Source organism: Ruegeria sp. AB8 (genome assembly GCF_056542605.1).
Genome location: NZ_JBQGAB010000002.1, coordinates 220,186 through 330,360 on the forward strand (window position 1 = coordinate 220,186; position 110,175 = coordinate 330,360).

120 protein-coding genes (2 of these 120 cut by a window edge) are annotated in these 110,175 nt (G+C 60.0%); 65 read left to right on the plus strand and 55 right to left on the minus strand.

Going from position 1 to position 110,175, the window contains the following annotated elements; translation table 11 throughout:
* The 6 genes from pheS to ACR0CG_RS03235 form a co-directional block, all read left to right on the plus strand.
* Positions 1-498 carry the end of a phenylalanine--tRNA ligase subunit alpha gene (gene pheS, locus ACR0CG_RS03210; RefSeq protein WP_480522826.1) on the plus strand. 576 nt of this gene lie to the left of the window's left edge, so the window shows 498 of its 1,074 coding nt (coding positions 577-1,074); its start codon lies beyond the left edge, outside the window; the stop codon is at positions 496-498.
* A complete protein-coding gene (locus tag ACR0CG_RS03215) occupies positions 495-1,193 on the plus strand; it encodes a hypothetical protein (RefSeq protein WP_480522827.1) in 699 nt (232 codons plus the stop codon). The genes pheS and ACR0CG_RS03215 overlap by 4 nt, the downstream gene beginning before the upstream one ends.
* Positions 1,194-1,346: 153 nt before the next feature.
* The gene (locus ACR0CG_RS03220; protein WP_480522828.1) at positions 1,347-2,141 is read left to right on the plus strand and encodes a CE1 family esterase; all 795 of its coding nucleotides are present in this window, start codon (positions 1,347-1,349) and stop codon (positions 2,139-2,141) included.
* A 78-nt stretch (positions 2,142-2,219) separates the two neighbouring features.
* A complete protein-coding gene (gene pheT, locus ACR0CG_RS03225; RefSeq protein WP_480522829.1) occupies positions 2,220-4,616 on the plus strand; it encodes a phenylalanine--tRNA ligase subunit beta in 2,397 nt (798 codons plus the stop codon).
* An 81-nt stretch (positions 4,617-4,697) separates the two neighbouring features.
* A complete protein-coding gene (locus ACR0CG_RS03230) occupies positions 4,698-5,144 on the plus strand; it encodes a YtoQ family protein (protein ID WP_480522830.1) in 447 nt (148 codons plus the stop codon).
* 463 nt (positions 5,145-5,607) lie between these two features.
* Positions 5,608-6,414, plus strand: a complete 807-nt coding sequence (locus ACR0CG_RS03235; RefSeq protein WP_480522831.1) for a mechanosensitive ion channel family protein — start codon at positions 5,608-5,610, stop codon at positions 6,412-6,414.
* 133 nt (positions 6,415-6,547) lie between these two features.
* Here ACR0CG_RS03235 and ald read toward each other — a convergent pair whose 3' ends face one another.
* Positions 6,548-7,666: an alanine dehydrogenase gene (gene ald, locus ACR0CG_RS03240; RefSeq protein WP_170614334.1), complete on the minus strand. Its 1,119-nt coding sequence runs from the start codon at positions 7,664-7,666 to the stop codon at positions 6,548-6,550.
* A gap of 137 nt (positions 7,667-7,803) precedes the next feature.
* Between ald and ACR0CG_RS03245 the strand changes: the two genes are divergently transcribed.
* On the plus strand, positions 7,804-8,262 hold the full coding sequence (locus ACR0CG_RS03245) for an Lrp/AsnC family transcriptional regulator (protein WP_170614335.1): 459 nt from the start codon (positions 7,804-7,806) through the stop codon (positions 8,260-8,262).
* Positions 8,263-8,265: 3 nt separating this feature from the next.
* Here ACR0CG_RS03245 and ACR0CG_RS03250 read toward each other — a convergent pair whose 3' ends face one another.
* Positions 8,266-9,105 carry a CPBP family intramembrane glutamic endopeptidase gene (locus ACR0CG_RS03250; RefSeq protein ID WP_480522832.1) on the minus strand — a complete coding sequence of 280 codons (840 nt, stop codon included), beginning with the start codon at positions 9,103-9,105 and terminating at the stop codon, positions 8,266-8,268.
* Positions 9,106-9,404: 299 nt separating this feature from the next.
* Between ACR0CG_RS03250 and ppk2 the strand changes: the two genes are divergently transcribed.
* Positions 9,405-10,322, plus strand: coding sequence for a polyphosphate kinase 2 (gene ppk2 / locus ACR0CG_RS03255; protein ID WP_170614336.1), 918 nt, complete (start codon positions 9,405-9,407; stop codon positions 10,320-10,322).
* A 47-nt stretch (positions 10,323-10,369) separates the two neighbouring features.
* Here the strand turns inward: ppk2 and ACR0CG_RS03260 are convergent, their stop codons facing one another.
* Both ACR0CG_RS03260 and rpsU read right to left on the minus strand, forming a co-directional pair.
* A complete protein-coding gene (locus tag ACR0CG_RS03260) occupies positions 10,370-11,419 on the minus strand; it encodes a CAP domain-containing protein (RefSeq protein WP_480522833.1) in 1,050 nt (349 codons plus the stop codon).
* A 310-nt stretch (positions 11,420-11,729) separates the two neighbouring features.
* The gene (rpsU, locus tag ACR0CG_RS03265) at positions 11,730-11,936 is read right to left on the minus strand and encodes a 30S ribosomal protein S21 (RefSeq protein WP_005614280.1); all 207 of its coding nucleotides are present in this window, start codon (positions 11,934-11,936) and stop codon (positions 11,730-11,732) included.
* A 111-nt stretch (positions 11,937-12,047) separates the two neighbouring features.
* On the opposite strand from rpsU, the gene ACR0CG_RS03270 reads away from it, so the two are divergent.
* Together ACR0CG_RS03270 and ACR0CG_RS03275 are read left to right on the plus strand one after the other, a co-directional pair.
* Positions 12,048-12,740, plus strand: a complete 693-nt coding sequence (locus ACR0CG_RS03270; RefSeq protein ID WP_480522834.1) for a COQ9 family protein — start codon at positions 12,048-12,050, stop codon at positions 12,738-12,740.
* Positions 12,741-12,795: 55 nt separating this feature from the next.
* Positions 12,796-13,782, plus strand: coding sequence for an NAD(P)H-quinone oxidoreductase (locus ACR0CG_RS03275; protein ID WP_170619267.1), 987 nt, complete (start codon positions 12,796-12,798; stop codon positions 13,780-13,782).
* Positions 13,783-13,819: 37 nt separating this feature from the next.
* Here the strand turns inward: ACR0CG_RS03275 and ACR0CG_RS03280 are convergent, their stop codons facing one another.
* Positions 13,820-14,677: a DUF2189 domain-containing protein gene (locus ACR0CG_RS03280; RefSeq protein ID WP_480522835.1), complete on the minus strand. Its 858-nt coding sequence runs from the start codon at positions 14,675-14,677 to the stop codon at positions 13,820-13,822.
* Between the two features lie 190 nt (positions 14,678-14,867).
* Here ACR0CG_RS03280 and ACR0CG_RS03285 point away from each other — a divergent pair, with 190 nt between their 5' ends.
* Positions 14,868-15,851 (plus strand): quinone oxidoreductase family protein, encoded by a 984-nt coding sequence (locus ACR0CG_RS03285; protein WP_480522836.1) that lies wholly within the window; start codon positions 14,868-14,870, stop codon positions 15,849-15,851.
* Positions 15,852-15,905: 54 nt separating this feature from the next.
* Here ACR0CG_RS03285 and ACR0CG_RS03290 read toward each other — a convergent pair whose 3' ends face one another.
* The 7 genes from ACR0CG_RS03290 to ACR0CG_RS03320 form a co-directional block, all read right to left on the minus strand.
* Complete coding sequence (locus ACR0CG_RS03290; protein WP_170679775.1) at positions 15,906-16,382, minus strand: YHS domain-containing (seleno)protein; 477 nt, start codon at positions 16,380-16,382, stop codon at positions 15,906-15,908.
* Between the two features lie 189 nt (positions 16,383-16,571).
* Positions 16,572-16,853 (minus strand): hypothetical protein, encoded by a 282-nt coding sequence (locus ACR0CG_RS03295; RefSeq protein WP_321249379.1) that lies wholly within the window; start codon positions 16,851-16,853, stop codon positions 16,572-16,574.
* On the minus strand, positions 16,850-17,455 hold the full coding sequence (plsY, locus tag ACR0CG_RS03300) for a glycerol-3-phosphate 1-O-acyltransferase PlsY (RefSeq protein ID WP_321249377.1): 606 nt from the start codon (positions 17,453-17,455) through the stop codon (positions 16,850-16,852). Before plsY ends, ACR0CG_RS03295 begins: the two co-directional genes overlap by 4 nt.
* The gene (gene pyrC / locus ACR0CG_RS03305) at positions 17,455-18,735 is read right to left on the minus strand and encodes a dihydroorotase (protein ID WP_480522837.1); all 1,281 of its coding nucleotides are present in this window, start codon (positions 18,733-18,735) and stop codon (positions 17,455-17,457) included. Before pyrC ends, plsY begins: the two co-directional genes overlap by 1 nt.
* On the minus strand, positions 18,732-19,118 hold the full coding sequence (locus ACR0CG_RS03310) for a hypothetical protein (protein ID WP_480522838.1): 387 nt from the start codon (positions 19,116-19,118) through the stop codon (positions 18,732-18,734). The genes pyrC and ACR0CG_RS03310 overlap by 4 nt, the downstream gene beginning before the upstream one ends.
* Positions 19,103-19,621: a hypothetical protein gene (locus ACR0CG_RS03315; RefSeq protein ID WP_480522839.1), complete on the minus strand. Its 519-nt coding sequence runs from the start codon at positions 19,619-19,621 to the stop codon at positions 19,103-19,105. The genes ACR0CG_RS03310 and ACR0CG_RS03315 overlap by 16 nt, the downstream gene beginning before the upstream one ends.
* Entirely contained in the window at positions 19,618-20,553 is a 936-nt protein-coding gene (locus tag ACR0CG_RS03320; RefSeq protein WP_170679609.1) for an aspartate carbamoyltransferase catalytic subunit, read from the minus strand. The genes ACR0CG_RS03315 and ACR0CG_RS03320 overlap by 4 nt, the downstream gene beginning before the upstream one ends.
* A 509-nt stretch (positions 20,554-21,062) precedes the next feature.
* Between ACR0CG_RS03320 and ACR0CG_RS03325 the strand changes: the two genes are divergently transcribed.
* The 7 genes from ACR0CG_RS03325 (at position 21,063) to ACR0CG_RS03355 (ending at position 28,813) form a co-directional block, all read left to right on the plus strand.
* Positions 21,063-21,305, plus strand: a complete 243-nt coding sequence (locus ACR0CG_RS03325) for a hypothetical protein (RefSeq protein ID WP_480522840.1) — start codon at positions 21,063-21,065, stop codon at positions 21,303-21,305.
* Between the two features lie 10 nt (positions 21,306-21,315).
* Positions 21,316-22,083, plus strand: coding sequence for a uracil-DNA glycosylase (locus tag ACR0CG_RS03330; protein ID WP_480522841.1), 768 nt, complete (start codon positions 21,316-21,318; stop codon positions 22,081-22,083).
* The gene (locus ACR0CG_RS03335; protein ID WP_480522842.1) at positions 22,080-22,679 is read left to right on the plus strand and encodes a metallophosphoesterase family protein; all 600 of its coding nucleotides are present in this window, start codon (positions 22,080-22,082) and stop codon (positions 22,677-22,679) included. The genes ACR0CG_RS03330 and ACR0CG_RS03335 overlap by 4 nt, the downstream gene beginning before the upstream one ends.
* A complete protein-coding gene (locus ACR0CG_RS03340) occupies positions 22,676-23,296 on the plus strand; it encodes a LysE family translocator (protein ID WP_480522843.1) in 621 nt (206 codons plus the stop codon). The genes ACR0CG_RS03335 and ACR0CG_RS03340 overlap by 4 nt, the downstream gene beginning before the upstream one ends.
* 6 nt (positions 23,297-23,302) lie before the next feature.
* Positions 23,303-23,845 carry a molybdenum cofactor biosynthesis protein B gene (moaB, locus tag ACR0CG_RS03345; RefSeq protein WP_170679617.1) on the plus strand — a complete coding sequence of 181 codons (543 nt, stop codon included), beginning with the start codon at positions 23,303-23,305 and terminating at the stop codon, positions 23,843-23,845.
* A 106-nt stretch (positions 23,846-23,951) separates the two neighbouring features.
* On the plus strand, positions 23,952-25,406 hold the full coding sequence (locus tag ACR0CG_RS03350) for an efflux RND transporter periplasmic adaptor subunit (RefSeq protein WP_480522844.1): 1,455 nt from the start codon (positions 23,952-23,954) through the stop codon (positions 25,404-25,406).
* A gap of 5 nt (positions 25,407-25,411) precedes the next feature.
* The gene (locus ACR0CG_RS03355) at positions 25,412-28,813 is read left to right on the plus strand and encodes an efflux RND transporter permease subunit (RefSeq protein ID WP_480522845.1); all 3,402 of its coding nucleotides are present in this window, start codon (positions 25,412-25,414) and stop codon (positions 28,811-28,813) included.
* Here the strand turns inward: ACR0CG_RS03355 and ACR0CG_RS03360 are convergent.
* Together ACR0CG_RS03360 and ACR0CG_RS03365 are read right to left on the minus strand one after the other, a co-directional pair.
* Positions 28,791-29,225: an NUDIX hydrolase gene (locus tag ACR0CG_RS03360; RefSeq protein ID WP_480522846.1), complete on the minus strand. Its 435-nt coding sequence runs from the start codon at positions 29,223-29,225 to the stop codon at positions 28,791-28,793. The two genes, ACR0CG_RS03355 and ACR0CG_RS03360, sit on opposite strands and share 23 nt — an antisense overlap.
* Positions 29,226-29,232: 7 nt before the next feature.
* Positions 29,233-30,045 carry a protein-disulfide reductase DsbD domain-containing protein gene (locus ACR0CG_RS03365; RefSeq protein ID WP_170679622.1) on the minus strand — a complete coding sequence of 271 codons (813 nt, stop codon included), beginning with the start codon at positions 30,043-30,045 and terminating at the stop codon, positions 29,233-29,235.
* Between the two features lie 146 nt (positions 30,046-30,191).
* Between ACR0CG_RS03365 and ACR0CG_RS03370 the strand changes: the two genes are divergently transcribed.
* Positions 30,192-30,746 (plus strand): YqgE/AlgH family protein, encoded by a 555-nt coding sequence (locus ACR0CG_RS03370; protein WP_170679624.1) that lies wholly within the window; start codon positions 30,192-30,194, stop codon positions 30,744-30,746.
* Here the strand turns inward: ACR0CG_RS03370 and ACR0CG_RS03375 are convergent, their stop codons facing one another.
* Positions 30,747-31,697 carry an L-threonylcarbamoyladenylate synthase gene (locus ACR0CG_RS03375; RefSeq protein WP_480522847.1) on the minus strand — a complete coding sequence of 317 codons (951 nt, stop codon included), beginning with the start codon at positions 31,695-31,697 and terminating at the stop codon, positions 30,747-30,749.
* A gap of 137 nt (positions 31,698-31,834) precedes the next feature.
* Here ACR0CG_RS03375 and ACR0CG_RS03380 point away from each other — a divergent pair, with 137 nt between their 5' ends.
* From ACR0CG_RS03380 to ACR0CG_RS03410, 7 genes are all read left to right on the plus strand, one after another.
* Positions 31,835-33,538 carry an acyl-CoA dehydrogenase family protein gene (locus tag ACR0CG_RS03380; protein ID WP_480522848.1) on the plus strand — a complete coding sequence of 568 codons (1,704 nt, stop codon included), beginning with the start codon at positions 31,835-31,837 and terminating at the stop codon, positions 33,536-33,538.
* Positions 33,535-34,584, plus strand: coding sequence for an MBL fold metallo-hydrolase (locus ACR0CG_RS03385; RefSeq protein ID WP_480522849.1), 1,050 nt, complete (start codon positions 33,535-33,537; stop codon positions 34,582-34,584). Before ACR0CG_RS03380 ends, ACR0CG_RS03385 begins: the two co-directional genes overlap by 4 nt.
* Positions 34,585-34,587: 3 nt before the next feature.
* Positions 34,588-35,040 carry a DUF6173 family protein gene (locus ACR0CG_RS03390; RefSeq protein WP_170614358.1) on the plus strand — a complete coding sequence of 151 codons (453 nt, stop codon included), beginning with the start codon at positions 34,588-34,590 and terminating at the stop codon, positions 35,038-35,040.
* Between the two features lie 64 nt (positions 35,041-35,104).
* Positions 35,105-36,943: a glycerophosphodiester phosphodiesterase gene (locus ACR0CG_RS03395; RefSeq protein WP_480522850.1), complete on the plus strand. Its 1,839-nt coding sequence runs from the start codon at positions 35,105-35,107 to the stop codon at positions 36,941-36,943.
* Positions 36,930-37,490, plus strand: coding sequence for a hypothetical protein (locus tag ACR0CG_RS03400; protein ID WP_480522851.1), 561 nt, complete (start codon positions 36,930-36,932; stop codon positions 37,488-37,490). Before ACR0CG_RS03395 ends, ACR0CG_RS03400 begins: the two co-directional genes overlap by 14 nt.
* Before the next feature lie 67 nt (positions 37,491-37,557).
* A complete protein-coding gene (locus ACR0CG_RS03405) occupies positions 37,558-37,692 on the plus strand; it encodes an aa3-type cytochrome c oxidase subunit IV (protein ID WP_170614361.1) in 135 nt (44 codons plus the stop codon).
* A 17-nt stretch (positions 37,693-37,709) separates the two neighbouring features.
* Complete coding sequence (locus ACR0CG_RS03410) at positions 37,710-38,342, plus strand: hypothetical protein (RefSeq protein WP_170614362.1); 633 nt, start codon at positions 37,710-37,712, stop codon at positions 38,340-38,342.
* Here the strand turns inward: ACR0CG_RS03410 and ACR0CG_RS03415 are convergent.
* Together ACR0CG_RS03415 and ACR0CG_RS03420 are read right to left on the minus strand one after the other, a co-directional pair.
* Positions 38,331-38,663: an AzlD domain-containing protein gene (locus ACR0CG_RS03415; protein ID WP_480522852.1), complete on the minus strand. Its 333-nt coding sequence runs from the start codon at positions 38,661-38,663 to the stop codon at positions 38,331-38,333. The genes ACR0CG_RS03410 and ACR0CG_RS03415 overlap by 12 nt on opposite strands.
* The gene (locus tag ACR0CG_RS03420) at positions 38,660-39,382 is read right to left on the minus strand and encodes an AzlC family ABC transporter permease (protein ID WP_170614364.1); all 723 of its coding nucleotides are present in this window, start codon (positions 39,380-39,382) and stop codon (positions 38,660-38,662) included. Before ACR0CG_RS03420 ends, ACR0CG_RS03415 begins: the two co-directional genes overlap by 4 nt.
* Here ACR0CG_RS03420 and ACR0CG_RS03425 point away from each other — a divergent pair.
* Genes ACR0CG_RS03425 through ACR0CG_RS03440 form a run of 4 tightly spaced genes read left to right on the plus strand, consistent with a single transcriptional unit; the run spans position 39,381 to position 43,514 of the window.
* Positions 39,381-40,319 (plus strand): formate dehydrogenase accessory sulfurtransferase FdhD, encoded by a 939-nt coding sequence (locus ACR0CG_RS03425; RefSeq protein WP_480522853.1) that lies wholly within the window; start codon positions 39,381-39,383, stop codon positions 40,317-40,319. The genes ACR0CG_RS03420 and ACR0CG_RS03425 overlap by 2 nt on opposite strands.
* Positions 40,316-40,960, plus strand: a complete 645-nt coding sequence (gene mobA, locus ACR0CG_RS03430; protein ID WP_480522854.1) for a molybdenum cofactor guanylyltransferase MobA — start codon at positions 40,316-40,318, stop codon at positions 40,958-40,960. The genes ACR0CG_RS03425 and mobA overlap by 4 nt, the downstream gene beginning before the upstream one ends.
* A complete protein-coding gene (gene mobB / locus ACR0CG_RS03435) occupies positions 40,957-41,448 on the plus strand; it encodes a molybdopterin-guanine dinucleotide biosynthesis protein B (protein WP_480522855.1) in 492 nt (163 codons plus the stop codon). The genes mobA and mobB overlap by 4 nt, the downstream gene beginning before the upstream one ends.
* Positions 41,445-43,514 carry a molybdenum cofactor synthesis domain-containing protein gene (locus ACR0CG_RS03440; protein ID WP_480522856.1) on the plus strand — a complete coding sequence of 690 codons (2,070 nt, stop codon included), beginning with the start codon at positions 41,445-41,447 and terminating at the stop codon, positions 43,512-43,514. Before mobB ends, ACR0CG_RS03440 begins: the two co-directional genes overlap by 4 nt.
* Before the next feature lie 9 nt (positions 43,515-43,523).
* Here ACR0CG_RS03440 and ACR0CG_RS03445 read toward each other — a convergent pair whose 3' ends face one another.
* From ACR0CG_RS03445 to ACR0CG_RS03455, 3 genes are all read right to left on the minus strand, one after another.
* Positions 43,524-44,513: a hypothetical protein gene (locus ACR0CG_RS03445; protein WP_170807393.1), complete on the minus strand. Its 990-nt coding sequence runs from the start codon at positions 44,511-44,513 to the stop codon at positions 43,524-43,526.
* A 14-nt stretch (positions 44,514-44,527) separates the two neighbouring features.
* A complete protein-coding gene (greA, locus tag ACR0CG_RS03450) occupies positions 44,528-44,998 on the minus strand; it encodes a transcription elongation factor GreA (protein WP_170614368.1) in 471 nt (156 codons plus the stop codon).
* Positions 44,999-45,230: 232 nt separating this feature from the next.
* The gene (locus ACR0CG_RS03455; protein WP_170614369.1) at positions 45,231-45,611 is read right to left on the minus strand and encodes a VOC family protein; all 381 of its coding nucleotides are present in this window, start codon (positions 45,609-45,611) and stop codon (positions 45,231-45,233) included.
* Between the two features lie 87 nt (positions 45,612-45,698).
* On the opposite strand from ACR0CG_RS03455, the gene soxR reads away from it, so the two are divergent.
* The 4 genes from soxR to ACR0CG_RS03475 all read left to right on the plus strand — a co-directional run bounded on the left by soxR (position 45,699) and on the right by ACR0CG_RS03475 (position 50,562).
* On the plus strand, positions 45,699-46,154 hold the full coding sequence (gene soxR, locus ACR0CG_RS03460; RefSeq protein ID WP_480522857.1) for a redox-sensitive transcriptional activator SoxR: 456 nt from the start codon (positions 45,699-45,701) through the stop codon (positions 46,152-46,154).
* Positions 46,155-46,290: 136 nt separating this feature from the next.
* Entirely contained in the window at positions 46,291-47,937 is a 1,647-nt protein-coding gene (locus tag ACR0CG_RS03465) for an electron transfer flavoprotein-ubiquinone oxidoreductase (RefSeq protein WP_170614371.1), read from the plus strand.
* Positions 47,938-48,038: 101 nt separating this feature from the next.
* On the plus strand, positions 48,039-49,754 hold the full coding sequence (locus ACR0CG_RS03470; protein ID WP_480522915.1) for a tetratricopeptide repeat protein: 1,716 nt from the start codon (positions 48,039-48,041) through the stop codon (positions 49,752-49,754).
* On the plus strand, positions 49,744-50,562 hold the full coding sequence (locus ACR0CG_RS03475) for a 4-(cytidine 5'-diphospho)-2-C-methyl-D-erythritol kinase (protein ID WP_480522858.1): 819 nt from the start codon (positions 49,744-49,746) through the stop codon (positions 50,560-50,562). Before ACR0CG_RS03470 ends, ACR0CG_RS03475 begins: the two co-directional genes overlap by 11 nt.
* On the opposite strand, the gene ACR0CG_RS03480 is transcribed toward ACR0CG_RS03475, so the two are convergent.
* Complete coding sequence (locus ACR0CG_RS03480) at positions 50,555-51,553, minus strand: polyprenyl synthetase family protein (RefSeq protein WP_480522859.1); 999 nt, start codon at positions 51,551-51,553, stop codon at positions 50,555-50,557. The genes ACR0CG_RS03475 and ACR0CG_RS03480 overlap by 8 nt on opposite strands.
* Before the next feature lie 56 nt (positions 51,554-51,609).
* On the opposite strand from ACR0CG_RS03480, the gene ACR0CG_RS03485 reads away from it, so the two are divergent.
* From ACR0CG_RS03485 to ACR0CG_RS03495, 3 genes are all read left to right on the plus strand, one after another.
* A complete protein-coding gene (locus ACR0CG_RS03485) occupies positions 51,610-51,825 on the plus strand; it encodes a putative signal transducing protein (protein ID WP_170614375.1) in 216 nt (71 codons plus the stop codon).
* On the plus strand, positions 51,822-52,592 hold the full coding sequence (locus ACR0CG_RS03490) for a tRNA1(Val) (adenine(37)-N6)-methyltransferase (RefSeq protein ID WP_480522860.1): 771 nt from the start codon (positions 51,822-51,824) through the stop codon (positions 52,590-52,592). The genes ACR0CG_RS03485 and ACR0CG_RS03490 overlap by 4 nt, the downstream gene beginning before the upstream one ends.
* Positions 52,593-52,717: 125 nt before the next feature.
* Positions 52,718-52,882, plus strand: a complete 165-nt coding sequence (locus ACR0CG_RS03495; RefSeq protein ID WP_170614377.1) for a YdcH family protein — start codon at positions 52,718-52,720, stop codon at positions 52,880-52,882.
* Between the two features lie 100 nt (positions 52,883-52,982).
* Here the strand turns inward: ACR0CG_RS03495 and yddG are convergent, their stop codons facing one another.
* The 9 genes from yddG to ACR0CG_RS03540 all read right to left on the minus strand — a co-directional run bounded on the left by yddG (position 52,983) and on the right by ACR0CG_RS03540 (position 59,867).
* Positions 52,983-53,849 (minus strand): aromatic amino acid exporter YddG, encoded by an 867-nt coding sequence (gene yddG, locus ACR0CG_RS03500; RefSeq protein ID WP_480522861.1) that lies wholly within the window; start codon positions 53,847-53,849, stop codon positions 52,983-52,985.
* 80 nt (positions 53,850-53,929) lie between these two features.
* The gene (gene phbB / locus ACR0CG_RS03505; RefSeq protein ID WP_170614379.1) at positions 53,930-54,652 is read right to left on the minus strand and encodes an acetoacetyl-CoA reductase; all 723 of its coding nucleotides are present in this window, start codon (positions 54,650-54,652) and stop codon (positions 53,930-53,932) included.
* A 187-nt stretch (positions 54,653-54,839) separates the two neighbouring features.
* Positions 54,840-56,015 carry an acetyl-CoA C-acetyltransferase gene (locus ACR0CG_RS03510; protein WP_480522862.1) on the minus strand — a complete coding sequence of 392 codons (1,176 nt, stop codon included), beginning with the start codon at positions 56,013-56,015 and terminating at the stop codon, positions 54,840-54,842.
* A 191-nt stretch (positions 56,016-56,206) separates the two neighbouring features.
* On the minus strand, positions 56,207-57,040 hold the full coding sequence (locus tag ACR0CG_RS03515; RefSeq protein ID WP_480522863.1) for an EAL domain-containing protein: 834 nt from the start codon (positions 57,038-57,040) through the stop codon (positions 56,207-56,209).
* 114 nt (positions 57,041-57,154) lie between these two features.
* Positions 57,155-57,343 carry a hypothetical protein gene (locus ACR0CG_RS03520; protein WP_170614382.1) on the minus strand — a complete coding sequence of 63 codons (189 nt, stop codon included), beginning with the start codon at positions 57,341-57,343 and terminating at the stop codon, positions 57,155-57,157.
* Between the two features lie 92 nt (positions 57,344-57,435).
* The gene (locus ACR0CG_RS03525) at positions 57,436-58,407 is read right to left on the minus strand and encodes a sterol desaturase family protein (RefSeq protein WP_480522864.1); all 972 of its coding nucleotides are present in this window, start codon (positions 58,405-58,407) and stop codon (positions 57,436-57,438) included.
* Positions 58,404-58,790 carry a hypothetical protein gene (locus tag ACR0CG_RS03530; protein ID WP_480522865.1) on the minus strand — a complete coding sequence of 129 codons (387 nt, stop codon included), beginning with the start codon at positions 58,788-58,790 and terminating at the stop codon, positions 58,404-58,406. Before ACR0CG_RS03530 ends, ACR0CG_RS03525 begins: the two co-directional genes overlap by 4 nt.
* A 59-nt stretch (positions 58,791-58,849) precedes the next feature.
* The gene (locus ACR0CG_RS03535) at positions 58,850-59,179 is read right to left on the minus strand and encodes a hypothetical protein (protein ID WP_480522866.1); all 330 of its coding nucleotides are present in this window, start codon (positions 59,177-59,179) and stop codon (positions 58,850-58,852) included.
* A 115-nt stretch (positions 59,180-59,294) separates the two neighbouring features.
* Positions 59,295-59,867, minus strand: coding sequence for a TlpA disulfide reductase family protein (locus tag ACR0CG_RS03540; protein ID WP_480522867.1), 573 nt, complete (start codon positions 59,865-59,867; stop codon positions 59,295-59,297).
* A 21-nt stretch (positions 59,868-59,888) separates the two neighbouring features.
* Here ACR0CG_RS03540 and argH point away from each other — a divergent pair, with 21 nt between their 5' ends.
* Genes argH through ACR0CG_RS03565 form a run of 5 tightly spaced genes read left to right on the plus strand, consistent with a single transcriptional unit; the run spans position 59,889 to position 65,543 of the window.
* Positions 59,889-61,277: an argininosuccinate lyase gene (gene argH / locus ACR0CG_RS03545; RefSeq protein ID WP_480522868.1), complete on the plus strand. Its 1,389-nt coding sequence runs from the start codon at positions 59,889-59,891 to the stop codon at positions 61,275-61,277.
* Between the two features lie 8 nt (positions 61,278-61,285).
* The gene (locus ACR0CG_RS03550; protein ID WP_170614388.1) at positions 61,286-61,459 is read left to right on the plus strand and encodes an argininosuccinate lyase; all 174 of its coding nucleotides are present in this window, start codon (positions 61,286-61,288) and stop codon (positions 61,457-61,459) included.
* A gap of 30 nt (positions 61,460-61,489) precedes the next feature.
* Positions 61,490-61,639, plus strand: a complete 150-nt coding sequence (locus ACR0CG_RS03555) for a hypothetical protein (RefSeq protein ID WP_170614389.1) — start codon at positions 61,490-61,492, stop codon at positions 61,637-61,639.
* A 55-nt stretch (positions 61,640-61,694) separates the two neighbouring features.
* On the plus strand, positions 61,695-62,960 hold the full coding sequence (gene lysA, locus ACR0CG_RS03560; protein ID WP_480522869.1) for a diaminopimelate decarboxylase: 1,266 nt from the start codon (positions 61,695-61,697) through the stop codon (positions 62,958-62,960).
* A 36-nt stretch (positions 62,961-62,996) separates the two neighbouring features.
* The gene (locus ACR0CG_RS03565; RefSeq protein ID WP_480522870.1) at positions 62,997-65,543 is read left to right on the plus strand and encodes a TIGR02302 family protein; all 2,547 of its coding nucleotides are present in this window, start codon (positions 62,997-62,999) and stop codon (positions 65,541-65,543) included.
* A gap of 18 nt (positions 65,544-65,561) precedes the next feature.
* Here the strand turns inward: ACR0CG_RS03565 and ACR0CG_RS03570 are convergent, their stop codons facing one another.
* The gene (locus tag ACR0CG_RS03570; RefSeq protein WP_480522871.1) at positions 65,562-66,275 is read right to left on the minus strand and encodes a zinc-ribbon domain-containing protein; all 714 of its coding nucleotides are present in this window, start codon (positions 66,273-66,275) and stop codon (positions 65,562-65,564) included.
* Positions 66,276-66,462: 187 nt separating this feature from the next.
* On the opposite strand from ACR0CG_RS03570, the gene ACR0CG_RS03575 reads away from it, so the two are divergent.
* Genes ACR0CG_RS03575 through ACR0CG_RS03590 form a run of 4 tightly spaced genes read left to right on the plus strand, consistent with a single transcriptional unit; the run spans position 66,463 to position 69,368 of the window.
* Entirely contained in the window at positions 66,463-67,140 is a 678-nt protein-coding gene (locus ACR0CG_RS03575) for an ATP-binding cassette domain-containing protein (RefSeq protein WP_170679786.1), read from the plus strand.
* Positions 67,137-68,036 carry a cell division protein FtsX gene (locus ACR0CG_RS03580; protein WP_480522872.1) on the plus strand — a complete coding sequence of 300 codons (900 nt, stop codon included), beginning with the start codon at positions 67,137-67,139 and terminating at the stop codon, positions 68,034-68,036. The genes ACR0CG_RS03575 and ACR0CG_RS03580 overlap by 4 nt, the downstream gene beginning before the upstream one ends.
* The gene (locus tag ACR0CG_RS03585; RefSeq protein ID WP_480522873.1) at positions 68,036-68,776 is read left to right on the plus strand and encodes a lysophospholipid acyltransferase family protein; all 741 of its coding nucleotides are present in this window, start codon (positions 68,036-68,038) and stop codon (positions 68,774-68,776) included. The genes ACR0CG_RS03580 and ACR0CG_RS03585 overlap by 1 nt, the downstream gene beginning before the upstream one ends.
* Complete coding sequence (locus tag ACR0CG_RS03590; RefSeq protein WP_480522874.1) at positions 68,763-69,368, plus strand: pyridoxamine 5'-phosphate oxidase family protein; 606 nt, start codon at positions 68,763-68,765, stop codon at positions 69,366-69,368. Before ACR0CG_RS03585 ends, ACR0CG_RS03590 begins: the two co-directional genes overlap by 14 nt.
* Before the next feature lie 147 nt (positions 69,369-69,515).
* On the opposite strand, the gene lpdA is transcribed toward ACR0CG_RS03590, so the two are convergent.
* The 10 genes from lpdA to mdh all read right to left on the minus strand — a co-directional run bounded on the left by lpdA (position 69,516) and on the right by mdh (position 81,114).
* Positions 69,516-70,904: a dihydrolipoyl dehydrogenase gene (lpdA, locus tag ACR0CG_RS03595; protein ID WP_480522875.1), complete on the minus strand. Its 1,389-nt coding sequence runs from the start codon at positions 70,902-70,904 to the stop codon at positions 69,516-69,518.
* A 74-nt stretch (positions 70,905-70,978) separates the two neighbouring features.
* On the minus strand, positions 70,979-71,248 hold the full coding sequence (locus ACR0CG_RS03600) for a hypothetical protein (protein WP_480522876.1): 270 nt from the start codon (positions 71,246-71,248) through the stop codon (positions 70,979-70,981).
* 2 nt (positions 71,249-71,250) lie between these two features.
* A complete protein-coding gene (odhB, locus tag ACR0CG_RS03605; protein ID WP_480522877.1) occupies positions 71,251-72,768 on the minus strand; it encodes a 2-oxoglutarate dehydrogenase complex dihydrolipoyllysine-residue succinyltransferase in 1,518 nt (505 codons plus the stop codon).
* A 3-nt stretch (positions 72,769-72,771) separates the two neighbouring features.
* Positions 72,772-75,729, minus strand: a complete 2,958-nt coding sequence (locus ACR0CG_RS03610) for a 2-oxoglutarate dehydrogenase E1 component (RefSeq protein WP_480522878.1) — start codon at positions 75,727-75,729, stop codon at positions 72,772-72,774.
* A complete protein-coding gene (locus ACR0CG_RS03615; protein ID WP_480522879.1) occupies positions 75,726-76,265 on the minus strand; it encodes a DUF805 domain-containing protein in 540 nt (179 codons plus the stop codon). The genes ACR0CG_RS03610 and ACR0CG_RS03615 overlap by 4 nt, the downstream gene beginning before the upstream one ends.
* A 206-nt stretch (positions 76,266-76,471) precedes the next feature.
* Positions 76,472-77,353 carry a succinate--CoA ligase subunit alpha gene (sucD, locus tag ACR0CG_RS03620; protein ID WP_170350627.1) on the minus strand — a complete coding sequence of 294 codons (882 nt, stop codon included), beginning with the start codon at positions 77,351-77,353 and terminating at the stop codon, positions 76,472-76,474.
* Positions 77,354-77,372: 19 nt separating this feature from the next.
* Positions 77,373-77,894 carry a hypothetical protein gene (locus ACR0CG_RS03625; protein WP_480522880.1) on the minus strand — a complete coding sequence of 174 codons (522 nt, stop codon included), beginning with the start codon at positions 77,892-77,894 and terminating at the stop codon, positions 77,373-77,375.
* Between the two features lie 19 nt (positions 77,895-77,913).
* Positions 77,914-78,582 (minus strand): hypothetical protein, encoded by a 669-nt coding sequence (locus tag ACR0CG_RS03630; RefSeq protein ID WP_480522881.1) that lies wholly within the window; start codon positions 78,580-78,582, stop codon positions 77,914-77,916.
* Between the two features lie 45 nt (positions 78,583-78,627).
* Positions 78,628-79,821: an ADP-forming succinate--CoA ligase subunit beta gene (gene sucC / locus ACR0CG_RS03635; RefSeq protein ID WP_480522882.1), complete on the minus strand. Its 1,194-nt coding sequence runs from the start codon at positions 79,819-79,821 to the stop codon at positions 78,628-78,630.
* 330 nt (positions 79,822-80,151) lie between these two features.
* Entirely contained in the window at positions 80,152-81,114 is a 963-nt protein-coding gene (gene mdh, locus ACR0CG_RS03640; protein WP_170614403.1) for a malate dehydrogenase, read from the minus strand.
* 161 nt (positions 81,115-81,275) lie between these two features.
* On the opposite strand from mdh, the gene ACR0CG_RS03645 reads away from it, so the two are divergent.
* Positions 81,276-82,031, plus strand: a complete 756-nt coding sequence (locus tag ACR0CG_RS03645; protein ID WP_480522883.1) for a sulfite exporter TauE/SafE family protein — start codon at positions 81,276-81,278, stop codon at positions 82,029-82,031.
* 4 nt (positions 82,032-82,035) lie between these two features.
* On the opposite strand, the gene ACR0CG_RS03650 is transcribed toward ACR0CG_RS03645, so the two are convergent.
* Complete coding sequence (locus tag ACR0CG_RS03650; RefSeq protein ID WP_480522884.1) at positions 82,036-82,350, minus strand: hypothetical protein; 315 nt, start codon at positions 82,348-82,350, stop codon at positions 82,036-82,038.
* Positions 82,351-82,517: 167 nt separating this feature from the next.
* Between ACR0CG_RS03650 and ACR0CG_RS03655 the strand changes: the two genes are divergently transcribed.
* From ACR0CG_RS03655 to ACR0CG_RS03710, 12 genes are all read left to right on the plus strand, one after another.
* Positions 82,518-83,375 (plus strand): HpcH/HpaI aldolase/citrate lyase family protein, encoded by an 858-nt coding sequence (locus tag ACR0CG_RS03655; RefSeq protein ID WP_170679705.1) that lies wholly within the window; start codon positions 82,518-82,520, stop codon positions 83,373-83,375.
* A gap of 6 nt (positions 83,376-83,381) precedes the next feature.
* Positions 83,382-83,936: an NnrU family protein gene (locus tag ACR0CG_RS03660; RefSeq protein ID WP_321249260.1), complete on the plus strand. Its 555-nt coding sequence runs from the start codon at positions 83,382-83,384 to the stop codon at positions 83,934-83,936.
* A 12-nt stretch (positions 83,937-83,948) separates the two neighbouring features.
* Positions 83,949-84,155 (plus strand): DUF1737 domain-containing protein, encoded by a 207-nt coding sequence (locus ACR0CG_RS03665; RefSeq protein WP_170679708.1) that lies wholly within the window; start codon positions 83,949-83,951, stop codon positions 84,153-84,155.
* Positions 84,155-85,183, plus strand: coding sequence for a MaoC family dehydratase (locus tag ACR0CG_RS03670; RefSeq protein WP_480522885.1), 1,029 nt, complete (start codon positions 84,155-84,157; stop codon positions 85,181-85,183). Before ACR0CG_RS03665 ends, ACR0CG_RS03670 begins: the two co-directional genes overlap by 1 nt.
* Positions 85,184-85,235: 52 nt before the next feature.
* Positions 85,236-85,907, plus strand: coding sequence for a DUF1194 domain-containing protein (locus ACR0CG_RS03675; RefSeq protein ID WP_480522886.1), 672 nt, complete (start codon positions 85,236-85,238; stop codon positions 85,905-85,907).
* Between the two features lie 205 nt (positions 85,908-86,112).
* Complete coding sequence (sdhC, locus tag ACR0CG_RS03680; protein WP_170614411.1) at positions 86,113-86,499, plus strand: succinate dehydrogenase, cytochrome b556 subunit; 387 nt, start codon at positions 86,113-86,115, stop codon at positions 86,497-86,499.
* A gap of 13 nt (positions 86,500-86,512) precedes the next feature.
* Complete coding sequence (gene sdhD, locus ACR0CG_RS03685; RefSeq protein WP_170614412.1) at positions 86,513-86,884, plus strand: succinate dehydrogenase, hydrophobic membrane anchor protein; 372 nt, start codon at positions 86,513-86,515, stop codon at positions 86,882-86,884.
* A gap of 19 nt (positions 86,885-86,903) precedes the next feature.
* Positions 86,904-88,709: a succinate dehydrogenase flavoprotein subunit gene (gene sdhA, locus ACR0CG_RS03690; protein WP_170614413.1), complete on the plus strand. Its 1,806-nt coding sequence runs from the start codon at positions 86,904-86,906 to the stop codon at positions 88,707-88,709.
* Between the two features lie 63 nt (positions 88,710-88,772).
* Complete coding sequence (locus tag ACR0CG_RS03695; RefSeq protein ID WP_480522887.1) at positions 88,773-90,440, plus strand: glycosyltransferase family protein; 1,668 nt, start codon at positions 88,773-88,775, stop codon at positions 90,438-90,440.
* Between the two features lie 97 nt (positions 90,441-90,537).
* Entirely contained in the window at positions 90,538-91,317 is a 780-nt protein-coding gene (locus tag ACR0CG_RS03700) for a succinate dehydrogenase iron-sulfur subunit (RefSeq protein ID WP_480522888.1), read from the plus strand.
* Positions 91,318-91,453: 136 nt separating this feature from the next.
* A complete protein-coding gene (locus ACR0CG_RS03705) occupies positions 91,454-91,600 on the plus strand; it encodes a hypothetical protein (protein WP_170614418.1) in 147 nt (48 codons plus the stop codon).
* 318 nt (positions 91,601-91,918) lie between these two features.
* On the plus strand, positions 91,919-92,764 hold the full coding sequence (locus ACR0CG_RS03710) for an urea carboxylase-associated family protein (protein ID WP_480522889.1): 846 nt from the start codon (positions 91,919-91,921) through the stop codon (positions 92,762-92,764).
* 43 nt (positions 92,765-92,807) lie between these two features.
* On the opposite strand, the gene deoD is transcribed toward ACR0CG_RS03710, so the two are convergent.
* From deoD to ACR0CG_RS03725, 3 genes are all read right to left on the minus strand, one after another.
* Positions 92,808-93,521: a purine-nucleoside phosphorylase gene (gene deoD, locus ACR0CG_RS03715; RefSeq protein WP_480522890.1), complete on the minus strand. Its 714-nt coding sequence runs from the start codon at positions 93,519-93,521 to the stop codon at positions 92,808-92,810.
* Positions 93,522-93,537: 16 nt separating this feature from the next.
* Positions 93,538-93,855: an H-NS histone family protein gene (locus ACR0CG_RS03720; protein ID WP_480522891.1), complete on the minus strand. Its 318-nt coding sequence runs from the start codon at positions 93,853-93,855 to the stop codon at positions 93,538-93,540.
* Between the two features lie 122 nt (positions 93,856-93,977).
* Positions 93,978-95,945: a methylmalonyl-CoA mutase family protein gene (locus ACR0CG_RS03725; RefSeq protein ID WP_480522892.1), complete on the minus strand. Its 1,968-nt coding sequence runs from the start codon at positions 95,943-95,945 to the stop codon at positions 93,978-93,980.
* 143 nt (positions 95,946-96,088) lie between these two features.
* Between ACR0CG_RS03725 and ACR0CG_RS03730 the strand changes: the two genes are divergently transcribed.
* From ACR0CG_RS03730 to ACR0CG_RS03745, 4 genes are all read left to right on the plus strand, one after another.
* Positions 96,089-97,477 carry a 1-acyl-sn-glycerol-3-phosphate acyltransferase gene (locus ACR0CG_RS03730; protein WP_480522893.1) on the plus strand — a complete coding sequence of 463 codons (1,389 nt, stop codon included), beginning with the start codon at positions 96,089-96,091 and terminating at the stop codon, positions 97,475-97,477.
* A 113-nt stretch (positions 97,478-97,590) separates the two neighbouring features.
* Positions 97,591-98,877 carry a crotonyl-CoA carboxylase/reductase gene (ccrA, locus tag ACR0CG_RS03735; protein ID WP_170614424.1) on the plus strand — a complete coding sequence of 429 codons (1,287 nt, stop codon included), beginning with the start codon at positions 97,591-97,593 and terminating at the stop codon, positions 98,875-98,877.
* Positions 98,878-99,081: 204 nt separating this feature from the next.
* A complete protein-coding gene (locus ACR0CG_RS03740; protein ID WP_170614121.1) occupies positions 99,082-99,300 on the plus strand; it encodes a hypothetical protein in 219 nt (72 codons plus the stop codon).
* Positions 99,239-99,958 carry a LuxR family transcriptional regulator gene (locus tag ACR0CG_RS03745; RefSeq protein ID WP_170614425.1) on the plus strand — a complete coding sequence of 240 codons (720 nt, stop codon included), beginning with the start codon at positions 99,239-99,241 and terminating at the stop codon, positions 99,956-99,958. The genes ACR0CG_RS03740 and ACR0CG_RS03745 overlap by 62 nt, the downstream gene beginning before the upstream one ends.
* 48 nt (positions 99,959-100,006) lie before the next feature.
* Here the strand turns inward: ACR0CG_RS03745 and ACR0CG_RS03750 are convergent, their stop codons facing one another.
* From ACR0CG_RS03750 to ACR0CG_RS03760, 3 genes are all read right to left on the minus strand, one after another.
* Positions 100,007-100,426, minus strand: a complete 420-nt coding sequence (locus ACR0CG_RS03750; protein ID WP_480522894.1) for an excalibur calcium-binding domain-containing protein — start codon at positions 100,424-100,426, stop codon at positions 100,007-100,009.
* Positions 100,427-100,498: 72 nt separating this feature from the next.
* On the minus strand, positions 100,499-100,906 hold the full coding sequence (locus tag ACR0CG_RS03755; RefSeq protein ID WP_480522895.1) for a universal stress protein: 408 nt from the start codon (positions 100,904-100,906) through the stop codon (positions 100,499-100,501).
* Positions 100,907-100,976: 70 nt separating this feature from the next.
* Positions 100,977-101,297, minus strand: coding sequence for an antibiotic biosynthesis monooxygenase family protein (locus ACR0CG_RS03760; RefSeq protein WP_170614428.1), 321 nt, complete (start codon positions 101,295-101,297; stop codon positions 100,977-100,979).
* 141 nt (positions 101,298-101,438) lie between these two features.
* Between ACR0CG_RS03760 and ACR0CG_RS03765 the strand changes: the two genes are divergently transcribed.
* On the plus strand, positions 101,439-102,101 hold the full coding sequence (locus ACR0CG_RS03765) for a hypothetical protein (RefSeq protein WP_480522896.1): 663 nt from the start codon (positions 101,439-101,441) through the stop codon (positions 102,099-102,101).
* A 43-nt stretch (positions 102,102-102,144) separates the two neighbouring features.
* Here the strand turns inward: ACR0CG_RS03765 and ACR0CG_RS03770 are convergent, their stop codons facing one another.
* The 3 genes from ACR0CG_RS03770 to ACR0CG_RS03780 form a co-directional block, all read right to left on the minus strand.
* On the minus strand, positions 102,145-104,400 hold the full coding sequence (locus ACR0CG_RS03770) for a right-handed parallel beta-helix repeat-containing protein (RefSeq protein WP_480522897.1): 2,256 nt from the start codon (positions 104,398-104,400) through the stop codon (positions 102,145-102,147).
* A 170-nt stretch (positions 104,401-104,570) separates the two neighbouring features.
* Positions 104,571-104,972 (minus strand): DUF4864 domain-containing protein, encoded by a 402-nt coding sequence (locus ACR0CG_RS03775; RefSeq protein ID WP_480522898.1) that lies wholly within the window; start codon positions 104,970-104,972, stop codon positions 104,571-104,573.
* A gap of 48 nt (positions 104,973-105,020) precedes the next feature.
* Positions 105,021-106,595 carry a lysine--tRNA ligase gene (locus ACR0CG_RS03780; protein WP_480522899.1) on the minus strand — a complete coding sequence of 525 codons (1,575 nt, stop codon included), beginning with the start codon at positions 106,593-106,595 and terminating at the stop codon, positions 105,021-105,023.
* Positions 106,596-106,834: 239 nt separating this feature from the next.
* Between ACR0CG_RS03780 and ACR0CG_RS03785 the strand changes: the two genes are divergently transcribed.
* Positions 106,835-107,242: a hypothetical protein gene (locus tag ACR0CG_RS03785; protein WP_170679731.1), complete on the plus strand. Its 408-nt coding sequence runs from the start codon at positions 106,835-106,837 to the stop codon at positions 107,240-107,242.
* Positions 107,243-107,252: 10 nt separating this feature from the next.
* Here ACR0CG_RS03785 and hemF read toward each other — a convergent pair whose 3' ends face one another.
* The 4 genes in view from hemF to clpS are tightly spaced (at most 53 nt apart) and all read right to left on the minus strand, a layout consistent with a single transcriptional unit that may run on beyond the window.
* Positions 107,253-108,137, minus strand: coding sequence for an oxygen-dependent coproporphyrinogen oxidase (gene hemF, locus ACR0CG_RS03790; protein WP_480522900.1), 885 nt, complete (start codon positions 108,135-108,137; stop codon positions 107,253-107,255).
* 5 nt (positions 108,138-108,142) lie between these two features.
* A complete protein-coding gene (locus ACR0CG_RS03795) occupies positions 108,143-108,943 on the minus strand; it encodes an SDR family NAD(P)-dependent oxidoreductase (RefSeq protein WP_480522901.1) in 801 nt (266 codons plus the stop codon).
* Positions 108,944-108,980: 37 nt separating this feature from the next.
* The gene (locus tag ACR0CG_RS03800; protein WP_480522902.1) at positions 108,981-109,946 is read right to left on the minus strand and encodes a class I SAM-dependent methyltransferase; all 966 of its coding nucleotides are present in this window, start codon (positions 109,944-109,946) and stop codon (positions 108,981-108,983) included.
* A gap of 53 nt (positions 109,947-109,999) precedes the next feature.
* On the minus strand, positions 110,000-110,175 hold the 3' portion of the coding sequence (gene clpS, locus ACR0CG_RS03805; protein ID WP_170614437.1) for an ATP-dependent Clp protease adapter ClpS. Its footprint extends 166 nt past the window's final position; only the last 176 of its 342 coding nucleotides appear in the window; its start codon lies beyond the right edge, outside the window; its stop codon occupies positions 110,000-110,002.

Here is a 110,175-nt window from a genome sequence, read left to right on the forward strand (position 1 = left end):
TGCCCGGGCGGTGTCTATCGCGCCGACTATGACCAGACCCACACGCCGATGTTCCATCAGGTCGAGGGGCTTGCCATCGACAAGGACATCTCGATGGCGAACCTGAAATGGGTTCTGGAAGAGTTCGTGAAAGCCTTCTTCGAGGTTGACGACGTCGAACTGCGCTTCCGCGCCTCGCACTTTCCCTTCACCGAGCCATCGGCCGAGGTCGATATCCGCTGTTCCTGGGATAACGGTCAGCTGAAGATCGGCGAGGGCGACGACTGGATGGAGATTCTGGGCTCGGGCATGGTCCACCCCAAAGTGATCGCCGCCGGTGGCATTGATCCGGAGGTCTATCAGGGCTTTGCCTTCGGCATCGGCATCGACCGTTTGGCGATGCTGAAATACGGCATCCCGGATTTGCGGGCGTTCTTTGATTCAGACCTTCGCTGGTTGAGGCATTATGGGTTCGCGGCGCTGGATATGCCGAATCTGCATGGTGGTTTGTCTCGGTGAGCGAAGTGTTTCCGGCGTTTTTGGCCGGGATACTGGCAACGATTATTGGTGGGTTGGTAGTCAATTGGCTTTGGCAAAGAAGTCGCAGTCGTGCCAACCTTAGATGGTTTGTTTTGTATGCAAACCAAATACCAAGACGTGAAGGCTACTTTGGTGAGATTTCTCAACTCATCGAGTCATCATATGAAGACAGCACAATTATGTCGCCAGATACTCGGCATTCTCTACGTGAGGGCTTATTTGACGGGGGAAAAGCGCTCTGTTTAGGGTTGGCAAATAGCGGAAATGCTCCCGCTAGGAACGTCACAGTTTTGCTGAACGCTGCGCCTTCAAGTCTATTGATCGAACCTAGTGTTGCTGTTGACAAGCTGCCAAGCGCAAATGGCCACGTGGAACTAAAAATCTCCTCCGTGGGTACGCAATCGCTTTCGAAGTTGACGATTTTTGGAATAGATAGCTTCGATGTTTCCGGGGTTTTCTTGGATGGTGATAGAATTGAACGCGATGCGGAAGGCGTCGTTTTCCAACACTATCTTAAAAAACCCTATTCTGGGATGACAATAGTTTTGGCTGTGCTAGCTGCATACTACGCTGGGCTGTATGTGACTGATATTGTCAATTTTATCCTTCCAAATGAGGCAGTTGTTGTAGAGGGCGAGCAGCAATCGCAAACTGCGGAAGATGTCGACAACTGAAGCGCTTTTCCCGGGGTGCTGCGAGCTTGTCGTCGTATCCGCTGAATTAAGTTCAAGGTCGACCACCTCACAGTCTGGCGACAGCGCGGCTTGTTACATGCGCCCACGGGGTTGTGACGTGACAGCGGGCGCAGGCTCGCTAGGGTTCGACGGATGATTTACCGATTGCTCTGCCTCTTCCTGCTGATCGCCACCCGAGCCACCGCCATTGAATCCTGTCACGGCGATATCGCCTGTCAGGTCGGTGATCGCTCGTATCATGTGCTGGAACCCGATGGCTGGGATGCCGAGACGCCCTTGCCGGTGTTGCTGCATTTCCATGGCTGGGCGCGGCAGGGGACGGTTGTGGTGAACCACGAGCGCATCGCCGGGGCCACGAAACTGCGCGGCGCGTTGCTGGTGGCGCCGAACGGGTTGGGCAAAAGCTGGGATTTCTGGACGTCGGACACCGATGATGTGGCTTTTGCCGACCGGGTGCTTGAGGATGTGGCCAGGCGATACCCGATCGATCCGGATCGCATCTATGTTTCGGGCTATTCCTTTGGCGGCGCGATGGCGTGGCGTTATGCCTGTCAGTCGGGGAACGATGTTGCCGCGCTGCTGGCTGTTGCGGGTTCGATCCGCCAGACCGAGGACTGCCCGCAGGCCCCGCGCGAGGTGCGCCATGTGCATGGGCTCAGCGATACGGTGATGGATTTTCCGTATGGCGCGAATGGCGATACGACCTATCCGGTGGCTTTGTGGCGGCAGAAATACGGCTGCACAGACGCGGCCCCGCGCGGGGATTGGAGTGTCGTGCCGATCCTGACCCTCAGCCGGGTGGAATGGACCGATTGCGCGCGCGGGCAGGTCACGCTGGATACCCATCCCGGCGGGCATTTCATCCCCCATGGCTGGATCGGGCGGCAGTTGGATGAGCTTTTGGGCCGCACCCCCAGCTATCCGTGACGCGCAGCGCTTGCACCCCGGCGCAATCTTTGCCATTGCCTTTGCCGACTGGATGTTTGCCAAAAAAGGCCCCGTGCAATGAAATTCACTCTGTCCTGGCTGAAAGACCACCTCGACACTGACGCTTCGGTTGATGAGATCGCCGAGGCGCTGACCGATCTCGGGCTTGAGGTCGAAGAGATCGTGAACCCGGCGGACCGGCTGAAGGACTTTAGGCTCGGCTATGTGAAACATGCCGAGAAACACCCCGACGCGGACAAGCTGCGCGTCTGCAAGGTCGAAACCGATGAGGGTGAGTTGCAGATCATCTGCGGTGCCCCGAATGCGCGTGAGGGTATCACGGTCGTTGTTTGCAAACCCGGCATGTATATCCCCGGTCTGGACCTGACGATCAGCGTGGGCAAGATCCGAGGCGTCGAAAGCTTCGGCATGATGGCGTCTGAACGCGAGCTTGAGTTGTCGGATGAACATGATGGCATCATTGAACTGCCTTCAGGCGAAGTCGGCGACAAGTTTGTCGATTGGCTGGCCGAGAATGACCCCTCGAAAGTCGATCCGATGATCGAGATTGCGATCACTCCGAACCGTCCGGACGCGCTGGGCGTCGAAGGGATCGCCCGCGATCTGGCCGCGCGTGGCATCGGCACCCTGAAACAACGTGACTACGTGCCGGTCCCGGGTGACTACGAAAGCCCGATCAAGGTGACGATTGACGAGGACACGCTGGATGGCTGTCCGCATTTCACCGGCCGTCTGATCCGGGGCGTGAAGAACGGCCCCAGCCCGCAATGGTTGCAGGATCAGCTGAAGGCAATCGGTCTGCGCCCGATTTCGGCCTTGGTGGACATCACCAACTACATGACTTTTGACCACAACCGCCCTCTGCACGTTTTCGACGCGGACAAGGTGCAGGGCAACCTGCGCGTTCACCGCGCCAAAGGCGGCGAAAAGCTGGTGGCACTAGACGAGAAGGAATACACTATCCAGCCCGGCATGATGGTGATTTCGGATGACAAGGGCCCGGAATCGATTGCGGGCATCATGGGCGGGCAGGAAACCGGCTGCACCGAAGAGACCGTTAACGTTTTCCTCGAAAGCGCCTTTTGGGATCACGTTCAGATTGCTTTGACGGGCCGGGCGCTCAGGATTAATTCCGATGCCCGTTACCGTTTTGAACGTGGCGTCGATCCGGAATACACCCGTGAAGGGCTGGAGCATGCGACGCAGATGATCCTTGATATCTGTGGCGGTGAAGTTTCGAACGTGGTCGAGGCAGGCAAGGCGCCGAACCACGCGCGCGCCTACAAGCTGGACGCGGCGCGGGTTCGGTCCCTGGTCGGCATGGACATCCCTGAAAGCGAGCAGCGCCAGACCCTGACCCGGCTGGGCTTTCGTCTGGAAGGCGAGATGGCCCATGTTCCCAGCTGGCGCCCCGATGTCATGGGTGAGGCCGATCTGGTGGAAGAAGTCGCGCGGATTGCATCCCTGACCAAGCTGCAGGGAAAGCCATTGCCGCGGGTCACAGACGGCATTCCGAAGCCGGTGATGACCCCGGCGCAGCGGCGGCAGTCGATGGCGCGACGCACCTGTGCGGCGCTCGGGTACAACGAATGCGTCAGCTACACGTTCATCGATCAGGCCTCGGCCGCGCTGTTTGGCGGGGGCGATGACACGACGAAGCTGGAAAATCCGATCTCGTCCGAGATGAGCCATATGCGCCCGGACCTTTTGCCGGGGCTGCTGCAGGCTGCGGCCCGTAATCAGGCGCGTGGGTACGCGGACGTGGCTTTGTTTGAGGTCGGTCCGGTTTTTCATGATGGCGAACCCGGCGATCAGAAGACCCAGATCACCGGCCTGCTGGTCGGTCGAAATGGCCCCAAGGATGTGCATGGCGCGTCGCGCCCGGTCGACGCGTTCGACGCCAAGGCGGATGCCGAAGCCGTTCTGGCCGCGATCGGCGCACCTGCCAAGGTTCAGGTTCTGCGTGACGGTGACACCTGGTGGCATCCGGGTCGTCACGGTAGGATTTGTCTGGGCCCGAAGAAGGTACTTGGTGTATTTGGCGAACTGCACCCGCGCGTCCTGCAGGCGATGGATATCAAGGGCCCGGCAATGGCCTTCACGATCTGGCCGGACGAGGTGCCTTTGCCCCGAAAATCCGGCGCCACCCGCGCGGCGCTGGAACTGCGTGACCTGCAGGCGGTCGAGCGCGATTTTGCCTTTGTTGTCGATGCCGGGGTCGAGGCCCTGACACTGGTCAATGCTGCGGCAGGTGCCGACAAGGCGCTGATTGAGGACGTGCGTGTGTTCGACGAGTTTATCGGTGGAAGTGTGGGTGAAGGCAAAAAGTCCCTGGCCATTACCGTGCGACTTCAGCCGACGGACAAGACACTGAAGGAAAAAGACATCGAAGCCGTCAGCGCCAAGATCGTTGAAAAGGTCGCCAAGGCCACGGGCGGTACGCTGCGGGGCTGATGGAGTCCGCCTCCGGCGGGAGTATTTTCAAAAAGATGAAGGGGCGGTTGCGCCCCTTTGTTGTCTGGAGAGGAGAAAGCCATGCTGAACGTTTATCTGTCCGGGGAAATCCATACGGACTGGCGTGAACAGATCATCGAAGGTGCCAAGGGGCTGAGCATCGGGTTCAACAGCCCGGTGACGGATCATGCGGCCAGTGACGATTGCGGCGTTGCCATTCTGGGCGCCGAGCCGGACAAATACTGGCATGACCACAAAGGCGCGATGGTCAACGCCATCAGAACGCGCAAGGGGATCGCCGATGCGGATGTGGTCGTGGTTCGGTTTGGCGACAAATACAAGCAATGGAACGCCGCCTTTGATGCCGGTTATGCGGCGGCTTTGGGTAAGTCTCTGATCGTGATGCACGGGCCAGATCATCAGCACGCGCTGAAAGAGGTGGACGCTGCCGCGCTGGCCGTGACCGAGACACCGGAACAGGTTGTCGGTGTCCTGCGGTATGTGTTGACCGGCGCGCTGCCGAAGTGATCTGCGGACCGAACGCAGGTCATTTTCCTCGGATTTACCGTCTGAATGCAGGCGTCCTTGCAAACGGCCCCGGTCCGCGCTGATTGCTGCCGACTGGCGTCTTCCGCGTGGCCGATCGGATCCCAACCACTGGCATCACTGGGGAAAAACATGCCGCCTTTCCCATGAAAATGATTGCGCGTTTGTGAGAATGGCGCAGTCATCCTATACGAAATCCCAACACTTGGGGTTTGCCCCTGCTGGACAAACTGGTGAATCGTGCGAAGGAACGCGCGAAAAAGGCAAAAAGAACGGACCGAAGAAGCGCGGGCAGGCCAGAGCGAACCGGATAAACGTACGGAGGCTCGCGGCGTGCTGAAAAAGTGTCTGCTGCTGCATCAATTGTTTGGGATCTGCGCAGATGTATAGGTATCTGTTTTAATAATAGCGAAAACTGCGGCTTAGGGAGTGATCGGGAATGGAAATGGACCAGATTGTAGAAATGACAAACGGCTATCTGCCGGTTGTGCTGAATGCAGGCAAGGCGCTGATTGTTCTGATTTTGGGTTGGATCGCAGCGGGTGCAATCAGCGGTATGGTCCGTCGCCGGATCAACAGAACACCTCAGATCGATCCAACATTGGGCAACTTTGCCGCCAGCATCATCAAATGGGTCATTCTCGCGATGGTTGTAGTTGCCGTACTTGGGATCTTTGGGATCCAGGCGACCAGTATCGTGGCCATTCTGGGTGCCGCATCGCTGGCCATCGGCCTGGCCCTGCAGGGAACGCTGAGCGATCTTGCGGCAGGCGTCATGCTGGTCGTGTTTCGCCCCTACAAGTTGGGCCAGTATGTCGATATCGGCGGGACGGCGGGGACCGTAAAAGACCTCAATCTGTTCACGACGGAACTGGTGACGCCGGACAACGTGCAGATCATCGTTCCGAATGGCCAGTCATGGGGATCAATTATCACCAACTACTCGGCACATGATACGCGCCGCGTCGATCTGGTGTTTGGCATTGACTATGGCGACAGCGCAGATGAGGCGATGAATATTATTCTGGATGTGGCCAAGGCGGATGAACGTATTCACAGTGATCCGGAGCCTTGGGTGCGTGTGACCAATCTGGGTGACAGCTCGGTCGATCTGACGGCGCGTCTGTGGTGTGCGGCGGCGGATTACTGGGACGTCAGGTTCGAACTCACCAAGACGATCAAGGAAGCCTTTGACTCCAAGGGTGTATCGATCCCCTATCCGCATTCAGTGGAGATCCAGAAACAGGGCTGATGGCTCCCGCCCGTCGGGCGGGCATTGGAAATGCCCTTCTCCTGTTGGGTCCGGCGCCGCGCCCGGAGGCGCGGCGCTATGCCTAACGCTGTAAAGCACCCGCATCAGCGGGCGCTTTCAACGGCGGGAGGGCTTAGGATTTAACAATTACGTTGGGAGAGACGACATCAATTCCCAGCGCCTTGCCGACCGCGAAATAGGTCAGCTGCCCGGCGTGAACGTTCAGACCGTTCAGCAGGTGCGGGTCATCCTGACAGGCCTGTTTCCAACCCTTGTCCGCCAGCGCCAGCATGAACGGCATGGTCGCGTTGCCCAATGCGATGGTCGAGGTGCGCGCAACCGCGCCCGGCATGTTGGCCACGCAATAGTGCATGATGCCATCGACCTCGTAGATCGGTTCCGCATGGGTGGTGGCTTTCGAGGTTTCAAAGCAGCCGCCCTGGTCGATGGCCACGTCCACCAGCACCGCACCCGGCTTCATTGTGGACAGTTGTGCGCGCGAGACCAGCTTGGGAGCTTCTGCGCCGGGGATCAGAACGGCGCCGATCACCATGTCTGCGGTCTGGATCAGTTCAGCCGTTGCGCCAGCGGTCGAGTACTGGTTCTTGAACGTGCCGCCATAGACGTCGTCCAGATACCGCAGACGTGGCAGTGAACGGTCCAGAACGGTGACGTCCGCGCCCATGCCGGCTGCGATCTTGGCGGCGTGGGTACCAACAACACCACCGCCGATCACGACGACCTTTGCCGGGCCAACACCGGGAACGCCGCCCATCAGAACCCCGCGGCCACCATTGGCCTTTTGCAGCGTCCACGAGCCGACTTGAGGGGCCAGACGGCCAGCAACTTCGGACATCGGGGCCAGCAACGGCAGGCCGCCATTGGCGTCGGTCACGGTTTCGTAGGCAATGGCGGTGCAGCCGGAGTCCAGCAGGTCGCGGGTCTGATCCGGATCGGGGGCCAGGTGAAGGTAGGTGAACAGCAGCTGGCCTTCGCGCAGCATCTTGCGCTCGACCGCCTGCGGTTCCTTGACTTTCACGATCATGTCCGCCGTCGCGAACACCTCGGCCGCGGTGTCGACGATGCTGGCACCGGCAGCGGTATAGGCGTCATTGTCAAAGCCGGATCCCAGGCCGGCTCCGGTTTCGATGATGACCTCATGGCCGCGCGCGACAGCTTCCTGTGCGGCGTTGGGCGTCATGCCGACACGGAATTCCTGAGGTTTGATTTCCTTTGGGCAACCGATTTTCATTTTGGGCTCTCCATCCATAAACTGCCTAAATTATGGGCACTCACCGCCGCAATTTCTGTGAAACTTTGCCCGGAAACTAGGTTTGTTTCGGTGGATTCTTCGATATACTGTCAGAATCTTGCAAAGGATTTGCGTGAATGAGCATAGATTCGACTGATCGAAAGATTCTGGCCGCCCTGCAGCGCAATGGCAGAATGTCCAATGCCGAGCTTTCAGAGCAGGTGAATCTGTCGCCCTCTGCCTGCCACAGACGTGTACAGCGGCTGGAGGTCGAAGGCTATATCCGCAACTACGTGGCACTGCTGGATGCGCGCAAGATGAACGTTCCGACAACCGTGTTTGTCGAGATCACGTTGCAGGGTCAGGCCGAAGAGGTTCTGGATGCGTTCGAGAAGGCAGTATCCCGGATACCGGATGTTCTGGAATGCCATCTTATGGCGGGTACAGCGGATTACATCCTGAAGGTCGTCGCGGAAAACACCGAGGACTTTGCCCGTATCCACCGGCAATACCTGTCACGTTTGCCCGGCGTGGCGCAGATGCAGAGTTCCTTTGCGCTGCGGACCGTTTTCAAGACCACCGCATTGCCCGTGTGATCTTCAGGCTGGGCCGGGATAGGTGAACAGGGCCAGATGCAGGGCGTTGAAGGCGAAATGCATCACAACAGGAACCCAAATTCGTCCCGTCGCGAAATAACCCAGACCGCAGCCCAGCCCAAGCAGTGATGCAAACAGGACCAGAGGGACGCCACCGCCCGCATGGGCCACGCCAAACAGAAGGCTTGCGACCGCAATTCCTGCGGCAGACCCGAACCGGGTCGCAAGGACCGTTTGCAGGTAGCCACGAAAGAAGGCCTCTTCCGCGAGGCAGGTCAGGAACAGGTTGGAAAGGGCAAAGGTCAGCCACCATTCGGGCAGGCCGACTTCCGGATGCACGGCCCCAGTCAGTAATCCTGTCGCAAAGAGCAGCGGCAAAGTCACGAGACCAAGTGCAAGAGGCATCCAGCGTACCGGAGATTTTCGGCTCAACATCGCAGGGCAAGCAAGCACAACCGCGAAGAACACCAGTGGCTTGTCCAGATTCAGGTGCATTGAAAAAAGCGCGCTGTCTGGACCCGCGCGAACCTGATCCAGGACCAGAAGATTACGAAATCCGGGCAGCAGATGTGCGCCAAGTGCGATGCACCAGACAATCAACGCCAGATGCCCGACCAGAACCCACCGGCCCTGAAGTCGATGCAGACACCAGGCCCCGATCAAGCCCGACACGGCAAGTCCGGTTGCCAGCGGCGCCAGAAGCCCGGTCAGCAGCGCGGCGACCGCGAAAACCGAAAGCAACGCAAGACCCAGCCGCAGATGCCCGGCCAAGGTGCTTACCTGAGCGGTTATCAGGACCTCCCATGGCCAGATCATGGGCAACAGAGAAACAAAATGGTCCACAAAAGCCTCATGCATTCGATGCCGGCATTGTTGCCGCCTGATTGCGGGAAATGGCAATATCGCTCTGGCCTGTTGGTTTCAACCTGTTGGCATTGCGTCAATTCTAACGCTTGTATCCCCGGCACCATGGGTCCACATTCAGGACAAAGACCGCACAACGGCCCTGTTTTCGTGGTCTGCACCTGTCAGGTCAGCGCCACTTGCCCGGGGATTTGGCGATGTCACCGCATTTTCGGTGACATCCGGCAGTTACACTTGCCCGGTACGGTCCAGACCCGACGAATGATAAGGAGCAGACCTTGACATACGAAAACAACAGTACCCCCAAAGATTGGCTTGAGGCGGAACTGGAAGACACGCTGGACGAAGATTTCGAAATCGAGTTCAGCGAACCAATGCTTTCGATGGAGGTCCGCAAGATCTACAAGGACCAGCATCCCGACATGCTGGACCGCAAGGTTTATTTTCAGAACCTGCTGCGCCTGCAGGCCGAGCTGATCAAGGTGCAGGATTGGGTGGTTCACACCGGCGCCAAGGTCTGCATTCTGTTCGAAGGCCGTGACAGCGCCGGCAAAGGGGGGGTGATCAAACGCATCACTCAACGCCTGAACCCGCGCGTCGCCCGAGTTGTGGCCTTGCCCGCGCCCAGCCGCCGGGAGCAGAGCCAATGGTATTTTCAGCGATACGTTCCGCATCTGCCTGCGGCGGGCGAAATCGTGTTCTTCGACCGCTCGTGGTACAACCGGGCCGGTGTCGAACGCGTCATGGGCTTTGCCAATGAAAACCAGGTCGAGCAGTTCTTTCAGGACGTTCCCGAATTTGAACGGATGCTGGTGCGGTCGGGGATCATTCTTCTGAAGTACTGGTTCTCGATCACCGATGAAGAACAGCAACTGCGATTCCTCATGAGGATTCACGACCCGATGAAACAGTGGAAACTGTCACCCATGGATCTGGAATCCCGCATCCGCTGGGAGGCGTACACCAAGGCCAAGGAGGACATGTTCTTTCGCACCAATATCCCCGAGGCACCTTGGTACATTGTGGAAGGCAATGACAAAAAGCGCGAGCGGCTGAACTGTATCGAGCATCTGCTGACCAAGATCCCCTACGAAGACGTGCCGCAGGACAAGGTCAATCTGCCCGACCGCCGATATAATCCCGAATACGAACGGCGCATCCTGCCGGATGAGCTTTACGTTCCAAAGATCTATTGATGACGTTGTGCGAGGCTGGTTGTCCAGCCTCGCACCGGAACGTCGGATCAGGCGGCGTCCATCATGCAGTCTACGTTGAAGATATTGAACATCATGAAGTCACAGCCGTCTTCGGCGACCATGCCGGTATCAGCAGGGTCTTCCATCTGTTCGCTGTCTTCACCCGTCACAAGATCAAAGTCATCCATGTCACCGGTTTCGTCGCCTGCGGTTTCGGTGCCATCCCAATCAAACTGATCGAACTGGGCCTGCAGGTTTTCCAGGAATGAAGCGATCTCGTCCAGAAAGGCCTGTACGTCAAAACAATCGGACTCTGGTTCGCCTGAATCGGTCACTTCGATATCGGGCGTTTCGGTTTCCGGATTTTCCGTCTCGCTATCATCCGCGTCAGTTGTTTCGGTCTCCGGTTCTTCGGTCTCGGTATCATCCGCGTCAGTTGTTTCGGTCTCCGGTTCCTCAGTCTCGGTTTCGTCCGTGTCCGTTGTTTCAGTCCCCGGCTCTTCCGTTTCGGTCTCCGGTTCTTCCGTTTCCGTCACCTCCGTATCGGTCGTTTCGCCATCCGGCTCCTCTGGCTCAGTTACATCTGTTCCCGTCATCTCGGTATCCGTTTCCTCCGGGTCGGGTGCCGAGGGTTCTCCGGTGTCCGGCAGAACAGCGGCATCGGTTGCGGCAAAGTTCTGGGTGACCATGACCGCGTCAAATCCCTGCATGTCCCCGGTTTCAATGCCAATACCGATATACTCGAATTCAGGGTTCAGGATATTGGCGCGGTGGCCCGGGCTGTTCATCAGACCCTGATGTAGCTGGGCAACATCGTCACTGATGCCTGGGGCACCCCGTTCGGATTGCCAGGCGATGTTTTCGCCGGTGCGCCAGCTGCCTTCCAGGTCGAACCCGGCATTTTCCATCCGCTGAGTCGCGCTCGATCCGCCCGATCCGGTGTGGCTGAAGGTATCCGTGTTGAGCATCCAGCTGCTGTGGTTTTCCGACGAGTCGTTCAGCTGGGTTTCAAGTTTCAGCTGGTTCAGCCCGCGGGATGTGCGCTCCTGATTGATCAGCGCCAGCATTTCGCGTTCGAACGTGTTTGCAGTCGACATTGTTGCCTCCGTTTATGGTTGAGTCCTTTCGGACGACGCCACTTAGAGGTGCAAGGCGCGACAGCGATAGAGACTGTCGAAAGATCGGCGGTTTACGGCGACGCAGCGCTTTCCGGGCAGGATTCGCTGCGCTGCAAAATGCCGGGCAAAATGCTGCTGATGGGAAAATGGCAGCTTGTCGCGCGGTCTGTCCCACGGGTCGGCGGAATGTAACCGGCAAACGGGCGATGCCCCCTGAAAACGACAAACCCCCGGGCGGGGCCTCGGGGGTCGTCAAATAGTGTCATCCAAAGCTGGACGAGCAAGGTGCTTAGAGCAAACCTTCGCGCTGTGCTTTCTTACGTGCCAGTTTACGGGCACGGCGGATCGCTTCAGCTTTCTCGCGCGCTTTTTTCTCGGACGGTTTCTCGAAATGTTGCTTCAGCTTCATTTCACGGAACACGCCTTCGCGCTGCAGCTTTTTCTTCAGGGCCCGAAGCGCCTGATCGACGTTATTGTCGCGAACACTAACCTGCATGTGGTTGTCACCACCTTTCTAGATAGAGTTGCAAGGAAATTGCAGGAGTTGGCCGTATAGCAAAGTCGTTATATCTTGTCTAGTACTGGCTCTGAGAACCGGAGAACCGCTATGACCACCACTTATGAAGATGCAAAGCAACAGCTTTTGGACGCGATGCTGACCCACGTTCCGTTTGACGGCTGGTCCGAGGTGGGCTTTCGCGCGGCTATTGCGGACTGTGACATGGATGAAGGTCTGGCGCGCGCGATCTGTCCGCGTGGCGCGGTCGATCTGGCGCTGGCTTTCCACGCACGCGGCGATGCAGTCATGGTCGAACGTCTGAAATCCGAAGATCTGGGCGATCTGAAATTCCGCGATCGGGTTGCTGCCGCAGTGCGCTTTCGGTTGCAGGCCGTCGAGGATAAGGAGTTGGTCCGCAAGGGTATGACCCTTTTTGCGCTGCCCCTTCATGCGGCAGACGGGGCCAAGGCCCTGTGGCAGACCTGCGACCTGATCTGGGATACGCTTGGCGACACTTCCGATGATGTGAACTGGTACACTAAGCGCGCCACCCTGTCGGGAGTGTATTCTTCGACCCTGCTGTTCTGGCTGGGTGATGAGGCCCCCGCGCATCAGAAGACATGGGAGTTTCTGGACAGGCGCATCGACAATGTCATGCAGTTCGAGAAGCTCAAGGCACAGGTGAACGACAATCCATTATTCAAGCCGTTCCTTGCGGTTCCGAACTGGCTGGCCGGGCAGGTGAAGCCGCCGATGAAAATGCGGACCGATCTGCCCGGGATGCTGAATCCGCGCAAGTAAGCGTCTGGGCCTTCCAGAAATTGCCTGCTAGGCATTGGGCAAAGGAGATTTGCCCATGACCCAGACGATGCGCGCCGTTGAAATATCCGAGCCTGGCGGCCCGGATGTTCTGCGATTGACCGAACGCCCGATTCCGAAACCGGCCAATGGTCAGGTAATCCTGAAGGTCGCCTATGCCGGGGTGAACCGCCCCGACGCGCTGCAGCGCGCAGGTGCATATGATCCCCCTCCGGGCGCCAGTGATCTGCCGGGCCTGGAAGCTTCCGGCGAAGTGGTTTCCATCGGATCAGGGGTTGAAGGGCTGTCACTCGGCGATCAGGTCTGCGCGCTTCTGCCAGGCGGTGGTTACGCCGAATATGTCGCGACGCCCGCCGCCCATTGTCTGCCTGTGCCAAATGGTATGGGCATGAAAGAAGCCGCATGCCTGCCCGAAACCTTCTTCACCGTCTGGTCCAACGTCTTCACGCGCGGCGGGCTGAAAGCCGGTGAGCGGTTTTTGGTCCATGGCGGATCCAGCGGAATTGGCACAACGGCGATCCAGTTGGCCAATGCCTTTGGCGCACGGGTCTTTGCAACAGCCGGATCTGCCGAGAAATGCGAAGCCTGTGTCCGGCTAGGAGCAGAAAAGGCGATCAACTACCGGGACGAAGATTTCGTGGCGGCGATGCGGGTCGAAGGCGGGGCGAATCTGATCCTCGATATGGTGGGGGGCGATTACATCCCGCGCAACGTCAAGGCGTTGGCCGAGGATGGACGTCTGGTGCAGATCGCGTTCCTGCAGGGTCCGAAGGTCGAGTTGAACTTTGCCATGATGATGGTGAAACGCCTGACCCTGACCGGAAGCACCCTGCGCCCGCAAAGCGATCTGGCCAAGGCAAAGATCGCGCAGGACTTGCGCGAGGCGGTCTGGCCGCTTCTGGATGCCGGAAAGATCTCACCTGTGATGGACAGCGAGTTTGCCTTGGCCGAAGCGGCGGCAGCGCATGCGCGCATGGAAAGCTCGGGCCATATTGGCAAGATCGTTCTGAACGTCGCAGGCTAAGGGAACAGCGCGCGGGGGTGCCCCGCGCGCGACCGCGTCAGGCGATGGCCCGACGATACAGATGCCAGGTCGAATGGCCCAGAACCGGCATCACCACGATCAGGCCCAGCAGCATCGGGATGGCCCCCAGAATAAGCAGGGCCGCGACGATGAAGCCCCAGGTCAACACCACACCCGGGTTTTGGCGCGTCACGCGGAAGGACGTTACCACAGCCACCGGCAGCCCGACCTGCTTGTCCAGGAGAAGCGGAAAGCTGACAACACTGATCGCCAGGGCGACAAGCGCAAACAGGAAACCGACGGCGGTTCCGACAACGATCATGGTCCAGCCTGCGCCGGTTGTGAACACCTGCGCTGCAAACACACTCAGAGAGGCGGGCGGTTCCGGTCCCAGCGTCTGTGCATAGATGGCTTGTGCGGCCATCAGCCAGATCAGCACCAACATGACCAGGTAGAAGCCAAGCGCCAATATGGCACCGAAGGACGGCGACCGGAAGACACCGAACGCGTCCAGCCATTGAACCACTTCGCCCTGTTCGCGCTTGCGGCTGATTTCGTACAGACCCACGGCTGCGACCGGGCCGATCAGGGCAAAGCCCGCAATCAGGGGCGCCAGCAGTGGCACCATGTTCATGTTCAGCCCGAACCCGACCATCAGAAGCCCGGCAATCGGGTAAATCAGCACCACGAAGATCGCGTCGGCGCGCGTTTCCAGAAAGTCCTGATATCCGGCTTTCAGGCAGGAACGCAGGTCCTGAAGTGTCAGCGTCTGAACCACCGGCAGGTGCTTGGTATCGGCGCTTCCGATCCGCGATACGCTTTCCGATATATGATCGCCGGACGCACTGATGTTTCTGGCGGCCCAGCTGATTGGATTACCGATTGTTTTTGCCATACTCATCCCCTCCCCTAACGAGGTTGCGTCTCGGATCATGTCCGGCGCAGGGGGTCGTGGCCGGATCAGCCGACAACGTGTGAAATCACTATAGCACAGTATCTTCTTTTGCGCCGCCATAATTCTGAGACAGGTCAATTGCCCTGTGCCTCAGTCATGTTAGCTTGGTTGCAGGCGCAAGGAGGTGAGCATGCAGCAAACAGCACGTACCGTGGTCATTCATGAAACCGGCGGCCCCGAAGTTCTGCGAATCGAAGACAGGCCCGTGGGCGATCCCGGTCCGGGAGAGATTCGCATTCGGCATCACGCCTGTGGGTTGAATTTTATCGATGTCTATCAGCGGACCGGCCTTTATCCGCTGGAACTTCCACACGCCCTTGGCATGGAGGCCGCCGGGGTGGTTGAAGCCGTCGGCGAGGGCGTGACCCACCTTCAACCCGGTCAGCGAGCCGCCTATGCAGCGGCTCCCCCGGGCGCCTATTGCGAGGCACGCGTAATGCCGGCGGCGCAGGTCTGCCCGCTGCCCGACAGCATTCCGTTCGATGCCGCCGCTGCCATGATGCTGAAAGGGATGACGGTCGAATATCTGTTTCACCGGACGACGCCCCTGAAACGCGGCGACACGGTGTTGTTTCATGCCGCTGCCGGCGGGGTGGGACTGATCGCGTGCCAGTGGGCCAAGTCCGAGGGCATCACCCTGATCGGCACGGCGGGCACGGATGAAAAATGCCAGTTGGCCAGGTTCAACGGGGCCGCCGAATGCATCAATTACCGGACCGAAAATTTTGCCGAACGCGTGGCCGAGATCACCCACGGCAAGGGGGTGGACACGGTCATGGATTCAATCGGCGCGGATACGTTCGAAGGTTCTCTGGATTGCCTGAAACCATTGGGCATGATGATTTCGTTCGGCAATGCGTCCGGACCGGTGCCACCGGTGGATATCGGCATACTCGGCCGTAAAGGCTCTCTGAAGATCACCCGCCCGACCTTGTTCACCCACATCGCGGATCATTCGGTATGCCAGGCCATGGCCCGGCGTCTGTTCGGCAAGGTCGAAGGCCGGGAAGTCAGGCTGCACATCGATCAGCGCTTTGCCCTGTCACAGGTCGCCGATGCGCATCGGGCGCTGGAGGCGCGCCAGACGACCGGCAGCACGGTTCTTGAACCCTGAACGCAAATGGCGGCGGAAATCTCCGCCGCCGTTTGTTCTGAAAGGATCAGAAAATTACTGCTGCTGCAATTCAGCAGGGGTTTTATGAGCGATGGTTTCCCAGTTCGCGTCCGCTTTTTCGTTGAAGCCCGGGATGTCACCTTCCCAGCGTTCCTGGATGTCCGCCGACAGGTTCAGGTACAGCTTGTTGTCAACGATTTTCCAGTAGTTCGGATCACCGTCGAACTTGAAGCCCATGGCCGTGCCGAAGGCGCAGTAGCCGCCATATGCCGGCAGATAAGCCTCTGGGTTCTCTTCGAATGCGGCTTTGTTTTCTTCCGAGGAGAAGCGGTACAGGGCTTCGTTGTGCAGCGCGGTGATGCGGTAGTCGCCTTTGGTCGCTTCACCTGCGGTGAAATAGGCCACCGGGTCGTAGCCCTGCAAGGCCAGGCCGGTCGAACTTGCGTTCAGTTCAACACCCGCCGCCATGGCCGAGCTTGCAATTGCAACAGACAGCGCGACGCCGCCGATAAGGGATTTGATCTTGTTCATTGCTTCACCTTTCGTGAACCGGGTCACCAGATGGCGTTGGAATTGCACCTTGGTTTCCCTCGTGATTTTGTCCTGTGCGGTCGGTAATTGGCCGTCACAACACCCCAGTTGGGAAGCGGGCTGTTCACGTTCAAAGCAATCAATTGTGATTGTGCGGTTATGAATAGGTGATGTGCGGGAACGAAGGTTTCAGCCGACCGGTTGCGGATCGGGCACCAGCGCCATCGTGAACGCGATCACCTTGGCTGCAGACATCTCGCAGGGTCGGAGCAGCGCACCGCTGTTCTTGGTCTGATACAGGTTCAGGCTGATGAAATCTGTGCCGTCCAGCTGATGCGCCACCAGCTTGTGCGACTTGCCTTTCGCCACGGTCTGGCGGCACACGACATAACGCCCGTTGCGGCTCGTCCCGGTGAAAGTGCCCATGGGCAGGGCAAAGAACGCGTTCAGAAATTCGTCTGGCGGGGTCACGATTTGCCGATTTTCGGCTCGGTCCCGGCCTTGATACGCGCGACGTTGGCACTGTGCCGCCAGTAGACCAACAGGGTCAGAATTATCCCCAGAATGAACGTCGCGCCATCCGTCAGAACAACGATCCAAACCGTCAGCAGGGCCGCCGCTGCAAGCGCGCCAACCGAGGAGATCCTCCAGATCGCCGCCGCCACAAGCCAGCTCAGACAGCAGGCAACTCCGACCCGCCAGTCCAGCGCCAGCCACAGGCCCAGAAAGGTCGCGACACCCTTGCCGCCCTTGAAGCCCAGCCAGACCGGAAAGCAATGTCCCAGAAAAGCGGTCAGGGCGGCAATCTGGGCTGCGTCTTCTCCGGCCAGTGAACGTGCCAGCAGAACAGCCACCGCCCCCTTGGCCGCATCGAAAATCAGGGTCAGCGCGGCGGCGGCCTTGTTGCCGGTGCGCAGAACATTGGTGGCGCCGATATTGCCGGACCCGATACTGCGCAAGTTGCCCAGTCCCATGACCTTGGCGATGATCATGCCGAAGGGAACGGACCCCATAAGGTAACCGATCACAGCCCACAGGATCAGTTGGGTCATGGTACTGTCGATCAGGGGCATCAGGTTCTCCGGTAAACTTCTTTGCCAGCGACAAAAGTCGCTGTGACCTTACCCTGCATCCGCTGGCCGTCAAACGGTGTGTTCTGCGACTTGGATTTCAGGGCGAACCGGTCCAGCACAAAGGGGACATCGGGATCGAACAGCACCAGATCGGCCGGTGCGCCTTCGGACAGGCGACCGCACTCCAGGCCCAACCGTTTCGCCGGGTTCAGGGCCATGGCGCGAAACAGCGTCGGCAGGTCCAGCTGCTCGGCATGATAAAGGCGCAGCGCGGCGGGCAGCAGTGTTTCCAGCGCCACCGCGCCCGAGGCGGCTTCTTCAAACGGCAGACGCTTGCTTTCTTCGTCCTGTGGCGTGTGCATCGAGCTGATCGTGTCGATCAACCCGGTGCGCAGCGCCTCGATCACCGCCAGCCGGTCGTCTTCGGACCGCAACGGGGGTTTGACCTTGAAGAAGGTGCGATAGTCGGCCACGTCCAACTCGTTCAGCGTCAGATGATGGATCGAGGTCCCGGCGGTGATGTCCAGCCCATTGCGCTTGGCGCGTTCCAGTGCGGGCAGGGCGCGGGCGGTGGTGATCTGGTCGGCGTGGTATTTTGCACCGGTCATTTCCAGCAGGGCGATGTCGCGGTCCAGCCCCATCCGCTCGGCCATCGGCGATACGGCGGGCAGGCCGCGCAGGGCAGCGAACTTGCCACTGGTCGCGGCGGCCCCGGCGCTCAGGCCCGGTTCCTGCGGATGCGCGATGACCAGCGCGCCGCAGGATTTCGCGTAGGTCAACGCGCGAGAGAACACTTTGGTATTGGCGATAACGTGATCGCAATCGGTGAACGCAACGGCTCCTGCGTCTTGCAGGAAACCGATCTCGGTCATTTCGCGGCCCTCGCGGCCCTTGGTCAGGGCGGCCATCGGCAGCACGTTAACCGGTGTATCGGCCTGAGCCCGGCGGGTGACGAATTCCAACGTTTCCGGCGTGTCGATGGCGGGGCTGGTGTCGGGCCGGGTGACCATGGTGGTCACACCTCCGGCAGCAGCGGCGAGACCTGCGGATTTATAGCTTTCCTTGTGCCGTTCACCCGGTTCGCAGACCTTGACGCCAATATCGACGATACCCGGTGCCAGACAGTGGCCGCCGCAGTCGATGATTTGGGAGTCGCAAACCGGTGCCTGCCCCTCTCCGCGCGCCACAATCCGGCCCTCGGCGACCTGCAGCCACCCGGTTGCATCCGTTCCGGCCTCAGGGTCGATCAGGCGAGCGTTTGAGAAGAGAACGGTGCTCATGAAATAGCCCTTTCGATTGCGGCTTTGGTGGCGGCAGGGTCTGCCTGGTATTTGATCAGATGTTTGTCACCGCTTTTGGTGACGATCTGGACGAAGCTGCCTAGGATGTTGACCGCATCGATCTGGTTCAGCGGCACATTGCGGGGGCCGGGGCCGGTCAGGGTGGTATCCGTCATCTGCCATGTGGCAACCAGTTCTTCGGAGGCCAGATACCAGGCGCGGATGCCGATGGCGGCAAGCCCGGCGGGTGCGCCGGTCCAGACGTAGGGGTTGCCGATCAGCCAGAGAACCAGCATCGCACACGCCATGGCCCCGGCAGCGAGCCAGGCGTTGGTGCGGATATAGGCGCCTTTGTCCGGTGCGAAACTTACAGGATCAGCCACAGGACACCTCCGATTACCAGCAAGATCATCAGAGCCAGAATGGCCGACCCCATACGGCGTGGCTTGTCATCTACAGGGGCGACCTGAGGCGCCGAGAACGGTTTCGCGCTTTCGGTTTCGATCGGGCCGCCGGTCCAGTTGGTGGCCTCTTCGGTATAAAGACCGGTCAGGTGCAGCCTCGGGTCCGGCGTCAGTGTTACCGGGCGGTCGCCAAAGGCGGCACTGCGCACGACCATCACCCAGCCTTCGATGGCGTCCAACGCGGCGCGGTCCAGTTGGTCGGCAGAGACGCCGCAGCCCTCGTTCAGATAGCCGTAAAGCCCGAGGTCTTCGAGGTCCGAGACCGGAAAGACGTCGATCTGGTCCGGGTCCAGTCCGTCAACCCCCAGAACCTGATCGGCAGCGCCCGGTTCGCGCAGGAACTTCGCCTCTTCGGAACGCATGTCCAGCGTGAACAGGCGGATCACGCCGCGTTCGTGGGGGGCGACAGTCAGATCGCTCATGCGGCCTCGCGCAGGTTGCGGGCCAGCAGTTCCATCGCGGCCATCCGCACTGCGACGCCCATCTCGACCTGTTCCTGAATGACGGACCGGTTGATGTCATCGGCCAGTGTGCCGTCGATCTCGACGCCACGGTTCATCGGGCCGGGGTGCATGACGATCGCGTCGGGTTTTGCCAGCGCCAGCTTGGCGGCGTCCAGACCATAGCGATGGTAGTATTCCCTTTCCGAAGGGATAAACCCGCCATCCATCCGCTCTTTCTGAAGGCGCAGCATCATGACCACGTCGACATCTTTCAGGCCCTCGTTCATGTCGTCGTAGATTTCGGCTCCGAACTCGGCGAATTGCGCAGGCACCAGCGTCGGCGGGCCGATCAGGCGGATGCGGTTCTCCATCTTGCCCAGCAGGATCAGGTTCGAGCGTGCCACACGGGAATGGGCCACGTCTCCGCAAATGGCGATGTTCAGACGGTGTAGCCGGCCCTTGGCGCGCCGAATGGTCAGCGCGTCCAGCAGCGCCTGGGTCGGGTGCTCGTGCCGCCCGTCGCCCGCGTTCAGCACGGCGCAGTTCACCTTCTGCGCCAGCAGATCGACCGCGCCGGAATGCGGGTGCCGCACCACTAGCAGATCGGGATGCATCGCGTTCAGTGTCATAGCCGTATCAATCAGCGTCTCGCCCTTTTTGATCGAACTGGCCTGCATCGCCATGTTCATCACATCCGCGCCCAGCCGCTTGCCCGCAATCTCGAAACTTGCCTGCGTGCGGGTCGAGTTCTCGAAGAACATGTTGATCTGGGTCAGCCCCGCCAGCACATCCGAGTGTTTCGACGACTGGCGATTCATGTCGACGTATTTCTCGGCCAGATCCAGAATGGCGGTGATATCGGATTGCGACAGATGCTCGATGCCAAGAAGGTGACGATGGGCGAAACGCATGGGCGGGCTCCTGTCTGACAATCGGGCCGCTTATAAGAAGCCAGGCAGCGCAAGGCAACCTAAGGATCAGAGCTCTCGGGCAGTTTCTCGCACCCGCCTTTCGGCAGGCACTGCTCGCCGGGTTTGCACCATTTGCCATAACCGCAATCGATGGCCCGGACCGGCACACAGCCCTGATTTCTGGAGCATTTGAAGCCGGGACGACACTGCGATCCGGTTTTTTCGCACAAAAACCAGCCCGGGCGGGAGCAACCGCCAGCCGGCAGACAGGACGATCCCGCAGAACAGACATTTCCATCGTCGCAGGCGCTTGGCAGCCCGGGGTTGAAATCGGGCGTGATCCGTTCGCATTCTCCGCGCCCGTTGCAGAAACTGTTGCTTGGACAATCCAGGCGTGACGTGCATTTGTTTGCCCCTGCAGGCGCACAGCGGGTGCCGCCTGCCACGCAGCGTTCAAATGGCCCGCAAGACCGGCCCCCGCCGCAATAGGTTCCGCCTGCGCGGATGCAGTGGCCGTCAAAGCTGCACCGCTGGCCTCCGCTGCAGCACGTGCTGCCGCATTGGAACTGCCCTGCGCGGCACTGTCCGTGCTTGTCGTGAAAGGTGGCCATGGCCGGGCCGCAGCCAAAGACGTTGAACAGCAGCAGGAGCAGGATATATCTCAGAGCAATCAGCATGAACATGACCATCGTCGGTGCGACCGGGTGCCATGGCAAGGTCTATTCGCTTTCCCTCGGGCCAAAGCTGGTTAGATTATGAGGCATGGAATCGGCAATGGACCATCATACCGCGCGCGCCCTGCTGGAATGGCAGGTTGAACTGGGCGTCACCGACGCTATCGGTGACGCGCCGGTTGACCGCTATGCCTTGCCGGATACCGCGCCGAAGGCCCGGAAACAGGTTGTTGAACATTCGTCGCAAGAAAAGCCGCGACAGGCGGACCCAATTGCGGTTGCCGAAAAAGCCGCGCGCGGGGCAGGGTCGCTGCCGGAATTACGCGCAACGATGGATGCGTTCGATCTGTGCGACCTGAAGCGGGGAGCGCGGCAGCTGGTGTTCGCGGATGGCACCCCCGGCGCGCGGGTGATGATCATTGGCGAGGCGCCAGGCCGCGATGAGGATCGCGAAGGCAAGCCGTTTGTGGGTCGCGCCGGGCAATTGCTGGACCGGATGCTGGCTGCCATTGATCTGAACCGGGCCGAGAATGTCTACATCACGAACGTCCTGCCATGGCGCCCGCCGCAGAACCGTGATCCGAAGCCCGAGGAAATCGGCATGATGAAGCCGTTTCTGCAGCGTCATATCGCATTGGCAAACCCTGAGGTTCTTGTGGTGATGGGCAATATCAGCTGTCAGGCCGTGCTGGGCAAACGCGGCATCACGCGGCTGCGCGGGAAATGGGAACAGGCGCTGGATCTGCCGGTCATACCAATGTTTCACCCTGCCTATCTGCTGCGGCAGCCGCAGATGAAGCGGCAGGCCTGGGTCGATCTGCTGGAACTCAGGGCGTGTCTGGAGGCGAAGCGATGAAAATACTGGCGTTCTCGGACCTGCATATGGCGCGCAACCGCGCCGCCGATCTGGTTGCGGCCAGTGCAGAGGCCGATCTGGTGATTGGGGCCGGGGATTACTGCAACATGCGTCAGGGTCTGGACGAAGCGATGGCCATGCTGTCCGGTATCGCTGCACCGATGGTTCTGGTGCCGGGCAATGTCGAAAGCGCGGAAGAGCTGGCAGATGCCGTCCCTGACGGGGTGCATGTGCTGCACGGGTCCGGTATGACCGTCGACGGGCTGCGGCTGTTCGGTCTGGGTTACGGCGTGCCGGTTACGCCTTTTGGCGACTGGTCCTGTGACATGACCGAAGGCGATGCGACCGAAATGCTGGCACGATGCGTCGGGACCGACATCCTGATCGCGCATTCACCGCCGAAAGGGTACGGCGATAAGACATCTCAGGGGCTTTCTGTCGGGTCAACGGCCATCCGGAATGCAATAGAACGGATTCAGCCCACGTTGGTGCTTGGTGGCCATATCCATGACAGCTGGGGGTATCGCGGGTCCATCGGCCGGTCGCACGTCGCCAATCTCGGTCCGCGAGTCAACTGGTTCGAGGTCCGCGCATGATCGAGACCGTGACGCTGCTGGCCTTTGTGCCTGCGGCCATCGCACTGAATCTGACGCCGGGTGCGGATATGATGTTCTGTTTCGGGCAGGGGCTGCGATCCGGCACAAAACCCGCGATTGCCGCCAGCGCCGGAATTTCGATGGGCTCGATGATCCATGTTTCGCTGGCCGGGCTGGGATTGGGCGCGGTTGTTGCCGCTGTTCCGTGGGTGTTCGACGCGATCCGCTGGCTGGGTGTCGCCTATCTGCTGTATCTGGCATGGGGTGCGATACGGCACGGCGCGATCTCGGCCGAAGGTCCGGCAAAACCGACACGCTATGCCTTTCGCGACGGGTTTCTGGTCAACCTGACCAACCCGAAAGTCATTCTGTTTGTCCTCGCCTTTATTCCGCAATTCGTAAACCCCGCCTCGGGGTCCGTTCTGCTGCAATTCCTGATCTTCGGGGCGATCATTTCCATCGGCGGGTTCGTTATCAACGGGCTGGTGGGCGTGTTTGCCGGAGGCGCGGGTCAAATGCTGATCAACAGCCCCCGCGCGTCCAGAATTCTGAGCTGGGTCAGTGGCGGCATCTTCACCGCTCTGGCGATCCGGCTTGCCATCATGGAAAGGGCCTGACGCCAAATGTCACGCATTGATGAAACCATGGAGTTCATCCCGGTTCGTATCGCCGTTCTGACCGTGTCAGATACGCGCTCGATTGAGGAAGACCGTTCAGGCCAGACCCTGGTCGACCGGATTGAACGGGCCGGCCACACCCTTGCCGACCGCAAAATCCTGCCGGATGAGCGCAGCCAGATCGCAGATCAGCTGCGGGCCTGGATCGCCGAGCCCGATATTGACGTTGTCCTGTCGACCGGGGGGACCGGCCTGACGGGGCGCGATGTCACGGTCGAGGCGCATCGAGACGTCTATGAAAAGGAAATCGAGGCGTTTGGAACCGTCTTCACCATCATCTCGATGGAAAAGATCGGCACTTCGGCTGTTCAGTCGCGCGCAACAGGCGGCGTGGCGGGCGGGACCTATCTGTTTGCCCTCCCCGGCAGTCCCGGCGCGTGCAAGGACGCCTGGGACGGGATTTTGGAAAAACAGTTCGATTACCGGCATCGCCCCTGCAATTTTGTGGAAATAATGCCGCGATTGGACGAACATCTGCGACGGAAGTAGACTGGTCATACGTTCAAGTCCTTATAACCGCCTTGTGGCTTGGCTTATTTTCCGGTCCAGCTACATTTCGCGTATGGCAGCCTGTTGCAACTTGGGTGAATGATTGATGCGATTTCTGAGGCAAAGCCTTGTCGGTGTCTTTCTGGCGTCCCTGACGCTGGCCCTGTTGTTTGTCGCTGCACAGATGATCGCAAATGCGCTGCAGGATGTGCTGACCAGGGACGAAAACCGCCCGCCAGCGCAGGAGAGGGTATTTGCGGTCAGCGTCAAACCCGCGCTGGTGGAAACGGTAATCCCCTATCTGGATGCATTTGGCGAAGTGCAAAGCCGCCGCAGGCTTGAGTTGCGCGCAGCTCTGGGTGGGCGGGTTGTGTCCCTGGCCGAGGAATTTGAAGATGGCGGCGTTGTGTCCGCTGGCGAGGTGCTGGTTGAACTGGACCCCGCCGATGCGCAATCGGCGCTGGACCGTGCCAAGTCCGATCTGCTGGATGCCCAGTTCGAAGAGCGCGATGCCGAACGGTCGCTGCTGCTGGCGCAGGACGAGTTGAACTCGGCCGAAGCTCAGGCAGAGTTGCGCGGACGCGCCCTGCAGCGCCAGAAGGATCTGCAAAGCCGTGGCGTTGGTGCCGCCGCCAGCGTGGAAGAGGCTGAACTGGCCGCAGCGTCGGCTCAGCAATCGGTTCTGGCCCGGCGGATCGCACTGGCGCAGGCCGAATCCCGTGTCGATCAGGCCACCACGTTGCTGGCCCGCGCGCGGATCGCCTTGGAAGCGGCCGAGCGGGATCTGGACGACATGACGATTCGCGCCCGGTTTGGCGGCACGCTGACCGATGTCACACTGGTCGAGGGCCGATTGGTGACGGCCAATGAAAAACTGGCCGAACTGGTCGATCCGGACGCGCTGGAAGTGGCGTTTCGGGTGTCGACCGCACAGTATGTGCGCCTGCTGGACGCGCGGGGCGAGCTGATCAAAGCCCCCGTTTCCGTGTCGCTGGAAGTGACCGGCACTGACCTGGTCGCCCTTGGCCGGATCAGCCGCGACAGCGGATCGGCGGGGGAAGGGCAGACCGGTCGGTTGATTTATGCCCGCCTGAATGATGCGTTTGGTTTCAAACCCGGTGACTTCGTAACGGTCTCGGTCGAGGAACAACCCGTCGAGAATGTTGTTCGCATGCCGTCGACGGCTCTTGATGCGTTTGGCACCGTACTGGTGCTGGGTGATGGCGACCGGCTTGAGGCGCTGCCTGTGCAATTGATCCGCCGACAGGGCGATGAGGTGCTGTTGCGCGGGGAGGGGCTGGAAGGACGCGAGGTGGTGATCGGGCGCACCCCGTTGCTGGGCGCGGGCGTACGTGTGCGCCCCTTGCGGGCCGAAGCCCGGGCGCAACCGGACACGGATATGGTCGAGCTGTCGGATGAACAACGCGCGCAGTTTGTGGCGCAGGTCGAAGCCAGTGCAGGTATGTCGCAGGACGCCAAGGCCCGCGTGCTGGGCCAGTTGAGCGAGGCGAAAGTGCCTGCATCGCTGGTGCGCCGTCTTGAAAGCCCGACAGGGGGATAAGCGTCATGATGCGCGAAATCCCCGGTGCGGCAGGCGGTATCCTGAGCTACTTCATCCGGCACCGGACCGTGGCCAATCTTTTGCTGCTGGTGATGTTGGTTCTGGGCGCCGCTGCGATTCCGAACATGCGGGCGCAGTTCTTTCCCGATGTGGTGCTGGAACGGGTGGACGTCACCGTCAATTGGGATCAGGCCGGCCCCGAGGATATGGACAGTGCCATCGTCAGGGTTCTGGAACCGGCCCTGCTGGCTGTCGAGGGCGTGACCAGCACCGAATCCAGTTCGCATCCCGGACATTCGCGCATCCGGATGGAGTTCGAACCGGACTGGGACATGGCCAGGGCCGTCGAGGAGGTGCGCACCGCCGTTGACGCTGTGACCGATCTGCCAGACGACGCTGACGAGCCCGTAATCCGGCGCGGCGCCTGGCGGGATCGCGTCACGGACGTTGTACTGACCGGACCGGTCGGGACCGAACAGCTTGCGAACTTCACCGATGAGCTGATCAGCCGACTGTTCGCAGCCGGTGTGACCCGCACATCGATCCGCGGCATAGCCGCGCCGCGTGTGGTGGTCGAGGTGCCGACCGCGCAGCTGATTGCCAATGACATCACTCTGTCCGAGATCGCCTCGGCCATTGCGGCCGAGGTCAATGCCAGCCCTGCGGGGCTGGTAACAGGGGCAAATGCACGCATCAAAGCCGGCACAGAAAAACGTACGCCCGAAGAAATCGAAGGCATTGCGCTGCGCACGTTCGAGGACGGCGCGAAGCTGGTGGTCGGCGATGTGGCGCGGATTTTCGTGGAAGGCGTCACCCGTCATCGCAGCTATTTCGTCGATGACGACCCGGCCATGTCGATCCGCGTCGATCGCTCGAATCTTGGGGATGCGATCGACATCCAGCATCGGGTCGAGGATGTCGTCGCCGAGATGCAAGCCAGTCTGCCCGATGGTGTCACGATCGAACTGATCCGGACCCGGGCGCAGGCCATCACCGACAGGCTGAACATTCTTGTCGACAACGGCTTGCTCGGCCTGGGTCTTGTGGTCTGCCTGCTGTTTCTCTTTCTCAATGCGCGTATTGCGTTCTGGGTTGCAGCCGGTATTCCCGTGGCCATGTCCGCCGCGATCGCGTTCATGTATATCGGCGGGCTGTCCATCAACATGGTTTCACTGTTCGGCCTGATCATCACACTGGGTATTGTGGTCGATGACGCCATCGTGGTCGGTGAACATGCCGATTTCCGTGCACGGCGATTGGGCGAGGCACCGATGGTTGCAGCCGAACGGGCCGCGCGACGGATGGCGATGCCCGTCTTTGCCGCAACGGTCACAACGGTTATCGCCTTTTTTGGCCTGACCTTGGTTGGCGGGCGCTTTGGCGTATTGATCCGCGATGTCCCGTTTACCGTGATTGCCGTCCTGATCGCCTCACTGATCGAGTGTTTCCTGATCCTGCCGAACCATATGGCCCATGCCATCAAACACTCGGCCAAGGAACACTGGTATGACCTGCCCAACCGGGTGGTGAACAAAGGGTTTCGCTGGGTGCGCGACCACCTGTTCCGACCGCTGATCGCCTGGGTGGTCTGGGCCCGCTATGTGGTTGTCGCGGTGATGGTGGTGATTCTGGCCAGTCAGGTCGCTCTGTTTATCCGTGGAGATGTGAACTGGCGCTTTTTCAACGCGCCCGAGCGTGGTTCGGTCACAGGCAGCTTCATCATGCGCGAAGGGGCGACGCGGGATGACACGCTGGAAATGATGCGCATGTTGCAGCAGGCCGCCGAAGAGATGGGTCAGATCTATGCGGAGCGCCATGGGCGCAATCCAATCGAATATGCGCTGGCCCAGATCGGCGACACGCCGGGCTATGGGCTTGCGGCGGCAGACGGCAAGGACGGGTCGCTGCTGGGGGGTATTTCCATCGAACTGATCGATGCCGATCAGCGCCCCTATTCCAGTTTCGAGTTTGTCGGCGAATTGCAGGAATATGTTCCGCGCCACCCCAAGGTCGAGCTTGTCACGTTTCGTGGCTGGCGGTCCGGCCCGGGCGGCGATGCGATCGATGTCCAGTTTTATGGGGCTGAGATCGACACGCTCAAATCGGCGTCCGAGGATTTGCAGACCGAACTGTCGAAATACCCCGAGGTTTCCGCGCTGCAGGACGATCTGGCCTATGACAAGGAAGACTTCATCCTGGAACTCACAGCACAGGGTCAGGCCCTGGGCTTCCGGATTGAAACGCTGGGCCGGGTTTTGCGCAGCCGCCTGAACGGCATCGAGGCCGCAACCTTTCCAGATGGTCCGCGCAGCGCCGAAATACGGGTTGAACTGCCCGAAAGCGAACTGACGGCCGATTTTCTGGAACGCACACTGATGCGGTCGCCCGAAGGGATATACGTACCGCTGGCCGATATCGTTTCCGTTCAGCGAAAGTCGGGCTTTTCCACGATCCGGCGCGAGAATGGCTTGCGGGTGGTCTCGGTAAATGGCGACATCTCTGAAGATGACCCCGATCGCGCCGCTGAAATTGAACGCGCCCTCAGTCAGGAAATCCTGCCCAAAATCGCCTCCGAACGGCAGGTCGAATGGCGCATGTCGGGGCTGAGTGAGCAGGAAGATGATTTCCTGTCGCAGGCGCGCACCGGTCTGATCCTGTGCCTGACAGGCATCTATCTGGTTCTGGCCTGGGTCTTTGCAAGCTGGACACGGCCGTTGCTGGTCATGGCGATCATTCCATTTGGCCTCGTGGGTGCCATCTGGGGCCACTACATCTGGGCTGTACCGCTTAGCATGTTCACGGTCGTGGGCCTGCTGGGGATGACAGGGATAATCATCAACGACTCCATCGTGCTGGTGACGACCATCGACGCCTATCAACAGGACAGAGGGTTGTTTCCGTCCATTGTCGAAGGCACAGCCGACAGGTTGCGGCCGGTGATGCTGACCACTTTGACCACGGTTCTGGGTCTCACTCCGCTGCTGTACGAAGGCTCGCAGCAGGCGCAGTTCCTCAAGCCCACAGTGATCACGCTGGTCTACGGTCTTGGGTTCGGAATGCTTCTGGTTCTGTTGCTTGTACCTGCGCTGCTGGCCATCCTGAATGACGTGACACGTCCGATGACCTCAATGCGTCGCGCCCTGCGCGCGCCGGATAGGGTGGTGCAAGGGATGATTGTCATAACCGGTTTGGCATTGCTGGCCTGGTTTGCGGTGACGATGGTGTGGCCCGCTGTCGCGGGCACGCCGCTGACCGCTCTGACCGACTTTTACCCCGGCGAAGATGGTTCTGCGGTTCTACGTATGGGACTGGGTGTGTTCGTTGCTGGTGCGGCGCTGATCCTGGTGCTGAGCGTTGCGCTTTCCGGTCTGATTTACGCGCGGCTCAGAGGCCGGATCGGGGCTTGACCCCGTCCAATGCGGTCTCCAGCAGGTCGGCGACACGTGCGCTCATACTCAATTCGCCGCGCGTGATCTGATCGATGGGAAACCAGCGCGCGTCCATCGCGTCATCGCCGGCAACCGGATCGCCGGACTGATACCGGCAGGCTACGCCGACCAGCAGGTAATGCGACAGAACCTGCCCGTTGGGATCACGACGCAGCAGATCCAGATTGTCCAGATACTGCAGAGGTTCAGCCATCACCGATGTTTCTTCGTGCAGCTCGCGCTGCGCGGCCTGCATCACGGTCTCGCCCCATTCGACATGACCGCCGGGAAATCCCCAAAGTCCGGCATCCGGTTGCTTGCAGCGCTGTACAAGCAACACCTGATCCTGATGGACAACAACGGCCAGAGCGCCGATTTTTGGGTATTGCATCACCGGATCAGCCCGCGCTGCATCCCTGAATGTCAACCGCGTGGCTGCTGCCCAGCACGGTGATCCTGACGGCTGACCGGTCCAGCGCAAAGGGGCTGCCCGATGCATTGACCACCTCGGTCCGGGCGATCAGCGTGTCGCCCTGCCGCCGGGTTTCGGGATGTGCGGCCCACAAAGCCGGATTGCCCGGCTCGATCACGGCGACCTCGGTCCCTCCGGCCGACGGCATGGTGATGCGCGCCTCGATTTGCATGCCATCTTTTGTGGGCGACAGGTGGCATTTGGCGCTGGCCACACGGGCCTCGTTGGCGGAATAGGGGCGTTGTGCCAATGCGGCGGCAATGGCCGGGTTGCGTCCTGCGTTCTTGTCCAGAGTATGATCGAAACCCAGCCGCTCGGGGATGCAGACATCCTTGCACACGCCCAGATCCATCTCACCGCGCAGACGTACTGGTTTGGCAGGATTCTTTGGCGTGATCTCGACCGGAAGGACCAGCTGATCCTGATACCCGATCGAGCGCAACCCGTTCTGGTCAAAAACATCCGGCGCAGGCCAGGTGATCGAAATGTCGCCAACGTTGCGCGACCCTTTCCAGTCGAACTGTGGCGGGATGCCCGCATCGCCCGGCGCGCGCCAGTAAGTTTTCCACCCGTCTTTCAGGGTCAGGCGCAACGCACCCAGATAGGTACCGTTGGCAGTGCGCCCGCCATCCAGAATATCCAGTTGCACAGGTTTGCCCGCGCTCTGCGACAGGGCAGGCGAGGCAAGGGCAAAACAGGCGGTCAGCGCAACTGCGGCGGGTCTGAGAAGTGATCGCATACTACATAAATGCGCGCTCTGGCGCGCGAATCCAAGTCACGTTCCGGTCACTGGGGTGAAATACCGCTAAATGTCGGACGATCCCTTGCCAATTGTGGTCCCACGGGTTCATTGTTGAGACAGGACTCAGTCAGAAACGGCGGCTTATGGATCTTACCGGAAAACTGTTGATTGCGATGCCGGGAATGGGCGATCCGCGCTTTGACCACTCGGTTGTCTATATCTGCAGCCATGGTGAAGACGGCGCCATGGGGCTGATTGTCAACAAACCGTCGGACCTGCGCATCAAGACATTGCTGGGGCAGCTCAATATTGCCTGCAACATTCCCGTCATAGGTGAGCGTCTGGTCCATTTCGGCGGTCCGGTCGAGATGTCGCGCGGCTTCGTCCTGCACAGTGCTGATTACGAAGCCAACCTGCACTCGATGCAGATTTCGACCGATTTCAGCATGACGGCCACGCTGGACGTGCTGGAAGATCTGGCTTCGGGGCGGGGGCCTTTGAACTCGATGCTGACGCTGGGATACTCCGGATGGGGCCCGGGCCAGCTTGAGGACGAGATTGCCATGAATGGTTGGCTGACGACCGATGCAACCTCGAAACTGGTGTTCGATGTCGCTGATGACGAAAAGTGGGAAGCCGCGCTGGCAACCCTGGGCGTTGATCCCCTGACCTTGTCGGCCAGCGCAGGACGCGCCTGATCAGCCGTCGCGCGGGGCCGCCGCGCGGCGCAGCCGGTCGTTGATTGCCGCCCCGAGGCCATGGTCGGGGATCGGGGAGACCGCAATCGGGCGGCCTGTTGTGTTCAGCGCATGAAGGGCAGAAAACAGGTTGGCCGCAGCTTCGGTCAGAACACCATCAGCCGACAAGTTCAAATCGCAGTCGACCGGCCCAAAGCCCAGCAGGACTTCATCGCCCTGTCGGGACAGCGCATTCAGCCGAACAGGCGCGTCCGGCGCATAATGAGACTGTAATTGTCCCGGCGCTGTCAGCAGGTCCCCGGGCTGGTGATGATGCAGTCGCGTGTTCAGAACTTCCTCGATCTGTTCCAGCGCCACGCCGCCCGGACGCAGCAGCGCCGGTTCTCCGGCCAGGCCGACGATGGTCGATTCCAGCCCGACACCGCAGGGGCCGTCATCCAGAATGGCTGCGATACGCCCACCCAGGCCGGCGCGCACATGCTCGGCGGTGGTCGGGCTGATCTGTCCTGAGGGGTTGGCGGATGGTGCGGCCACCGGACCATCGAATTCGGCCAGCAATGCCCGCGCGCTGGGATGCGCAGGCACCCGGACGGCCAGCGTGTCCAGCCCGGCTGTGACCAGCGATGAAATGCCATGTCCGTCGCGCAGCGGCAGGACCAGCGTCAAAGGCCCGGGCCAGAACGCGGCGGCCAGTCGATCGGCCTGATCGGACCAGTGGACGAACCGCTGCGCTGCCTGAACGGATGCGACATGCGCGATCAGCGGATTGAAGCTGGGCCGCCCCTTTGCTTCATAAATCGCGGCGACCGCTTCGCCATTACGGGCATCACCGCCCAGGCCATAGACCGTCTCGGTCGCAAACGCGACCAGAAGACCCTGCCGCAGCAGATCCGCCGCACGCGAAATGCCGGCCGGATCTGCGCTCAGGTCGAGTGTGCCGTGGGGGATCATGACTGGTGACGCCGCGTTTTGATTGCTTGTAACATGGGGAAGAGTAGGTAATGCCTTCGAGCCCAGATGCATAGTGCCGTGCGCGGATGATTCCAAGCCCGCCTGCGCAAACCGAACTGACAGCCCCGAGGGAAGCCATGACGTATCGCGCCCCAGTCCCAGATTATGAATTCCTGTTCCGCAACGTGATCGACTTCGACCAGATCGCAGCCACCGAGATGTTTTCAGAGGCCAGTACGGATGTGGTCAGCGCCATTCTGACCGAAGCAGGCAGGATGTGCGAAGAAGTGATGGCCCCGCTGCAACGCCCCGGTGATCTGGAACCGGCGCGGCTGGAAAACGGGGTTCTGCGCTCGTCTCCGGGGTATGCCGATGGCTGGAAGGCGATATCCGAAGGGGGCTGGATCGGGATAAGCGGCGATCCTGAATATGGCGGCATGGGCCTGCCGATGACCTTGACCAGCGCAGTGAACGAGATGATGAGCGCGGCCTGCCTTTCGCTGCAACTGGCCCCGCTGATGAGCCAGGGCCAGATCGAGGCGCTGGAGCATCATGCCAGCGCCGAGCTGAAAGAGCTTTACCTGCCCAAACTGATGTCGGGCGAATGGTCCGGCACGATGAACCTGACCGAGGCGCAGGCCGGGTCGGACGTGGGCGCCCTGGCCTCAAAGGCGGAACCGAACGGGGATGGCACCTACGCGGTGACGGGTCAGAAGATCTTCATCTCGTGGGGCGACAACGATTTCGCGGAAAACGTCTGCCACCTGGTGCTGGCGCGCCTGCCGGACGGCGTTCCCGGGACCAAGGGAATTTCCCTGTTTCTGGTGCCCAAGTTCATCCCGGATGAGAACGGCAATCCGGGCGTGGCGAACGATCTGAAGGTTGTGTCGCTTGAGCACAAGATGGGCCTGCACGGCTCACCGACCTGCGTCATGCAATATGACGGGGCCAGGGGCTGGCTGGTTGGCAAGGAACATGGCGGCATGGCCGCGATGTTTACGATGATGAACAATGCCCGTCTGGGTGTTGGCGGGCAGGGCGTCGGCGTTGCGGAAGGCGCCTATCAGCATGCGCTGGCCTACGCGCTTGAGCGCAGGCAGGGCAAGACGCCCTCGGGTACGATCATCGACCATGCCGATGTGCGCCGCATGCTGATGGAAATGCGCGCGGATGTGTTCGCGGCACGGGCCATCCTGCTGGCCAATGCAGTGGCCATCGACATGGCCAACGCGACCGGCGATGCGGACTGGTCGGCCCGCGCGGCACTGCTGACGCCGATTGGTAAGGCTTTTGGCACCCAGACCGGCATGCGTGTCGCTGAAACCGGCGTGCAGGTTCACGGCGGCATGGGCTTTATCGAGGAAACCGGAGCGGCCCAGTATTACCGCGACGTTCGCGTGACCGCGATTTACGAAGGCACCAATGGCATTCAGGCGATGGATCTGGTCGCCCGCAAAATGATGGACGGCGGTGAGGCTGCGGCACGGCTGCTGGATGAAATCGAAGATCACGCAGAACAGGCGCGAGCCACCATGCCGGAACTGGCCGGCCCGGTCTGGGAAGCCACCGAAAGCCTGCGTGAGGTCACCGAATGGCTGGTTTCCCAGTCGGAAATGAACAACCGCTTTGCCGGGGCCGTCCCATATCTGCAAGCTTTTGCGAGGGTTCTGGGCGCGCATTATCATCTGGCGGCGGCGCTGGCGGAACCCGATGGGCCGCGGTTCAAGCTGGCGCGGTTCTACATCAACGCTTTGTTGCCCGAATATGCGGGCCTACTGGCACAGGCGCAAAACGGTGCGGACGACATCTTCGCGCTCAACGTGGACGAGCTGCTGGCATGAAGGATGGTGAGCAACGATTGACGACGCACTACCCCTGGCCGGACCCTCCGGCCCCCGGTGAGGCGATCGAGATTGCCGAAGGCGTCCTTTGGCTGCGCCTGCCGCTGCCCATGGCGCTGGATCACGTCAATGTCTATGCGCTGGATGATGGCGACGGCTGGACGGTGATCGACACCGGAATTTCGTCCAGAAAGTCGCGTGGCATCTGGCAAACGCTGATGGATGGGCCACTGGCGGGCAAGCCTGTGACCCGTGTTGTCGTTACGCATCATCACCCCGACCATGTTGGCAATGCAGGGTGGTTCCAGACCGAACACGGCGCTGAACTGGTGGCCAGCCGCACCGCATGGCTGTTTTCGCGGATGCTGACGCTGGACGTGCAGGAAACCTGGCCGCAAGAAACGTTGGACTACTACCGCAGCGCGGGCATGGCGCATGAAATTCTGGCAAAGCGCATGTCGGACCGGCCCTTCAACTTTGCCGACACCGTCTATCCGATGCCGCTGGGCTATACCCGGATCAAACAGGGCGACGTGATCCGCATGGGCGGGCGTGACTGGGACGTTCACATGGGCAATGGCCATGCGCCCGAACACGCCACGTTCTGGAGCCGCGATGACAATCTTGTCCTGTCCGGCGATCAGATCATCAGCTCGATCAGCCCCAATCTGGGTGTCTATGTCACCGAACCCATGGCGGATCCGGTGGCCGAGTGGCTGGAAGCCTGCGAGCGGCTGTCGGCGCTGGCGCGTCCCGATCATCTGGTGCTGGCCGGGCACAAGCTGCCCTTCACCGGATTGCCGGTTCGCATGCGGCAACTGGTCGACAATCATCACGGCGCGCTCCGGCGGCTGCTGGATCATCTGGACCGGCCCAATTCTGCCGCCGAGTGCTTTGCCCCCCTGTTCAAGCGTCCGATTGGCGAAGGTGAATACGGTCTCGCGCTGGTCGAGGCGGTTGCACATCTGAACCATCTCTACCACATTGATGCTGTAACCCGGTCGCGCCGCGCGGACGGGGCGTGGGAGTTTCAGCGCAAAGGGTAAGCCATGCAGGATCAGATCGAAACCTCGGCCGAGGCCGCAGAATCCGCCGCATTGCCACGCTGTTACGAGGTCCACGCCAACTCCAGTGCGCAATCGGGCAACAAGGATCTTCCCGGCCGCCTGAAAAAACCGGTCGAAACCAAAAGCCCGGCGCAGTGGGCCTATGAACGCCTGATCCTGTATATCCAGAATTTTGAAAAGACGCTGGACGGCGATCAGGAGGTTGCCATGGGCTTCACCGGCGGCGATGCCGGGGTGATGCGGATCGAGGGGATGGGTTATTTCGACCCTGACGTGATCACCTTTTTCGGCTCGGACGCCACCGGTGCGCGCACCCAACTGGTACAGCATGTCAGCCAGTTGAACGTGATGCTGCGCGCGCTGCCCAAATCGGTCGAGGACAAGCCTGCCAACCGCATCGGTTTTCGGCTGGCTGCGGATCTGGAAGAAAGCTGACAGTCCCGCTTGCAATTCACGCAATCGCAGCCTTGAATGAGCGTATCATTCAGGAGAGCGCCGCGTGACACATTTCTCAACCGTTACAGAGGCCTGGCGGGGGGCTTGGGCGCGCCGTCGGGTGTTCGTACCGATCTATGTTGCGGTGCGACTTTTGCTGGTGGCGCTGATTGCGCCGGGCGTGGCGATAGCCGTGCAACTGGCGGTGTCGCTGTCCAATCAAAGCGCCCTGACCGATCAGGCCATTGCCGGGTTCATCCTGTCCCCGGTGGGCTTTATCGCGGCGATCCTTGCGCTCAGCCTGTTTCTGCTGGCCGAAGTGTTTGTCTTCTCCGTCATGGCGGGTTCTCTGCGCATGGGCGAGGCCGATCCCTGGCGCGCCGGCAGTTCCGCCATCCGGCTGATCCTGTCCCGACTGCCCGCTTTGTTCGGCTTTGCAGTCCGGTTTGTCCTGCGCGTGTTGCTGCTGGTTCTGCCCTTTGCAGCCATTGCCGCCGTTGTCGCGTGGTGGACACTGACGGAATACGACATCAACTATTACCTGACCTTCCAGCCACCCTCGTTCTGGGTGGCGGTTTTGCTGATCGGGTTAATCGTTCTGGCATTGGCCTGGGTTTTGATCCGCAGGCTGTCGGCCTGGGCCCTGTCGCTGCATCTGGTTCTGTTTGAAAGCTGCAATCCCGCAGACGCGTTTGAGGCCAGCACCGGGCGGATGGAGGGCAAACGCGGACGCCTCAAGATCGAATTGGCGCAGTGGCTGGGTATTCGCATTGCGATCGCAGCCGGAATTGCGGCTGTGGCCGGGTTTCTGTTCGATCTCGTGCCCCTGCAACCAGGTGGTCGTCTGCAACTGGCACTGACCTACACGCTGGTGATTGCCGCGCTCTGGTCGCTGGCCGGTCTTGTTCTGGCAGCCGTCGCGCTGGGCGCTTTGGCGGTGCTGCTGGACGGTTTCTTCGAGGCAAAAACGTCAGACATCCTCCACCCCGAACCGGGCAACTTGAGGTTGCCGCTATTTGGTGTTCTGGGGGCTGCCGTCCTTGCAGTGCTGGTCGGTGGCTGGTTCGGGCAGCGGTTGCTTGAACAGGTACAGGCCCCCGACCACGCGGATGTCATCGGCCACCGTGGGGCCGCGGCCTTGCGTCCCGAAAACACCATGGCGGCCGTTCTGAAGGCCATTGAGGATGGCGCGGACTGGGTTGAGATCGATGTGCAGGAAACGGCCGATGGTGAGGTCATCGTCGCCCATGACAGCGATTTCATGAAACTGGCGGGCGTCAACCTCAAGGTCTGGGATGTCACAATGGACGACGTCGCGGACATCGACATCGGTAGTTGGTTCGGACCCGAATACGCCTCGGAACGCACGCCGACTCTGCGTGAGGTGTTGGAAGCCGCAAAAGGCCGATCGAAGGTGATCATCGAACTGAAATATTACGGCCATGACGTCGATCTGGAAAACCGGGTTGCCACAATTGTCGAAGAAATGGGGATGCAGGACGGCATCGCCACAATGTCCCTGAAATATCCGGCGGTGCAGAAGATGAAGGCCCTTCGCCCGGAATGGCGCGCCGGTGTTCTGGCCGCGACCGCAGTTGGCAATCTGTCGGGGTTGGATGGCGATTTTCTGGCGGTGAACGCGGCGATGGCGACACCCGGGCTAATCCGGTCTGTCCATGCTGCCGGCAAGGATTTGTATGTGTGGACGGTGAACGATCCGTTGCAGATGTCGGCTTTGGCGTCGATGGGCGTCGATGGTCTGATCACCGACCGGCCTGCCATGGCCCGCGAGGTTCTGCGCGTCCGAGCCGAGATGGGTCCGGCGGAACGTTTGCTGCTGTGGTTGGCCACCGAGTTCGGGATGACCGTGGACACAGAGGCGATGCGCGATGCGAGCCCTTAAACCGGCGCTTGTCCTGATCGCCCTTGGCACATCCGCCGCCGCGCAAGATCTGATGCGCGGCATCGAGATGCCCGGCCATCAGGCCCTGATGGCACAATCGGCCGGGGCTGAAGCGGCGCCATTTGAAACCGATGGCTGCTCGGGCGGGCTGTCGGCCAGCTGGCGATTGGTGGCTGACATGATCCCAAGCTTCGCCGCACGCTATGAAAACGACCCTCCGTGGGAATATTGCTGCGTTACCCATGACAGCGCCTATCACAACGCCGGCGGCGCAACGCGGGCCGAAGACAGCTATGACGCCCGCCTGTCGGCGGACGATGCACTGCACGCCTGCGTCGAACAACACGGCGATAAACATGCCGAAGAATACGCGGATCGCTACGGGGTGACACCCGAGCAGGTCCGAACCGCCCATTCGGTCACCGCGGATGCCATGTATATGGCGGTGCGATTTGGTGGCGGCCCCTGTTCCGGCCTGCCATGGCGATGGGGCTTTGGTTTCCCGGGCTGTTCGGTATTCGGGTCACAGTCACCTGCGCGCGAATGACGTGGTGACAGCGCTTTCGTTTTCCTTTATCCAAAGCCCAAACACGCGAATTCAGGAGTCTTCCGACATGGCCGAACACAAGCACGGCGAGATGGACATCACAGTTCAAACCAAAACCTTCGAAGGGTTCGTCAAAGCCACAGTCTGGTGCTGTGTGGCCATTGCTTTCCTGGGATTGTTCCTGGCGGTTTTCGCGTCTTGACCTGAACGGGGCGAACCGTGCTCAGAATAATTGTTGCCTGCCTGCTGGCAGTGACCGTGGCTGGCTGCACCGGATCGAATCGTCCGCAGGCAGACCTGGCCGAGGTCGCTGCACGGTCCTACCGTGACCCCGGCCCGTCGACGCTGACGCTTTACACGATGATCAACACCCGGACCGGATCGGGTGCGCATACGTCGCTGATGATCAGCGCCAGCGAGCGGGTGATCTTTGACCCTGCGGGATCGTTCCGTGCGGATGTGGTTCCGAACAAGGATGATGTCCTATACGGTATCACGCCCGCTGTCGAACGCGCCTATCGCAGCTCGCACGCGCGCGAGACGCACTATGCGCGCATCCAGACCATCGAGGTCACGCCGCAACAGGCCGAGATCGCCTATCAACTGGCCAAGCAGTCCGGCCCGGTCGCCAGCGCGTATTGCGCCCATTCGACGGCCAGTATCCTGAGGCAAGTGCCGGGGTTCGAACAGATCGACGTCACATTCTACCCGGTCAAACTGTCGGAACAGTTCGCCCAGATTCCGGGCGTGGTGACGGAAGAATACCGTGAATACGACGACGCGGACCTGCAAAAGGGACTGGCTGCGAACAACGCGCGCCTCAATCAACTGGACGCGACCTCAACTCAGTAGGTAGAGCAACCCGTACAGCGTGGCGGCGCCCGAAAAGATTGCCGCCAGAACATTCTTGGTGACCAGACCGACCGACAGCGCCACCACGGCGGCAGCCATGCGGGGCAGGTCCGGCTGACCTTCGGTTGCGGCGGGCCAGACAACAAGTGGTGCGATCAGCGCCGGAATGATCGCCACCGCCGTGTACCGCAGATGACGCAGCAGCCACGGCGGCATGGGGCGATCTCCGACAAGGCCGATAAAGGTAAAACGCAGGGCAAAGCTGCCGACGGCCAGGCCGACGATGATGATCCACATGGTTGCCGGGTCAATCTGGGTCATGTCTCTTTCCGCTCCAGCCTGCGTTCCAGCATCAGTTCGGCCTGCGCGCCCGCCATCATGCCCGCCGCGCCAGCGATCAGCAGGCCCAGATTGAATGGCACCGAAACGGCCAGCAGGGCGACAATGATCGCAACCAGCGCCGCAATCACATGCGCCAGCGTCCGCATCATTGGTCCAATCATGGCCAGAAACGTGATCGGCAGGGCGAAATCCAGCGCCCAGCTTTCCGGGATTTGCGCGCCCAGCACCGCCCCGAGATAGGTGGCGAATATCCAAAGCGGGGTGATCGGTGTGACCGAGCCAAAGAAATAGGCCATCCGCTGCGGTACAGTCATCTTCGGCTCTTTTTCAAACTGGACGATCCCACAAGCATAGGATTGATCGACCGTCAGGTAGGCCGCAATGGCCCTTTGCCACAACGGGGCGGCCCCCAGATAAGGTGTCAGCGAGGCGGAATACATTGCCACCCGCAGGTTCACCGCAAGCGCCGAGATCAGCACAATCGCCGTAGGCGTGTTGTCCTGCAACAGTTGCAGGGCGGTGAACTGCGCGGCACCCGCAAACACCGTTGCGGAAAACGCGATGGTCTGAACGATATCCAGCCCGGCCTCGGTCGCGAAAACACCAAACAGCGTGCCAAAGGGGATGGCCACGAAGATAAACGGCGTGCCGTCCCGAAAACCCTTCCAGAAGTAAGACTTGGATGTGGTGTCTGCCATGGCTAGATCCTATGGTGTCGCCAGCACAACTAGCGGTCTTAGGAAAGGGTTGCAATTGGCCACGCACACGGACCTGTCGGACTACATCATCGCGCCTGATCCCGGCGCGGCCCGCCTGACCCGCGCGGTGGAAGGCGTGGACCAGAACGGCGAGGTCAGCCAGATCTCGGTGGTCGAGGAGCGCCCGCTGACGATTTTCCTCAATGCGCAGGAGATCGTGACGGCGATGACCATCGGCGACTACCCCGAATATCTGGCGCTGGGTTTTCTGCGCAATCAGGGGATGCTGCTGGCGGATGATGAGATCACCGGCGTCGATTATGACGACGATCTGGAAACCGTGGTTGTTCGCACAGCGCGCCAGACCTCGTACGAGGAAAAGCTGAAGAAAAAGACCCGCACCAGCGGTTGCGCAGTCGGAACCGTCTTTGGCGACATGATGGAGGGGCTTGAGGATGTTCGCCTGCCGCAGGTTTCGGTCCGCACCTCATGGCTTTATGAACTTGCGGCCCGGGTCAACCGCACCCCGTCGCTGTATCTTCAGGCCGGGGCGATTCACGGCACCGTCCTGTGCCGGGAAAACCGCCCGCTGGTCTATATGGAAGACGTGGGCCGCCACAACGCCGTCGACAAGATTGCAGGCTGGATGCTGTCCGAGAGTGAGTTGGCAGAGGATAAGATCCTCTACACCACGGGCCGCCTGACGTCCGAGATGGTGATCAAGACCGCGATGATGGGCATTCCGGTTCTGGCTTCGCGATCGGGATTCACGGCATGGGGCGTTGAAATTGCACGTGAGGTCGGGTTGACCCTGATCGGTCGGATGCGCGGCCAGCGGTTCGTATGCCTGTCCGGCGAGGATCGTCTTGTTCGGGATATCAACCCCTCGTCCGTGGCGGTTGAGGACAAAAAACATCGCAGGAAAAGCGCAGGATGACCAAACCAAAGGGCGTGATCCTTGCAGGCGGTCTGGCCACCCGGATGGGCGGAGGCGACAAGGGCCTGCTGCAACTGGGCGGGCAAAGCCTGCTGACCCGGGTAATTGACAGGCTGGCGCCGCAGGTCGATGGTCTGGCGCTGAACGCCAATGGCGATCCGTCCCGGTTCAGTGCCCTGAACCTGCCTGTGCTGCCGGACACAATCGAAGGTTTTGCCGGTCCGCTGGCCGGTGTTCTGGCCGGTCTCGACTGGGCCGCGGAGCAGGGCGCCAATAGCATCGTCACCGCTGCTGCCGACACGCCGTTCTTTCCCCGCGATCTGGTGGCGCGGCTGATGCAGGCGGCTGAAGGACAGGCGCATCCGCTTGTACTGGCGACGACCCCGCGCACGGGTGACGAAGCTCTGAAATCCGGCGGTGGAAAGCGGGTCAACCGGCACCCGACATTCGGGTTGTGGCCAGTCGCATTGCGCGACGATCTGCGGGCCGCGTTGCAGGACGGGCTGCGCAAGGTCGTCTTGTGGACCGATAAACATGACGGTCGCGAGGCGCTGTTTCCGGCAGACCCTTTCGATCCGTTCTTCAACGTGAACACGCCCGAAGACCTCGAAAGGGCGCAGACCCTGCCGGAGCAGGCATGAGGGTCTACGGCGTCACCGGCTGGAAAAACGCGGGCAAGACCGGGTTGATGGAGCGACTGGTGGCCGAGATCACCGGACGGGGGTTCACGGTTTCAACCGTCAAACACGCGCATCATGCCTTTGACGTCGATCAGCCGGGCACCGACAGCAACCGTCACCGTGATGCCGGCGCCTCCGAGGTTCTGCTGGCGTCCGGGCAGCGTGTCGCCCTGATGCAGGAACTGCGCGGCGCACCCGAGCCGTCTCTGGACTCGCTGCTGGCCCGGCTATCACCGGTCGATCTGGTCCTGATCGAAGGATACAAACGTGAAGGCCACCCCAAGGTCGAGGCATTTCGGGCCGAACCCGGCAACCCGCTGATCGCTTTAAAGGATGAAACGATCCGGGCGGTGGCCAGCGACACGCCACTGGATCTGGATCGCCCGGTCTTTGACCTGAACGACACTGCGCGCATTGCTGCGTTCATCCTGCAAGAGGTTGGTTTGTGACCGCATTCGACACCTTTGCGATGGTCGATTGGTCTGGTGGAAATGACACCGGGCTAACGCCCCGCAAGGATGCGATCTGGGGGTGCGTGGTACGCGATGGGGGCCCTGGCGAAGCGGAGTACCTGCGCAACCGGCAAGTAGCGGAAGACTGGCTGACAAGGCTGATCGAAACGGAACTGAGCGCAGGCCGTCGTCTGTGTCTGGGGTTCGACTTCCCGTTTGGCTATCCCCGGGGGTTTGCCCGCGCGCTGACCGGCTCGGACGATCCGCTGGTCTTGTGGGACTGGTTCGAGCACCGGATCGAAGACGCGCCAAAGGCCAATAACCGTTTCGACCTTGCCGGCCGGATCAACCAGGGATTCGGCGGCAAGGGGCCATTCTGGTTCAACGGTCTGGCCCGCGAAGTCCCGGGCCTGCCAAAGACCAAAACGGACTACCACAATCCCTTCCCGGATCGTCGACAGGTGGAAATTCTGGCCAAGGGCAGCTTCACCTGCTGGCAGATGGGCGGATCCGGTGCGGTTGGCGGGCAGGTGATGACCGGGCTGCCGGTTCTGTCCCGCCTGCGCCGGCGATTTGCAGGGCAGGTGGCCGTCTGGCCGTTCGAAGTGCTGGACAAACCGGTCGCCTTTGTCGAAATCTGGCCCTCACTGACACTGGGCAGGGAACCCGATGACCGGATCAGGGATGCCTGGCAGGTCGAACAGGTCGCGATGTCTCTGGCGCAGATGCCAGAGGCGGAACTGAACCGGCTGCTGACCGTCAGCGCAGCCGAAGAAGGATGGATTTTGGGCGTGCCACAGGACAAACCGAATATCACACCACCGCCATTGCAAAACGACTGCTTTGCGCTGCCCGCAGGCGTGGACTGGACCCCGGTCGATGAGGCACTGACCTTGCTGCAGGACCGGCTTGCTGTGGTGAAGGGGGCTGAGACCGTGCCACTGGGGCAGGCGACAGGTCGTATTCTGGCGGCGGATCAGATCGCGAAACGCTCCAATCCGCCGCAACCCAATACGGCGGTAGATGGCTATGGGTTTGTAGGGCCTTTTGCAGAAGGCGCACAGGTTCTGCCCCTGATCCAAGGGCGCGCGGCGGCGGGTATACCGTTTGAAGGCACCGTTCCCCCCGGTCAGGCCCTTCGGGTTCTGACCGGGGCGGCTCTGCCCGCGGGTGTGGATACCGTCATTCTGGAAGAGGATGTGACCGTTCAGGACGGCCACATTGCCTTTCACGGCCCTTTGAAGAAGGGCGCGAATACCCGAAAGGCAGGCGAGGATGTGGCCTCCGGCGATCTGGCTTTGGCCGCAGGTCGCCGCCTGACACCCCCGGATCTGGCGCTGCTGTCAGCAGTGGGAATTGCCGAGGTTCCGGTGCGCAAGACCCTGCGCGTGGCGGTTCTGTCCACCGGTGACGAACTGGTCGAAGCCGGAGAGCCCGCCGGACCCGGGCAGATATTCGATGCCAACCGCCCGATGTTGCTGTCTCTGGCAGCCCGGATGGGATTCTCTGCGGTCGATCTGGGCCGTGTGGCCGATGATCGTGACGCGCTGGCGACGCGGCTGGACGAGGCGTCCGAGCGGGCCGATGTGATTCTGACCAGTGGTGGCGCATCCTCCGGCGACGAAGATCATGTCTCCGCTCTGCTGCGGCAGGCCGGGGCGATGCATGAATGGCGCATTGCGCTGAAACCGGGCCGTCCGCTGGCGCTGGGGATGTGGAAGGGCACTCCGGTCTTCGGTTTGCCGGGCAATCCGGTCGCGGCACTGGTCTGCACGCTGATCTTTGCGCGCCCGGCCCTGGGGCTGATGGCCGGTGAAGGCTGGCAGGAACCGCAAGCGTTTGACCTGCCCGCCGGCTTTGAAAAACGCAAGAAACCTGGTCGCCGAGAATATCTGCGTGCTCGGGTCCGGGACGGTCGTGCCGAAGTATTTGCGTCAGAAGGTTCGGGCCGGATCAGCGGCCTCAGCTGGGCCGAGGGACTGGTCGAGATCGAAGACGGCGCGCGTCATATCCGGCCCGGCGACCCCGTCCGGTTCATTCCATATGCCAGTTTCGGGTTGTAGCCCGGCCTGTCAGTCGAACGTACCGGCGACACGCCCCAGCAGCATGAATGCGCGGGCGGTTCGGGTTTCACCCAGCGCGGTCAGTTCAGCATCGCTGGCGATGGGCTCGAATTCCACGATCATGTTGTCGAACCGGCGCAGAAAATGGTGCGCGGCGTCGCGGAAAATCGGGTCTTGCTTCATCCGCGCTGCCGTCAAGGCCAGCGAGGACCGGTCCCGAATGCCGCCCAGAGCGGCCACTGCACGGCCGCGTGCGCCCTGCGCGAACTGGCGCCAGATTTCAGGTCGGGCCATGTCGGGACGCAGGTCGTCCATATAGATCCCCTCCTGGCTGAGAAGGGTCAGCACATCCTGCGAGGCCTGCACCAGTTGTGCGGTCTTCCTGTCCTTCAGCGCCAGCCTCAGGGCGTCGAACCCTTCGGCATCGTCCTGTGTTTCAGGAAAGTTCAGGGCACGGATAAAGATACCGGTCGGCAGAGGGCGCGCGATGTCTTCCGCTGGTGTGCCAAGCGCAAGTGAGGTCTGGTCTCCCGGTGATGGTGCCGCCCTGCGCACAGGTTCGCGGCGCTTGGAAGAAAACGTAGCCAACGCGCTTTCGGTCTTCTTCGCCGTCTGCGCGATTTCATCCAGCTTCTTGCTGACGGCGGGCTCATACGTACTGGCGGCGCGCTGCTGCTGTGTGACATAGGCGTTTCGGATCGCGTCGATTGCCGTCTGCAGTCGGGCACTTTCCTCGCGCATGACACGGCTGGCGCGCATGGCCATGGCCGCCACCCAGATCATGGCCACGGGCATGAACACTGCAAGCAGCGTGACGATAAAACTGCTGGTTTCGACCCGGCCGGGCAGCACCAGAAAAACCACTGAAACAACCAGCCAGATCAGGCTGAGAACAACAGCCGCGATCTCGATGCCGCTCACCGACGGCGCTCCGGGGCGATCATAGATGCCCAGAGATGTCGGTTGCTTGGTTTCGCGGTCAGGATTGGACCCCGACATGATCAACGCTCCGATCAGGCGTACTCGATACTCAGAATTTCATAAGACCGCACACCGCCGGGGGTGCGGACTTCGACACTGTCCCCCTCTTCCTTGCCAATCAGGGCGCGGGCAAGGGGGGATTTGATGTTCAACAGGCCTTTTTCGATATTGGCCTCATATTCACCCACGATTTTCCAGGTCTTTTCTTCGTCGGTGTCTTCATCGACCAGCCTGACCTTGGCGCCGAACTTGATCGCGCCCGACAGTTTGGCCGGATCAATTACGTCAGCTAGCGACAGGATACCTTCCAGCTCTTTGATGCGCCCTTCGATAAAACCCTGTTTTTCACGGGCCGAATGATACTCGGCGTTTTCCTTCAGGTCGCCCAGTTCCCGCGCCGTTGCGATGGCCTCGATGATCGCCGGGCGTTCGACGGACTTCAGGTTCTTCAATTCCGCCTCAAGCGCGGCATTGCCCGCGGGCGTCATGGGAATTTTTTCCATTTTGTCTTCGTCCACGCATAAATTGAGTCGCCCCGCCGCTCAAAGCGTCGGGGCGAATGATGGGTCGTCAGATACCTGACCCAAATGCAGCGTGAAATGCAAGGGGGCTCAGCGGTTCCGGTGCTTTATTCGCGAACTCGCGCCGTCTGGATGGGGCAAGGCATACCTGCGGCGATGCCCCAGAAGGTCGCCCCTGCGCCAGTGATGCGCTTCGGTTCCCAGCCACAGCAACTCAATCATACTGCACCACCTCGAATTCGATGCCGTTGTCATCCTCGAAATAGAACCGCCTGCCGGGTTCGTAATCCGCATGGTTGTGCGGCTTGAATCCCGCTTTGCGCACCTTGCTTTCAGTGGCATCGATATCCTCGACCAGCACGCCGACATGGTTCAGCCCGCCGACATAATCGTAACTGTTCTCACCCGAGCGCATGGGTTTGCCCGGCGCATAGAGCGCGAGATAGGTGTGTGCGCTGCCCACGTGGACCGTATAGCCGCCAGCGATTGCCGGACCTTCCCACCGGGTTTTCCAGCCAAAGACCTTCTCCATCCAGTCTGCCGAAGCCTTTGGGTCGCGGACAGTGAAATTGGTGTGTTCAAGCGTCGCCATCATGGGATCTCCTTTGCGAATTCAGGCTTGTCACGACTCACCGTAATTTCTAAACCTAACTTTAGGTCAAGAAATTTTTTTGAGGTTCCGATGGCTGCATCCGAAGGGCTGGCAATTGGCGCACTGGCCCGGCGCACCGGACTGGCTGTTTCAGCCATCCGGTATTACGAGGCGCAGGGCCTGATTGCTCCCTGGCGCAATGCAGGCGGGCAGCGTCGCTATCAACGTGCCGATATCCGGCGGCTGAGTTTTGTCATGATCGCCCAGCAATTCGGCCTGACCCTGCCGGAGATCCGAGAGGTGCTGTCGGGCCTGCCCGGAAACCGCACCCCCACACCGCAGGACTGGAAGCAGATCAGCACCACCCTGCGCGCCCGGCTGGATCAGCGAATCGATACCCTGACACGATTGCGCGACAATCTGGATGGCTGCATCGGGTGCGGCTGCCTCAGCCTGCCGAAATGCGCCCTTTACAACCCCGATGACCGGGCAAAATCCAATGGTAGCGGTCCCAGGTATCTCATGGGTGATACACCAGACGGCTGAACTGCCGTATTGCTGCTGTTTTACGCCGTGTTTTGATTGACCAAGGTCTTGCCGACCGGGTAATCAGCCGTGAAACAAAATTGCGCAGACCACGCAGTGAAAGCGCCAATTCGGAAAGTTAGCTAAGGAGCCCGCGATGGCCGAGATTGAACGCGAAGCGATGGAATACGATGTGGTGATCGTGGGCGCAGGCCCCGCGGGCCTGTCGGCGGCCATTCGTCTGAAACAGCTGGATGCCGACCTGAACGTCGTTGTTCTGGAAAAGGGCTCGGAAGTGGGCGCGCATATCCTGTCGGGTGCGGTACTGGATCCGTGCGGTCTGGATGCGCTGATCCCCGACTGGAAGGAAAAGGGCGCGCCGCTGAACGTGCCTGTGCACGAAGACAATTTCTACATGCTGGGGGAGGCGGGCAAGATCCGCATCCCCAACTTCCCGATGCCACCGCTGATGAACAACCATGGCAACTACATCGTGTCGATGGGCAATGTCTGCCGCTGGATGGCGGAACAGGCCGAAGAGCTGGGCGTTGAGATCTTCCCGGGCATGGCGTGTTCTGAACTGGTTTACGGCGACAATGGCGAAGTCAAAGGCGTGGTGGCCGGTGTCTTTGGTCTGGAAGCGGATGGTTCCTATGGTCCGAACACCGAACCGGGCATGGAACTGCACGGCAAATACGTCTTCCTGTCCGAAGGTGTCCGCGGTTCACTGTCCAAGGAAGTCATCGCCAAGTACGACCTGTCGGCCGGTAAAGAACCGCAGAAATACGGCGTCGGCATGAAAGAGATCTGGGAGATCGACCCGGCCAAGCACAAGGAAGGCTCGGTCACGCACACCATGGGCTGGCCGCTGGGCAGCAACGCAGGTGGCGGGTCGTTCATCTATCATCTTGAAAACAATCAGGTCTATGTCGGTTTCGTGGTGCACCTGAACTACAAGAACCCGCACCTGTATCCTTACATGGAATTCCAGCGCTTCAAGCATCACCCGATGGTCGCCGAACTGCTGAAAGGCGGCAAGCGCGTGGCCTACGGCGCCCGCGCGATCACCGAAGGCGGCCTTCAGTCGATGCCGAAACTGGTCGCACCCGGCGTGGCGCTGCTGGGCTGTTCTGCGGGCATGGTCAACGTGCCGCGCATCAAGGGCAACCACAACGCGATGCTGTCGGGCAAGGCCGCAGCCGAGGCTGCTTATGACGCCATCAAAGCCGACCGCTCGGGCGACGAACTGACCGCCTACGAGGCCGACGTGCGCGAAGGCGCAATCGGCAGCGACCTCAAGAAGGTGCGCAACGTCAAGCCGCTTTGGTCGAAATACGGCCTGACTGCTTCGCTGGTGCTGGGCGGCATGGACATGTGGACCAACACGCTGGGCTTCTCGTTACTGGGTACTCTGGGTCATGGCAAGAACGACGCGGAATCGACCGAAGATGCCAGCAAGCACAAGCCGATCGACTATCCCAAACCTGACGGAACGCTGTCGTTCGATCGTTTGACCAACGTTTCCTTCGCGGCCACCAATCACGAGGAAAGCCAGCCCTGCCACCTGCGCCTGGCCGACCCCGAGATCCCGGTCAAGGTCAACCTGCCCAGGTTCGACGAACCGGCGCAGCGCTACTGCCCGGCGGGCGTCTACGAGATGGTCGAGGATGAAAACGGACCGCGATTCGTGATCAACTTCCAGAACTGCGTCCACTGCAAGACCTGCGACATCAAGGATCCCAGCCAGAATATCACCTGGACCACACCGCAGGGCGGCGACGGGCCGAACTATCCAAACATGTAAGCGAAAACCCGGGCAATGGCGGCGTCGTGAAGGCTCTGCCATTGCCTCTCAGGGGCCAAAGCCCTAGCTTGTCGTTCAGATAACGATAGCGAGGCAGAATTCTGGTGATTTCCCTGGTTCGACGCGTGGCATTGGCTGCAGTGCTTTCTTCCCCTATTGCCGTTCCGGTTTTGGCCGATACTGGCGCCGGGGCGTATCTTGCGGGTCGTCAGGCGATCTATGAAAGCGACTATACGGCGGCCGAGAAATACTACTCGCAGGCCCTGCGCTTTGATCCGGAAAACCTGCACCTGCTGGAAAGCGTGGTCGTGGCCCGTCTCGCGCTGGGCGAGATCCAGCGGGCCCTGCCCGTCGCGCAGAAAATCGTGGACAACGACTTGCCAAGCCAGGCCGCGCGCATGGTGCTGTCGGCGACTTTGGTGGCAGACGAAAAATATGACGCGTTTCTGGCGCTTGATCCGGAAACGCAAGGCGTCGGGCCGCTGGTTGACGGGCTAATGATTGCCTGGACCTACATGGCGCAGGGCGCCATGACCAAAGCGATGGAGCAGTTTGACAAGGTTTCCACGCAGGACGGTCTGAGGGAGTTTTCGCTGTATCATAAGGCAATGGCCCTTGCGTCCGTGGGCGATTTCGAAGGGGCTGAGGCAATTTTTGCCGAAAACAACGGAACCATTGCCCGCTTCAGCCGCCGCGCTGCACTTGCCCGGGCCGAGGTCCTGTCGCAACTGGACCGCAATGCCGATGCGCTGGCATTTCTGGACGAAGTGTTTTCCATAGGCAGCGACCCGACCATCGAAGGCTACGAGACGCGTCTGACCGACGGCGAAACCCTGCCTTTCACACATATAGGTTCGGTGCGGGACGGCATGGCCGAGGTTTTCTTTTCGGTTGGCGCGGCACTGAATGGCGAAGCGGCACAGAACTATGTTCTGCTCTACACACGTGTGGCGACCTTTCTGCGCCCCGATCACGTCGACGCGATTTTGCTGGGGGCAGAGCTGCTGGACGATCTGGAACAGTTTGATCTTGCAGTTGCGGCCTATCGGACAGTGCCTTCCGACAGCGCCGATTTTCACGTTGCCGAACTGGGCCGGGCCGAGGTTCTGGGGCGCGCAGGCAAGAAAGACGCTGCAGCGGAAGTTCTGCAGAACCTGGCGGCACAACGCCCTAACCTGCCGTCCGTTCATGTGGCACTGGCCGATTTGTTGCGCCGGGACGAAAACTATGCCGCCGCCGTGCCGTCCTACGACCGGGCGATCGAGCTGACCGAAACCGGGGCGGGCGGCAGCTGGTTTCTGTATTATGCCCGCGGAATTTCGCATGAGCGTCTCAAGAACTGGGATCAGGCCGAGGCGGATTTCCGCCGCGCGCTTGAACTGAACCCGGATCAGCCGCAAGTGCTGAATTACCTCGGCTACTCGCTGGTCGAAAGGCGCGAAAAGCTGGACGAGGCGCTTGAAATGATCGAACGCGCCGTCGCCACGCGCCCGGACAGCGGTTATATCGTGGATAGCCTCGGCTGGGTTCTGTTCCGGCTCGGCCGCTATGAAGAAGCCGTTGAGCATATGGAACGCGCCATCGAACTGATGCCGGTCGACCCGGTGGTCAATGATCATCTGGGCGACGTCTACTGGGCCGTTGGACGCGACCGCGAGGCCGAGTTCCAGTGGAAACGCGCCCTGTCCTTCATCGACCCCGACGACACCGATGGTGAGGCCGATCCCGATCGTATCCGGCGCAAGCTCGAGATCGGGTTGGACGCGGTTCTGGCGGAAGAAGGCGCAGAGCCGCTTCAGGTTGCCAATGAAGGCTGAGGCATTTGCCCCCGCCAAGATCAACCTGACCCTGCATGTGACCGGCCAGCGCGAAGATGGCTATCACCTGCTGGATTCTCTGGTCGTGTTCGCAGATATCGGTGACCACCTGACGTTCGAGCCCGGCCCGGACCTTTCCATAGACGTCACCGGTGAACATGCCCGGGGTGTTCCATCCGATCAGCGTAATCTGGTTTGGCAGGCGGCGGATGCAGTTGGCTGGACAGGCCGAATTACCCTGAACAAGTCGTTGCCCCATGGGGGCGGTATCGGCGGCGGGTCTTCGGATGCGGCTGCGACATTGCGTGTGCTCGCCGGATCGGGCAACGGAAAGCCGCCGAACCCGGTGTCACTGGGTGCTGATATTCCGGTCTGTTTGATGGCGAAAGCCGCGCGAATGCGGGGCATAGGCGAACAGATCAAGCCAGTTTCCTTGCCGCCGCTTTATGCGGTTCTGGTCAACCCTTGCGTCGGGGTACCGACCGGTTCCGTGTTCAAGGCGATGGAAACGCGCGACAACCCGGCCATGCCCGAGGATATCCCTGCATTTGAAACGGCGGAAGACTGCGCCGCGTGGCTGAAAGGCCAGCGCAACGATCTGCAGGTACCAGCCATGGGCATTGCGCCTCAGATCGGGCGGGTTCTGGATGAGCTCGACGCCTCTCGCGGTGTTCTTCTGTCGCGAATGTCCGGCTCGGGCTCGACCTGTTTCGGGCTTTACCCGTCCATGAAGGCCGCGCATTTCGCGGCCTATGAGATCGGCGCGGCCCATTCCGAATGGTGGTGTCGCGCAACGCAGCTTAGTTGAGGCGCGCGACCACGTAATCGGCCAGATCGCGCAGCAGCGACCGGATCTCGTGATCGGGCAGCAACTCCAGCGCGGTTTTGGCCTTGGCAGCCCAGCCGATGGCATCAGAACGGGTGGCCTCCAGCGTGCCGTATTTGTTCATCAAGCTCAGTGCATGATCCAGATCGCCGTCCTGCTGGCGGCCTTTGCCAATCGTGCGTTCCCAGAAGGCGTGTTCATCGGCAGTGGCTTGTGCCACGGCCTTGATCACCGGCAGGGTCAGCTTGCGCTCGCGGAAATCATCGCCGACATTCTTGCCGGTTGCCTTGCTGTCGCCCTGATAGTCCAGCAGGTCATCGGCGATCTGAAAGGCAATGCCAAGCGCGTCGCCATAGTTGAACAACGCTTTCACCTGCTCTTCCGATGCACCGGCAATCACGCCGCCTACCTCGGTTGCAGCCGAAAACAGCGCGGCCGTCTTTCCGCGCACCACCTGCAGATAAATGTCCTCGTGGGTGCCCAGGTCGGTGGCTGCCGTCATCTGCAACACTTCACCCTCGGCAATCGTGGCCGAAGCGTTTGCCAGAATGTCCAGAACGCGCAACGACCCGGTATCCACCATCAGCTGGAAACTGCGGGAAAACAGGTAATCGCCAACCAGAACACTGGATTTGTTGTCCCACAGCAGGTTTGCCGTGGGCCGCCCGCGCCGCTGGGCGCTTTCGTCCACAACGTCGTCATGCAGAAGCGTGGCGGTATGAATGAACTCGACCGTCGCGGCCAGACGCACATGGTGGTCGCCTGAATAGCCAAACAGACGGGCTGCGGCCAGAGTCAGCATGGGGCGCAGACGCTTGCCGCCCGCCTCAACCAGATGAGCGGTCACTTCGGGGATACGGGGGGCGTGTTCCGACGCCATGCGCGTGCGGATCAGATGGTTTACCGCATCCATTTCACCGGCCAGAATGTCGGCCAGCCGTTCATGTGGTTTCGAGATTGTGCTGACGTTCATCACACTCCTGATACAAGGCTCGACTTCCGCCGCTCCTTGCCCTTACATCCATCCCCATGGAAGAACTATTGCGCAGCACCGATCCGACAATCCTGGCCTTTGCATCCGCTCTCCTTGAAGGCGAGGATATAGACTGCTTTCAGATGGACGTAAATATGAGCATCCTCGAAGGCGGTATAGGAATTTTCCCCCGCCGCCTGATGGTGCGCGCCGACGACCTGATCCGCGCCGAACGGGTAATGCGTGACAACGACATCCCCTTAGGCCGATGAGCGGGTTCTCCGACAGCGAGCTGAGCTGCAACGAGTTCCTCGGCGGACGCGTGCGGCTGTGGCAGCCTTTGTCTGGCTATCGCGCAGGTGTTGACCCGGTTCTGCTGGCGGCCTCGGTTCCAGCCACGGCGGGCCAAACCGTGCTGGAGCTTGGCTGCGGGGCAGGCGCCGCCATCCTCTGCCTTGCCGCCCGCGTGCCGGGCCTGCACCTGACGGGGGTCGAATTGCAACCCGCCTACGCCGATCTGGCGCGGCGCAACGCCGCAGAGAACGATGTGCCGCTGGAAGTGATACAGGCAAACCTGACCGATCTGCCCGATGATCTGAGGCAAAGACAGTTCGATCACATTATCGCCAACCCGCCCTATTACCGCCCCGGCGCACACAGCCCGGCGCAGGATCCGGGGCGACAGGTGGCGCTGGGCGAGCAGACACCGCTGTCGGACTGGATCGGCGTGGCCGCCAGGCGACTTGCCCCGCGCGGCTATCTGCACATGATCCAAAAGGCCGAACGCCTGCCGGACATGTTGTCGGCCTGTGCCGGCAGACTGGGTTCAGTCGAGGTCCTGCCGCTGACGCCGCGCGCGACCCGAAACGCCGAACTGGTCATTCTGCGCGCGCGGAAAGAGGGGCGCGCTGCCTTCCAGCTCCATTCCCCGCTGATCCTGCACCAAGGCGCACGGCACGAGAGGGACGGTGAGAGCTATACGCCCCAGGTAACTTCGGTGCTGCGGAACGGGGCCGCGCTGCCCGGATTTTCGGATTGATAGGCGGTGACCGGCCGAATTTGTCGGATTTGTGACAGATTCTGTGCGTCTGCGGCGTGACAGGCTGGAAACGATGTGGTCAACTTCCCATGTAATACTCAGACATCCAACTAAGGAGGATCGCCATGAGCGTGAGCGCACATCTGACGGAACTGAAGAAAAAACACGAAAGTCTCGGTCTCGAAGTGGAAAAAGCCCAACGCTCGCCAGGAATTGATGATCTCCATATTGCGCAGCTCAAAAAGCAGAAGCTCAAGCTGAAGGAAGAGATCGAACGCCTGTCCAATTAAAGCGTCCAGCACCTGACCTGAATCACTCTGTATCGCCAATGTCCCGAAAGCACCAAAGGCGCGACAGGTTATTGGCGATGCAAGTTCAGGGCAGGGCGAACTAGGACTTCAGACTGGCCCGCGCCGCAATTGTGGCCCCGCCGGTGATCAACAGCGCCGCGACCGCCAGACCCCAGGACGGGGCGGCGATCCCGGCCAGAACCAGCGCAAGCGTAGACAGCAATGGTGCCGCATAGGACGCGGTGCCCAGTATCTGAATGTCGCCCCGCTTGACCCCGATATCCCAAACATAAAACGCCAGCCCGACTGGTCCCAGACCCAGGGCAAGGATCGATGCCCAGCCGAATGCGGTCGCGGGCCAGAGCGTTTCTTCCACGGCAAGATGCAGCGCGCCCGAGGCAATTGCCGCGGCCATGCAGAAAACGGCAACCGAACTGGTGGGTGTATCGCCCAGACGCCGGGACAGAACGGAATAGCCCGACCAGGTCAACGCGCACATCAGTGCCAGCGCATATCCGGGCAGGTGTTGCACCTGAAACCCGGTGCTGCCGCCACCGGCAATGATCAGCGCCGCGCCCGCGAAACCGAAGCAGGCACCAATCAGATGCCCGATGCGCAACCGCTCGCCGGGCAACAGCCCCGACAGCAGCACGATCAGCAAAGGCCAGAGATAGGCGATCAGACCCGCCTCGGCCGCGGGGGCCATCCTCAGTGCCGAGAAATACAGGGCGTGATAGCCGAACAGACCCAGCGTTCCGAACAGATAGGTTGTCCAGGGTACGCGCCCAAGTTGTTGCATTCCGCCGGTGGCCCAGGTCCAGATCAGGCCCAGGGTGCCGCCGATTGAAAAGCAGACGGCGTTCAGCAGCAACGGTGGTGTCGGTGTCGAGCCGACCGTGAACAGGGCCAGCAGGGACCACAGCAGCACAGCAATAAAACCAATGGCCGTTGCGCGCATTCTGGTCATGGGGCAGCCTCTTCGGGAATCTGAAATTGACAGGGCCGGCCCATTTGGACCGGCCCGTTCAAAATTGCAATCGCTCTTGATCAGACGAAGAACTGCGCACCGTTGGCCGAGATGGTCGAGCCGTTGATGAACTGGGAATCGTCCGATGCCAGGAACGCCACGCAGCGCGCGATTTCCTCGGGCTCACCCAAACGACCGGCCGGGATCTGACCGATGATCGATTCGCGGACTTTTTCAGGAACAGCCATCACCATCTCAGTGGCAATGTAGCCCGGGCAGATGGCGTTGGCGGTGATGCCCGCACGTGCACCTTCCTGCGCCAGCGATTTCACAATGCCCAGATCGCCCGCTTTGGTTGCGGCATAGTTCACCTGCGCGAACTGGCCCTTCTGTCCATTGATCGAGCTGATGACGATCACGCGGCCAAACTTACGCTCGCGCATGCCGGGCCAGACCGGGTGCACGGTGTTGAACACGCCGGTCAGGTTAGTGTCGATCACCTGATGCCACTGCTCAGGCGTCATCTTGTGGAAAGGGGCGTCTTTGGTGATGCCGGCATTTGCCACAACGATGTCGATCGGGCCAACTTCGGCCTCGACCTTTTCGATACCCGCCTTGGACTCGTCATAGTCGGCGACGTTCCACTTATAGGTGGCGATACCGGTTTCCTCAGTGAATTTCGCGGCGGCTTCGTCATTCCCCGCATAGGTGGCTGCAACGTTGTACCCTTCGGCCTTGAGCGCCTTGGAAATTGCTGCGCCGATGCCGCGGGAGCCGCCGGTTACGAGTGCTGTACGTGCCATTTAGGAGTCCTCCAAATTTAGTCGGCTTGGTAATTCTGTTACTCTGAGAGAGAATGGTGCGCAATATCGTTTCGTTCAGGTCTTTGCTTTTCTGCTCAGCGAAATTGTCGCAGCTACGGTGTAAGGCTTGATTGTAACAAAAAAGGGCGTCCGTGGGACGCCCTTTTCTATTTGGTTCTCAACGCACTTAGTCGCGCTCCACGCACAGGGCGACACCCATGCCGCCGCCGATGCACAGGGTTGCCAGACCCTTCTTCGCGTCGCGGCGCTTCATTTCGAACAGCAGCGTGTTCAGAACACGGCAGCCCGAGGCACCGATCGGGTGGCCGATGGCAATCGCGCCGCCGTTCACGTTCACGATCGACGGGTCCCAGCCCATGTCCTTGTTCACGGCGCAGGCCTGCGCGGCAAAGGCTTCGTTCGCCTCGACCAGATCCAGATCGTCTACCGACCAGCCGGCTTTCTCCAGCGCCTTGCGCGACGCGTAGATCGGGCCCACGCCCATGATCGACGGGTCCAGACCGGCAGTGGCGTAGGATGCGATACGGGCCAGCGGCTCGATCCCGCGCTTTTCGGCGTTTTCAGCAGACATCAGCAGGGTTGCGGCCGCGCCGTCGTTCAGGCCCGAGGCGTTTGCCGCGGTGACAGAACCGTCCTTGGTGAAGGCAGGGCGCAGCTTGGCCATGGCTTCCATGGTCGCGCCGTGACGGATGTATTCGTCGCTGTCCATCACGATGTCGCCCTTGCGGGTCTTGATGGTGAACGGCGTGATCTCGTCGGCGAACTTGCCGGCCTTCTGCGCGGCCTCGGCCTTGTTCTGCGAGGCAACGGCGAATTCGTCCTGCATGTCGCGGCTGATCTGCCACTTCTCGGCGACGTTTTCAGCGGTCTGACCCATGTGATAACCGTTGAAGGCATCCCACAGACCATCGCGGATCATCGTGTCGATGTATTTCATGTCGCCCATCTTGTGACCGGCGCGCAGGGCGGCAGCATGGGGCGAAAGGGTCATGTTTTCCTGGCCGCCGGCGGTGACGATGTCGGCATCGCCCAGCTGGATGTGCTGTGCGCCCAGAGCAACGGCACGCAGGCCCGAGCCACAGACCTGGTTTATGCCCCAGGCCGCGCTTTCTTGCGGCAGGCCGGCATTGATGTGCGCCTGGCGCGCGGGGTTCTGGCCCTGAGCGGCGGTCAGAACCTGGCCCATGATGGTTTCGCTAACCTCGCTTTTGTCGATTCCCGCGCGTTCGACAACGGCCTCAAGCACAGCGGCCCCAAGATCGTGGGCGGGGGTGTTGGCAAACGAGCCGCCAAAGCTGCCGACACCGGTACGTGCGGCGGATGCGATTACTACGTTGGTCATTCGATTAATCCTTTACCGTCATGGTCCTGTGGGAAATGTGACGGCGCAGATCGTAGAGGATCCCCCTGCAATCAAGAGCGCCCCGTGATCCCCGCTCCAGCACCATTTGGATATCGCAATGCTGCACGCGCAGCAACGGGCAGCTTGTCTCAGGGCGGCAGGTCGTAGGCTGAAATGTGTTGCGGCAGGTGTTAAGTCCCTGTCTCCTGTGTCTTTTCCGCTTTCCACGTCGGTTTGACCGAAGGCGCGCCGAACAGAAAGCCCTGCAGGCAATCGACACCGCTGGCCACCAGAAACTCGGCATCCTGCTTGGTTTCGACCGATTCGGCGGTCACGAGGATTTCGAATTCGCAGGCAACCGCGATCAGGGCTCTGACCAGCGCCTGATTGTCGGGGTTCGTGCTGACACCACGCACGAATTGTCCGTCGATCTTGGCCGCGTCGAACAGAAACTCGCGAAAGTGGCGAAAGCTAAAGTTGCTGGCGCCAAAATCGTCCAGCGCAAAGGCGATGCCGCGGGCCTGCAGACGATCCATGAAATCGACCACCAGTTCCGGTACCTGCATCGCCGAACTTTCCGAGATTTCCAGGATCAGGCGTTCACCCAGAGCGGGGTCATTTTTCATGAACCGCTCAAGAATACGCGACCAGCGGGCGTAACCGATCGAGCGGGCCGACATGTTGATCGACAGTCGGATCCCCGGATTGCGCGTCAGGGTGCGCAAACCCATTTCAAGCGCGACACAGTCCAGCTCGCGCCCGATTGGCGTGTTTTCAACCTCGGGCATGAACTCGCGCGCGGGAATGACCCGCCCGGTTTCGTCCAGCACCCGGATAAACCCTTCGTAGAACGCCACGCCGTGGGGGGCATTGGCCTGCATGACCGGCTGAAAGGCCAGCTTGCATTGCTTGTGTTTCACCGCCTCCGTCGCCATTTGCACCGTCGACAAATCGCGCGAAGCCACCGCCGCGTTCAGCGGATTGTCCGCGCCTTCCGGCAGATCAGCCAGTTTCCTGTCCCGCATGGGCACGCCCAATCCTTGCGTAAAATTGATAGGGGTCTGATGCCCATATCAGAGCAAAGAAGTGAATCTGACGTTAATCGAGACAGAAGCGTAAAAGCTGCTATGTGCCGGGGATCACTTGGCCGATCGGCTGGTCTGGCGCAATGTGGTTGCTGCGCCGATCAGGGCCCCAAGAAGGCCCAGCGTCATCATTGCAAAGCCCAAACCCAGGAATACCGAAGGTCCTCCGCCAATGGCTGTCAGCATGGCAAGGACAAGGCCGGTCAGGCCAAAAACAGTATAAAGGGTCGTTGTACGAGACATAATGGCCTCCGGGCACGCTAAATCAAAACATCGTTCTAATATGAAGCCCGGGCCAATAATTTCAAGTATTCAGCGTAAGGTAGTCGTTGCGCTCAGGATTGTTCCGCCTGTTTTGCGGGCAGAAATTCCTCGAGATGTTCAAATCCGGGCGTTCCGCGATCTTCGGGATGTCGGGCCAGATGGCTGGCCTTGATCTGCTCAGAATTCTTCCGGCTTCCGTCATGGCTGTAGCCCGGCGGCGCAAAGCAATAGGCCAGGCGCTGCGGCCATGTCAGCCCGGGCTGCGTCGTGTCGCGCCAGATGCCGACCCATTCGTGAAAGGCCACGCGCAGCGGGTTAAACGTGCCGATATTATGCACCAGCCCATAGTCGACTCGGTCATCATCCTGTTCCGGTACAAAAGTACCGAACATCTTGTCCCAGATGATGAAGACACCGGCATAGTTGCAATCCAGGTAACGCGCATTGCGGCCATGATGCGCGCGGTGATGGCTGGGCGTGTTCATCACCGCCTCGAACCAACGCGGCATTTTGCTGATGGCTTCGGTGTGAATCCAGAACTGATAGATCAGGTTCAGCCCGCCGACGAACAGCACCATCGCGGGGTGGAACCCCAGCAGGATCAGCGGCGCGCGCACCACCATCATGAAGGTGAACGTATAGGTCCAGGTCTGCCGCAGCGCCGTGGTCAGGTTGTAATGCTGCGAACTGTGATGGTTCACATGGCTGGCCCAGACCCAGCGGATGCGGTGGCCGAACCGGTGCACCCAGTAATAGCGCAGGTCATCCAGCACGAAGCACAGGATAATCACCTGGATCGAGGTGCCAAGGTCCAGCGGCGTGATCCGCCACAGCCACATGAAAAAGGCGTATGCGATGAAGCCCAGCATAAAGCCCGAGGCGATGTTGCCCGCGCCCATGACCAGCGAGGTCACTGCGTCGCGCGTCTCATACCGCCCACCGCGGCCCTTGATGGCGATCCACAGGAACTCGGCCAGAATGGCGGCGATGAAGAACGGGACGGCCCATTGCACGGCGTCGGGAAAGCTCAATTGGTCGGTCATGAAGGGTCCATCATCAGACGCCAGTGCTGGCGTTCGCTGTCATCAAGGCTGAGGATTACGCGTGGGGTGCTGAAATCATGAAACTGAACCTCGATGCCTTTGGGATGGTCCATCCAGTCGAAATCAAGCAAATGCCGCGCCACGGTATCCGCACCGAACGACCACAAAAGCCCCTTGCCAGCGTCCGTGCGGATCAGCGCCGTATGGCCGTCATGGGCAATCATGACATCAATGATGTAGTCCTCCGGGGCATGTCGCAGCCATTCCGACCGCGCCGTGTCCGATGTCAGCAGGCGCAAACGGGATTTGCCCGTCGCATGCAGCAACAGGGTAATTCCGGCGATACCGCCGACCACCAGAACCAGCAGGATTTCAAGCGGCATTCCGTCCTCCCGCCGACAAGTTGCAAGGCGGATAACGGACTGTCAAAGGTGGCGTCGCGTCAGCCTTTTTCCAGACTTTCCAGGATTTCATGCTGCACCACGCGCCGGACGAACGGAACCAAACCTTCGGGACCCGATGTGCGGTCTTTCAGGTGAATGCAGATATCCGGACGGCGGGAGGCGATAATGCCAACCATTTCACCCCGTACCTTGTCATCCAGCCCCGCACCCATGATGGCGCATGCGATCCGGGGTTCGGCGTCCAGTTGCCGCCGCACCTCCTCAGGGTCATGTGCACCCAGCCATTGAATCGGCAGGTGATCCAGTTGCTGCGCGACATCCCCGATCACATTCGGCAAGCGTCCAATCAGCAAAACCACAGGTCTCATCGTCACCTCCATTCCCAAAACGCAAACTGCCCCGCCCAACAGGAGGGGCGGGTACAGTATATCACGAGATTGAAATGGACGGGCCTACATTACCGGATTGTACCGATGGTCTTTTTCAGCTTTCACCCTCTGTGCCGACCAGCGCCGCGATGATCGCCTTGGCGCTGTCCGAGTTCCATTCCGCATCCCCGATCAGGCGCGCGATTTCCTGTCCCTCGGGGTTCAGGATGACGGTGATCGGCAAGGCGATGATGCCGAATTCACGCGCGGCGGCCTGGCTGGGGTCCTGATGGCGCGGAAGGTTGACGATTCCGTTCTCGTCGAAGAACTTCTTGATCCCGGCAGGGGTGTTTCGACCGGTGGCCAGGGTGAGAACCTGAAATTTGTCGCCGCCAAATTCTTCCTGCAACTCTGCAATCTGGGGCATTTCCTTGCGACAGGGCGCACACCAGGTGGCCCAGAAATTCACCAGCACATATTTGCCGGCGTAATCTTCAAGTGTGCCGACCCCGCCGTCGTCTTCCAACTGGAACTCGATGGTCTTGGCCGGTTTGGGTTCCTTGTGCAGGATCAGCCGTTTCAGGCTGCCGTCCCGCAGCGGCGCCAGAGTTTCGGCATCACTGGCCAAAGCCGCATTTGCACCCAGCGCAAGGGCCATATAAAGGGGGATCAGACGTAACAGGCGCATATCAACTCCGGGTTTTCCAACATGACCGATCAATCCTCGAACCAGATGTGGGGCGGCCGCTTTGCCGCCGGACCAGACGCGATCATGGAGGCGATCAACGCCTCGATCGGGTTCGATCAGCGGATGGCAGCCCAGGACATCGCAGGCTCGCGCGCCCATGCCGCCATGCTGGCTGCCACGGGCGTTATAACTGATAGTGACGCGCAGGCCATTCGGGAAGGGCTGCTCACCGTTTTGTCAGAAATTGAACGGGGTGAGTTTGAGTTCTCGACCGCGCTGGAAGACATCCACATGAATGTCGAAGCGCGCCTGAAGGAAGTAATCGGAGAGCCCGCAGGCCGTTTGCACACGGGCCGCAGCCGTAACGATCAGGTGGCAACCGATTTCAAACTCTGGGTCCGCGATCAGCTGGACGCGGCGGAAACCGGGTTGCTGGCCCTGATCCGCGCGCTTTTGGCGCAGGCCGAGGCCGGGGCGGACTGGGTCATGCCCGGATTTACCCATCTGCAAACCGCGCAGCCAGTGACGTGGGGTCACCACATGATGGCCTATGTCGAGATGTTTGGCCGCGATCTATCCCGCGTGCGCGACGCCCGAGCCCGGATGAACGAATCGCCGCTGGGTGCCGCCGCGCTTGCGGGCACTTCTTTCCCGATCGACCGGCACATGACGGCCGAGGCGCTCGGTTTTGACCGCCCCGCGGCGAACTCGCTGGATGCGGTCAGCGACCGCGACTTCGCGCTGGAATTCCTTTCGACCGCCTCGATCTGTGCCGTGCATCTGTCGCGCTTTGCCGAGGAGCTGGTAATCTGGTCCTCGGCCCAGTTCCGGTTTGTGACGCTGTCCGACCGGTTCTCGACCGGATCGTCGATCATGCCGCAAAAGAAGAACCCGGATGCGGCGGAACTGATCCGCGCCAAGGTGGGACGCATTTTCGGGGCCAACACTGCTCTGATGATGGTGATGAAGGGTCTGCCGCTGGCCTATTCCAAGGACATGCAAGAAGACAAAGAGCAGGTCTTTGATGCCGCCGACAACTGGATGCTGGCGCTGGCGGCGATGGAGGGCATGGTCAAGGACATGACCGCCAACCGCGACAGTCTTGCCGCAGCCGCCGGTTCCGGTTTTTCGACCGCCACCGACCTGGCTGACTGGCTGGTGCGCGTTCTGGGCCTGCCGTTCCGCGACGCCCACCACGTCACCGGCGCGCTTGTGGCTATGGCTGAAAGCAAGGGCTGCGACCTGCCCGATCTGACCATTGAGGATATGCAGTCTGTCCATGCCGATATCACGAATGATGTCTATTCTGTCCTAACCGTCGAAAATTCGGTAAACTCACGTCAGTCCTATGGCAGCACGGCACCGGATCAGGTCCGCGCCCAGGCCGAGCGATGGAAGGGACTGGTGTGAAACAAGTCATGCGCATCCTCATGCTGATCGCGGTCGGAGTTGCTCTGGCCGGGTGCGGTGCGGACGGCGAGCCGACCACCCCAACCATGAGCGCCAGTGTCGGTGTCGGATCAAATGGCGTTCACGTCGGCGCAGGCGTCGGGTTCTGGCGCGGCCCCGTCGGTGTGTTCTTTGGTGTCTGACCGGCCGAACGAAAGAACGAAAAACTCTTGATGAAAACCTTCCTTCTGATCCTTTCGCTGGCCGCCCTTGCAGCTTGCGACCCAAACTACAAACCGCGCTCTGAACCGGCGGCGGAACCCAGAGGTTCGGGCATTTCCATCTCGGGGTATGGCCGCGTGGGAATTTCGACGACAAAATAAGGGTTCCGCCGGAATCATTTGCTCCGAATGCCCTTTTTGGTCTAAGCGCGCAGTCATGGATCACTTTCTCTACCGCGACGGCGCGCTCTACGCCGAGGATGTCCCGATTTCCGAGATTGCAGCCGCGGTCGGAACGCCGTTCTACGTCTATTCCACCGCGACATTGCTGCGGCACTTTCAGCTGTTCGATGACGCGCTTGAGGGCACCGACCACCTTGTCTGCTACGCGATGAAGGCGGCCAGCAATCAGGCGATTCTGAAAACGCTGGCGCAAGCCGGTGCGGGAATGGACGTGGTCTCGGGCGGGGAATACCTGCGCGCCAAGGCAGCCGGTGTGCCGGGCGACAGGATCGTGTTTTCGGGCGTTGGCAAGACGGCGGATGAAATTCGCACCGCACTGACCGGTGGCATCCGCCAGTTCAATGTGGAATCCGAGCCCGAGATGGAGGTGATCAATGCCGTCGCGCTGGAGCTGGGCGTTGTGGCGCCGATCACAGTGCGGGTGAACCCCGACGTCGACGCCAAAACCCACGCCAAGATCGCGACCGGCAAGTCCGAGAACAAGTTCGGCATCCCGATTGCGCGCGCCTCCGAAGTCTACGCCCATGCTGCCAGCCTGCCCGGGCTGGAGGTGATTGGCATCGACGTTCATATCGGCTCACAACTGACCGAGCTTGAGCCGTTCGAACTGGCATACGCCAAAGTGGCGGAGCTGACCAAAAAGCTGCGGTCTGAAGGGCACGATATTCGTCGCCTCGATCTGGGCGGTGGCCTCGGCATTCCGTACACCCGCTCGAATGACGCACCACCACTGCCGGTGGAATACGGTGCACTGATCAAGAAAACGCTGGGCCATCTGGGTTGCGAGATCGAGATCGAGCCGGGCCGATTGATTGCCGGAAATGCCGGGCTGATGGTCAGCAAGGTGATCTATGTGAAATCCGGCGAGGGTCGCGATTTCCTGATCCTTGACGGCGCCATGAACGACCTGATCCGCCCCGCAATGTACGAGGCGTATCATGACATTGTCGCCGTTCATGAACCCGCGCCGGGGGTCGAACAGCAACCCTATGACATCGTGGGCCCGGTCTGCGAAACCGGTGATACCTTTGCCAAGCAGCGCGATATGCCGCCGCTGAACGCCGGTGATCTGGTCGCGTTCCGCAGCGCCGGGGCCTATTGTGCGGTGATGGCCAGCGAATACAATACCCGTCCCCTGATCCCCGAGGTTCTGGTGCATGGGGATCAATTTGCGGTTATTCGTGAACGCCCAAGCTTTGACGAAATCATAAACCGCGATACCATACCCCCATGGCTCTGACGCGATGATCGCACGGGCCTGATCAGGAGGCCCGCCTTGAGCGACAGATCAAACCTGCCTATTCCCCGGCTGTCCCTGTGGCTGACGCACGCAGGGATGCTGGCCGAGCGGGTTTTGCGCGCGTTTTGGCCGTTTTTTTCGATTTTGATGGCCATTTTGGCCGCTCTGATGTTGGGTCTGCAGGATCTTGTCAGTGTCGAATTTGTCTGGGCGGCGGGCAGTGTCGCGCTGATCGGACTGCTTTCTGCGCTCATGTTCGGGGTCAGGCGATTCCATCTGCCGACACGCGCCGAGGCGTTGGTGAGGCTGGATGAAACACTGCCGGGACGCCCGATCCAGGCCTTGGTGGACGATCAGGCCATCGGCTCCATGGACGCGGCCTCGGTCGCCCTGTGGCAGGCACACCAGAAACGCATGGCACAAAAGGTGGCGCAGGCCGAACCCGTAAAGCCTGACCTTCGGCTGGCAGACCGCGACCCATTTGCCTTGCGCTATGCAGCGCTTCTGGCGCTGGTGATCGCAACCCTGTTCGGGTCGTTCTGGCGTATCGGATCCGTGGCCGAGATGACGCCCGGTACCGCGACAGCGGGGCAGGGGCCAAGCTGGGAAGGCTGGATCGAACCGCCCAGATACACCGGTCTGCCGACGCTCTATCTGGCCGATCAGCCGGCCCCCGATCTGACGCTTCCACAGGGCAGCCGCATCACGTTGCGCTTTTATGGTGAAGTCGGGGCACATAGCCTGACCGAGACCACGTCTCTTTTGGGGGCCGAGGCCGAGACCAATCCCGAACAGGATTTCGTGGCCGAACATTCAGGGCAATTGAAGATCGAAGGCCCCGCAGGGCGCGAATGGGCGCTGAACCTGCTTGCCGACGCGGCGCCGCAGATTGCGGTGACCGATGTGGCCGAAGCCGAGGCGGGTGGTCAGATGAAACTGCCCTTTGCGGCAAGCGATGATTATGGCGTGGTCTCGGGCACCGCATTGATCGAACTTGATCTGGCCTCGGTTGATCGCCGCTTTGGCCTGACTGCAGACCCTGAACCGCGCGAAGCCGTGACTGTTGAACTGCCCATGCCGATCACCGGCGACCGGGCCGATTTCACGGAAGACCTGATCGAGGATTTCTCGGAACATCCCTGGGCGCACCTACCGGTCACGATAACCCTGATGGCACGGGATGCCGCCGATCAGGAAACCTGGTCCGATCCCTATAAGACCGCCTTACCTGCGCGCCGTTTCTTCGACCCGCTGGCTGCCGCGGTGATTGAACAACGGCGTGACCTGTTGTGGGCCCGTTCCAATGCGCCGCGCATTGCGCAAGTTCTGCGCGCCGTGTCCCACCGCCCCGAGGATTTGTTTCGGTCCGACACCGCCTATCTGAGGCTTCGGGTCGTGCTGCGCCGGTTGGAGACGTTCACCGATTATGGCCTGAAGCCGGATCAGCAGGCCGAGATAGCCCAGGCCCTGTGGGATCTGGCCGTGCTGATCGAAGATGGCACTCTGGCCGATGCGCTGGAACGCATGCGCCGCGCGCAGGAGCGCCTGACGGAGGCGATGAAGAATGGGGCCAGTGACGAGGAAATCGCCGAGCTGATGCAGGAGTTGCGCGAAGCCACGCAGGATTACATGCGACAGCTTCAGCGGCTGGCGCAGGAAAACAGTGAAGGTGGTGAGAACCAGACAGGCCCAAATGGCGAGTCTCTGCAGATGACACAGGACGATCTGCAGCGGATGATGGACCGCATTCAGGAATTGATGGAACAGGGCCGCATGGCCGAGGCGCAGCAGGCGCTGGAAGAGTTCCAGCAGATGATGGAAAACATGCGCGTGACCCAAGGACAGGGGCAGGGCGGACAGTCCGAGGGTCAACAGGCCATGGAAGGGCTTGCGGAAACCCTGCGCGAACAGCAGGGCCTCAGCGATCAGGCGTTCCGGGATTTACAGGAACAGTTCAACCCCGGTGCGCAGGCCGGCGAAAGCCGCGGCAACGAAGGCCGTTCCGGTGGCCTGGGCCGGGGCCAGAGCCATGAAGGCCAGGGCGGTCAGGGTGACGGCTCGGACGATCAGGCCGGCGGCGGACAACAGGGCCAGGGATCGCTTGCAGACCGCCAGCAGGCCCTGCGCGAGGAACTCAGACGTCAGGAACAGGGCTTGCCGGGTGCCGGAACCGCCGAAGGTGAAGCGGCGCGCGAGGCGCTGGGCCGCGCCGGTCGCGCCATGGACGAAGCGGAAGACGCCCTGCGCGGCGACGATCTGGCCGAAGCCATTGACCGACAGTCCGAAGCGATGGAGGCCCTGCGCGAGGGCATGCGCTCGCTGGGCGAGGCGCTGGCGCAGAACCAACAGAACCAACCGGGACAGGGCTCGCAGGAAGGCGACATGGAGGCCAACAACCGTGACCCGCTGGGCCGCAGCCCGGGTGCTGCCGGGTCGATCTCGACCGACGACAACCTGTTGCAGGGGGAAGACGTCTATCGCCGCGCGCGTGAACTGCTGGACGAAATCCGCCGCCGCACCGGTGAATCCGATCGGCCCAAGATCGAGCTGGAATACCTCAAACGCTTGCTGGAACGTTTCTGACGCTTGGTTTTGCGCGGCTCAGTTCTGAACCGCCCCGGATTGCGCCTGAAGCCAGACACGCGCCTGATCCACCAGCGAGACATAGGGTTTCAGAACAGGGTCGGCCTGCGGAACAGCTTCACTGATCTGCTGCGCGTTGCCGTAGACCAGAAACAGAAGAACGCCGATGATCAGGATCAGTGAGAATCCCCGCAGAAAGCCGCCCGATTTGCGCGGCGCGGGCTGATCGTCGGTATCGGACGCGTTCACCTCATCGCTGCGCAGGCTGGAATTGATCGCCTCGACATCCGGCAAAGCGTCTTTCTGCCCCGCATCGGCGGCGGTTTCCACGGGAACGGATTGCGTCGCAGGCGCCGGTTTGGCGACCGGTTCCAGCGCAAGATCAGGCTGGCTTTCAAGGCCGCCCCCTTCCTTGGCCCGCAATTCCGCCTCGCGGGCTGCCTCCTCCTTCAGGATGCTGGCGACAGAGGGGTCGACACCGCTTTTGGCCTCGGCAGGCTGCGCCTCTGCGGGCTCGTTCAAGTCGTCGGCTGGCGGCGATGCGGGCTCGGGCGCCTCATCGGTTGCAGCATCCGGCGCTGCCGGTTCGGGCGCAGAGGCTGCTTCAGCCGGGTTCTTCGCCTGAAACCACGTCTCTTCACAATTGGAACACTGAACGTCGCGGCCTTCTTCCGGAATGACCTCATCCGGAACTTCATACTGGGCACTGCAATTGGGACACGTAAGACGCATGCTGCCTCCTGGCCGATTGATCGGCCTGATAGTAGTTTTTTAAGAAACCATATTCCGTTAAGACCCAACAGCAAAGGGCGATTTCGGTTTCACGGGTCAAGTGTCACCAAATCGACCCGGTGCAGGCATTGAAACCGCAACCGCGCTCGGGCAAGAAGAGCGGCAGAAAAAACTGGGGGCGCACCTTGTGATCGAGCTGGAGAATGTCAGCTACACCTATGGCGACGGCGAACTGCTGAGCGACGTGTCGATTCAGCTGCCGCCGGGGTCCTTCCACTTTCTGACCGGTCCTTCGGGTGCGGGCAAGACCACGTTCCTCAAACTATGCTACGGCGCTCTGTTGCCGACATCCGGTCGTCTCAGCGCGTTTGACAGCGATATTGCCCGGCTGGACCGCGACCAGATGGCCCTGTTGCGTCGCCGGATCGGCGTGGTCCATCAGGATTGCCAGTTTCTCGACCACATGACACTGGCGGAAAACGTGGCCCTGCCGCTGATGGTTTCGGGGCGGGCCGAAACGGCCGAACAGGACAATCTGACAGAACTGCTGAGCTGGGTCGGGCTTGGATCAAGGCTTGAGGCGCATCCGCCGGAACTGTCGGGCGGCGAACGCCAGCGCGCCGCGCTGGCCCGCGCGGTGATCCTGTCGCCGGATGTGGTGCTGGCGGATGAACCCACCGGCAATGTGGACTGGGAAATGTCGCAGCGCCTGCTGCGCCTGCTGGTCGAACTGAACCGGATGGGCAAAACGGTGCTGATCGCGACCCATGACCTCAGCCTGATCCGCGCCGCCAAAAGCCAGGTACAGGCGCGTGTTCTGCGGATCTCGCAGCGCAAGCTGCAGCTCGCGGGGGCCGATCTATGAGCAATGGCACCATCCGCAACCTGCTGTCGCGCGACAAACGCGCCGACCGGGTGGTTCCGCCCACAGGGTATACCGCGCATCTGACCCTGTTCGTCTCGGGCGCGATGGGATTTCTGGCGGTATTTGCGCTGGCCCTGTCGCTGGCTTCGGGCCGCGTGGCGGATCGCTGGGCGTCGGAACTGGCCGGTGCCGCCACCTTGCGCATCAACGCCCCTGCAGGACAGCTTGCGGCCCAGACCGAAGCCGCCCTGACCGTCCTTGGCCAGACCCCTGGAGTCGCCTCGGCCCGCGCCTTGACGGATCAGGAACAGGCCGCTCTGCTATCGCCATGGTTCGGACCCGATCTGCCACTGGATACGCTGCCCGTGCCGCAACTGATCGAGATTATCGAAGGCGAACCGGGGCTGGATGCCGCCGGGCTGCGCCTCCGACTGAGCGCCGAGGTGCCTGGAGCGGTTCTGGATGACCACACGCGCTGGCGCGCGCCGCTGGTTGACGCGGCCATGTCGGTGCGGCGACTGGGCTGGATTTCCATTCTGCTGATCGGCGGTGCAACCGCCGCCATGATCACGCTGGCCGCCAATGCCTCGTTGGCCGCCAACGCCCGGATCATCGAGGTCCTACGCCAGGTCGGTGCCCGCGACCGTTTCATCGCCGGAGCCTTCGTTCGCCGCTTTACCTATCGGGCGCTGCTGGGGGCCGGGATCGGAACACTGTTTGGAATGATCGGCGTGTCACTGCTGCCCGAAACCTCGGATGCGGGCGGGTTTCTGACCGGGCTCGGCTTTCAGGGGGCAGGATGGTTGCTGCCGGCCGTCATCCCGCTTCTGGGTGCTACGGTTGCGTTCTTCGCGACCTGGAGCGCCGCCCGCAGAAAACTAAAGGAGCTTTCCTGATGCGAACAGGTTTTCAATGGATTCGCTCTTTGATCTTCATGATCACAATCTATGCCTGGATGTTGATCCTTGGCATTGTATTCGCGCCTTATGCCCTGTTCACCAAACGCGGCGCATTGCAGGCCTGCAAGACCTACGCCCGCAGCACGATTTGGCTGGCCCGCTGGATGGTCGGCATCCGCTGCGAGGTGCGCGGATCACCCCCCCATGACGAAGTCGTCATCGGCGCCAAGCACCAGTCCTTCCTCGACATCATCATGATCTTCAGCGCCATCCCCCACGGCAAGTTCATCATGAAACGAGAGCTTCTGTGGACCCCGATCATTGGCATGTATGCCCGCCGCTTGGGGTGCATTCCGGTCAACCGCGGCAAAAGGGGCGCGGCCGTAGCGAAGATGGTCAAGGACGTTGCAAAGGAATTCACCGAACCCGGACAATTGGTGATCTACCCGCAAGGCACCCGTGTCGCGCCGGGCGTTCAGAAACCATACAAGGTCGGAACCGCGGTGCTATATGAAGGTCTCGGGTTCCCATGTGTTCCGGTAGCCACCAATGCGGGCGTTTTCTGGCCCCGCTCCGGGATCATGCGCAAGCCCGGCCTTGCAATTGTCGATTTCCTGGATCAGATCGAACCGGGTGTGGCCCGGGACGAATTTCTGGACCGGCTGGAACAGGAGATCGAGACGCGGTCGAACAGTTTGATGCGGGAAGTGGGGTTTGATCCGGATGGAGTTCATTGACGACATAGCCGCGCTTGAGGCGCTTTATGGCAAACCCGGCGCGCCGTCCTTGCGCAAGGTGGTGCGCCATCTGACACCGCTTTACCGGAAATGGATCATGGCTTCACGCCTTTGTATTCTCAGCACGGTGGGCCCCGAAGGTGTCGATGGCAGCCCGCGTGGCGATGATGGCCCCGTGGTGCTGGAGCTTGACGCCAAAACTCTGGCGCTTCCGGATTGGCGTGGAAACAACAGGCTGGATTCCTTGCGCAATATCGTCTGCGACCCGCGCGTTTCGCTGATGTTTATGGTGCCGGGGTCGAACAACGTCGTTCGGCTGAACGGCACCGCGCGCCTGACCGCAGATACCGGAATGCGTGACGGGTTTGAAAAACTCGGAAAGACCCCGACAACCGTCATTGTCATCGAAATAGACGAAATCTACACCCAATGCGCCCGCGCCCTGATGCGGGCCGGAACTTGGGCTGGCATGGGCGAGAGCACCGATCTGCCAACGATTGGCGAAATGCTGGCCGAAGCGTCAGATGGCGAGGAAGGCGGCGCGGACTACGATCGTGAATGGGGCGCCCGCGCGGCAAAAACCATGTGGTAACGGGGGCTCTGCCCCCGCCGCGCGTACCGCGCGACTCCCCCGGGATACTTTCAGCCAGATGAAGAGCGGATCCGAACTTCATCTGGCCCCAAATATCCCGGAGCGCGAGGCAGAGCCTCGCATCCCTTGGTTCAGGCTGGTGGATCCCTACGAGTGTATCGGACCGTCGCCACAGGCCAGTGCTGCTTCGCGCACCGCTTCGGAATAGGTGGGGTGGGCATGGCAGGTCAGGGCCAGATCTTCGGCCGAGGCACCAAATTCCATCGCCACGCAGACCTCGTGGATCAGATCGCCGGCAGCCGGGCCGATGATATGCGCGCCCAGAATTCGGTCCGTGTCCTTGTCGGCGAGGATTTTGACAAATCCATCGGCAGCAAAATTCGCCTTGGCGCGGCCATTGCCCATGAACATGAACTTGCCGACCTTGTAGGCGCGGCCCTGTTCCTTGAGGGTCGCTTCGGTCTCGCCCACATTGGCCACCTCGGGCCAGGTGTAGATCACGCCGGGAATGACACCATAGTTGACGTGCCCATGCTTGCCTGCAACCTGCTCGGCGGCGGCCATGCCTTCGTCTTCGGCCTTGTGCGCCAGCATCGGGCCTTCGGTCACGTCACCGATGGCATAGATCCCCGGCACATTGGTCTGCCAGTCAGCCCCAACCTTGATCTGGCCGCGTGGCGTCATCTCAACACCGAGAGCGTCCAGTCCCAATCCATCCGAGTACGGCTTGCGCCCGGTGGCGACCAGCACGGTATCGGCTTCGATCACGTGTTCGCTGTCGTCCTTGAGCAGCTTGTAGGTCACCTTGGCTTTGGTCTTGGTGGCTTCGGTCTTCTGGACTGCCGCCCCCATGACGAATTTCAGGCCCTGCTTTTTGAGGATGCGCTGAAAGGTCTTCTGAACCTCGGGGTCCATGCCCGGCGTGATTTCCTTGAGGAATTCGATCACCGTCACCTCGGCCCCCAGGCGGCCGTAGACCGAGCCCAGTTCCAGCCCGATCACGCCGGCGCCGATGACGACCATCTTCTTCGGAATCTTGCCCAGCGACAGCGCTCCTGTCGATGTCACGACGACCTTTTCATCGACCTCGACACCCGGCAGAGCAGACGGTTCGGAGCCGGAGGCGATGATGATGTTCTTGGCCTCATGCACCTCATCGCCCACCTTGACCTGACCGGCAGCGGGGATCGAACCCCATCCCTTCAGCCAGTCGATCTTGTTCTTCTTGAACAGGAACTCGATGCCCTTGGTGTTGCCCTCGATCACCTCGTCCTTGTAGACTTGCATCTGCTTCCAATCGACCGATGGAGATTTGCCCTTCAGGCCCATCTTGGCAAAGTTATGCTCGGCCTCGTGCAGCTGATGGCTGGCATGCAGCAGCGCCTTTGACGGGATGCAGCCCACGTTCAGACAGGTACCGCCCAGCGTCTCGCGGCCTTCGACCACGGCGGTTTTCAGCCCCAGCTGAGCGCAGCGGATGGCGCAGACATAGCCGCCGGGTCCGGCGCCGATTACGATGACGTCATAATTTGCCATAATATTCTCCTAACTCGACCGGATCGCCCGGTGGCCGCTCGACCCGGCATCGGCGGGTCGGGGCATGTTCGTCCTTAGACGGGTTCCAACAGCTTGATCGTGATATGGGCAATGCCGCCGCGCTCGTGATGCATGGCCAGTTCCTCGGATCCGAAAAAATCCCTCGCCTTGTTCAGATCCACCACCTCGAACATTGCAATTGCGTGATCCTTCTGATCGGGGTCCCGCCAGACATGAAGGTCGCGGATGCCCGCGGCCTTGCGCATCGGCAGATCCTCGCGGAACACTTTCAGCCAGGCATCGAAATCGGCCACATCGGCCTGCCAGAGTACATGTGTCGCCATGATTACAGATCCATCAGCAGGCGGCGCGGATCTTCCAGCGCCTCTTTTACACGTACAAGGAAGGTCACGGCGCCTTTGCCGTCAACGATCCGGTGATCGTAGGACAGCGCCAGATACATCATCGGGCGGATCTTGATCTCACCATTGATGACCATCGGACGGTCCTGGATCTTGTGCATGCCCAGAATACCCGATTGCGGGGGGTTCAGGATCGGCGACGACATCAGCGAGCCGTAGACACCACCGTTCGAGATGGTGAAGGTGCCGCCCTGCATTTCGGCCATCGACAGCTTGCCGTCACGGGCGCGCTTGCCCTTTTCGGCGATGGCTTTTTCGATCGCGGCAAAGGACATGCTGTCAGCGTCGCGGATGACCGGAACAACCAGACCTTGAGGCGTGCCGGCGGCAACCCCCATGTGCACGAAGTTCTTGTAGACGATATCGGTGCCGTCGATCTCGGCGTTGACTTCCGGAACCTCTTTCAGCGCGTGGCAGCAAGCCTTGGTGAAGAAGGACATGAAGCCAAGCCGCACACCGTGCTTCTTCTCGAACTGCTCCTTGTACTGGTTGCGCAGGGCCATCACCTCGGTCATGTCCACCTCGTTATAGGTGGTCAGGATCGCGGCGGTGTTCTGTGCATCCTTCAGGCGCTTGGCGATGGTCTGGCGCAGACGGGTCATGCGCACGCGCTCCTCGCGGGCCTCGTCCTCGGCGGCGACCGGTGCGCGCGGGGCCTGGGCAGCGGGGGCGGACGCAGCCGCCGCAGGCGCTGGGGCTGTAGCCGCTGCAACAGCTTTTGCCACGTCTTCCTTCATGATGCGGCCATCGCGGCCCGTGCCCGTGACCTGATCGGAGGACAGACCGGCCTCGGCCATCGCCTTCTCGGCGGACGGCGCGTTTGCAACGTCCTTGCCAGCGCTGGCCGCCGCCGGAGCAGCCGCAGCGGCAGCAACAGCCGGTGCGGGCGCCGTGCCAGCGGCCGCACCCGAGATCACCGCCAGTTTCGCGGTTGCGTCCACGGTCGACCCTTCGGGCGCCACGATTTCGGCCAGAACGCCGGCTGCCGGGGCCGGGACCTCGACAGACACCTTGTCGGTCTCCAGCTCACACAGCATCTCGTCCTGCGCCACGCTGTCACCAACCTGCTTGAACCAGGTGGATACGGTTGCTTCGGTAACGGACTCGCCCAAAGTCGGGACCATCACGTCGACGCTGCCTCCGGATGCTGCCGGCGCTGCCGCCGGAGCCGGGGCGGCCGCAGCTGGCGCAGGGGCGGTGCCTTCACCGGCGGTAATGGTGGCCAGCAGGGCGTTCACGCCAACCGTTTCACCCTCTGCCGCTACAATCTCGCCCATCACGCCTGCGGCGGGCGAGGGTACTTCAACTGTCACCTTGTCGGTTTCCAGTTCACACAGCATCTCGTCCACTGCCACGGCGTCGCCGGGTTTCTTGAACCATGTTGCGACTGTGGCTTCTGTGACGGATTCGCCAAGCGTGGGAACACGAACTTCAATCGTCATCGCTTACTTTCCTTCAATGCTCAGCGCTTCGTTCACGAGCGCCTCTTGTTGGGCTTTGTGTTGGCTGGCCAGACCCGTCGCGGGCGAGGCCGAGGTAGCGCGACCGGCATAGACCGGGCGAGTATGTTTTGCGCCGATACGGGTCAGCACCCATTCGATATTGGGCTCGATAAAGGACCAGGCGCCCTGGTTCTTGGGTTCTTCCTGACACCAGACCATTTCGGCACCCTTGAAGCGCTCAAGCTCGTTGATCAGCGAATGCGCCGGGAACGGGTAATACTGCTCGATCCGCATCAGGTAGACGTCATCGATGCCGCGCGCGTCGCGTTCCTCCAGCAGGTCGAAATAGACCTTGCCGGAACACATGACGACGCGTTTGATCTTGTCATCGGCAACCAGCTTGGTGTCCGAATTACCCTTCTGCGCGTCGTCCCACAGCACCCGGTGGAAGCTTGATCCGGTGGTGAAGTCCTCGGACGTGCTGACCGCCAGCTTGTGGCGCAGCAGCGATTTTGGCGTCACCAGGATCAGCGGCTTGCGGAACGTCCGGTGCAATTGACGGCGCAGGATGTGGAAGTAGTTCGCAGGCGTCGTACAGTTGGCCACGATCCAGTTGTCCTGACCGCACATCTGCAAGAACCGCTCCAGACGGGCCGAGCTGTGTTCAGGTCCCTGACCTTCGAACCCATGCGGCAGCAGCGTGACCAGACCGGACATTCGCAGCCATTTGCTTTCGCCCGAGCTGATGAACTGGTCGAACATGATCTGCGCACCGTTGGCAAAGTCACCAAACTGCGCCTCCCAAAGAACCAGTGCGTTGGGTTCCGCCAGCGAATAACCGTATTCGAAACCCAGAACCGCGTATTCGGACAGCATCGAGTCAATCACGTCATATTGCGACTGGCCCGCGCGAATATGGTTCAGCGGGTAATAACGCTCTTCGGTTTCCTGGTGGACGAAACCCGAGTGGCGCTGGCTGAACGTGCCGCGCGTCGCGTCCTGACCTGCCAGTCGCACCGGGTAGCCCTCGGTCAGCAACGACCCGAAGGCCAGCGCCTCGCCCGTGGCCCAGTCGAACCCCTGACCCGACTCGAACATCTGTTTCTTGTGATCCAGCAGACGACCCACGGTTTTGTGCAGGGCAAAGCCCTCGGGCGCACGGGTCAGCGCACCTCCGATTTCGCTCAGCGTTTCGGGTGTGATGGCCGTCTCGCCGCGCATGTATTCTTCTTTGTTCTTGTCCAGATGGGACCAGCGCCCGTCCAGCCAGTCGGCCTTGTTGGGTTTATAGTCCTTTCCGGCTTCGAACTCGTTGTTCAGATGCGCCTGGAAGGCCGCCTTCATGTCCTCAATCTCGCCCTCGGGGATCAGGCCGTCCTTGACCAGCCGCTCGGTATAAAGCGACAGCGTGGTCTTATGCGTCTTGATCTTCTTGTACATGATCGGGTTGGTGAACATGGGCTCGTCGCCCTCGTTGTGCCCGAACCGGCGATAGCAGAAGATGTCGATGACCACGTCCTTGTGGAACTTCTGACGGAACTCGGTTGCCACCTTGGCGGCATGTACCACGGCCTCGGGGTCGTCGCCATTCACGTGGAAGATCGGTGCCTCGACCATCAGCGCGATATCGGTGGGATAGGGGCTGGAGCGCGAGAAGTGCGGCGCGGTCGTGAAACCGATCTGGTTGTTCACGACGATGTGCATGGTGCCGCCGGTCTTGTGCCCGCGCAGACCCGACAGACCGAACCCTTCGGCCACGACACCCTGACCGGCAAAGGCCGCATCACCGTGCAGCAGAATGGCCATCACCTTAGTGCGGTCGGTGTCGTTCAACTGATCCTGCTTGGCGCGGACCTTGCCCAGAACCACCGGGTTCACCGCCTCAAGGTGCGATGGGTTGGCGGTCAGCGACAGGTGCACCGAGTTGCCATCGAACTCGCGGTCGCTGGACGCGCCGAGGTGGTATTTCACGTCGCCCGAACCGTCCACGTCCTCGGGCTTGAAACTGCCGCCCTGGAACTCGTTGAAGATGGCGCGATAGGGCTTGCCCATCACGTTGGCCAGAATGTTCAGACGGCCCCGGTGCGGCATCCCGATCACGATATCGCTCAGACCCAGCGCGCCGCCGCGCTTGATGATCTGTTCCATCGCGGGGATCAGCGCCTCCCCGCCGTCCAGACCGAACCGTTTGGTGCCCATGTATTTGACGTGCAGGAACTTTTCGAACCCTTCTGCCTCGACCATCTTGTTCAGGATCGCCTTGCGGCCTTCCTTGGTGAAGGCGATCTCCTTGCCGTATCCCTCAATCCGTTCTTTCAGCCATGCGGCCTCTTCCGGGTCAGAGATATGCATGTATTGCAGCGCGAAGGTGCCGCAATAGGTCCGCTTCACGATCTCGACGATCTGACGCATGCTGGCCATCTGCAGGCCCAGAACGTTGTCGATGAAGATCGGTCGGTCCATGTCGGCATCAGTAAAGCCGTAGGTCCTTGGGTCCAGCTCGGGGTGGTTGCTGGCGGCGCGCATGCCAAGCGGGTCCAGATCGGCGGCCAGGTGGCCCCGGATACGATAGGCCCGGATCAGCATCAGGGCCCGCAGGCTGTCCAGCACCGCGCGCTTGATCTGATCGTCGCTGACCTCGACACCCTTGGCCGCAGCCTTGTCCTTGATCTTCTTGCCTGCCGCCTTGGCGTCGATCTCGGCCCATTCGCCGGTCAGCGCACCCGTCAGGTCATCCGCCGGCACCGGCGGCCAGTCCGTGCGTGCCCAGGATGGCCCTTCCGCTTCTTTCTGCACATCCGGCGCGTCGTCGCCCATGGCTTTGAAGAACTCGGCCCAGGCGGCATCCACCGCACCGGGGTTCTTGGTGTACTGGGCGTAAAGCTGCTCCAGATATTCGGCATTATGCCCTTGCATGAAGCTCGAGGCATGAAAGGCTGAGTTGGGCGAATGTTCGGTCATTGGGCTACCTCATATGGGTTGGGACCGTATTGGTTGGTGCCTGGCTGGCTGGGGCGGGTCAGCCACCACAGCACCAGAAGGGGCGACACAAACAGAACAAGCAGTGTCGGAATGACGATCAGCAGCGTGGCACGTGTCAGCAGAATATCCATCGTACCACCGTGGAACTGGCTGGCGAGGCCGATGCCAAAGATCAGAACCGCAAACGCGCCCACAATCAGCAGGATCGGCAGCAGGGCATAAATCCCGCTCCGCCCGGTGTCGTGCATCCGGCGGAAGGCCACGGCCAGATGCGGAAAGAATACGATCAGGCCGACAATGCTCTGCACAGGTTGCCGGGACGTGGCGGCGACGGACTTGACCTCATCGCTTTCACTGACCGCGACCTGAGTGAAGAACTGCCAGTCGATGATACCGGCAATGATGTTCCAGATCACGATGAACAGGAAAAAGAACCAGTATTCGGGCCGCGAGGCACGGCCCGAGAAGGTGAAGAACTTTGAGAAACAGGTGCGGATGGCGTCAGAGAAGGTCATGGGCTTACCGACCATCGCGTTACGAACCGACCATCGGCAGCGGACGCAGCCTTGGATTGAGCGAATGTTGCAGCCAATATCGCGACGAATGGAATTGCCCAAGTAGCCAATTTACGCGGTAAAAAGATAGGGACATAGGGCGGACGTTTTTCGCCCACCCTTTTTCCAGGCTCTGCACTCAGAGCATATGCCCGGTCCTTGGTCACTTACCCAATCGCTTCCAGCACAGCCTCACCCAGCTGTGCCGGGCTTTCGGCCACGACAATACCGGCCGAGCGCATGGCTTCGATCTTGTCCTCGGCACCGCCTTTGCCACCGGCGACGATCGCGCCCGCGTGGCCCATGCGACGGCCCGGAGGGGCTGTGCGGCCCGCGATGAAACCGGCGGTTGGCTTTTTGCGGCCCTTCTTGGCCTCGTCTGCCAGGAACTGCGCGGCTTCTTCCTCGGCGGAACCACCGATTTCACCGATCATGATGATCGACTCGGTCTCGTCATCGGCCAGGAACCATTCCAGCACGTCGATATGCTCGGTGCCTTTGATCGGGTCGCCGCCGATGCCCACGCAGGTGGACTGGCCCAGACCCACATCGGTGGTCTGCTTGACCGCCTCATAGGTCAGGGTGCCCGAGCGCGACACAACGCCGACCGAGCCGCGCTTGTGGATGTGACCGGGCATGATGCCGATCTTGCAGGCGTCGGGCGTGATGACACCGGGGCAGTTCGGGCCGATCAGGCGCGAGCTTGAGCCTTCCAGCGCGCGCTTCACCTTCATCATGTCCAGAACCGGGATGCCTTCGGTGATGCAGACGATCACTTCCATCTCGGCATCAATCGCTTCGAGGATCGAGTCGGCTGCAAACGGCGGAGGAACGTAGATCACGCTGGCGTTGGCTTCGGTCACATGCTTGGCCTCGTGGACCGAGTTGAACACGGGCAGGTCAAGATGGGTCATGCCACCTTTGCCCGGGGTTACACCGCCGACCATCTTGGTGCCATAGGCGATGGCCTGCTCAGAGTGGAATGTGCCCTGCGAGCCGGTGAAGCCCTGACAGATGACCTTGGTGTTTTCGTCGATGAGGACTGCCATTTACTTTCCTTTGTTCCTGCTAGCCGGGATAGGTCATAGAGACGCGCACAGTGCCCGGAGTTTCATATCTGTGGTTGTTCTGGATGGTTGAGAGTTCGATGATCAACGGCAAGCCGCCGTCCAATGAGATATGCCAGCTTGTCGAGCTGAACTGCTCAGTCGTCGGAAAATACTGGTAAAGCGTTCGGCCCACGATCGCCGCCATGTCCGCCTGATTCAGATGGGTTGTGTACACAGTGCAAAGACCGGCGGGACGGCTGGTATCGTCCACCTCGGCATGCGCCGTGTTTGCGGGTGCGTCGAAATAGTGGCTGCTGCCCCGATGAATGCCGTATTCGTTCACGCCGCGATCGACCTTGCGATAGGTGAACCCCGCCGCCGGAAAGGCCTGTGCGGCCTGCGCCCGACGGAACATCACCTCGACGCACCAATAGGTCAGGCCGGTGACATTGGCCTGCGCCGCATCACGCAGCGTTACGCCCTGCTGCGCCAGAACCGGTTGCGCCAGCGTCAAAAGCGATATGAATGCCCAACGGATCATGATAGGGTTTCAGCGCCTTTCATGACGCACCTCTGTGCCGCTCGAGGGCGGCGATGACCTGTTCGCGTAACCAAATCCCCAATGACCGCTGGTTCCGCCCCGCCGGGCTTTGCAGATACTCGGGGTCCAGGTTGATCTCGCCTGTTTCCGAAATGGTCTCAATGGGGTCGTCGAAATTAAATGGCGCGGCGCAGGGGCTGAACCTTTGAAAGCCAGCATTGGCTCTCAGCCTTTTATTGACGGGAACGTAATGCATTGTGGTCAACAGGTAGGGTGTCCCGCTTCGCACGAAATTTTCGAAGAAGGCCCAGCGCAGCCACCATTTCAGGTGAAACAGGCAATCCCGGCACTTCATCAGGTCGACCCGGGGCAACGGATCGGACGTGATGTCCAGATGCATGAAGGAACGACCCGGTGCCTCGTGCCGGGCTTTGACCGCGTCAACCACCTCAAGCGAGATATCCCCGCCGGTATAGTCGATGCCCGTCAGATCCACATGCTGCATCCATGTCCAGTCCCCACAGGGCGCATCAAGAAATGTCCGGACGCGATACCTCTCAAAGATACCGGGCAGTGCCGCGCGCAGCGGAGCAGTCGCCTCAAGCGTCGAGCCCTGACCCGAGCGCGGCCCTTTATGGCGCCGCGCCCAGCTCAAGGTTTCAAACGCGTTTCTCAGACCGCTGCGCATCCCGGATGTCCTATCAGCCCCTGCAGTTGAACCAGCTACCCGAGCTTACCCCTTGACCGCCTTCACGATCTTCTCGGCACCGTCTTTCAGGTTGTCTGCCGCAATCACGTCCAGGCCGGAGGTGTTGATGATCTCTTTGCCCTTTTCGACATTCGTGCCCTCCAGGCGCACGACCAGCGGTACTTTCAGGCCGACTTCTTTCACAGCCGCGACAACGCCCTCGGCAATTACGTCACAACGCATGATGCCGCCGAAGATGTTGACCAGAATGCCTTTGACGTTCGGATCGCTGGTGATGATCTTGAACGCTTCGGTTACTTTCTCTTTGGTCGCACCGCCGCCAACGTCCAGGAAGTTGGCAGGCTCGGCCCCATAGAGCTTGATGATATCCATCGTCGCCATCGCCAGACCCGCGCCGTTGACCATGCAGCCGATCTCACCGTCCAGCGCGATGTAGTTCAGGTCGTATTTTGACGCTTCCAGTTCCTTGGGATCTTCCTCAGTCGTGTCGCGCAGTTCGGCGATATCGGGGTGGCGGTAGATCGCGTTGCCGTCAAAGCCGACCTTGGCGTCCAGCACCTTGAGGTCGCCCTTGTCCGAGATGATCAGCGGATTGATCTCCAGCATCTCCATGTCCTTCTCGACGAAGGCGTTATAGAGCTGGTTCATCAGCTTGACGCATTGCTTGACCTGCGCGCCTTCCAGACCCAGCGAGAATGCGATGCGGCGGCCGTGATAGGCCTGATAGCCGGTCGCGGGGTCTACTGAGAACGACAGGATCTTCTCGGGCGTGGCTGCGGCCACTTCCTCGATGTCCATGCCGCCTTCGGTCGAGCATACGAACGAGATGCGGCTGGACTGGCGGTCCACCAGCAGGGCCAGATACAGTTCACGCTCGATGCCCGAACCGGCTTCGATATAGATGCGGTTGACCTGCTTGCCAGCCGGGCCGGTCTGATGGGTCACCAGTGTGCGGCCCAGCATCTTCTTGGCTTCATCGGCGGCTTCCTCAACCGACTTGGTCAGACGGACGCCGCCCTTTTCACCGGCATCGGCTTCCTTGAAGGAGCCCTTGCCGCGCCCACCCGCATGGATCTGTGCTTTGACGACCCAAAGCGGTCCATCCAGTTCACCGGCTGCGGTTTTGGCTTCCTCGGCGCGCAGAACCGCGCGACCCTCGGAGACCGGAGCGCCATAGCTGCGAAGAAGAGCCTTGGCCTGATATTCGTGAATGTTCATCGAAACTGTCCCGTCTGACTACGATTAAACCGTTATAGGGGGGTCTAAGGGACAAGTTTAAAGGGTTTTTTGATGGGGGTGGGGAAATTAGCGAAGATTTTTCGGATTTGTGATCACAGCGTTTTATCGTGTGATCACAAAATTCAACCGCCGTCGTTATTGATTCGAAAGTTCTTTGACCGCTCTGGAAAACATATTCAAAAAAGGCATTTGCGACGTTTGCGCCAACACTGCCGATTGGGTTTTGTCCTGAAATCCGTCGTCGTCCGGATAGTATGAAAAAAGAGCCGGCCCGAAACGGACCGGCTCAGCTTTAGTGCAGGCGTGAGATTAGCTCAGCGAGCCGTCGATGCCCTTGCAGGCTTCGATCAGACCTTTGACGGCGTTGACCGAGTTGTCGAACCCCGCCTGCTCGTCTTCGTTCAGTTTGATGTCGACGATCCGCTCGATGCCGCCGGCACCGATAACGGTCGGCACACCAACATACATCCCATCGACGCCGAACTCTCCGTTGCAATAGGCCGCGCAAGGCAGAACGCGCTTTTGGTCTTTCAGATAGGCCTCGGCCATTTCGATCGCCGAGGTGGCGGGCGCGTAATAAGCCGAACCAGTTTTCAGCAGGCCAACGATTTCGGCACCGCCGTCACGGGTGCGCTGCACGATGGCGTCCAGTTTCTCCTGCGTGGTCCAGCCCATCTCGACCAGATCGGGCAGCGGGATGCCGGCGACGGTCGAATAACGGACCGACGGCACCATGGTGTCGCCGTGGCCGCCCAGAACGAAGGCTGTGACGTCGCGCATCGAGACGTTGAACTCTTCCGACAGGAAATGCGCAAAGCGCGCCGAATCCAGAACGCCCGCCATACCGCAGACCTTGTTGTGCGGCAGACCCGAGAACTCGCGGAGGGCCCAGACCATCGCGTCCAGCGGGTTTGTGATGCAGATCACGAATGCGTCGGGTGCGTGCGCGGCAATACCTTCGCCGACCGACTTCATGACTTTGAGGTTGATGCCCAGAAGGTCATCGCGGCTCATCCCCGGCTTGCGGGCCACGCCTGCGGTGACGATGCAGACATCCGCGCCTGCGATATCCGCATAGTCGCTGGTGCCGGACATGGCCGCGTCAAAGCCCTCGGACGGGCCGGACTCGGCAATGTCGAGCGCTTTGCCCTGCGGCAGCCCGTCAGCAATGTCAAACAGGACAACGTCACCCAGTTCCTTGACAGCTGCAAGGTGCGCGAGCGTGCCGCCGATGTTCCCCGCGCCGATCAGCGCAATCTTGGGTCTGGCCATTTGGAATATCTCCGGTCGGTTTTGAAATCGCGGTTTTGCTAGTCCTTAAATGGGTTTCGCGCAAGGGCCGCGCAGCGCGGCATGCGACCGCATACCGTTTGCGCCGGGCAATCAGTTTGCGCTAAACCGGCTGGGAAATATGCCAAATCGGGGCCGCCCGCATGTTCGATCTGAACCTGATGTTTTTTGCCGTGGCGATCCCGGCGGTGATATTTGCGGGGATTTCCAAGGGCGGTTTCGGCTCGGGCGTGGCTTTTGCGTCCTCGTCGATTCTGGCGCTGATCCTCGAGCCGGGGCAGGCGCTTGCCCTGATGCTGCCGATCCTGATGGTGATCGATGTGGCCACCCTGGGGCCCTACTGGAAACGCTGGAGCTGGCCGGATTCGCGCCTGTTGATCCTGGGTGGCGTGCCGGGCGTGGCGCTGGGCGCATGGCTCTATCGCGCCACCGATGACGACCTGCTGCGGCTACTGATCGGCGGGATCTCCGTCGGGTTCGTGATCTGGCACGTCGCGCAAACCCGGGGCTGGATGCGCGGCTTTGCCAACCGGCTGCCGCCTACGGCAGGTCTGACAGCCGGTCTGGTCGCAGGCTTCACCAGCTTTGTCAGCCACGCCGGCGGCCCGCCCGCCGCCGTCTATCTTCTGTCACAGCGCCTGTCGAAGACCGAGTTTCAGGCCTCGACCGTTCTGGTGTTCTGGGTGATCAACGTCGCCAAGTTCGTCCCCTATGCTTTTCTCGGCCTGTTCACCTGGCATACCGCGCTGGCGGACCTTCTGCTGGCACCCTTCGCCATTCTTGGCGCCTGGCTGGGCGTCCGGGCGCACTGGATGATGTCCGAGCGCCTGTTCTTTGGCATCGCCTACGTCCTGCTGACCCTGACCGGAACCAAGCTGATCTGGGATGCACTAACCTGACGGGTCAGATCTTGTCACCTTTTGGCGGCAGCGCATCCGCCAGCGCCTCATAGGATTGACCCGCCGCCACCATGCACGCCATGCCGTCAGGCAAGGTGACAATGATGGTCCAACTGCCGGTTTCGTCCGACGCGTAGATCTCCATCACCGCGCCTTGGCGGGCAATTCCGATGCCTTTTCGCGTTTCGCCGAATGTGGCCGCCAACCGCTCGGTTACGTCCGGACGCGGGGCGCAGGTGCCCGGCCGGGCAAAGACCTGCTGCGCGGCGGCGACCATGATCATCAGACCCAATGTCATCCTCAGAACCGTCATCCTCATATCCGACCTCTTTGCTGAAAGACCTCAAAGGCTGACGGCAGAGGCGTGAAATCCGGTTAAACCGCCGAGCGTTGCGTGCCGATGCTGCGCTGCGGCGATTTTTGCCTTGAACTTTCCGGTAAAAAATGCCCCATTCCGCGCAACATTATTTCTTTGGGAGAAGACAGATGGACCCGCGCCAGCGTCCCTATCGTTCCGTTCTTTATATCCCCGGTTCGAAAGAACGGGCGCTGGACAAGGCGCGCACTCTGCCTGTGGATGCGATTATTTTCGATCTGGAGGATGCGGTTGCAGCAGACGAAAAGGACAATGCGCGCGAAACGCTGAAAGGTGCTCTGGCCCAAGGCGGTTACGGCAACAGGGTCCGGATCGTGCGAATCAACGGTCTGGACACCGAATGGGGCCGCGCCGATGCCGAGGCCGTGCGCGACATGGACGCAGACGTCGTGCTGCTGCCCAAGGTCAACTCTGCCGCAGATGTGGACGCGCTGGCGGCCATCACCGGCGATCTGCCAATCTGGGCGATGATGGAAACCCCGCGCGGCATGCTGAACGCGGCTGAAATCGCGGCGCATCCCCTGATGGCCGGATTTGTCATGGGAACCAACGATCTGGCCAAGGAACTGCAAACCCGGTTCCGCCCGGACCGCCTGCCTCTGATGACCTCATTGGGCCTGTGCCTGCTGGCCGCCAAGGCCGAGGGCCTCATTATCGTCGACGGCGTCTACAACGCCTTCAAGGACAATGACGGGTTGGCCGCCGAATGCGCGCAGGGTCGCGACATGGGCTTTGACGGCAAGACGCTGATCCATCCGGCGCAGGTCGACGTCACCAATGCGGCCTACGCGCCATCGGACGCCGAGATCGATCTGGCCCGTCGTCAGATCACCGCGTTTGAAGAGGTCGAGGCCCAGGGTCAGGGGGTTGCTGTCGTCGATGGGAAGATTGTTGAAAACCTTCACGTTGTAACCGCACGAGAAATTCTGGCAAAAGCAGAGGCAATATTGGCTTTGCAAGCGGGGTAGCCGGCAATGGGTTTTCTTCTTCTGATTCTTGGTGTGGCGCTTTGGTGGGCGGCGCATCTGTTCAAACGCGTCCGTCCGGAACAGCGCGCCGCCATGGGCGAAAAGGGCAAGGGCGCGGTGGCATTGGCGCTGCTGGTGTCGGTCCTGCTGATGATTTTCGGCTACCGCATGACCGATTTCATCCATGTGTGGTCGCCGCCGACCTTCATGATCCACATCAACAACCTGTTGGTCCTGATCGCGATTTTCATGATGAGCCCCGCAGGAACCAAGGGAAAGCTGCTCAACGGCATGCGCCACCCCATGCTGGCCGGGTTCAAGACATGGGCCTTCGCGCACCTGCTGGTAAACGGTGATCTGGCGTCGATCATCCTGTTCGGCGGGCTTCTGGCCTGGGCTGTAGTCGAGGTGATCGTGATCAACCGGTCCGAGCCTGAATGGACGCCCGGCGAACCCGGCACTTATGGCAAGGACGCGATGTTCTTTGTGGCCTCGATTGTTCTGCTGGGCGTCATCGGTTACATCCACGGGCTGGTCGGCCCCTCACCTTTCCCCTCGTAAGGAGCTGACAATATGGCATTGCTCTACCGTCTCCTGACCGAGGAAGACACGTCAGCCTTCTGCCACAAGGTTTCGGACGCGCTGGCCAAAGGGTGGGAATTGCACGGATCGCCGTCCTATGCATTCGATCCGGCCGGCAACGTCATGCGCTGCGCGCAGGCCGTGACCAAGGAGGTTGCGGCCGACTATTCACCTGACATGAAACTGGGACAGCAATAATGGCAAAGACAAATCCGGGTAATTTCTTCGAGGATTATTCGGTCGGGCAGGTTCTGCATCACGCGGTGCCCCGCACCGTCACGACCGGCGAGCGTGCACTGTATCACGCGCTTTATCCCGCGCGGCACGCGCTTTACTCCTCGGATGAATTTGCCCGGAATTGCGGCCTGCCGCAAAGTCCGATTGACGATCTGGCCGCCTTTCACGTCGTGTTCGGCAAAACGGTCCCCGACATCTCGCTGAACGCGGTGGCCAATCTAGGCTATGCCGAGGGCCGCTGGCTGCAACCGGTCTATCCCGGCGATACGCTTCGGTCGGAATCCGAGGTGATCGGGCTCAAGCAGAACTCGAACGGCAAGACCGGTGTGGTTTGGGTGCGTACCCGCGGGCTGAACCAGCGCGACGAAGTTGTGATCGAGTATGTCCGCTGGGTCATGGTGCGCAAAGCGAACCCCGATGCCCCTGCGCCGGAAACGGTTGTTCCGGATCTGAAAAAAGTGCTGGACCCGCAAGATCTGGTGGTGCCGCAGGGCCTCGATTTCTCGAAATATGACTTTGTACAATCCGGCGAATCCCACCGCCGGGATGCGTATAAAACAGGCGAAACCATCGATCACGTCGATGGCGTGACCGTGGAAGAGGCCGAGCATATGCTGGCCACTCGCCTGTGGCAGAACACCGCCAAGGTTCATTTCGATCTGACCTTCCGACCCGAAGGACGTCTGATCTATGGCGGCCACGTCATCTCGATGGCACGTGCGCTGTCGTTCAACGGGCTGGCAAACGCGCAGATGATCGTCGGCCTGAACGGTGGTGCCCACGCCAATCCGTGCTTTGCCGGCGACACGATCAAGGCGTGGAGCGAGGTTCTGGACAAGGCTGAAACCGGCACGCCCGGCATTGGTGCCATCCGTCTGCGACTGGTGGCGACCAAGGGGGGTGAACCGTTTGGGTTGAAAAACAATGACGGAAAATACCTGCCGGACGTTCTTTTGGATCTGGACTACTGGGCCCTGATGCCGATCTGACAGATTACATTCATTTGAACGCAGATCGCGCCAACCATGCTAATCTGCGTTCATGTCTTGGCTTCGCAATATTCTGGCCTGCCTCTGCTTTGCCCCTCCGGCAGCCGCGTGCGATCTGGCGCTGGCACTGGCGGTTGATGTGTCCGGATCGGTCGACGCGCAGGAGTTCCGTATTCAGATGGATGGCCTGTCTGCTGGATTGCGCGACCCCATTGTGTCCGAGGCACTTGTCAGGGGACAGGCGCAACTGATGCTTGTCCAGTGGACTGGGTCCTCGCGTCAGAGGATCACGATCCCCTGGACCCGCATCGACAGCTTCGAAGCGCTCGACCGGTTTTCCCAACAGGTTTCTGATGATCCAAGGGTATGGCGCAACTTTTCCACGGCGATTGGCGAGGCACTGGAGATGACGGTTCCCAGCTTTGACGAGGTTGCGGACTGCAAACGACGCCTGATCGACATTTCCGGGGACGGGATTTCGAACGAAGGGGTTGAACCCTCGCAGCTCCATGCGGTTCTGCGCAGCCGGGGCATCACCGTAAACGCCATCGCAATCGAAGAAAGCGAGCCGGATCTGACCGCCTATTTCTTTGAGAATGTCATTGTCGGCGAGGGCGCATTTGTCGTCTCGGCGGCTGGATTTGACGATTACCCGGAGCGTATCCGCAAGAAACTGCTGCGCGAAGTGACGCAGCAGACGGCGGGCTTGCGACAGAGCAGATGAGATTCGTGATCACATTGCTTTGCCGTTGAAAACGCTAACATAGGCGGCGCAATATGTGATTTGTGATCACGAGAATATTTACCGTGATCACATATAAACTTTATCTGCGATTTTGGGCTGAATATGCGGCTTTTTGCATTCGCAGCACGTGACAGACCCTCAAAAAACGGTAAAACCTTCGGTAGCCAACCGAAAAGGAGCCGCCATGGCCGATGTTAATCGGGGCAACCGCCCGCTTTCTCCGCATCTGTCGATTTATCGTCCGCAGCTGACGTCGGTCACGTCGATCCTGACGCGCATCACCGGCAACGCCATGATTGTGGCCGCTTTGCTGATCGTCTGGTGGTTCCTGGCCGCTGCCACATCGCCCGAAGCATTCGAACGGGCCAACTGGTGGCTGACCTCGGTTCTGGGCGATCTGATCATGGCCTTTTCGTTGCTGGGCCTGTGGTATCACCTGCTGGCGGGCGTGCGCCATCTTATCTGGGACAACGCTGTGGGGTTGGACATTCCAACCGCCTACAAGCTGGGTTGGGCCGTGGTGATCGGTTCCGTTGTACTGACCGTTCTGACCCTTTTGATCGTCGGATAATTAGGAGGCCCTCATGCGTTATCTTACCGACCGCAAGCGTGCGATTGGCCTGGGCTCTGCCAAGTCCGGCACGGCTCATTTCTGGGCGATGAAGGTCAGCTCGGTTGCTTTGCTGATCCTTGTGCCACTTTTCATTTTCACTTTTGGACCGATATTGGGGCAACCGTTTGACGTGGTGCTCGACTACTATGCGCGCCCGTTCCCGGCCATTGTCGCCGCGCTGACCCTGGCGGTCGGTTTCAAGCACTTCGCCGACGGCGCGCAGGTGATGATCGAGGACTACGTGCATGGCACGATGAAAAAGGTCCTGATCATCCTGACAATCTGCCTGTCCTACGCCGCTGCCGCCGCTGGCATCTTTGCCATTGCGCGCATCGCCCTGTAACACCCCGGAGCTGAACGAAATGGCTGCATACGAATACGAAACACACGAATATGACGTGGTCGTTGTCGGCGCTGGCGGGGCCGGTTTGCGCGCCACGCTGGGCATGGCCGAGCAGGGGCTTCGCACAGCCTGCGTAACCAAGGTTTTCCCGACCCGTTCGCACACGGTTGCCGCGCAGGGCGGTATTGCCGCGTCGCTGGCCAATATGGGCCCCGACAACTGGCAATGGCACATGTACGACACCGTCAAAGGCTCGGACTGGCTGGGTGATACCGACGCGATGGAATATCTTGCGCGCGAGGCTCCCAAGGCGGTCTATGAACTGGAGCATTACGGCGTGCCGTTCAGCCGGACCGAAGAGGGTAAGATCTATCAGCGTCCCTTTGGCGGTCACACTACCGAGTTCGGCGAAGGCCCCGCAGTGCAGCGCACTTGCGCGGCGGCTGACCGAACCGGTCACGCAATTCTGCACACGCTTTACGGCCAATCGCTGAAGAACAACGCCGAATTCTACATCGAGTATTTCGCCATCGACCTGATCATGTCCGAAGACGGGCAGTGTCAGGGTGTCGTCTGCTGGAAGCTGGACGACGGCACGATGCACGTCTTCAATGCCAAGATGGTTGTGCTGGCCACGGGTGGTTACGGCCGCGCCTATTTCAGCGCCACCTCGGCCCACACCTGCACCGGTGACGGTGGCGGCATGGTGGCCCGTGCCGGTCTGGCGCTGCAGGATATGGAGTTCGTTCAGTTCCACCCAACCGGCATCTATGGGTCCGGCTGCCTGATCACCGAAGGTGCACGGGGCGAGGGCGGATACCTGACCAACTCGGAAGGCGAACGGTTCATGGAGCGCTATGCGCCCCAGTACAAGGACCTTGCGCCACGTGACTATGTCTCGCGTTCGATGACCATGGAGATCCGCGAAGGACGCGGTGTTGGCAAGGACGGGGATCACATTCACCTGAACCTGAGCCACCTGCCGGCAGAAGCGTTGGCCGAACGTCTGCCGGGCATTTCGGAAAGCGCAAAGATCTTTGCCGGCGTTGACGTCACCAAGGAACCGATTCCGGTACTGCCGACCGTGCACTACAACATGGGCGGCATTCCAACGAACTATTGGGGCGAGGTTCTGAACCCGACCGCCGAAGACCCGACCGCCGTGGTTCCGGGCCTGATGGCCGTGGGTGAGGCAGGATGTGCCTCGGTGCATGGTGCGAACCGTCTGGGGTCGAACTCGCTTATCGACCTGGTGGTCTTTGGCCGTGCGGCAGCGATCCGCGCCGGTAAGGTGGTGGACGCAGATGCGGCGAATCCTGTTTTGAATCAGGCGTCGGTCGACAAGGCCTTCGACAGGTTTGACGCTGTGCGCAATGCCGATGGTGCAATCCCGACCGCTGATCTGCGGCTCGAGATGCAGCGGACCATGCAGGCCGATGCAGCCGTGTTCCGGACTGCAAAGACCATGGCGGAAGGCGTCGAAAAGATGACCGCGATCGCGGCCAAGATGGACGACCTGAAAGTCACCGACCGCAGCCTGGTCTGGAACAGCGACCTGATGGAATCGCTGGAGCTGACAAACCTGATGCCCAGCGCGCTGGCCACCATCGTCGGCGCCGAAGCCCGCAAGGAATCGCGCGGCGCCCATGCCCATGAAGACTTCACCGAACGCGATGACAAAAACTGGCGCGTTCACACCGTCAGCCGTGTCGAGGGCAACAAGGTCGATCTCAGCTATCGCCCCGTTATTGTCGATCCGCTGACGACCGAAGATCAAGGTGGCATAAACCTGAAGAAAATCGCGCCCAAGGCGCGGACGTTCTGAGGGTTCGGGGCAAGGTAAAACTCTGAGGTTTTGATTGCATGCGTTGTCGGAGAAAACGTCGGAATGGCTAAGCAACACCAAAAAGGTTTCCACCTTGCTGATGGGCTTGACTATCTGGAATTCCTCCGGCGTCTGCACTTGAATCTGAAACCGGAATGGTATTTCGAGGTTGGAACCCAGACAGGTGCCAGTCTGCGTTTGAGCGATGCGAAATCCATATCGGTCGATCCCAGTTTCGCGGTGCGACACGAACTGATCGGTGCAAAACCCGAGCTGTATCTGTTCCAGCAAACCAGCGACGAATTTTTTGCTGAAAACCGGCTTGCCGTTCTTGGGGTCACCGTCGATCTGGCGTTCCTTGACGGTATGCATTTGATGGAATTCCTGCTGCGCGACTTCATCAACACCGAGCGGTACTGTTCCGCGGATAGCGTGATCGTGATGCACGATTGCGTCCCCTGGAACAGCGCCATCACGGCCCGCCAGCGTGGTCAGGGTCCGACCAGCGACTGGACGGGTGATGTATGGAAAATCGTTCCTATTCTTCAGGCGTATCGTCCGGACCTGGAGCTTGAGATCGTCGATTGCGCACCGACGGGTCTCGTAATCGTCACGGGCCTTGATCCGGACAGCAACGTGCTGTCCGACGCATATGACGAAATACTGGCCAGGTTTAAGGATACCGATATCGAAGAATACGGTGTCGAGCGATATTTCGATGCAGTCGATATTGTTCCCGCCGAACAAAGCCGGTGGCTTTCTGCATGTCCAAGGCTGTTGCCCGCAGATTGGAAGCGAAATCCGGATGTATCCATCAAAGTAGCCGCACCCAACCGTGAGACGCTGACAGCCTGGGGAGACTATTACTTTGCCCTCGGCCTGGCCAAGGCATTTTCTCGGCTGGGGTACAAAACAACGATCGATCCGGCAGATGAATGGTACAGGAATTCGAAACCCGGTGGGATTGATCTTGTGCTGCGGGGGCGAGCGAATTTCGGGAGGCAACCCGGTCGGAAATGTCTTTATTGGGCGATCTCGAAGGGGATTCGAAAGATAAACTACGACGAGGCCGACCATGTATTCTGGGCATCCGGGCTGATGTATGCTGCCGCTTTGGAAAGCGAGATGGCAGAGAAATCGTCTCTGTTGCCTCAAGGGTTCGATTCACACACCATGCACCCTCGTGAAAATCTTCGCGGAGACGGGATCGTTTTCGTCGGCAGAAGCCGCGCAGGATTTGAGCGCGTTTCCGTCGGGTACGCTGCCCGCTCTGAACGCGACCTGAACATCTGGGGACCGGGTTGGAAGGCCAGCGAATATGCTGAGTTCGTACGCGGTGATCGAGTTGAAAACAGCCGCCTGTCCGAAGTCTATTCGCAAGCAGACATTGTGCTGAATGATCATACTCCGCAGATGAAGGAGAATGGCCAGGCGTCCAATCGTATATTCGACACACTGGCTTGTGGCTCAGTGCCTCTTTCCGACGACGTCGGATGGTTGCCCGAAGATCTGCGTGAGTATGTATATTTGTTTGACGACGAAGAAAGCTTTGGTAAAGCCATTGAAGCTGCGTCATCTGAAACCGATGCAAAACGCCGTAAGCGCCTGAAATTTGCCAGCCAGATGCGCGAGACTCATTCGTTTGAGGCCAGAGTCCGAACTATTCTGGAAGTGGTCGAAACACTTCCTGTTGAAGGCGAACATGAAACCGCAGCGGAGGTCAGCCAGTGAAAAAAGCTTGTCTCGTCTGTGGTGGACCTGAACGCCGCTATCCCGCGCTGAACAAGTGCGGACCTGAACTGCCGATGCCCTGCCGGAGAGTCCAAAAATGGTTCAATTAACGCTTCCCAAGAATTCCCGTATCACCACGGGCAAAACCTGGCCCAAGCCGGAAGGCGCCACCAACGCGCGCAAATTCCAGATATATCGCTGGAATTCGGATGACGGACAGAACCCGCGCGTGGATACATATTTCGTTGATATGGATGACTGTGGTCCGATGGTTCTGGATGCGCTGATCTACATCAAGAACAAGATTGACCCGACCCTGACGTTCCGCCGGTCCTGCCGTGAAGGCATCTGCGGTTCCTGCGCAATGAATATCGACGGGATCAACACGCTGGCCTGTATCTATGGCATGGACGAGATCAAGGGCGACGTGAAGATCTATCCTCTGCCGCATATGCCGGTGGTCAAGGATCTGATCCCCGACCTGACGCATTTCTACGCGCAACACGCCTCCATCATGCCGTGGCTGGAAACCAAGACCAACCGCCCGGCGAAAGAGTGGAAGCAATCCATCGAGGATCGCAAGAAACTGGATGGCCTTTACGAGTGTGTGATGTGTGCCAGCTGCTCGACGTCCTGCCCCAGCTACTGGTGGAACGGTGATCGTTACCTCGGCCCCGCCGCTCTGCTGCACGCCTATCGGTGGATCATCGACAGCCGGGATGAGGCCACGGGCGAGCGCCTGGATGATTTGGAAGATCCGTTCAAGCTGTACCGCTGCCATACGATCATGAACTGCGCCAAGACTTGCCCCAAGGGGCTTAATCCGGCCAAGGCTATTGCCGAGATCAAGAAAATGATGGTTGAGCGCGCCGTTTAATCGAAACACGACAATATGCGCTTGCCGCCTTGCGGCAAGCGCATTGCCCGTCTGCAAAATTGTATGATGCAGCGGTGACCCTGCAGCTATATCTTTGCGACAGGGAGGAGTGACAGGATCTAACGGGATCACTCCGATGAAAAAATCTAAAGAAAACAAAAAGATCAACGCGTCCGAAGCGCTGGAAATTCTGGATCAGGCCTGGGCCTATTATACGCCTGAACCTGTGCTGCGGCTGGCTGAGGGTGAGCCTGAGTTGTTCGAATACGCAAACGCAGCTTGATGCGTGCGGCAAGGGCAACCCTCTTGAAATTCACCGACAGATGAGCAAAGCAGAACCATGCCAGTTCTTCTGCTTTTGCTCGCTGCGGGTGTATTTGCCTATTTCTTTTGGAGGTCGCGCCATTCGTCTCTGACCCGGGATTGCCGGTGGCGTCAGCATCTGAAAGAGGGCACGTGGTCCTGCGCTTTTTGTGGGGCCGTTGTCCAAACAAATGATCAGCCCACGCAATGCCTGAGGAATCAGACCTAGCCGGAACGCCGAGGCTTTTCAGGTCAGGCGATATGAGGCACTCTGGCCAAAAAGCTGGATGGACTGTTGATGGCTCTGCCCCCTGATGATGCTGCGGCCCGCCGGGCGATAAAACCGGTGATCTGTTATCCCAATGACACTTTGCCCATGCCTGATCTTGCGCTGTACCAGCGCGCCCGCAGGGATGCGATCAAGACGGATGAGGTGTTGGTGCCCCCGCGCGACGCCCGGTGTTTCGAGGTGCCGGCGGGTCACTTCTTTCGCATCACCTCTGTCGAAGGGCCGCAGGTCGGCGATCTGAATATATGGAATCTCAACGACTTATCGGAACGATTCTATTCCGGAAAGTCCCGCGCCCTGCATGGCACGCATCTGACAGTCGGAGAGCGGATGTGGTCAAGCTTTCCCAACTTGCGCCCGCTGGCCACGATTGTCGAAGACACGCTGGACTGGTACGGGATCGACGAATTTGGCGGGTCCGTGCATGATGTGATTGGAACCCGGTGTGATCCTTACACCGGAAACCTGTTGTCGGGGACGCAATACCACCATTGCTGCCACTCCAATCTGACCCGCGCACTGGCGGACCATCTGGGAATTGAGATGTCCGAGGCTGAGCAGGCAGTTCACGACGTCCTTAACGTTTTCATGTGCACCGGATTCACGCGAGATACCGGTCAGTATTTCATGAAGGCGTCACCCGTCCGTCCGGGCGATTACCTGGAGTTCTTTGCCGAGATCGACCTGTTAGGCAATCTGAGCGCATGTCCGGGCGGGGATTGTTCATCCGTGCATTCTTCGGATACCGCAACCTGCCATCCGTTGCTGGTTGAAGTCTTTGCCCCGTTGGACGGTGCGCTGGACGGCTGGGTAAGCCCTGATCCGAACGGGTATGACCGATCGCATGGGCGTTAGCCTGACGGGGCAATAAGGGGCGAAAGGATCGCCCCTAGTTTGGTCACGTTGCGTCCGGGAACGCGGCCAGCAATGCGATTTCGACCATGTCGCCAAAGCTGCTTTCACGTTCTGACGACGGCAGCGCCTCGCCGGTCAGCAGATGGTCTGAGACGGTCAGAACCGCCAGCGCCCGGCATTTGTGGCGGGCGGCCAGAATATAAAGCTCTGCGGCTTCCATCTCGACGCCGAGAATACCGTGCCGGACCATCTGTTCATTCAGATCCGGACGCTCATCGTAGAATACGTCCGACGAATAGATGCCGCCGACATGCGTGGTCGTGCCCTTGGCTTGCGCGGCGCTGGCTGCGGCCTGCAACAACCTCCAATCGGCGCAGGGGGCAAAATTCAGTTCTTTCATGATCCCGCGCGAAGGCGTGCTGAGCGTGGTCGAGGTCATGGCCAGAATAACGTCACGGATATTGACGCTGTCCTGCATTCCACCGCACGAGCCGATGCGGATCAGGGTTTTCGCGCCATAATCACGGATCAGTTCATTGACGTAAATTGACAGGGACGGCATTCCCATACCGCTGCCCTGAATGGTTACAGGATTTCCCTTCCAGGTGCCGGTAAAGCCCAGCATTCCGCGCACGTCATTGATTTTTCTGACATCCGTCAGAAACGTTTCCGCCGCCCATTTTGCCCGATACGGATCACCGGGCAAAAGAACGGTTTCAGCGATTTCACCTTTTTCAGCGCCGATATGAATAGTCATTTTCCGGCCAGCCCTGTCAGATTTCCAGATCTGCGATATCCGCGCCCGATTTCAGCGCGTCATGTACCCATTGCGGTTTGCGACCGCGGCCAGACCAGGTCTGTTCGGGTGCGGCCGGATTGCGGTATTTTGCCTTAGCTTTTGAGCCTTTGGGTCCACGCGGCGCGTCGCTCGACAACTCGGCCAGTGAAAACCCAAATTCGGCTGCCGCTTGTTCCGCCGCTTTCAAGGCGTTTTGGCGCTCGCGTTTTTCCGCTGTTTTAAGTGCCTTTTCGATCTGATCGCGCAATTCCAACAGGTCCTTGCGGGGCATATTGTCCAGATTGATCCCCATTATTTCTCTCCCATTCATTTATTTTACCAAAGGCCAATTGGCCTTTCGCATCCCGAACAATGCCGTAATCCATTCATTCGGGTTTGGGAATAGAAACTGGGAATTAATCTCGGTTTTGTGCGTTATTCCGCTGCAAGGTTTTTTGGATCGGCCAAGGTGACAATATCGCCCATGATCGCATTCAGTTCGAAATTTTTTGGCGTGTAAATTCGGGCAACGCCAAATGATTTCAGTTTTGCCGCATCGTCATCCGGAATAATGCCGCCGACAATGACCGGGATATGATCCAGTCCGGCTTCGCGAAGTCGGGCCATGACATCCTGTACCAGCGGCAGGTGGCTGCCGGAAAGGATCGACAGGCCAATGACATGGGCGTCGTCCTCGATCGCGGCCGCCACGATTTCCTCGGGCGTAAGGCGGATGCCCTCATAGCTGATATCCATACCGCAATCGCGGGCACGGAAGGCGATTTGTTCGGCTCCGTTGGAATGACCGTCCAGCCCCGGCTTGCCAACCAGGAACTTCAGACGCCGCCCCAGCTTGTCGCTGACCGCGTCCACCGCGGCCCGCAGATCCTCTAGGCCTTCGGTCTTGTTCGAGACCGAGCCCGAAACGCCGGTCGGGCCGCGATAGGTGCCGTACACCTTGCGCATCTCTTCGGCCCATTCGCCGGTTGTTACGCCCGCCTTGGCGGCGGCAATCGAGAGTTCCATGACGTTGGCCCCGGATTGCGCAGCCTCGCGCAACGCCGCCAGAGCTGCTGCGACCGTGTTGTCGTCGCGGTCCGCCCGCCAGTCGTTCAGCCGCCCGATCTGCTCCTGTTCAACCGCCGGGTCGACGACCATGATGCCGCCATCTTCGGTTTGCAGCGGCGAAGGTTCGCCTTCGGTCCATTTGTTCACGCCGACCACGACGGTCTCATTGCGCTCGATGCGGTTCAGGCGATCCGCGTTGGAATCCACCAGCCGCGATTTCATGTATTCGATCGCGGCAACAGCACCGCCCATCGATTCGAGGTTTGCCAGTTCGGCCCGCGCACCCTCTTTCAACTCTTCGACCTTTGCATCCACGGCCGGGTTGCCGTCGAACAGGTCGCCAAATTCAAGCAGGTCGGTTTCATAAGCCAGAATTTGCTGCATCCGCATCGACCATTGCTGATCCCAGGGCCGCGGCAGACCCAATGCTTCGTTCCAAGCAGGCAACTGCACCGCCCGGGCCCGCGCCTTTTTCGACAACGTCACGGCCAGCATCTCAATCAGGATGCGATAGACGTTGTTTTCAGGCTGTTGTTCAGTCAAACCCAGAGAGTTCACCTGAACGCCATAGCGGAATCGGCGGAATTTGGGGTCTTCGACCCCATACCTTTGTTGCAGGATTTCATCCCAAAGGTCGACGAATGCCCGCATTTTGCACATTTCAGTGACAAAGCGGATTCCCGCATTCACAAAGAACGAAATCCGTCCGCACAGCGCGGGGAAGTCTTCGGCCGGAACGCGCGGGCGCAGTTCATCCAGCACGGCGATGGCGGTGGCCAGCGCGTAGGCCAGTTCCTGTTCAGGTGTCGCGCCAGCCTCTTGCAGGTGATAGGAACACACGTTCATCGGGTTCCACTTCGGCACGTTGGTGTAGCAGTATTCGGCCACGTCAGCGATCATCTTCAGCGACGGTTTCGGCGGGCAGACATAGGTGCCGCGGCTCAGGTATTCCTTGATCAGATCGTTCTGAACAGTGCCCTGCAGGTTGGAAACGTCCGCGCCCTGTTCTTCGGCCACGGCGATATAAAGCGCCAGCAGCCAGGGCGCTGTGGCGTTGATCGTCATCGAGGTGTTCATCTGCTCCAGCGGAATCTGGTCGAACAGAACCCGCATGTCACCCAGATGGCAGACGGGCACACCCACTTTACCCACCTCGCCCCGTGCCAGCGTATGATCGCTGTCATACCCCGTTTGAGTCGGCAGATCGAAGGCAACGGACAGGCCGGTCTGCCCTTTGGCCAGGTTGCTGCGATACAGCGCGTTCGAGGCCTGTGCGGTGGAATGACCAGCATAGGTTCGGATGAGCCAGGGGCGGTCTTTCTGCATCTGCGTCATGGGTGGGCCTCGCGTTTGGGTGGGCAACATAATTTCGTCTAAGGGTTCTAAAGCGCAATTTTTGGGATATGTCAATTCGCTGCGTTGCGGCATCCCGAATTGTTCAGATTGTAGGTGTTTTGGAATAATGGCACTGTGCCGCCATGACGCAGACCGTGGAACTTCCGCTTTGGCTGTTTGTACTGATCGTGGTCTTCGCTGCGGTCACTTTTGCGTCGCATTTTCTGTTCCCGTCGGTGCGTTGGTTTTTTCGCCGCCGCCTGGAGCGGGCCGTGTCGCGCCTGAACCAGCGGCTGCAAAGGCCGATTCAGCCGTTCAAGCTGGCCCGGCGGCATGACATGATCGAAAGGCTCATCTACGACCCACAGGTTGGCTATGCGGTGCAGCGACATGCCCGTGAAGAAGGCATCCCCGAAGGCGTCGCCTTCGAGCAGGCCCGCCGTTTTGCACGTGAGATCGTTCCGTCGTTTTCAGCCTTTGCCTATTTCAGCTTTGCGATCCGTATCGCGCGCATGCTGAGCAACGCGTTCTACGAAGTCCGACTGAGCCATCAGGACGAGGACGCCTTAAAGAAAATAGATCCCGAAGCGACGGTTGTCTTTGTCATGAACCATCGCAGCAACATGGATTATGTACTTGTCACCTACCTGGCAGCGCAGCAATCGGCTCTGTCTTACGCGGTCGGAGAATGGGCGCGCGTCTGGCCGCTGAGCCGCCTTATCCGGGCGATGGGCGCGTATTTCATCCGGCGTAAATCGGGAAGTGACCTCTACCGTCATGTACTGGCTTGTTATGTGCGTCATGCGACCGAGGCCGGTGTTACGCAGGCGATGTTCCCCGAAGGCGGGCTGAGCCTGACGGGCGCATTGGGGCGGCCCAAGCTTGGCTTGCTTAAATACATCATAGACGGGACCACATCCGATGGACGGGATGTGGTCTTTGTCCCTGTGGCGCTGAACTATGATCGTGTACTGGAAGATACGATTCTGACCCGGGCTGCGCTGGGAAGCGAGCGGCGCTTTCGCGCAAGGATCGGGGTTGTGACGCGTTGGATGCTCAAGCAGGTCTGGCGGCGCATTATTGGTCGATACACAAGGTTCGGCCTTGCCTCCGTGCGCTATGGCGAGCCTGTTTCGCTGCGGGCCTATCGGGCAGGTGGCAGCAAGGATCTTATGACCGATCTCGCACGTCTGCTGATGGCGCGTATTGGCGAGGCGATACCCTTGGTGCCTGCGCCTGCAGCCTGTTGGCTTGTGCGCGAGCATGGCGAGATGCCCGGTGCAATGCTGACCGACCTGATCGCCCGCTTCATGCAGCGGGACGGAGGCGGATCCGAATCCAACAGCGATGCGATCACGTCCGCTGTCAACCAGCTGGTCGAGCGCAGGGTATTGCGACAGGTTGACGGAAAAATCTCATCCTCTGGGCAAAGATTGGATCTTCTGAACTACTATGCGGCCTCTGCACCAAAGGAAATCGAGGCGTATTATGCTGCAGAAGCGAAAGGTCTTTCTGCAACTGCTGGGTCATAAAATTACAAAAACACTGTCAATATCTATTGCAATGTTACTCGATGGCCAATATTCCATCGGTTAACGGGCGCGATTCTGCGTCGCGGCAAACGAACTGACTAAAGGAGGCCAACATGGCTCTGGACACCGACAGCGGTATCGCGTCGTACGAGGCACCTGAAAAAGACCTCTATGAGATGGGTGAGATCCCTCCGATGGGGTATGTCCCCAAGAAAATGTATGCCTGGGCCATCCGCAAAGAGCGCCATGGCGAGCCTGACACTGCCATGCAGCTGGAAGTGGTTGATGTGCCTGTATTGGACAGCCACGAGGTGCTGGTTCTGGTGATGGCCGCAGGTGTCAACTACAATGGCGTCTGGGCGTCGCTGGGCAAGCCGATCAGCCCGTTTGATGGCCACGGCCAGCCGTTTCACATCGCAGGTTCCGATGCTTCGGGTATCGTCTGGGCCGTGGGCGACAAGGTCACACGCTGGAAAGTCGGCGACGAGGTCGTGATCCACTGCAACCAGGATGACGGTGATGACGAGCACTGCAATGGCGGCGATCCGATGTACTCGCCCAGCCAGCGTATCTGGGGCTATGAGACTCCGGACGGCTCGTTCGCGCAGTTCACCAACGTTCAGGCTCAGCAGTTGATGCCGCGTCCCAAGCACCTGACCTGGGAAGAAAGCGCCTGCTACACGCTGACGCTGGCAACCGCATACCGGATGCTGTTCGGTCACGAGCCGCATGACCTGAAGCCGGGCCAGAACGTTCTGGTCTGGGGCGCATCGGGTGGTCTGGGTTCTTATGCGATCCAGTTGATCAATACAGCCGGCGCGAATGCGATCGGTGTGATATCAGACGAAAGCAAGCGTGACTTTGTCATGGGGCTGGGCGCCAAGGGTGTACTGAACCGCAAGGACTTCAATTGCTGGGGTCAGCTGCCCACCGTAAACACGCCGGAATATGCCGAGTGGTTCAAAGAGGCCCGCAAGTTCGGCAAGGCGATCTGGGACATCACCGGTAAGGGTGTGAACGTCGACATGGTGTTCGAACATCCAGGCGAAAGCACTTTCCCGGTCTCAACCTTCGTCGTCAAAAAAGGTGGCATGGTTGTGATCTGTGCCGGCACCACCGGTTATAACCTGACCTTCGACGTGCGTTACATGTGGATGCACCAGAAACGCCTTCAAGGGTCTCACTTCGCGCATCTGAAGCAAGCCGCCTCGGCCAACCAGCTGATGGTCGAACGCCGTCTTGATCCCTGCATGTCCGAGGTCTTTTCCTGGAACGAATTGCCTGCTGCGCACATGAAGATGATGCGCAACGAACACAAGCCCGGGAACATGTCCGTTCTGGTGCAGGCACCGAGAACCGGTATGCGCACACTGGAAGAGGTTCTGGACGCGCGCGACTAAGTCCACGAAAGCCAATTTCAGCGCCCGCGAATCACATTTTTGGTTCGCGGGCGTTTCTTATTTTAGAGGGACTTCAATGCTTTCAGAGAGTTGCAATATCGGCCCCCGCTATTTTTGGGGAGTAGAAAGCAGTGAATATGCGAAAAAACACTATGCATGCTATGGTTGTGTTAACCCTTCGTTAACCGTTTCGGAGAGACCCTGATGGCGCAAAATGAGTGGATACTGGACGTATTGTCGGACCTCAACGCCTTTGCTTCGGCAAACGGTTTGACCGCGCTGGCCGAGCAGCTTGACGATACCAGGCTGATCGCAGCGGCCGAAATCGCGTCCATGAAGAATGAGGTGCGGGCGCCGGCGGATGGTCACAAGACTCGATTTGAGCCAGATCCTGGAGGATTTGGAAAACACCAGCACGCTTGATGAGCTAAGCGCTATCGCTGTTCATCTTAGAGACAAGCTGCAGATTGAACACATCATCTATCACTGGGTTGATGGGGCAGGGGACCAATACGGATATACGACCTATCCCGACGCCTGGGCCGAGCGATATCAGGAAAAGAATTATCACCGGATCGACCCGGTCATAATCGGGTGCTTCCAGCGATTTCATCCTGTTGACTGGAAATCACTGGACTGGTCCGGAAAGGTCGCCAAGGCTTTTCTTCTGGACGCGCAGCAGCACGGCGTCGGCAATCAGGGTTACTCCATCCCGATCCGCGGTCCCAACGGCCAGTTTGCCCTGTTTACAGTGAACCACTCCTGCGATGACGAAACCTGGCAGGATTTCATCTCCGAAAATGGGCGTGGCCTGATCCTGATTGCCCATTACTTCAACCGAAAGGCGCTGGAGTTTGAGCGTGAGCGGCAACCGGACGCTCCTCGCGCTCTGTCCCCGCGCGAGATTGACGCGATGACCTTGCTTGCGCTGGGATATAGTCGTGCTCAGGTCGCACACTCCCTGTCGATTTCGGAACACACGCTGCGTGTCTATATTGAAAGCGCGCGGGCAAAGCTGGGCGCACAGAATACCACCCATGCCATCGCCACGGCCCTCAGCCGGGGACTGATCGTGGTTTGATGGCCTGCGCTTCCGGTTTCTCTTTGTGGTTGAGCAGGTGCTCAGCCTTTAGGGCCGGACGAATTTTGCGTTACCGACCGAACGCACGCTCGTGACTGGGGGGCGTTGTTGTGTCTGTCCGGTCGAAGAGGCTTGATTGAGAATCCCACAGGCGACACCGTCGCCATTTGGATCGTTTCGTTCATGATACCCTGGTTGGCCCCGGACGAATGGTCCCGGGGCAATCTTCAGAACGGTGTCACAGCCCGCCATCGCCACAAGATGAATAATGGCATCGTTTCTTTCGTATTCGGACGTCCGCAGATAGATGTTGACGGCGACCAGTGCAGTTGTCAGGGGCAGGGCCAGAACCATGAACAGAATGCGGATCGGGGACAGAGCCCTTTTGCGCGTCGCATCTGCCCGACGATACCGGTGAGCGGCGCGCGGATTCAGTTCGGGCTCAGGTGGTACGGATCTTTTCAACATTTCGCGCTGATCTTCGCCCGGATTTGTGGCAAAGCTTTGGCCCCGGAATGGCGAATGCTGAATGACTGAATGTCAGCGTACTACGTGAACCGCGCAGGCCGCATGGCGCACCACATGGTTCGCGGTTGATCCAAGCAACAGATCCTGCATGCCCGGTCGGTGGGAAGCGATGATGATCAGGTCAGGTTTATGCTCCTGCGCCCAATCCAGAATAGTCCTGCCGGAATGCCCTTCGACCACAACGCCCCGCGCGCTGGGAATATTTGCTGCCAGTTTGTCCAACTCGGCCTGAATGGCCCTTCGGGCTTCGGTCAGATATTCTGTCGGCATGTACGAGATCGCGTAGCTTGGAATATGTTCAACGACATGCAGCAGCGTGACCTTTGCTTCGGGGGTCGCCAGAATTTGCGCCAGTTTCAGTGGTCCGGACGTGTCACGTTCGACATCGAACGAAATGGGTACAAGAATGTTGTGATACATGACACGAGCCTCCGTTTCAGGTTTTCAGACTGAACCCAAGTTCAGTTGTGGTCTTTGATTCAGGTCAGGATCAGCCGAATGTTTCCGCGACATCATACATGACCGGTTCGAAACTTTTGCACAGCTCATTGATCTTGCGGTTCCGGTCGCGCATCTCAGGGGTGCGGAGCATGGCAAGGAAGTCTTCGCGGCGTTCCCATTGCGAGTAGTTTGCGATCCGCGTTTGAGCATCGTTCACGTGCAGGCCGGCGGATACGAAACCCGGTTGTTTTGAGATGAATTCCGCATAGGCATCCGTCAGCGCCTCAAGCAGGTCCTGACAGGTCCCCGGTGTCATTTCGAATGTGGTGATAACAGTCTGAACGCTTGCGGATTTTGAAATCTGTAGCATCTGGAATCTCCTTTGGCTGTTCTCAGCCTAACACAGGAACCGGAAACGTCTCGTGTTTCGTTTGGTGTCTTCGGGAATTAGTTTCCAGAAAACAAACGAAAAACTAACGATCCGTTAACCATGCTCGGGGAAGGTGCGGTCATGATCCGCATCTTGCTTTTCCTTTTTCTGATGACATTGGCCGGTCCGGTTTTTGCCGGGGCCTGGCTGAGGGAACAGAATGCCGGCTTTGTCGCGGCTGCAATCACGGGATTCAGGACCGAGGACGGCAGCTACGAATACAAATCGTCACTTTATGCAGAATGGGGGTTACGCCCCGGACTGACGATTGGGCTAGACGCCGAGGAGCACCAACACCTTTATGGCCACGCTTTGATTTTCGCCCGTGCTCCGGTCGCGGATCTTGGGGGCAAAGGTCGGTTTGCTGCCGAATTTGGTGTCGGCGCACATCACCGGCAAAAAAGCGCGTGGGCCTTGTACAAGGCGACTATGTCTTACGGAAATGGGTTTGAAAGCGGTTGGGGAAATGGCTGGATCGCGATCGACGCAGCTTTGGAATACCGCACGCACGATGCGCTGTTTCGCAAACTTGATCTGACGGCGGGGCTGTCATCTCAGCGATGGATCAATCCACTGCTGCAGCTTGAAAGCACATATACCCCCGGCCGTCCGGTTTATTGGAGCGCACGGCCGTCAGTGATGATCCGCCGAAAGGGCGGGAGTACAACTTGGGTTGTTGGTGCCGAACGGAATGCCTTCCAAAGCAACGTCGGGATCAAATTTGCCTTGTGGCGCGACTTCTGATGCGGCGGGAGTTGGCCGTCCTCCGGGGACGGCCATGTCGGCCTCAGCTGTCCATGCGTAGGGTAACGGATACTTCGCCGCTAAGTTGCTCTGGCCAGCGGAGGATCACGTCGCGAGCGCCAAAACCCTGTTCGAGCTCGGCATATGGGCTCGCGTGGCTCACACTGCCAAACACCGTTCTCAGGGGACCAAGCGTGGTCACGGCGTCACACCCCCGCGCTTTGCCCGCGAATGGAAGCTTGCCCACCGACAACACACCCCATGCAAAGGATGGCGTCTGTTGCTTGTGCCGCACCCGAACCGGGTTTTCTGAATCCGTCAGCGTTCCGTGGAATGTATTGTGTTGGAACGTGACATTCATGTGTGCGTTATTGTTCAGGTCCGCAAAGCTCGTGTCCACGCGTTCGGCCTTGTAGATACTCCCGCTCGAAGACCGGAACTTGTTTCCAGTGACGATAAAGCCGTTCAGGAAGTGGCCGGGGCCGTGCGGTCGGATAACGATGAAACTGAACCATGACGGCGCCTCGCTACAGTAAAAAATATTGTCTGTGATACTCAGCGCGCTGAAGGAATAGCCGGACGTATAGGTCGGAGCGGCATCCCGTTCATTCGTCCATTCGAAGTAGCAGTTGTCGATGTAGTTCTCTGCAATGGTCGAACTGTTGTAAGTGCGCGTCAGGATCAACCCGGCGGTTCGCAACCCCTGCGGAATGCTGTCGCCCTGAAAGAAATGATTGCCCAGAATCAAGTTGTTGGTGCCGCCCAACAGAGCAAAATGCAGGAACCGGACCGCCCGATTGTGCCGCAGTTTGACATCATTAGCTGTTGCATTGAGGGCGATCGAACGGCGATCGGTAACGTTCAGGGACTCCTCGGCGGACAGGAACTGGCAATTGTCGATCAGCATGCCCTGACAACCGGTTCCGATGGATGTGATCCCCCGATCCATGGGACGGCTGATAAAGCAATTGCTGACCGCAAACGTGCTGCCGGATGGAGCCAGGCGAATGGCGCTACATCTGCTGTTGCACTGCAATTCGATCTCTTCCAGGCCGAACTTCCGCAGCGTGTCGAAGCCGCTGAAATCAAGCAGATACTTGAAGCTGGTGAAGGTGAAGGTCTGTGTGCCAGCAGCATTGTAAATCGGCGCGTTCAGCGTGATTTCACCGGCACCCTCGTTCTTCGAGCGGACGTAGATCTCGCGCCCGACACCATTGCCCTGGACCAGAGCACCAACCGGAATATTCGCAACGTTGGCGACATTTGTCAGCCGTGTTTGGTCCGCAGGGTTGTAGGTTGCGACCGAGGTGAAGATCTCGGTGTCCCAGGTCGAGCTGCTTTTGACGTCAAACTGACCATTGCGGATCACGCGCCGGGTTGAAAAACCACTTTGCTTATTGGGAACGGCAGCGGCCATGTCGATGGGCTGGCTGACCGAAATCTTGCGCCCGCCCATATCCAGCGATTCATGATCTGAATTGTTCAGCAAAGCCTGAAACGCTTTTTTGAAAGCAAGCTCTTCATCGCCAAAGGCCGATATATAAGTCGGCAGGTCAAAACCTTGGGTCAGCAACAGCATCTTGTCGTCGGGCATTGTAACGGTGCCCTCAAAATCAACTTCTGACACGATGGTTGTGTTTTCTGCCAGCAAACAAGTACCCTGCGGCACAAACACACGACGGCCCCCCGCCGCCTGATCGGCTGCTTCGAACGCAAGGGAATCGTCCACAACCCCATCGCCGACTGCGCCGAAATCCGTGACATCCACGATGCTGATCATGTCGCGCAGAAAAACACTCGTGATGTCGGTGATCTGAAGATCGTCAATGCGCACCACGGCCCCGTTTGGCCCGTCGATATCCAGACCGAAATGTCCATACAGTGCCTGTGCGCCCCACGCCATGTCGACGCCAGCCCGCTGGCCAGTTCCGACAATGGCGGTAATCTCATGAACTGTGCCGTACCCCGACAATTGCGTGGCAGGCCCCTGTTCGACGACACCGGTCACGTGCACGTCGCCGGCACCACCGGCCCACCCTGCGATCCTGACGGTGGGCAAGGGACCACTGATGGCTTTGACCCGTGCCTTGATTTGCAGGTAACAGCCGGGCAGCAACGGCGTCTGCCCCATATACCGCAAGTGTTGGGTCGTGCTCACTTTGAGGATTTCGAGACATCCGGCAAAGTTCGGATCCGAGGGCACAAATGCGCCCGTACCCGACCCGGCATATGTCGGAGACCCCGGGGTGCCATCGCCGCTTGACCAGACGCCCAAGCCATCTGCGAACTGAGGCGGCATAAACACGATGCCGTCGGTGATTGCCTTGTTAATTCGAATCCCTTTCCCAAGCGCTGCCGATCAGATTGCAGCGCGCACCAGACCATTGCCCGGGTGAATTCCGGGCGCGAAAGTCTGGATAACGAATGGGGATTAACCGGGTCTCATGTCACCGTGACGGTCGTGTTGCGTCAGGCTGCGGGGTCTGCTTTCCCCAGCAACTGAACCGCGTTGATTTTCCAGCCGTCTTCCTGCTGAACCATCTGATAGTCCAGGATATGGGTTTGGCCGCGACCATCCACGATCAGAACTTTCTGCCACAGCGCCCCGGCAATTTCGCGCAGTTCCAGAAACCGCAGGTCCGACGGGCGCCAGACCATCGGATATCCATTGCGAACCATTGCCCCGAAATTATCGGGGTTTCGGAACAGACGCTGGATATTCGGGCTGGCGAAAGTAAAGGCGGTATCAAAATCATCGACTTTGAACGCCTGAATCTGCGCCGCTATATTTGCCTCGATTTCGGAGTTCTGGGCTAAGACGCCCGTAGCCACTGCGACAGATAACGATAAGGCAAGTAATGAACGACGCATGGGGTCACCTCCTGACGGAAGGGTAGCCCCATGCGGGATCAGGTCAAATCAGGCCAGTTTTCCGGCCAACGCCTTGTCGATCAGCGCGATGGTTTCAGGCACGCCATAGAGCGCAATGAAGCCGCCGAAACGCGGCCCTTGAGAGGCGCCAAGCAACACTTCGTACAAGGCGGTGAACCAGCCGCGCATCGGATCAAACCGTTCGCGTCCGATGGAATAAACCACAGATTGTAGCGCCTCATCCTCGATAGGCCCGTCATACACTTCAAGCGCGGCTTTCAGCGCCCCCAGTGCTTCACGCTCCTGTTCGGTCGGCGCGCGGTGCTGGCGAGTCGGCTTGACGAAATCATTGAAGTAGCGCACCGCGAAGCCTGCCGCCTGATCCAAGTCGGGATGCGTCTCGGCCGTGGCCTCCGGCGCGTAGCGACGGATAAAGCCCCACAGCGCTTCTTTGTCTTCGGCACCAGACACCGATGCCAGATTCAGCAGCATCGCGAACGGAACCATCAGCGTGGATTCAGGGACATCTCCACCATGGATATGCCAAACGGGGTTGTTCAATTGTGCCTTCAGATCCTGCCCCGGATAAGCGCGCAGCTGTTGATGATACTCATCATAGGCCTTTGGGATCACGTCGAAATGCATCCGTTTCGCCGTCTTGGGCTTCTGATACATGAAATATGCCAGCGACTCTGTCGGTGCGTAGGTCAGCCATTCATCAATCGACACGCCATTGCCGGAGGATTTAGAGATCTTCTGCCCGTTCTCATCCAGAAACAGCTCGTAAGAAAAATGCTCGGGCGCGCGACCACCCAGGGCCCGGCAGATTGCGTCGTAGATTTTCTCGTTGGTGGCATGTTCCTTGCCATACATCTCGAAATCCACACCCAGCGCCGCCCAGCGTGCGCCGAAATCCGGCTTCCACTGCAGTTTGACGTGGCCACCGGTGACAGGAACCGTCCATTCCTTACCAGTCTCATCGTCAAAGGTCACAGTATAGGTCTCGGCGCAGACCTTTTTCATCGGCACATACATCACCCGCCCGCTTTCGGGGTGCAGGGGCAGGAAGATCGAATAGGTCTGCTGACGCTCTTCCCGGAGGCTTTTGAGCATGATCGCCATGATCTCGTCATAACGCTCGACCGCGCGCTTGAGCACTTCGTCAAACTGCCCGGACTCATAAAATTCCTTGGCCGAGTAGAACTCGTACTCGAAACCAAATGTGTCCAGAAACCGCCGCAGCATCGCATTGTTATGCTCGCCGAAGCTGTCATATTCGCCAAACGGGTCCGGCACCGAGGTCAGCGGGCGCTGCAGATGCTGCTCCAGAATCTCGGGGTTCGGCACATTGGTCGGCACCTTGCGCATTCCGTCCAGATCGTCCGAGAAACAGATCAGCTTGGTCGGAATATCCGACAACGCTTCAAATGCGCGCTTGACCATCGTGGTCCGCGCGACCTCGCCGAAGGTGCCGATATGCGGCAGACCGGATGGGCCGTAGCCGGTTTCGAACAGCACATACCCCTTATCCGGAGCCCCTTTCTGATAGCGTTTGAGCAACCGACGCGCCTCTTCAAAGGGCCAGGCCTTGGACGACATCGCGGTTTCACGCAGGTCAGACATTTGCTTTGAACTCCATAGGGAAATGCGCAGGCCGCCCGATGCGACCAACCCGGCCTCTCCTATTGTGCCGGTGCAGCATGAGTCAATAAAGGGCGTTCGTTTTACCGGCAAATTCGAGCCGTCTGCCAAATGCACAGGGGTAAAACACTGAAAAAGGGCAGGCGACCACGGCTTTACTCGACGCGCAGCACAATTATTATTTTATATCGGATAACTTGGGTTACACGGAGGCGATCAAGATGCGGATTGCAAAGACTGCGGCTCTGGCGATGTTGATCGTCATACCGGGGATAGCACAGGCGGTCGGTTTTGGCATTGCCGTGCGGCCCGCGTTTCGGACCACGGTGACGCCGCTGCCAAACGGTGTCTACGAGGTTGCCGCGATCGGCACTTCTGCCCCGGTGGCGTACTGGTGCGGCATAGGGGATTATGCAATCCGGACGCTGAGAACCAAATCCAACCAACGCATATATATTGCCGGCGCCTATGTGCCCAAAGCAAGGACTGTACAGTTCTCGCTGACACCGCCCGAGGGTGCCGATACCAGCCCGGGCTATTCCGTCACCGTCAAACGGGTAGGCGCGAACATGACGGCGGCCTCAGCACAGGACTATTGCTATGACAATTTCATGGATTTCGGGTTCTGAACGAGATTGATCAGACCCATTTGGCCATAGGCGGCAGGCTCATCAGAACGGCGTCCGGATCGTGCCCGGTTTCCAGTCCGAATTTGGTGCCCCGGTCGTAGACCAGATTGTATTCCGCATAAAGCCCGCGATGCACAAGCTGAGCGTTCTTGTGGATGTCATCAAACCCCTGGACCCGGCGCCTTTCCACCAATGGCAGGAACGCAGGCAGGAATGCGCGGCCGATGTCCTGCGTCAGGGCAAAATCAGCCTGCCAGTCGCCGGTGCAGTAATCATCCATGAAAATGCCGCCAACCCCGCGTGCCCTTTTCCGGTGGGGGATATAGAAATACTCGTCAGCCCAATCCTTCAGCCGCGGGTAATGTCCTGGCCCGTGCGGGTCCAGATGGGCTTTTTGGGTGGCGTGGAAATGCGCAGTGTCCTCGTCATATTCAATGCAGGGATTCAGGTCTGAACCGCCCCCGAACCACCAGGCATGAGGTGTCCAGAACATCCGCGTGTTCATGTGCACCGCTGGTACGTGCGGGTTTTGCATGTGCGCGACAAGGCTGATGCCTGATGCCCAGAACCTGGGGTCTTCGGTCATGCCCGGAACACCCTTGCGGGCTGCCATGGCCTGCTGCGCACGCTCGCCCAGTGATCCGTACACGGTCGAGACGTTGACACCGACTTTTTCAAAAACGCGCCCACCGCGCAGGACCGACATCAACCCGCCACCTGCGTCCGATCCATCCTCTGATTGCCGCGTGGTTTGTTTGACTTCAAAACGTCCGGCTGCGGCGTCCGAAAACGGCCCGGTCTCATGTGTATCCTCCAGAGACTCGAACGCATCAACGATTTCATCACGCAATTGGCGGAACCATGCGGCAGCGGCGGATTTTTCGTTTTCGAACATTTGTCTCAGTGCGCTGGAGCGGCGACCGGATCCAGCAGGGTTCGGCCTCCGTCGATTGTCATGATCTGACCAGTAATGAAGCCGGCCGCATCAGAGGCCAGAAACTGCGCGGTTTCCGCCAGTTCGTTCGGAGCAGCAATCCGGGCCAAAGGTGTATGTTTTTCAATGTCTTTGCGAAAATCGCGGTTTTCTTTCAGGGTTGATTGCAGTGACGCGCTCATGACCGAGCCCAATGCGATTGAATTGACGCGGATACGGTTCGGCGCCAGTGCAACCGCCAGAGAACGCGTCATCTGATCCAGTGCAGCGGTCGAGACAGAATAAGCCAGCAAATCGGGGTGCGTGCGCCGCGCCGCTATGGAAGACAAGTTGATGATCGAACCCGCAGGGCCATCATCCTGATCTTCGGCCTGTTTCGTCATGCGTTTGGCAACCAGCTGACTGAGCCGCAAGGCAGGCATCAGGTTCTGGTTCAGCAAATCACGGACCGAGTCGTCATCCGCATCCAGCGGGTCCGTCTGCCGGACCTGTCTTGATCCATTGACCAGAATATCCACCTGATCAAAGGCATCGATGGTTGCGGAAAGCAAATTGGCAATGGTCAGCTTCTCGCGCAGATCGCCTGCGAAATACCGAATGTTGCTGTCATCTGCCTGTTCCCCCAACTCCTCGATCAATCGCTTTTCGTCCATATCCGCGAACATGACGTTTGCGCCCGCATCCGCAAAGTGACGGCCGATTGCCAGGCCGACACCACTGGCACCGCCTGTTACGATTGCGGTTTTGCCTGATATGGAAAACGACATGAGCTTCCTCCGGAGGTTTGGCGCAGGTTAACCGGGATCACCGGCGAGGGCGAGAGGCGTGGAACACCTTGAAACGGTTGTCACCGGCGACCTCTTCAACTTGCCTGAAACAGTCTGACAACGTGGCCTCATAGGGCAGATGCCGGTTTGCGACGATCCACAGTTCGCCATTGCGGGTCAGGTTGCGTGCTGCCGCCTTGATAAAGTCCTGGCCCAGCGCAGGTTCAGCGCTTCTTCCGGTGTGAAAGGGTGGGTTCATTATCACCGTGTCCAAGGGCTCGGGCGCTTTCCACGTCACGGCATCAGCCCAATGAAAATACGCAACCCGAGAAGTCACGTTAGAGCGGGCGCAGGACAACGCTGTATGATCGGCCTCGACCACATGCAGCGTGCGAACTTCGGCTCGTTCCAGCAGTTTGGCCGAAAGAAATCCCCAGCCCGCGCCGAGATCGGCAACCCGAGGCCCCGGATTTTCAGGCAGTACCTGCGCCAGCAATGCCGATGCCGGATCGATACCGTCAGCCGAGAAGACACCGGGGGCTGTTAGATAGCCGTCAGCGTGCTGAACTTCCGGCGCGGCCCAGTCGGAAAAGGTCGATTTGTCGGACTGGAACCAGAAAATCTTGCCATGCGCCTTTGCAATCGGTCCCTCGACTGGCACCCGTTTGCGAACGTCTTTGAGAATGCTGTCAACGCCATTCGTTTTGCCGCCGTCGACGACGACCCTACCGCTGGCACGGTGACACGCCTGATGAATCATGGACCGGGCAAGCGCTTTGGCGCGTGGCAAAAAGACAATTGCGTCCTCGCAGGGTTCCTCAGATGCCGGCGTGACATCGAAACCCAACGTCGCGAAATGGTCGTGGAAGGGTTTGAAGGGCTGAACCACCTGAGTTCCGCGTGGCAGAGCGGAAAGATTGTAATCCGGCGAAGGGCCGATCACGGTCAGCGGCTGCGACAGCACCAGACCGCTTTCCAGAGCAAGATCAATACGTGACGTCATGTGTGATACCGGCAAGAGGTCCGGCTCGGAGCATCAGGCCCGGCCGCTTTTGCTTACTCTTCTCTTTCCATGGTGCATTGCAGGGGGTGTTGGTGCCTGCGGGCGAAATCCATTACCTGTCCCACTTTGGTTTCGGCGATCTCGTGGCTGAAGACACCCACGACGGCAACACCCTTCTTATGGACCGTCAGCATGATCTCGAACGCCTGTGCATGGGTCATCCCGAAGA

Coding starts and splice junctions, on each gene's coding strand:
- ACR0CG_RS03220 (WP_480522828.1), top strand. CDS start 1,347: ATGATTTACCGATTGCTCTGCCTCTTCCTGCTGATCGCCACCCGAGCC.
- pheT (WP_480522829.1), top strand. CDS start 2,220: ATGAAATTCACTCTGTCCTGGCTGAAAGACCACCTCGACACTGACGCT.
- ACR0CG_RS03230 (WP_480522830.1), top strand. CDS start 4,698: ATGCTGAACGTTTATCTGTCCGGGGAAATCCATACGGACTGGCGTGAA.
- ACR0CG_RS03235 (WP_480522831.1), top strand. CDS start 5,608: ATGGACCAGATTGTAGAAATGACAAACGGCTATCTGCCGGTTGTGCTG.
- ald (WP_170614334.1), bottom strand. CDS start 7,666: ATGAAAATCGGTTGCCCAAAGGAAATCAAACCTCAGGAATTCCGTGTC.
- ACR0CG_RS03245 (WP_170614335.1), top strand. CDS start 7,804: ATGAGCATAGATTCGACTGATCGAAAGATTCTGGCCGCCCTGCAGCGC.
- ACR0CG_RS03260 (WP_480522833.1), bottom strand. CDS start 11,419: ATGTCGACTGCAAACACGTTCGAACGCGAAATGCTGGCGCTGATCAAT.
- rpsU (WP_005614280.1), bottom strand. CDS start 11,936: ATGCAGGTTAGTGTTCGCGACAATAACGTCGATCAGGCGCTTCGGGCC.
- ACR0CG_RS03270 (WP_480522834.1), top strand. CDS start 12,048: ATGACCACCACTTATGAAGATGCAAAGCAACAGCTTTTGGACGCGATG.
- ACR0CG_RS03275 (WP_170619267.1), top strand. CDS start 12,796: ATGACCCAGACGATGCGCGCCGTTGAAATATCCGAGCCTGGCGGCCCG.
- ACR0CG_RS03280 (WP_480522835.1), bottom strand. CDS start 14,677: ATGGCAAAAACAATCGGTAATCCAATCAGCTGGGCCGCCAGAAACATC.
- ACR0CG_RS03285 (WP_480522836.1), top strand. CDS start 14,868: ATGCAGCAAACAGCACGTACCGTGGTCATTCATGAAACCGGCGGCCCC.
- ACR0CG_RS03290 (WP_170679775.1), bottom strand. CDS start 16,382: ATGAACAAGATCAAATCCCTTATCGGCGGCGTCGCGCTGTCTGTTGCA.
- plsY (WP_321249377.1), bottom strand. CDS start 17,455: ATGCCCCTGATCGACAGTACCATGACCCAACTGATCCTGTGGGCTGTG.
- pyrC (WP_480522837.1), bottom strand. CDS start 18,735: ATGAGCACCGTTCTCTTCTCAAACGCTCGCCTGATCGACCCTGAGGCC.
- ACR0CG_RS03315 (WP_480522839.1), bottom strand. CDS start 19,621: ATGAGCGATCTGACTGTCGCCCCCCACGAACGCGGCGTGATCCGCCTG.
- ACR0CG_RS03320 (WP_170679609.1), bottom strand. CDS start 20,553: ATGCGTTTCGCCCATCGTCACCTTCTTGGCATCGAGCATCTGTCGCAA.
- ACR0CG_RS03330 (WP_480522841.1), top strand. CDS start 21,316: ATGGAATCGGCAATGGACCATCATACCGCGCGCGCCCTGCTGGAATGG.
- ACR0CG_RS03335 (WP_480522842.1), top strand. CDS start 22,080: ATGAAAATACTGGCGTTCTCGGACCTGCATATGGCGCGCAACCGCGCC.
- ACR0CG_RS03340 (WP_480522843.1), top strand. CDS start 22,676: ATGATCGAGACCGTGACGCTGCTGGCCTTTGTGCCTGCGGCCATCGCA.
- moaB (WP_170679617.1), top strand. CDS start 23,303: ATGTCACGCATTGATGAAACCATGGAGTTCATCCCGGTTCGTATCGCC.
- ACR0CG_RS03350 (WP_480522844.1), top strand. CDS start 23,952: ATGCGATTTCTGAGGCAAAGCCTTGTCGGTGTCTTTCTGGCGTCCCTG.
- ACR0CG_RS03355 (WP_480522845.1), top strand. CDS start 25,412: ATGATGCGCGAAATCCCCGGTGCGGCAGGCGGTATCCTGAGCTACTTC.
- ACR0CG_RS03360 (WP_480522846.1), bottom strand. CDS start 29,225: ATGCAATACCCAAAAATCGGCGCTCTGGCCGTTGTTGTCCATCAGGAT.
- ACR0CG_RS03365 (WP_170679622.1), bottom strand. CDS start 30,045: ATGCGATCACTTCTCAGACCCGCCGCAGTTGCGCTGACCGCCTGTTTT.
- ACR0CG_RS03370 (WP_170679624.1), top strand. CDS start 30,192: ATGGATCTTACCGGAAAACTGTTGATTGCGATGCCGGGAATGGGCGAT.
- ACR0CG_RS03375 (WP_480522847.1), bottom strand. CDS start 31,697: ATGATCCCCCACGGCACACTCGACCTGAGCGCAGATCCGGCCGGCATT.
- ACR0CG_RS03380 (WP_480522848.1), top strand. CDS start 31,835: ATGACGTATCGCGCCCCAGTCCCAGATTATGAATTCCTGTTCCGCAAC.
- ACR0CG_RS03385 (WP_480522849.1), top strand. CDS start 33,535: ATGAAGGATGGTGAGCAACGATTGACGACGCACTACCCCTGGCCGGAC.
- ACR0CG_RS03390 (WP_170614358.1), top strand. CDS start 34,588: ATGCAGGATCAGATCGAAACCTCGGCCGAGGCCGCAGAATCCGCCGCA.
- ACR0CG_RS03400 (WP_480522851.1), top strand. CDS start 36,930: ATGCGAGCCCTTAAACCGGCGCTTGTCCTGATCGCCCTTGGCACATCC.
- ACR0CG_RS03405 (WP_170614361.1), top strand. CDS start 37,558: ATGGCCGAACACAAGCACGGCGAGATGGACATCACAGTTCAAACCAAA.
- ACR0CG_RS03415 (WP_480522852.1), bottom strand. CDS start 38,663: ATGACCCAGATTGACCCGGCAACCATGTGGATCATCATCGTCGGCCTG.
- ACR0CG_RS03425 (WP_480522853.1), top strand. CDS start 39,381: ATGGCTAGATCCTATGGTGTCGCCAGCACAACTAGCGGTCTTAGGAAA.
- ACR0CG_RS03420 (WP_170614364.1), bottom strand. CDS start 39,382: ATGGCAGACACCACATCCAAGTCTTACTTCTGGAAGGGTTTTCGGGAC.
- mobA (WP_480522854.1), top strand. CDS start 40,316: ATGACCAAACCAAAGGGCGTGATCCTTGCAGGCGGTCTGGCCACCCGG.
- mobB (WP_480522855.1), top strand. CDS start 40,957: ATGAGGGTCTACGGCGTCACCGGCTGGAAAAACGCGGGCAAGACCGGG.
- ACR0CG_RS03445 (WP_170807393.1), bottom strand. CDS start 44,513: ATGTCGGGGTCCAATCCTGACCGCGAAACCAAGCAACCGACATCTCTG.
- greA (WP_170614368.1), bottom strand. CDS start 44,998: ATGGAAAAAATTCCCATGACGCCCGCGGGCAATGCCGCGCTTGAGGCG.
- ACR0CG_RS03455 (WP_170614369.1), bottom strand. CDS start 45,611: ATGATGGCGACGCTTGAACACACCAATTTCACTGTCCGCGACCCAAAG.
- soxR (WP_480522857.1), top strand. CDS start 45,699: ATGGCTGCATCCGAAGGGCTGGCAATTGGCGCACTGGCCCGGCGCACC.
- ACR0CG_RS03465 (WP_170614371.1), top strand. CDS start 46,291: ATGGCCGAGATTGAACGCGAAGCGATGGAATACGATGTGGTGATCGTG.
- ACR0CG_RS03475 (WP_480522858.1), top strand. CDS start 49,744: ATGAAGGCTGAGGCATTTGCCCCCGCCAAGATCAACCTGACCCTGCAT.
- ACR0CG_RS03480 (WP_480522859.1), bottom strand. CDS start 51,553: ATGAACGTCAGCACAATCTCGAAACCACATGAACGGCTGGCCGACATT.
- ACR0CG_RS03485 (WP_170614375.1), top strand. CDS start 51,610: ATGGAAGAACTATTGCGCAGCACCGATCCGACAATCCTGGCCTTTGCA.
- ACR0CG_RS03490 (WP_480522860.1), top strand. CDS start 51,822: ATGAGCGGGTTCTCCGACAGCGAGCTGAGCTGCAACGAGTTCCTCGGC.
- ACR0CG_RS03495 (WP_170614377.1), top strand. CDS start 52,718: ATGAGCGTGAGCGCACATCTGACGGAACTGAAGAAAAAACACGAAAGT.
- yddG (WP_480522861.1), bottom strand. CDS start 53,849: ATGACCAGAATGCGCGCAACGGCCATTGGTTTTATTGCTGTGCTGCTG.
- phbB (WP_170614379.1), bottom strand. CDS start 54,652: ATGGCACGTACAGCACTCGTAACCGGCGGCTCCCGCGGCATCGGCGCA.
- ACR0CG_RS03510 (WP_480522862.1), bottom strand. CDS start 56,015: ATGACCAACGTAGTAATCGCATCCGCCGCACGTACCGGTGTCGGCAGC.
- ACR0CG_RS03515 (WP_480522863.1), bottom strand. CDS start 57,040: ATGCGGGACAGGAAACTGGCTGATCTGCCGGAAGGCGCGGACAATCCG.
- ACR0CG_RS03520 (WP_170614382.1), bottom strand. CDS start 57,343: ATGTCTCGTACAACGACCCTTTATACTGTTTTTGGCCTGACCGGCCTT.
- ACR0CG_RS03525 (WP_480522864.1), bottom strand. CDS start 58,407: ATGACCGACCAATTGAGCTTTCCCGACGCCGTGCAATGGGCCGTCCCG.
- ACR0CG_RS03530 (WP_480522865.1), bottom strand. CDS start 58,790: ATGCCGCTTGAAATCCTGCTGGTTCTGGTGGTCGGCGGTATCGCCGGA.
- ACR0CG_RS03535 (WP_480522866.1), bottom strand. CDS start 59,179: ATGAGACCTGTGGTTTTGCTGATTGGACGCTTGCCGAATGTGATCGGG.
- ACR0CG_RS03540 (WP_480522867.1), bottom strand. CDS start 59,867: ATGCGCCTGTTACGTCTGATCCCCCTTTATATGGCCCTTGCGCTGGGT.
- argH (WP_480522868.1), top strand. CDS start 59,889: ATGACCGATCAATCCTCGAACCAGATGTGGGGCGGCCGCTTTGCCGCC.
- ACR0CG_RS03550 (WP_170614388.1), top strand. CDS start 61,286: ATGCGCATCCTCATGCTGATCGCGGTCGGAGTTGCTCTGGCCGGGTGC.
- ACR0CG_RS03555 (WP_170614389.1), top strand. CDS start 61,490: ATGAAAACCTTCCTTCTGATCCTTTCGCTGGCCGCCCTTGCAGCTTGC.
- lysA (WP_480522869.1), top strand. CDS start 61,695: ATGGATCACTTTCTCTACCGCGACGGCGCGCTCTACGCCGAGGATGTC.
- ACR0CG_RS03570 (WP_480522871.1), bottom strand. CDS start 66,275: ATGCGTCTTACGTGTCCCAATTGCAGTGCCCAGTATGAAGTTCCGGAT.
- ACR0CG_RS03580 (WP_480522872.1), top strand. CDS start 67,137: ATGAGCAATGGCACCATCCGCAACCTGCTGTCGCGCGACAAACGCGCC.
- ACR0CG_RS03585 (WP_480522873.1), top strand. CDS start 68,036: ATGCGAACAGGTTTTCAATGGATTCGCTCTTTGATCTTCATGATCACA.
- ACR0CG_RS03590 (WP_480522874.1), top strand. CDS start 68,763: ATGGAGTTCATTGACGACATAGCCGCGCTTGAGGCGCTTTATGGCAAA.
- lpdA (WP_480522875.1), bottom strand. CDS start 70,904: ATGGCAAATTATGACGTCATCGTAATCGGCGCCGGACCCGGCGGCTAT.
- ACR0CG_RS03600 (WP_480522876.1), bottom strand. CDS start 71,248: ATGGCGACACATGTACTCTGGCAGGCCGATGTGGCCGATTTCGATGCC.
- odhB (WP_480522877.1), bottom strand. CDS start 72,768: ATGACGATTGAAGTTCGTGTTCCCACGCTTGGCGAATCCGTCACAGAA.
- ACR0CG_RS03610 (WP_480522878.1), bottom strand. CDS start 75,729: ATGACCGAACATTCGCCCAACTCAGCCTTTCATGCCTCGAGCTTCATG.
- ACR0CG_RS03615 (WP_480522879.1), bottom strand. CDS start 76,265: ATGACCTTCTCTGACGCCATCCGCACCTGTTTCTCAAAGTTCTTCACC.
- sucD (WP_170350627.1), bottom strand. CDS start 77,353: ATGGCAGTCCTCATCGACGAAAACACCAAGGTCATCTGTCAGGGCTTC.
- ACR0CG_RS03625 (WP_480522880.1), bottom strand. CDS start 77,894: ATGATCCGTTGGGCATTCATATCGCTTTTGACGCTGGCGCAACCGGTT.
- ACR0CG_RS03630 (WP_480522881.1), bottom strand. CDS start 78,582: ATGCGCAGCGGTCTGAGAAACGCGTTTGAAACCTTGAGCTGGGCGCGG.
- sucC (WP_480522882.1), bottom strand. CDS start 79,821: ATGAACATTCACGAATATCAGGCCAAGGCTCTTCTTCGCAGCTATGGC.
- mdh (WP_170614403.1), bottom strand. CDS start 81,114: ATGGCCAGACCCAAGATTGCGCTGATCGGCGCGGGGAACATCGGCGGC.
- ACR0CG_RS03645 (WP_480522883.1), top strand. CDS start 81,276: ATGTTCGATCTGAACCTGATGTTTTTTGCCGTGGCGATCCCGGCGGTG.
- ACR0CG_RS03650 (WP_480522884.1), bottom strand. CDS start 82,350: ATGAGGATGACGGTTCTGAGGATGACATTGGGTCTGATGATCATGGTC.
- ACR0CG_RS03655 (WP_170679705.1), top strand. CDS start 82,518: ATGGACCCGCGCCAGCGTCCCTATCGTTCCGTTCTTTATATCCCCGGT.
- ACR0CG_RS03660 (WP_321249260.1), top strand. CDS start 83,382: ATGGGTTTTCTTCTTCTGATTCTTGGTGTGGCGCTTTGGTGGGCGGCG.
- ACR0CG_RS03665 (WP_170679708.1), top strand. CDS start 83,949: ATGGCATTGCTCTACCGTCTCCTGACCGAGGAAGACACGTCAGCCTTC.
- ACR0CG_RS03670 (WP_480522885.1), top strand. CDS start 84,155: ATGGCAAAGACAAATCCGGGTAATTTCTTCGAGGATTATTCGGTCGGG.
- ACR0CG_RS03675 (WP_480522886.1), top strand. CDS start 85,236: ATGTCTTGGCTTCGCAATATTCTGGCCTGCCTCTGCTTTGCCCCTCCG.
- sdhC (WP_170614411.1), top strand. CDS start 86,113: ATGGCCGATGTTAATCGGGGCAACCGCCCGCTTTCTCCGCATCTGTCG.
- sdhD (WP_170614412.1), top strand. CDS start 86,513: ATGCGTTATCTTACCGACCGCAAGCGTGCGATTGGCCTGGGCTCTGCC.
- sdhA (WP_170614413.1), top strand. CDS start 86,904: ATGGCTGCATACGAATACGAAACACACGAATATGACGTGGTCGTTGTC.
- ACR0CG_RS03695 (WP_480522887.1), top strand. CDS start 88,773: ATGGCTAAGCAACACCAAAAAGGTTTCCACCTTGCTGATGGGCTTGAC.
- ACR0CG_RS03700 (WP_480522888.1), top strand. CDS start 90,538: ATGGTTCAATTAACGCTTCCCAAGAATTCCCGTATCACCACGGGCAAA.
- ACR0CG_RS03705 (WP_170614418.1), top strand. CDS start 91,454: ATGAAAAAATCTAAAGAAAACAAAAAGATCAACGCGTCCGAAGCGCTG.
- ACR0CG_RS03710 (WP_480522889.1), top strand. CDS start 91,919: ATGGCTCTGCCCCCTGATGATGCTGCGGCCCGCCGGGCGATAAAACCG.
- deoD (WP_480522890.1), bottom strand. CDS start 93,521: ATGACTATTCATATCGGCGCTGAAAAAGGTGAAATCGCTGAAACCGTT.
- ACR0CG_RS03720 (WP_480522891.1), bottom strand. CDS start 93,855: ATGGGGATCAATCTGGACAATATGCCCCGCAAGGACCTGTTGGAATTG.
- ACR0CG_RS03725 (WP_480522892.1), bottom strand. CDS start 95,945: ATGACGCAGATGCAGAAAGACCGCCCCTGGCTCATCCGAACCTATGCT.
- ACR0CG_RS03730 (WP_480522893.1), top strand. CDS start 96,089: ATGACGCAGACCGTGGAACTTCCGCTTTGGCTGTTTGTACTGATCGTG.
- ccrA (WP_170614424.1), top strand. CDS start 97,591: ATGGCTCTGGACACCGACAGCGGTATCGCGTCGTACGAGGCACCTGAA.
- ACR0CG_RS03740 (WP_170614121.1), top strand. CDS start 99,082: ATGGCGCAAAATGAGTGGATACTGGACGTATTGTCGGACCTCAACGCC.
- ACR0CG_RS03745 (WP_170614425.1), top strand. CDS start 99,239: ATGGTCACAAGACTCGATTTGAGCCAGATCCTGGAGGATTTGGAAAAC.
- ACR0CG_RS03750 (WP_480522894.1), bottom strand. CDS start 100,426: ATGTTGAAAAGATCCGTACCACCTGAGCCCGAACTGAATCCGCGCGCC.
- ACR0CG_RS03755 (WP_480522895.1), bottom strand. CDS start 100,906: ATGTATCACAACATTCTTGTACCCATTTCGTTCGATGTCGAACGTGAC.
- ACR0CG_RS03760 (WP_170614428.1), bottom strand. CDS start 101,297: ATGCTACAGATTTCAAAATCCGCAAGCGTTCAGACTGTTATCACCACA.
- ACR0CG_RS03765 (WP_480522896.1), top strand. CDS start 101,439: ATGATCCGCATCTTGCTTTTCCTTTTTCTGATGACATTGGCCGGTCCG.
- ACR0CG_RS03770 (WP_480522897.1), bottom strand. CDS start 104,400: ATGCCGCCTCAGTTCGCAGATGGCTTGGGCGTCTGGTCAAGCGGCGAT.
- ACR0CG_RS03775 (WP_480522898.1), bottom strand. CDS start 104,972: ATGCGTCGTTCATTACTTGCCTTATCGTTATCTGTCGCAGTGGCTACG.
- ACR0CG_RS03780 (WP_480522899.1), bottom strand. CDS start 106,595: ATGTCTGACCTGCGTGAAACCGCGATGTCGTCCAAGGCCTGGCCCTTT.
- ACR0CG_RS03785 (WP_170679731.1), top strand. CDS start 106,835: ATGCGGATTGCAAAGACTGCGGCTCTGGCGATGTTGATCGTCATACCG.
- hemF (WP_480522900.1), bottom strand. CDS start 108,137: ATGTTCGAAAACGAAAAATCCGCCGCTGCCGCATGGTTCCGCCAATTG.
- ACR0CG_RS03795 (WP_480522901.1), bottom strand. CDS start 108,943: ATGTCGTTTTCCATATCAGGCAAAACCGCAATCGTAACAGGCGGTGCC.
- ACR0CG_RS03800 (WP_480522902.1), bottom strand. CDS start 109,946: ATGACGTCACGTATTGATCTTGCTCTGGAAAGCGGTCTGGTGCTGTCG.